The following is a 95536-nucleotide window of genomic DNA, read 5'->3' as shown; positions in this document are numbered from 1 at the left end:
CCTCAGCGCCGCCGGTGAGGGGGTATTTACGGATGGGGTCGGGGGCCCGCAAGCGGTTTTTGCAGGTGACCGCGATTTTTTTCGGAACTTTCCGCGAAAGTCAACGAAAACAAGGGTTTGGAGCCTGATTTTTCTTCGCGGAGGGGCTTCTGGGACCCCGTTTCTCAACCCTCGGGTGTGAATCGGGGGGGAGGAGGTGGCCTCTGGATTGTGCGGGGGGCCGAAGCCTCACCAGCGGCGGATCCACGTCGCGCGAAGCCCGACCAGACCGACGGCGAGGGCGAGGTAGATCAGGCTCTCGGTGGTCCACACCTTCTCCTGCATCACGAAGTGGACCGCGCCGAGGACGACGGCCACGTAGACGAGGCGGTGCAGCCGCTGCCACGCCACCGACGACATCGCCTTCATCGCGCGGTTCCACGAGGTGACCGCGAGGGGGATCAGGAGGAGGAAGGCGACGAAGCCGACGACGATGTAGGGCCGCTTCACGAGGTCCGCGCCGATCTCGCTCCAGCGCAGCGCCATGTCGAGCACCAGCCACACGAGGAAGTGCAGCGCGAGGAACAGGAACGCCAGCAGGCCGAGCGCCCGGCGGAACTTGATGAGGTTGATCCGGGCGAACCGCAGGAGCGGCGTCACGCATAGCCCCGCGAGGAGCAGCTGCAGCGAGACGATCCCGTAGCGGTGCTCGAGGTACTTGGCCGGGTCCGCCTGCACCGTCATGTCCGGGGTGATCAGCGCCGACACGAAGATCCAAGCCGCCCATGCGGTCCCGGCGAGGTAGACGACCCACGTGGGCACCTTGCGCGCCCAGCCGGAGATCGCAGGCCCCCATCTCTGCGCGACGGCGGCGACCACCTCAGTAGTTCACCGTCAGGTCCATGCCCTCGTAGAGCGACGCCACCTGGTCGGCGTAGCCGTTGAACATCAGCGTGTCCTGCCGGCGCGCGAACAGCCCGCCGCCGATCAGCCGCTCGGAGGCTTGGCTCCACCGCGGGTGGTCCACCTCGGGGTTCACGTTGGCGAAGAAGCCGTATTCCTGCGGCGCGAGATCCTGCCACGTGTTCAGCGGCTCCTCCTCCACGAGCGAGATGCGCCGGATCGTCTTGATCGACTTGAAGCCGTACTTCCACGGCACCACCAAGCGCATCGGCGCCCCGTTTTGGTTGGGCAGCGCCTTCCCGTAGAGGCCCGTCGCCATCATCGTCAGCGGGTGCATCGCCTCGTCCATCCGCAGCCCCTCGGTATAGGGCCAGTCGAGGATGGGGTACTGCACCGCCTCCATCACCTCGGGGATCACGGCGGTCTCGAACTTCACGTAGCGCGCGCCGTCCTGCACCCCGACCTTGGCGAGCAGCTTGTTCAGCTCGAACCCGTTCCACGGGATCACCATCGACCACGCCTCCACGCAGCGGAAGCGGTAGATGCGCTCCTCCGTGGGGATGTCGCCGATCAGGTCCGACAGCTCGTACTCGCCCGGATTGTCGACCAGCCCGTCCACGACCAGCGTCCACGGCGAGGTCACCATGTCCTGCGCGTTCTCCAGCGGCTCGTCCTTGCCGGTCCCGAACTCGTAGAAGTTGTTGTAGGAGGTGATCTGCTCGAACGTGTTCGGCTCCAGCCCCTCCGCCACCTCCTGCCACGACAGCGCGGGCGTCGCGAAGAGCCCCGTCCCCGAGGCCGCCATCGCGCCCAGCACCTTGCGCCGGTTCCACATCCATTCGGGCGTCACCTCGGCGCGCGTCAGGTCGGGCTTGAACATGGTCGGTCCTCTCGGCTCGTCTCCCTGCCCCCTACCGAACTGCCGTGCAGGTTTCGCCTAGGGTCACGGGAACGTAATCCCCCGCGAGGGGGAGAGGTTTCATTCCGCCGCCATCGACGCCTTCTCGGTCACGCGACCGTCACGCGGGAAGAGGACGTTCATCGGCACGCTCGTCCCGTCCGCCTGCACGATCCGGACGTGGCGCCGCCGCATCTCGCGCGGCTCGGCCACGCCGACCGAATGCGCGATGACCTCCACCTCCTTGACGATCCCGCGCGCGTAGTTGGCGACCTTCCTCCACTTGTCCTCCACCACGAGGCCCTTCTGGAAGCGCGGGTCGTGGCTGGTGATCCCCGTGGGGCAGGTGTTCTTGTTGCACTTCAGCGCCTGGATGCAGCCCAGCGCGAACATGAACCCCCGCGCGTTCGCGACGAAGTCCGCGCCCGCCGCCAAGGCCCACGCCACGTCGCTGGGGTTCACCAGCTTCCCGCTCGCGATCAGGCGCACCCGGTCCTTCAGGCCCGCGTCGTCGCGCGCGGTCGCCACCATCGGCAGCGCCTCGCGGATCGACATCCCCACGAGGTCGATCAGCGGCATCGGCGCCGCCCCGGTGCCGCCCTCGCCCCCGTCCAGCGTCACGAAGTCCGGGGCGCAGTCGTCGCCCGCCTCCATCCGCGCGGCGATCCGGTCGAACAGCTCCTCGAACGGCTCGCGCGCGCCCGCGACGGTCTTGATGCCCACCGGCTTGCCCGACACCTCGCGCAGCCGCTTCACCATGTTCAGCAGTTCGTCCACGTTCGACGCCTCGGAATGGCGGTTCGGGCTGATCCCGTCCTCGCCCGGCCGCAGCCCCCGGATCTTCGCGATCTCCGGCGTGATCTTGGCGGCGGGCAGGATGCCGCCCTTCCCCGGCTTGGCCCCCTGCGCCAGCTTCAGCTCGAACATGCGGACCTGGGGGATCGCCGCGACCTCGCGCAGCTTTTCCTCCGAAAGGTTGCCCTCCACGTCGCGGACCCCGAACTTCGCGGTCCCGATCTGGTAGACGAGGTCGCAGCCGCCTTCGAGGTGGAACTCCGACAGCCCCCCCTCCCCGGTGTTGAGCCAGATGCCCGCGTCCGCCGCGCCCTTCGACAGCGCCCGCACGGCGGGCTTGGAGATCGCGCCGTAGCTCATCCCCGATATGTTGAAGATCGACGGCGCCTCGAACGGCGCCCGCGCGGTCGGCCCGATCACCAAGGGCACCGTCTTGGCCGCCATCGCGTCTAGCGGCGGGAAGGCCGCGTTCACGAAGAGCGGGGTTCCGGCCGCCGCGATCGAGCGGGTCGAGCCGAAGGCCACCGTGTTGCCCTTCCCCGCCCCGGCCCGCGCAACCCACTCCCGCTGGGCGCGGTTGAACGGCAGCTCCTCGCGGTCCATCGCGAAGAAGTACTGGCGGAAGAACTCGCCCAGCTCGCTGAACAGGTGCCGGAAGCGCCCGATCACCGGGTAGTTGCGCCGGATCGCGTCCGCCGTCTGCGTCCGGTCGATCACGAACAGCACGGCCGCTACCAGCGCGGCCAGCCCGATCACGAGCACGAAGCTCAGCGCCAGCACCTCCAGCGCCCAGACACCCCAGTCGATCATTCCGCGTTTCCTTTCCGACGACCCGACCCTCGTGCCGAGCGCCGCGCCAAGCAACCCCCTTCGGCCGCGCCCCGTTCACACGGCGGCGATCGCCGCCTCCAGCGCCTCGATGCGCGAGCGGGGCGCGGGATGGGTCGACAGGAACTCCGGCCCGCGATTCTGCACCGCAGCATCCATGCGATTCCAGAGACTTATGGCGTCGCGCGGGTCGTAGCCCGCCGCCGCCATGTGGCGCACGCCCATGACGTCGGCCTCCTCCTCCTGCCCGCGCCCGTAGGGCCGCAGCACGCCGAACTCCACGCCCACGCCCAAGGCGCCCACGATCTCCTCGGCATACTGCACCTCGCCCCAGTCGAGCAGCCAGCGGATCAGGTGCATGACCCCGTTGCCCGCCTTGGTTGCGCTCATCCGCTCGCGGGAATGGTCCGCGTCGATGTGGCCGATCTCGTGCCCGATCACCGCGGCCAGCTCGCCCTCGGACCCGGCCAGCCGGATCATCCCCTCGTAGACGCCGATCTTGTTGCCCGGCAGGGCGAAGGCGTTCACCTGCCCGCCCCGGAAGACCGCGATCTCCCATCCGCGCGGGTCGCGCCCGGCGGCGCTCAGCAGCCGCGTCGCGATCCGCCCGACGAGATCGCGGTCGCCCGGGTCGCCGCTCAGCGGGGTCTGGCGCCTGATGTCCGCCCATGCCCGCTCGCCCATCTGCGCGGCCTCCGCTTCGGAGACGAGCAGGGGAAGGCCGTCGCAGCCCGCGAGGACGACCGGGGAGGCGAGCGCGCCGGTCAGGACGGCGCGGCGGGAGAGCGGGGCGTGGCAGGTGCAGGTCATGCTCGGCAAACCCGTCCGTGCCGCCCGCGTTCCCGTCCGCCTAGGCGACCCGCGCCGCTCCGATCCGGGGGCGGCGAGGGATCGGGCGGGGACGATCGACCCGACCCCGCCACGAACGAGAAGGGCGGGCCCGCGGGCCCGCCCTTCCGTCATGCAGCGATGCCGTCGGCCTCACTCGGGCAGCAGCACCGTGTCGATGACGTGGATCACGCCGTTGGACGCTTCGATGTCCGCTTGGACCACCGTGGCGGGTCCGACGCGCACCCCGTCGTCGAGGTCGATCAGGACCGAGCGGCCCTCGAGCGCGGTCGCGGCCTCCATGTCGTCGGTCAGGTCGGTCGACATCACCGTGCCCGGCACGACGTGGTAGAGCAGGATGTCGGTCAGCTGCTGGCGGTTCTCCTCCAGCAGGAGGTTCTCGACGGTGCCCTCGGGCAGGGCGGCGAACGCCTCGTCGGTCGGGGCGAAGACGGTGTACTCGCCGGTCGACAGGGTCTCGGCCAGCCCGGCCGCCGTGGCGGCGGCGAGCAGCGTCTCGAACCCGCCGGCCGCCTGCGCGGTCTCGACGATGTTCTGGTCTTGGGAGAAGGCGGGCGCGGCCAGCGCGGTCGTGGCGGCCAAGGCGATCATGGTGTTGCGAAGCATGTGTCTCTCCTGTTGCAGGGTCGGCGCGCAGCCGACGACGATGAGACGCATGAGCTAGGCCGCAGTTCCGTGTGAAAAGTTTCCACGCCCCTCTTGAACGCGGCCCGCCGCTACCCAAGCCAAGCGGCCTCGACCGTTCAACTCACGGAAATGTCAGCGGGCGGAAAAGCGCCGCCCCGACGCGAAGAGGGGCGGCCGAAGCCGCCCCTCCCCTCAGTGCACCACCGCGTCCTCCGGCGGTCGCCGGTCGCTGGATGCGATCCGGTCCCCGATGATCAGGCCGTCCGGCCCGGCGGTCACGGGCACCACGTCGCCGTCGCGAACCTCGCCCGCGAGGATCATCTCCGCGAGGCTGTTCTGCAGCGACCGCTGGATCACCCGCTTGAGCGGGCGCGCCCCGAACACCGGGTCGTAGCCCTCCTCGGCCAGCCACGCCCGCGCCGCATCGTCCAGTTGCAGGTCGATCTTGCGACCCGCCAGGCGCCGCACCAAACGTGCGACCTGGATGTCGACGATGCCGCCCATGTCCTCGCGTTGGAGCCGGTCGAAGATGATCGTCTCGTCCAGCCGGTTCAGGAACTCGGGCCGGAAATGCGCCCGCACCGCGTCCATCACGTCGCGCTTGGCTTGGCTCGCGTCCGCCCCGTCCGGCAACTGCGACAGCGCCTGCGCGCCGAGGTTCGACGTCAGGATGATCAGCGTCTGCTTGAAGTCCACGGTTCGGCCCTGCCCGTCGGTCAGCACTCCGTCGTCCAGCACCTGCAGCAGCACGTTGAACACGTCCGGGTGCGCCTTCTCGACCTCGTCGAACAGCACCACCTGATACGGGCGCCGCCGCACGGCCTCCGTCAGGACGCCGCCCTCGTCGTAGCCCACGTAGCCCGGAGGCGCGCCGATCAGGCGGGCCACCGCGTGCTTCTCCATGAACTCCGACATGTCGATGCGGACCATCGCGCCGTCGTCGTCGAACAGGTACTCCGCCAGCGCCTTGACCAGCTCGGTCTTGCCCACGCCGGTCGGCCCGAGGAACAGGAACGACCCCAAGGGCCGGTTCTCGTCCTGCAGCCCCGCGCGCGCCCGGCGCACCGCGTTCGACACCGCCGTGACGGCCTGCCGCTGCCCGATCACGCGGCGCCCCAGCTCCTCCTCCATGCGGAGCAGCTTCTCGCGCTCGCCCTCCAGCATCTTGGACATCGGCACGCCGGTCCAGCGCTCGACCACGGCGGCGATCTGCTCGGGGCGCACGGCCTCCTCGACCATCAGGTCGTCGGTCTCCGCCTCGCCCAGCTGCCGCTCCAGCTCGGGGATGCGCCCGTACTGCAGCTCGCCGGCCTTGGCGAAGTCGCCGTCGCGTTTGGCTTGGTCCAGCTCGATCCGCGCGTGGTCCAGCTGCTCCTTGAGGCCCCGCGACGCGTCCAGCTTGTCGCGCTCCGCCTGCCAGCGCGCGGTCATCTCGGCCGAGCGCTGCTGCAGGTCCGCGAGCTCCTTCTCCAAGGTCTCGAGCCGGTCCTTCGACGCTTGGTCGTCCTCCAGCCGCAGCGCCTCGACCTCGATCTGCTTCTGCAGCACGTCGCGGTCCAGCGCGTCCAGCTCCTCGGGCTTGGAGTCCACCTCCATCCGCAGGCGCGAGGCGGCCTCGTCCATCAGGTCGATCGCCTTGTCCGGCAGGAAGCGGTCCGTGATGTAGCGGTTCGACAGGTTGGCGGCCGCGACCAAGGCGCTGTCGGAGATCCGCACCCCGTGGTGCAGCTCGTACTTCTCCTTGATGCCGCGCAGGATCGACACGGTGTCCTCCACCGTCGGCTCCTCCACCAGCAGCGGCTGGAACCGCCGGGCCAAGGCCGCGTCCTTCTCGACGTACTTGCGATACTCGTCGAGCGTCGTGGCCCCCACGCAGTGCAGCTCGCCGCGCGCCAGCGCCGGCTTGATGAGGTTGGCCGCGTCCATCGCGCCGTCCGTCTTGCCCGCGCCGACCAGCGTGTGCATCTCGTCGATGAACAGGATGATCTCGCCCGCCGCCGCCGACACCTCGGACAGCACGGCCTTCAGCCGCTCCTCGAACTCGCCGCGATACTTCGCGCCCGCGATCAGCGCGCCCATGTCGAGCGCCATCAGCTTCTTGTCGCGCAAGCTCTCGGGCACGTCGCCGTCCACGATCCGCAGGGCGAGGCCCTCGGCGATCGCGGTCTTGCCGGTGCCCGGCTCGCCGATCAGGACGGGGTTGTTCTTGGTCCGGCGGCTCAGCACCTGCATCGCGCGCCGGATCTCCTCGTCGCGCCCGATGATCGGGTCGATCTTGCCGTCCCGCGCGCGCTGCGTGAGGTCCTGCGCGTACTTCTCCAGCGCCTCGAACGTGTCCTCGGCGGACGCGGAGTCAGCGGTCCGCCCCTTGCGGATGTCGTTGATCGCCGCGTTCAGCGTCTGCGCGTTCACCGCCCCCGCCTCAAGCGCGTCCTTCGCCTTCGACTTGGTCATGGCGAGCGCCTGCAGCACCCGCTCCACCGGCACGAAGCTGTCGCCCGCCTTCTTGGCCACCTTCTGGGCCTCGTCCAGCACGGTCGCCGTGGCGCGGTCCAGATAGACCTGCCCGGAATCGCCCGACACCTTCGGCAGCTTGGCCACGGCCGCGTCCACGGCGGCACGCACCCGCGCGCTCGACCCGCCCGCGCGGTCGATCAGGTTGGCGGCCATGCCCTGCTCGTCGTCCATGATCGCCTTGAGCAGGTGCTCGGGGGTCAAGGACTGGTTGCCCTCGCGGGCCGCGATCGTCTGCGCCGCCTGCACGAAGCCACGGGCGCGCTCGGTGAACTTCTCCAAGTCCATCGCATCTCTCCTGTATCAAAGCGCCCCGGCAGGCGACCGCCCCGGATGGGCACGGTCCCGATGGGGCCTCGCAGGACCAGATGGGAAGGGTGTTGCATCCCTGCAACCCGCGCGGCGCACGAAAAAGGGCGCCCGCGGGCGCCCCGATCCACCGTCGAAGAGGTCCGGCTCAGGAGCCGTAGACCCCTTCCTTCCCGAAGTGCTTGGCCAGCATGTAGTAGATCACGGCCCGGTACTTGCGGCTGTCGGAGCGGCCGTACTTCTCGATCACGGCGTCGATCCCGGCGTCGAGGTCCTGGCTGTCGGAGAGGCCGAACTTCTTGATGAGCAAGTTGTTCTTGATCCGCGCCATCTCGGAGGGATCGGAGGCGGCGATGGTCTCGGCGTCGCGGTTGTAGATCGACGGCCCGCAGGCGCGCGTCACCTTCCGCAGCAGATCGGGGTCCAGGTCGACGCCCTTCTCCTTCACCACTTGGATGTACTTGCCGACCTTCTCGTCGAGCTTGCTCATGGGTCGCTCCCCCGTTGATTCACGGCGCGACCCTGCCCCCCCTCCCCCGTGAAATAAAGGAAAAGTTAGCGGCAAAGGCCCCAGCCGCGGCTCTGCGCATGCAGATGGTCCGCGTGGTTCGCGTCGAAGTCGGGGCCGAGCACGGTCACGAACCACTCGCACGCCCCCGCATGCAGCGCCCGCCACAGCCGACCGTCGGGGCCGGGATCGTCCCACGCCCCCAGCAGCGGCACCTCGCGCCCGGCCACCACGACGGCGCGGATGTCGATGGCCTCGGCGGTGGAATGGGTCGAGGGCCGCGTGCCGCCCCGGACCGCGCGGCAGGCGTAGGACCCTTGGTGGCGGATCGCCGAGATCGGCGCGCCCGCGATGGCGGCGGCGGCGGGCTGGGCGGCGTGGCGCGCCCAGACGGCCAGACGCAGCGCCGCGGCGCAGGAGGTCTCCAACCGGATCGCCGCCTCGCCGACGGAGCGCAGGCCCACCCGGTGCGGGACGTCGCACGCCCCTTCGCCGTCCAGCGGCGGCAGCGGATCGAACGTCGCCACGAGGTCCAGCGCGGCGGCGCAGGCGACCGGCTCCGCGGCCGCCCGCGACAGCCGCATCGCGGTGAACGGCCCCGGTGGATCCCGAGGATCGTACCCCGCGAAGGGGTTCCACGCGGCCGGCAGGGGCGAGCGCGGATCGACCAGCGCCCACCACGCCGCCCCGCCGAGGAGGGCGAGGATCGCGAGGACGGGCAGCAGGCGGCGCATGGGGCCACGATGCATGCCGTCCGGAAAAGGGAAAGGCCCCGCACGGGGGCGGGGCCTTCCGGATCGGACCCGGTCGGGTCCGAAGGGTTCGAGCGATCAGTAGGCGTCGCCGATGGCCATGCCGAGCGGCATCACCTCGCCGGTCTCGTCCCACTCGGGCATCGCCTCGAGCTCTTCCTCGGTCATCGTGTTGATGATGAGGTTGTCGTCGGCGCCGCGCGTGAAGCGGTCCAGCGGGATCGCCACGTCGTGCTCGCCGAGGCCGAGGAAGCCGCCGACGCCCACGATGGCCGCCAGCTCGCCGCCGGCGGTGCGGATCAGGCGGTCGACCTCACCCACTTCCGAGCCGGTCTCGCCCAGCACGTCCATTCCGACGAGGTCGGAGACGCGGTTGTCGGCGAAGGCGGCGTAGAGGCCACCGGCCACGAGGGCCTCGTCGGTCTCGACCTCGACGGCCTCGACGTCGGCTTGAGCCACCACGGCGACCTCAGGCTCCGACTCCTCGACGACGATCTCGGCATCCGCCTGCTCGACCTCGATGGCGGCGTCGTCGGCCTGCTCGATGTTGACCACCGGCGCGGGCGTCGCAGCCATCTGGACGTTGCCCTCGCCGCCTTCCTCGATCATCACCTCGGCGTCGGCCTGCTCGACCGTCACCTCGGCGGCCTGCGCCCGGTTCACCTGAACCTGCGCCTCGGCCTGCGTGACGTTCACGCGGGGCTCGGCCTCCTCGACGATGATGTTCGGCTCGGGCCGCACGAAGCGCACGATCGGCTCGGGCTGCACGACCGCGACCTCGGGCTGCGACGTGGCGACGTTCACGGTCGGCTCCGGCATGCGGACGGTCACGACCGGCTCGGGGATGCGGACGACGACCTGCGGCTGGGCCTGCTCGATGGTGATGATCGGCGCCTGCTGCTCGACGTTCACGGTGGGCTCGGCCACGGTCACGACGATCTCGGGCTGCGCCTGCTCGACGAGCACCTCGGGACGCGCCTGATCCACGGACACGACCGGCTCGGCCACGTCGACGGTCACTTCGGCGTCGGGCTGCTCGACGACGATCTGGCCGCCCATCGCGTTCGCCGTGGACGTGCCGCCCTCGACGACCATGGACTCGGTCTCCATCTCGGTCTCGAGCATGAAGCCGCGCGTCTCGGCAAGGATCATCTCGCCGGAATCGTCGAGGAGCGGCTCGTTGTCCGCGTCGACGATGAAGCCGTCGTCGTTGGCCATCAGCTGCATGCCGCTCTCGTCCATGGCGGGGTTGCCGTCGGCATCGACGAGAAGGGTCTGGGCGAAGGCGCTCGAGGTGGCCAGGGCGGCCGCCGCGACGCCGGCGAGAAGGGTATGCATCTTCATGCGGTCTCTCCCGGTCGGGTTGTTTGCAGTGCCATCGGAACGGCCTCCCCTCCCCCCTTGGTTCCACCGAAAGCCGCCGGAATCTCGTTTGGAACCAGTGGTTCGGACGTGCGTTCTGCCCATCAACCTCCGGGAGACCGTCGTCCCGCGCCGCGCAACCCGCACAACATGTGCCCATCGGGGCTACCCGCGGTGGTCGCCGGGAGATGGGGGTGAAGGCGAACGTCGCCGCATGGCTCCTCGACGCGGCGGCACTGCCCCCGTTGCCCTCCGCCGCTCCTGACGCGACGGGGCGCGCCTCGTCGAAGGCGCGCCCCGTCCACGACCCCCGGGGGCCGCTCAGTAGCGGTAGTGCTCCGGCTTGAACGGCCCGTCCTGCGGCACCCCGATGTAGTCGGCCTGCGCCTTGTCCAGCTTGGTCAGCTTCGCGCCCACCTTGGCGAGGTGCAGCGCCGCGACCTTCTCGTCGAGATGCTTGGGCAGGATGTAGACGCCGGGCCCGTAGTCGTCGCCCTTCGTCCACAGCTCGATCTGCGCGAGCACTTGGTTCGTGAACGAAGCCGACATCACGAAGGACGGGTGCCCCGTCGCGTTCCCGAGGTTCAGCAGGCGCCCCTCCGACAGCAGGATGATCCGGTTGCCCGAGGGCATCTCGATCATGTCCACCTGCTCCTTCACGTTCGTCCACTTGTGGTTGCGCAGGTTCGCCACTTGGATCTCGTTGTCGAAATGGCCGATGTTGCCCACGATCGCCATGTCCTTCATCCCGCGCATGTGCTCGATGCGGATGACGTCCTTGTTGCCCGTCGTCGTGATGAAGATGTCCGCGTCGAGGCTCTCCTCCAGCAGCACGACCTCGAAGCCGTCCATCGCCGCCTGCAGCGCGCAGATCGGATCGGCCTCCGTCACCTTCACCCGCGCCCCCGCGCCCGCCAGCGAGGCGGCCGAGCCCTTGCCGACGTCGCCGTAGCCGCACACGACCGCGACCTTGCCGGCCATCATCGTGTCCGTCGCCCGCCGGATGCCGTCCACGAGGGACTCCTTGCACCCGTACTTGTTGTCGAACTTCGACTTCGTGACGCTGTCGTTCACGTTGATCGCCGGGAAGGGCAGCAGGTCCTTCCGGTGCAGGTCGTAGAGGCGGTGGACGCCCGTCGTCGTCTCCTCCGACACGCCCACGATCTGGTCCCGGACCTTCGTGAACCAGCCGGGCGAGGCCTCCATCCGGCGCTTGATCTGCGCCTTGATGACCTCCTCCTCCTCGGACTGCGGGACGGGGATCACGTCCTCCCCCGCCTCCGCCCGCGCGCCCAGCAGCACGTAGAGCGTCGCGTCGCCGCCGTCGTCGAGGATCAGGTTCGGCCCGTCCGCGAACTGGAACGAGCGGTCGAGGTAGTCCCAGTGCTCCTCCAGCGTCTGGCCCTTCACGGCGAAGACCGGCACGCCCGCCTCCGCGATGGCCGCGGCGGCGTGGTCCTGGGTCGAGAAGATGTTGCACGAGGCCCAACGCACGTCCGCGCCCAGCGCGGTCAGCGTCTCGATCAGCACCGCCGTCTGGATCGTCATGTGAAGCGAACCCACGATCCGCGCGCCCTTGAGCGGCCGGCTGGCGCCGAACTCCTCGCGCGAGGCCATGAGGCCCGGCATCTCGGTCTCGGCGATCTCGATCTCCTTGCGCCCGTAGGCGGCGAGGGAGAGGTCCTTGACGACGTGGTCGGTCATTGGGCGGCTCCGGTCTGGGTCGAGCGGCGCCTACCAGCGGGCCGCGCGCGCCTCAATGGCGCGGGCCACCGCGCCCTCAGGCGGGCTGGCCCGAGACCTTCTCGGAGGCGAGCGCCTTCCGCCAGTCCGTCCCGGCGGCCATGATGCAGGACATGCCGTCCGCGCGGGTCATGAGGATGGTCCACGTCCCCTCCTCCTCGGAGATCCACACCTCGTAGACCGCGTCCTCGCCCTGCAGGCCGCCGCCGCCGAAGCTCTCGCCGTAGCTGAGGTTCAGGCGCTCGGTCACGATGTCGCGGGGGGCGCATTGCTGGGCTTGGGCCGCGCCGGCGACCATGGAGAGGCCCAAGGCGAGGGCGGCGAGGGGGGCTCTGGACATCGGACACACTCCGTCACTGGGTGCGCCGACCGGCGGGGGCCGGACGGGGCACCGGGTTCACGTTCCTCCCGGCATGGGCCCCCAACACGACCGGCGGGATTTGGTTGCACATCCGGATGCCGCACCCGATCACGGCCGCATGAGCGCTTCGTCCAGATCCCCCAAGCGCGCGCCGCGCGCATGGCAGCGGATGCTCTCCGGGCGCCGCCTCGACCTGCTCGACCCGACGCCGCTCGACATCGAGATCGAGGACATCGCCCACGGCCTCGCCTTCGTCGCGCGCTGGAACGGCCAGACCCGCGGCGACTGGCCCTACTCCGTGGCCGAACACTCCCTGCTCGTGGACGACATCCTGTGCCGCCTCGGCCCGGCGACCGCGCCCGAGCGGCTGGCCGCGCTGCTCCACGACGCGCCCGAATACGTGATCGGGGACATGATCTCGCCGGTGAAGGCCGCCGTCGGCCCCGGCTACGGCAAGCTCGACGACCGGCTGCAGGAGGCGATCCACATCCGCTTCGGCCTCCCCGCCCGCACCTCGCCCCCCTTGAAGAGGCGCATCAAGAAGGCCGACCGGATCTCCGCGTGGCTCGAGGCGGTCCACATCGCGGGCTTCGAGATCCACGAGGCGAACCGCTTCTTCGGTTCGCCCGACCCCGCGGCCATCGAGGGCCTGTCGCTCACGCTGCGCCCTCCGGCCGAGGCCCGGGCCGCGTATCTCGATCGCCACGCGGCGCTGCTCGCCGCTTGCGACGCCCGCGGCTAGGCAGGCAGCACCAGCCGGACCACGTAGCGCCCGTCGCGGGTCTCGGCCTCGGGCGTGGCACCGAGCGTCCCCGCCACCTGCCGGACCAGCGCCGACCCCACCTGCGTCGAGGCGAACGCCTCCAACGGGCGCTCGGCCTCGATCCGGTTCGCGACGACGATCTCCGTCCCCCCGGCGGCGGGCCGGACCGTCACCGCGATGTCCGCGTCCCCGCCCGCGTCCATCCCGTACTTCAGCGCGTTGGTCAGCAACTCGTTGAGCACGATCCCGAGGCTCACCGCCCGGTCGCTGTCGAGCCTCCGGTCCGCCCCCTCGTGGGCCAGCCGCAGCTGCCCCTCCGCCAGCCCCGCGCTCGCCCGCGTCTGCACCGCGAGCCCCTCGACCAAGGCGTGCAGCGACACGTCCGTCCGGTCCCCGTCGAGCTGCATCAGGCCGTGCGCCGACGAGATCGCCGTCAGCCGCGCCTCGAGGGCCGCGAGGACCGCGTCCGCGTCCCCGCCCGCCGCACGCGCGAGGCCACGCCGCTCCAGACGCAGCATCGCGAGCGCGATGGCCAGCGAGTTCTTGATGCGGTGGTTCGCCTCCCTGACCAGCGCCCGCCGCAGCTCTAGCTCGCGCTGCAGCTGCCGTCGGTCCGCCTCGATGTCGGTCAGGTCGATGAACGTCCCCACGAGCTTCTCGCGCCGGTCGTCGGGGTCGACCGCGATCTCCGCGCGGATGCGGAGATACCGCTCCGTCCCGTCCGCCTGCGGCACCCGGTAGTCGAAGGCGGCGACCTCGCCGCGGGGGGCCGCGAAGACGCGCGCCACCTCGGCCTGCACCCCCGCGAGGTCGTCGGGATGGACCCGCGCGAAGAAGGGCCCCGCCATCGGTCCCGCCTCGCCCGGCGCGAAGCCGAACATCTCGTCCACCGCCGCCGTCCGCTCGAACCGGTCCGTCTCCGGGTCGTAGGCGAACTGGCTCACCCCCGCCGCGGTCGCCGCCGCCCGGCGCAGGGTCGCCGCCATGCGCCGGTCCAGCACCGCCTCGGTCACGTCGCGGGCCACCTGCAGGACCGCGACCAGCGCGCCCGCCTCGACGACGGGGGACATCTGCATCTGCCAGTGGTGCTCCGCGTAGGTGCCGTCCGGTCCGAGCAGGTCGTAGCGATACGGGCCGATCTCCACGGTCCCGCGGGTCTCGCGGATCGTCGCGACCGCGTCGCGGATCGCCTGCATCGCCGCCGCGCCCCCCTCGTCCACGCCCGGCGGGAAGGCCTCGAACATGCCGCGCCCCTCGACCTCCCTCCCGATGGAGCCCGACATCCGGGCATGGGCCGCGTTCCGCCAGATCAGGGTGAGATCCGCGTCGGGACGGAACAGCAGGGCGGCGAACGGGGCCTGCGCCAGCGCGCTGGCGAGGGTCGGGACGGGGGACTCCGTCCGGGGTTCGGCGACGCGGGCCGGATCAGGGGACACGATCGGCAGCTCCCATGGGCCGCCCGGGGCGGACGGCGCGGCGCCTATGCCACGTCGGCCCGCACCCCGCCATTCCTTCCCGGACGCCCCCCCCGGTCGACGGCGGATTTGCGAGAATGCGGGGTCGTGCGCGCCGGACCCCGCCGCCGATCCCGCCCGGGCCGCGTCCGCAGGCGGGCCGCCGGCGCCGTCCTTCGATGTCACCTCAGCTTGACCGTCCGCCCGGTCCGGGCGACCCCTCGCGCCATGCCCGACTCGCCCCTCCACACCCGCCCCGCCGCGCCGTGGGACGCCGGCGCGATGGCGCTGCTCCTGCGCGAGATCATCGGGATCGGCGGCACGACCGCGCTGGAGGATCCGCCCTCCGGCGCCGACCTGCGCGCTTGGATGGACACGCCCGGCAGCCTCTGGTCCGTCGCCGAGCGGGACGGGGAGGTCGTGGGCTTCCAGTGGGTCGAGCCGCATCCGGACCTGCCGGAGGGGGCGCTCGACATCTCCACCTTCGTCTCCCCCGCCGTGCAGGGGGTCGGGGTGGGATCGGCCCTCTTCGCGGCGACCGTGGCCGCCGCGCGCGGGGCGGGCGCCGCGTGGATCAACGCCACGATCCTCGCGCGGAACGGGGGCGGACGGGCCTACTACCGGTCGCGCGGCTTCGAGACCTACGCCATCACCCCCGGCCGCGACGGCCGGGGCGACACGCTCTCGAAGCGCTACGACCTCTGAGGCGGATCAGTAGGTCCCGACCCGCGAGTGCCAGCCGCGCAGGTCGCCGGTCTCGCGGAACTGCGAGGGGGAGCGGCGCGGGAAGGGTGCGGAGGCCGGGCGGCGGGCGAGGCCCGCGCCGAGGAGGAAGTCGGCGATGGAAGCGAGCATGGGAGGGTGCTCCTTGCTGGAGGACGCGGCGCGGGCCGCTCGGGGATGGACCGCACCTAGGGACGGCGGGCGCGCCGCACCAATCCGAACCATTCGCAAGTTGTAACCTCACCTGACATCCGACATATGCCCATCCGATGGACTGGCGCGACATCCCCTCCCTTTCGGCCCTCCGCGCCTTCGAGGCGGCGGCCCGGCTGGGCAGCCTGTCGGCGGCGGCGCGGGAGCTGAACGTCACCCACGCCGCCATCGCCGCCCACGTCCGCAGCCTCGAGGACTTCTTCTCGACCCACCTGATGCACCGCTCCGGGCAGGGCATGGCCGTCAGCCGGGACGGAGCTGTGCTGGCGCAGGGTCTCACGGAGGGCTTCGGGGCGCTCGGCGCCGCGTGCCGGGACCTGATCGACCGCAACCGCGACCGGCCCTTGGCCGTCACCACGACCCCCTCCTTCGCGGAGAACTGGCTGATGCCGCGGATCGGCTCGTTTTGGGAGGCGCACCCGGAGATCAGCGTCTCGATCGCGCCCACGGGCAACGTCACCGACCTGCGCCGCGACGGCTACGACCTCGCGATACGCTACGGCGACGGCACCGGCTGGGCGGGGGTGGAGGCCGAGCCGCTGCTGACGGGCGACCTCGTCGTGGTGGGCGATGCGCGCGCCGCCCGGCGCCTGCGCGGCGCCTCGGTCGAGGCGCTGCGGCGGGAGTGGTGGCTGATGGACATCCACCGGGCGGAGGAGGCGTATCTCGCCGCCCACCTGGGCGTGCCGGAAGCCGACCTGAAGGTCCGGTCCGTCGCCACCAACGGGCTCGTGCTGTCGGCGGCGCGCGGGGGACTCGGCCTCGCGCTGCAGACCCGGCTGCTCGTGTCCGACGCGCTGGAGGCGGGACGCCTCCACGTGGTGGCGGAGCTGGACCTGCCCGGCGTGGGCTACTACCTCGCGCACCGCCCCGGCGCTGCGCCGCCGGGCCTGCCGCCGTTCGAGAGATGGCTCAAGCGCGCCGTGCGCGCGGACGCCGCCTAGGCGCAGGCCCGGCCCGCAGTGGCACCGCCCCGCTGCCAGCCGACGAACGTCCCCCGCTCGAACACCAGCACGAGGTCGCCCAGCGCCTGCCCCTCGCGCGGCCCGCAGGCGACCGCCCGCGGCGCCTCGCCCGCGATGCGCGCGGCCGTCGCGAGCGCGCCGTCGCGATCCCGCCCGAACCCGATCTGGCGACCGCCCGACCCCGACACGTCCAGCCCGTCCGGCGCCGGCACGAGGGCCAGCCCCGCCACGGAGGAGGGGCCCGATCCGGACGAGGAGGCGACGCAGCCGGCGAGCACGAGGGCGGCGAGGGCCGCCCTCAACGGGGGGAGCGCTTGGCGAGGATGCGCTGCAGGGTGCGCCGGTGCATCGACAGGCGCCGCGCCGTCTCGGAGACGTTCCGGTCGCACTGCTCGAACACGCGCTGGATGTGCTCCCAGCGGACGCGGTCGGCGCTCATGGGGTTCTCCGGCGGCGGCGGCAGCTCATCCCCGTTCGACAGCAGCGCGGCCGTGACGTCGTCGGCGTCGGCCGGCTTCGAGAGGTAGTCGGTCGCCCCGATCTTCACGGCGGCCACGGCGGTGGCGATGGCCCCGTAGCCCGTCAGGACGACGATCTTGGCGTCGGGCCGCCGCTCGCGAAGGCGCTCCACGACGTCCAAGCCGTTGCCGTCCTCCAGCCGCAGGTCGACCACCGCGTAGGCGGGCGGGTTCGCGCCGGCCCGCGCCATCCCCTCGCTCACCGACAGCACGGCCTCGACGGTGAAGCCGCGCTTCTCCATCGCCCGCGCCAGGCGGCGCAGGAACGGCTCGTCGTCGTCGACGATGAGGAGGGACGGGTCGGACCCGATCTCCTGCAGACCCCGGTTCTCCATGGGGCGGACTCCTCGAAACGCGGGACCGGTCGCTGCCCCGCACGCGAAACATAGTTACCGCGAGGAACCGGTCAAACCCGCGCCGCGTCCCCCGCCCCCGGCTTGCGCCGCGCGCGCCCGCGCCGCAGACCGAGCCCATGGCCGCCCCCGCCGACATCGCGCCCGTCCAGACGACGGCGACCGCCGCCGACCTGCCGCCCGAGCGCGGCGCGCGGGTCCGCCTCGCCACGCTGGTCAACCTGCGCTGGCTCGCGGTGCTCGGCCAGACGGCCACGCTGGTCGGCGCCTCGCTGACGCTGTCGCTGTCGCTGGAGCTCGGGCTCTGCTTCGTCGTGGTGGGCCTGCTCGCCTTGGCCAACCTGTCCGCCACCGTCCGGCACCCGAGCGGCCATCGCCTGACGGAGCGCGAGGCGCTGGCCTTCGTGCTCATCGACCTCGGGCAGCTGACGGCGCTGCTCTACCTGACGGGCGGCCTCGACAACCCGTTCGCCCTGCTCTTCATGGCGCCGGTCACGGTGTCGGCTACGGTCCTGTCGCTGCGCTCCACGGCGCTGGTCGGGGTGCTGGCCCTCGTCGCGATCACGCTGCTCGCCGGCTACCACCTGCCGTTGGTGCTGGAGGACGGGACCGAACTCGCCCTGCCCCGCCTGTTCCTGATCGGCTTCTGGGCGGCCATCGTGGTGGGCACGCTCTTCCTCGGGGGCCTCGCATGGCGCCTGACGCTCGAGACGAACCGCATGTCGGCCGCGCTGCTCGCCACCCAAGCGGCGCTGGCGCGGGAGCAGAAGCTCCACGACCTCGGCGGCGTCGTCGCGGCGGCGGCGCACGAGCTCGGCACGCCGCTGGCCACAATCAAGCTCACCGCCGGCGAACTGCGCGACGAGGTGGCCGAGGCCCTTCCCGACCGGCCCGACCTGTCCGAGGACGTGGCGCTGATCGCCTCGCAGGCGGACCGCTGCCGCGACATCATGCGGTCGATGGGGCAGGCCGGGAAGGACGACCTGATGATGCGCAGCGCCCCCTTGGAGGCCGTGCTGCGCGAGGCCGCCGCGCCCCACGCGGACCGCGGGGTGGCCATCGCCTTCGAGGCCTTCACCCTCGGCGCCGCGGCGGAGGCCGCCAGCGACGCCGTGCCGCCCGACATCCACCGCTCGCCCGAGGTGATCCATGGCCTGCGCAACCTGATCCAGAACGCCGTCGATCACGCCCGCACCCGCGTGCTGGTCGAGATGGCGTGGTCGGACAGGGTCGTGCGCGTCCGCGTCCTCGACGACGGGCCCGGCTACCCGATCGAGATGATGGGGCGGCTCGGCGACCCCTTCCTGCGGCGGCCGCGGCCCAAGGACGGGATGGGCCTCGGGCTGTTCATCGCAAAGACCCTGCTGGCGCGCACCGGGGCCACGGTCCGCTTCCGCAACGCGACCCGGCGGCGGCAGGGCCGCGCGATGGGCGCGGTGGCCGAGGTGACTTGGCCGCGCACGGCCATCGTCGCCGGGCGCGGGGCCTTGGGCGAGAACATGCGCGTGATGTGAGCGATCCGGTTGCGGGTCGCCCGGACGGGCGGTTAGCTGCGCGCACGGGATGAGGGAACGGGACGTGAACGAAGTGGTGGACCTGCCGGACGCGGACGCGACCGCCGCCTTGGGCGCTCGGCTGGCCGACGGCCTGCGCCCCGGCGACGCGGTGACGCTGCGCGGCGGGCTGGGCATGGGCAAGACGCATCTGGCCCGGGCCTGCATCCACGCGCTGCAGCGCAGCGCGGGGACCGCCCCGGAGGAGGTGCCCTCCCCGACCTTCACCCTCGTGCAGACCTACGAGGTGGGCGGGACGGAGGTCTGGCATCTGGACCTCTACCGCCTCGCCACGCCCGACGAGGCGTGGGAACTGGGGCTGGAGGAGGCACTGGAGCGGGCGATCTGCCTGATCGAATGGCCCGAACGGCTGGGCGAGGCGATCCCCGCGCTCGACGTCGCCTTAGAGCGCTCGGGCGACGGGCGCCGCGCCACGCTGACCGACCGGAGGAGGGCCGCATGAGCCGCGCAGACGCCATCGACGCCTTCCTGGCGGAGGCCGGGTGGGGCGGCGCGCGCCGCCACCGCATGACCGGCGACGCCTCGCTGCGCCGCTACGAGCGGCTGGAGCGCGCCGGGGCGCGCGCGATCCTCATGGACGCCCCGCCCGCGACGGGCGAGGACGTCCGACCCTTCGTCCGGCTGGCCCGCCACCTGAGCGGCGCGGGACTGTCGGCGCCCGCGATCATGGCGGCGGACGAGGCGGCGGGCCTGCTCCTGCTCGAGGATCTGGGCGACGACCTGCTCGCCGCGGCCTCCGCCGCCGATCCCGGCGCGGAGTTGGACCTCTACGCCGCCGCGGCGCGCACGCTGGCGGCGATGCAGGCGGCGCCGCGGCCGGACGGGCTCGCCCCCTACGCGGCGGCGATGCCCGACCTCGCGGCCACCGTGGTCGACTGGTACGCCCCCGAACTCCGCGACCGCCGCGACGCCGTCGAGGCGGCCATGGCGGCGGCGCTGGACGCGATGCCGCCCGGCCCGGAGGTGATGGTCCACCGCGACTACCATGCCGAGAACCTGCTCTGGCTCCCGAAGCGCGAGGGCCCGGCGCGGATCGGCCTGCTCGACTTCCAGGACGCGATGACCGGCCCGGCGGAGTACGACCTCGCCTCGCTGATCCACGACCCCCGCCGCGCCGTCTCGCCCGCCGCGCAGGAGGCCGCGGTCGTGGCGTGGCGCGACCGGACCGGCGCGGGCGCCGCGCCCACCGCGCACCGCATCGCGGTCACCTCCGCGCAGCGGAGCCTGCGCATCCTCGGGCGGGTGTTCACCCGCCTCTGCCTGAACGCCGGGCGCGACGGATACCTCCGCTTCATCCCGCCCACGTGGGAGCACCTGCAGCGCGAACTCCGCCACCCCGCGCTGGCCGGGGTCGCCGCCGCGCTCGACGGGCTCCCCGCGCCTACCGAGGCCCGCCTCGCCGCCATCCGCGCCCATGCGGGCCGGTTCGCGGGGGCCGATCGGGCGGAGGCCTACGCATGATCGGCGGGGCGATGGTCTTCGCGGCCGGGCTCGGCACCCGGATGGCGCCGCTGACCGACACGCGGCCGAAGGCGCTGGTGGAGGTGGCGGGCCGTCCCCTCATCGACCACGCGCTCGACCAGGTGCCGGACGGCCCCACGGTCGTGAACCTGCACCACTTCGCGGACCAGCTGCGCGCCCATCTCGGCACCCGCGCCACCTTGGTCGAGGAGCCGGGCGCGCCGCTCGAGACCGGCGGCGGGCTGGCCAACGCGCGCGACCGGCTCGGCCCCGACCCGATCATGACGCTCAACTCCGACGCCGTCTGGACCGGGGCCCCCGCGCACGAGACGTTGGCGCGGGCGTGGCGCGACGACATGGAGGCGTTGCTCCTGCTCGTCCCCGCGACCCGGGCGACGGGCCACGCCGGCAGCGACTTCGAGATGCGCGGCACGGCGCTGGCCTTCGCTCCGGGCGGCTGGGTCTACACGGGCGCCGCGCTGATGCGGACCGACCGCTTGGCCCGGCACGGGGGCGCGTTCTCCCTGTCGCAGGTCTGGCGCGCGATGGCGGCCGACGGCACGCTCCACGGGGTCGTCCATCCCGGCGGCTGGGCCGACGTGGGCCGGCCCGTGAACATCACCTTGGCCGAGGCGATGCTGGCGGCGCCGCAGTGACGCTCTGCTACGAACCGCTCGGCGTCGACTTCTCGCGCGCCCTCGCCGCCGGGCTGCGCGCCCGGCTCGCCGGTCGGCCGCCCGAGGCGATGGCCCGCGTCACCGTGATCGTGAACACCGCGCGGATGGGCCGCCGGGTCGAGCAGCTGCTGTCGGAGCATGGCGCCGCCTTCCGGCCCCGGATCGTCATGGTCTCCGACGTCGCGCCCCTCATCCCGCGCGTCCCGCTCCCCTTCGCCGAGAGCGGGCTCGCCACGCGCCTGCGACTCACCCACCTCATCCACGCGCTCCTCGACCGCGACCCGTCGCTCGCCCCGCGCGCCGCCGCCTTCGAGATGGCGGGGACGCTCGCCGACCTGCTCGACGAGATGGAGGAGGAGGGCGTGGGCCTCGACGCGTTGGAGGCGCTCTCGACCGCCGACACCGCCACGCACTGGGAGCGATCGCTCACTTTCCTGCGGATCATCGCAGACCTCCACGCGGAGGCCGGGCCCTGCACCGGCTCGCGGCGCCAGTCCCGCGCGCTCGACGCGCTCGCCGCCGAATGGGAAGCGCGGCCTCCGCAGGACATGGTCGTCGTCGCCGGCTCCACCGCCTCGCGGGCGCCGACGCGGCGCCTGATGAAGATGGTCCTGCGCCTGCCCGACGGCCACGTCGTCCTGCCGGGCGTGGACCGGGACATGCCGGACCACGCGTGGGACGGCCTCCACGGGGAGGCCGAGGACCACCCCCAGATCCGCCACGCCAAGCTGCTGCACGCGATGGGCCGCGACCGGTCCGAACTGCGCCGCTGGTCCGACCTCCCCGCCGCCTGCCCGGAGCGCACCGCCTTGGCGAGCCTCGCGCTGCGCCCGCCCCCCGTGACGGACGCGTGGCGCGACGAGGGGCCCGCGCTGGCACCGACGCTCCCCGCCGCGACGGCGGGCGTCACCCTGCTGGAGGCCGACGGCCCGGGCGAGGAGGCGGAGGTGATCGCGCTGCGCCTGCGCGAGGCGGCGCAAGGGGAGCGGCGCGCCGCGCTCATCACGCCCGACCGGACGCTCTCGCGGCAGGTGACGGCCCATCTGGAACGCTGGGGCATCGCGCCCGACGACTCGGCGGGCCGTCCGCTCGACCTGTCGCCGCCGGGGCGCCTGATGCTGCAGGCCGCGCGGATGCGGGGGCGGACGCTGGAGGCGGCCGACCTCGTCGCGCTGCTCAAGCATCCGCTGGTGCACACGGCCGACCCCGCCCGCCGGGGCGAGCACCTGCGCCGCCTGCGCGCGGTCGAGATCGGGCACCTGCGCGGGCGGACCCCGTTCCCCACCGCGCCGGGCCTGCGGGCTTGGGCGCGCGAGGCGGGGCGGACGGACGACTGGTCCGAATGGCTGGCCGAGGTGGCGGGGCTGGTGGCCGAGGACGCGCGCGACCTGCCCCTCGCGGAGCACGCGTCCCGGCACCTCGCCCTGATGGAGATCCTCGGCGGCGGGAGCGACGAGGACGCGCGCGCCAAGCGACCGACCGGCGGCCTGTGGGACGAGATCGCGGGGCGGCAGGCGCGCGACCTGATCGTCGGGCTCATCCGCGACGCGGGAGGGTCGGACCTCGTGCTGTCGGGGCCGGACTACGCCCGGCTGATCTCGGATCTCCTCGCCTCCGAGCAGGTGCGCGATCCCTTGGGCGCGCATCCCCGCATCATGATCTGGGGCGCGCTGGAGAGCCGGGTGCAGGGGGCCGACCTCGTGATCCTCGGCGGGCTCAACGAAGGGACGTGGCCCGCCCTGCCCGGCCCCGACCCGTGGCTCAACAGGCCGATGCGGGCGGCGTGCGGGCTGCGTGCGCCGGAGCGGACGGTCGGCCTTTCGGCGCACGACTTCCAGCAGGCGCTCGGCGGGCCGGAGGTGTGGCTGACCCGCGCCAAGCGCGACGCCGAGTCGGAGACGGTGCCGTCGCGCTGGCTCAACCGCCTGACCAACCTGATGCGCGGGCTCGACGGCGGCGCGGCCGCGCTCGCCGCCATGACCGCGCGCGCCGCGCCGTGGCGCGCCGCCGCGCGTCGCCTCACCACGCCCGAGGCCCGGCACGTCCGCGACCGCGCCCCGCGCCCCGCGCCCGCGCCGCCCGTCGCGGCGCGGCCCGACGTGCTGCCGGTGACGGCGGTCGAGACGCTGATCCGCGACCCCTATGCCGTCTACGCGGCGCGCATCCTGCATCTCCGCCCGCTGCCCCCGCTGGCGCGCGACCCCGACCCCCTGATGCGGGGGACCGTGCTGCACGAGGCGCTCGAGACCTTCGCGAAGGCGACCGACGGCCCCCTGCCCGAGGACGCGCGCGACCTGCTACGCGCCCATCTCGACGAGGCCTTGCGGACCCACGTCCCGTGGCCGGCGACGCGGACGCTGTGGCATGGGCGGATCGGGCGGGTGGCGGACGACTTCCTCGCCGCCGAGCGCACGCGCCGCGCCCGCCACGCGCGCCGCTTGGCCGAGGTGAAGGGGCGGATGCCGATCGGGGACACGGGCGTGACTCTGACCGCCAAGGCCGACCGCATCGACCTGCCCGCCGACGGGCCGGAGGGCGGCGGCGCGGCGGCGCTGTTCGACTACAAGACGGGGGCACCCCCGTCCGAGAGGCAGATCGGCGTCTTCGCGCTCCAACTGCTGCTGGAGGGGCTGATCCTGGAGGAGGGCGGCTTCGAGGAGGTCGGTCGCCGCCCGGTGGACGCGATGACGTATCTCGGCCTCGGTCCGGCCTATGCCGAGCGCGCGGCCGGCACGGACAAGCTGGCCGAGACCCGCGCGCGCCTCGTCAGCCTGATCCGCGCCTATGCCGACCCCGCCAAGGGCTACGCGGCGCGGCGCGCCAACGAGCGCATGACGTTCGGCTCGGACTACGACCGCCTGTCGCGCTACGGCGAATGGCGCGAGACCTCGGAGCCGGAGACGCGGGAGGTGGGCCGGTGACCGAGGCCACGCCCTTCCCCGCGGGGGACGCCCGCCCCTCCGGCTTCGACGAGGCGACGTGGGCGCAGGTGCGGGCCGCGAATCCTGCCGCCTCCGTCTGGCTGGGGGCCAACGCCGGGTCCGGCAAGACGCGCGTGCTGACGGACCGGGTAGCGTGGCTGCTGCTCGACGGGACGCCGCCGGACCGCATCCTGTGCCTGACCTACACCAAGGCCGCGGCGGGCGAGATGCAGAACCGCCTGTTCCAGCGGCTCGGCGAGTGGGCGATGCTCGACGACGACGCCCTGCGCGCGGCGCTCCTCGGGCTGGGCGTCCGGCGCGGCACCGTCGAGACGGAGGAGCTGCGCCGCGCCCGCACCCTCTTCGCCCGCGCCATCGAGACGCCGGGCGGCCTGAAGATTCAGACGATCCACGCCTTCTGCGCGGGGCTGCTGCGCCGCTTCCCGCTGGAGGCCGGGGTGTCGCCCGCCTTCCGCGAGATGGACGACCTCGCGGGCGCGGCGATGCGGACGGCGATGCTCGACCGGATCGCCGAGGACGCGCCCGACGCGATGGCCGCGCTCGCCGCCCATGCCGCCGACGCCCGGATCGACTCCTTCGCCGCCGAGGCGGTGCGCCATGCCGAGGCGCTGGCCCATGGCGCCGACGAAGCCGCGATGCGCGCGTTCCTCGGCATCGACGACGCGGCGGAGGCGGCGGCGGTCCCCGACGCCGCCGACATGGCCCTTCTGGCGACCCTGCGCCCCCATGCCGAGGCCGCGACCACCAAGGCGATGCAGGCCTTCGCCTTCAAGCTCGCGGCCCTCGCCGCCGCGCCAGAGGAGACACGCTTCGACCTCTTGGCCGACGCGATCATGGTGCAGGACCGGTCCAAGCCCTCCTCCACCGTGGTCGGGGCCAAGGCGCTGAAGGAGGCCGACGGCGGCGCGCACCACGACGCGCTGCTCGATCTCGCCGCACGGGTGCAGGCGCGCGTCGACCGCCAGCGCGCCGACGCGAACCTCGCGCGGATGCGGGCGCTGCACGGCTTCGCGCCCGGCTTCCTCGCCCATGTCGCCGAAGAGAAGGCACGGCGCGGCTGGCTCGACTTCGACGACCAGATCCGCCTCGCCCGCCGCCTGCTCTGCGAGGATCCCGGCGTGGCGCAATGGGTGCTCCACAAGCTCGACGGCGGGATCGACCACGTCCTCGTGGACGAGGCGCAGGACACGTCGCCCAAGCAGTGGCGCCTCGTCCAAGCCCTGATCTCCGAGTTCGGGGCCGGCCTCGGCGCACGGGAGGACCTGCGCCGCACCCTCTTCGTGGTGGGAGACCGGAAGCAGTCGATCTTCTCGTTCCAAGGGGCCGACCCGGACGCGTTCGACGCCATGCGCCACGGGATCGGCGCCGCCTTGGAGGGCGGTCCCGCGCCGCTGCGCGACCACGCGCTCCTGCACTCCTTCCGCTCCGCGCCCGCCGTCCTGCGGCTGGTGGACGCCGTCGCGGCCGAGACGCCCGGCGTCGGCGCGCCGCCCGAGCACATCGCCTTCGCCGAGACCCTGCCGGGCCGCGTCGACCTCTGGCCGCCCTTCGAGGACGAGGAGGGCGTCGAGCAGGACTGGGGCGACCCCGTCGACGCGAGGGCGCCCGACGCGGGCGTCCCGCGCCTCGCCCGGGCGGTGGCGGCCCGCATCCACAAGATGCTCGCGGACGGGGAGCCGGTGGTCGAGAAGGGCGCCGCCCGCGCCATCGAGCCGGGCGACATCCTGATCCTGACCCGGTCGCGCGGCCCGCTCTTCCACGCGATCATCGCCGAGATTAAGCGCCTCGAGCTGCCCCTCGCGGGGGCCGACCGTGTGGCGCTCTCGGACGAGGTCGCGGTGCAGGACCTGCTCGCCGCGCTGCGCGTCGCGGCCACGCCGGAGGACGACCTGTCGCTGGCCGAGGTGCTGCGCTCGCCGCTCGCGGACGTGGACGAGGACGCGCTGTTCCGCCTCGCCCACCCCCGCGAGACGCGCCCCCTCGGCGAGGGCCGCGCGTGGCGTGCGCCGCTCTGGCGCGCGCTCCGGGACAGCGACGCCCACCCCCGCGAGACGGCGATGATCCGCGACCTCATGGACCACGCCGACTTCCTGCGCCCCTACGAGATGCTGCAGCGCATCCTGATCCGCCACGACGGGATGCGCCGCCTCATCGGGCGCTTGGGCGAGGAGGCGCGCGAGGGGATCGAGGTGCTGCTGCAGCAGGCCTTGGCCTTTGAGCAGTTGGAGGTGCCGTCGCTGACGGGCTTCCTCGAATGGCTCTCCGCCGCGCAGCCGGAGGTGAAGCGCCAGTCCGGCTCGGGCGCGATCCGCATCATGACGGTGCACGGGGCCAAGGGGCTGGAGGCGCCCGTCGTGATCCTGCCCGACACCCACGGACGCTGGAACAACACGCAGGACGACCTCGCCGCGGCCGAGGACGGCACGGTCGTCTGGATGCCCCCCAAGGCCGAGATGTCCCCCGCCCTCGCCGTGATCGACGAGGCGAGGCGCGCCCGCACCGAGGCCGAGCGCGACCGCCTGCTCTACGTGGCCCTGACCCGCGCGGCGCAGTGGCTGATCGTCGCGATGGCGGGCACGCCGCCCAAGCGCGCCGCGACGCCTTCGTGGTACGACCGCGTCGCCGGGGCGATGGCGACCGCCGATCCCTGCCCCGCGGGCGAGGGACCGCCGGGGACGCTGCGCATGGAGGAGGGGGACTGGTCCCGCCGCGACCCGTGGCGCGCGCCCGACGCCGACGCGGCGCTGCCGGATGGCTGCGAGGCATGGCTCGAGTCCGAGGCCCCCGCGGCCCCGCCGCTGCCCGAGACGCTCGCGCCCTCGGACCTCGGCGGGGCCAAGGCGCTGGCCGGGGAGCATCTCGACGCCTTCGACCGCGACGACGCGATGGCGCGGGGCACCCGCGTCCACCTCCTGCTGGAGCATCTGCCCGGCGTGCCGGCAGAGGGCCGCGCGTCCGTGGCCGCGACCGTCCTCGCGCGCGAGGGCTGGGCGGACCCGCTCGACGTGGAGGACGCCTTGGACGAGGCCGCCGCCTGCCTCGACGCGCCCGGGCTGGCCTGGGTCTTCGCGGACGGAACCTTGGCCGAGGCGCCCTTCGTCCTGCCGCCCGAGGGGGATCGCCCCGAGGTCTCCGGCACGATGGACCGCGTGGTCGTCTCGGACGAGGAGGTCTGGGCCGTCGATCACAAGACCAACGCCGAGATCCCCGCCACGCCCGAGGACGTGCCCGAGGGCCTGCTGCGCCAGCTCGGCGCCTATGCCGCCGCCCTCGGCGCGATCTACCCGGACCGGGCCGTGCGCGTGGCGATCCTCTGGACCGCCGAGGCGCGGCTGATGGAGGTGCCCCGCCCCGTGGTGGACGCCGCGTGGGCGCGGGCGACGTCGCGGAAGCGTGCGCGGGCGCAGGCCCTCCGCGCGGCCTCCGGGGCGGGGGACGCCATTGACCCCCCCGCGCCCGCTTCCTAGGTTCGCCCTCCCCCCACGCGCCCCGGCGCACGCAGGAGAATGCCCATGTCCACCACCCCCGTCACCGACGCCACCTTCGACGCCGAGGTGCGCCAGTCCGACATCCCCGTCGTCGTCGATTTCTGGGCGGAGTGGTGCGGCCCCTGCAAGCAGATCGGCCCCGCGCTGGAGGAGCTGTCCGAGGAGTACGCGGGCAAGGTGAAGATCGTGAAGGTCAACGTCGACGAGAACCCCGCCTCGCCCCAGCAGATGGGCGTGCGCGGCATCCCGGCGCTGTTCCTCTTCAAGGGCGGCGAGGCCGTGGACCAGAAGATCGGCGCCGCGCCCAAGGCGGCCCTCAAGACGTGGATCGACGGCGCGGTCTGACCCGCCCCGCACCCGAGACGACCCCCGGCGGGCGGCCCCAGCGGCCGCCCGTTCCGCATCATCCCCCGGACACGAGCCCGGCGAGGATGGGCCCCAGCCGCCGCAGCGTCCGGCGCTGCTCGGGCCGCCACCGTCCGATGTCTTGTCCGACGTTCCACAGGTCCCGCGCCAGCCGCGCGCGCAGGTGCAGCACCAGCCCCGCGTCCTCCGGCCCGATCCCCCCGTGCGCCGCGCAGGCCGCCGCCAAGGCGTCGCCGGGCACGACCGCCCCCGGCTCGGGCGGCGGCGCATGGCGGCTCTGGGCGTGGTGATGGACGATCAGCTTGGCGAGGTCCGTGCCCACGGCCCCCCGCGCCAGCCCGGACAGGTCGATCCCCGCCACTCCGCCGCCGGGCCGCCGGAGGAGGTTCCGCAGATGCGGGTCGCCGTGCAGGCCGGCCACCCGCGCCGACGTGCCCGTCGCCTCGGCCGCCGCGCGCCGCAGCCATGCCGCGACGTCCGGGGCGACCTCCGGCCCGACCCACGCCGTCGCCGTCCCGCCGTCGAGCGGCGCCGCCTCCCCCGGCCCGTGCAGCACCCCGAGCCAGCGCGCGCCTTCCGCGAGCACCGCCAGCTCCTCCGCCCGGTCCGGGGCGCGCCGCAGCGCGTCGAGGAGCGGCGTCCCCGGCAGGTAACCCAGCACCGTCGCATGGTGGTCCGGGTCGTGATGCAGGGGCGGGGGCAGCGCCAGGTCCGGATGGGCCGCGTAGGCCCCCGCGGCGCGCGACAGCGCGGCGAAGGCGGCGGCGTGGCGCGCGGGGCGGCGGGGCCGCGGCTCGTGGCGGACGATCACGTCCATTCCATCGGCATGGGTCGCCCGCCGCACCGTCCGCGCCATCCGCGGCGTCCGCCGCCGCGCGAGCGTACGCAGCCTCCATCCCGACTCGGGCCAGCCCAGCGCGGCCCGCACCGCGTCCCACGCGGCGTCGGAGCTTCGGGCGAGGTCGTCGCGGAAGGGGCGCATCCCCGCGGCGTGCCCCGGCGGGCGCCTTGGATGCAAGGCCGGCACGGGCCTCCGACGACAGGAAACGCGGAAGGAGGCCACATGGGGATTTGCCTTTCCCCACCGAGACCTACCCTCCGATTCCCACCTGCGTCCCACCACACACCCGCGAGGACACGACCCGATGCCCCATCGTCCGCTCTGGCTTTCCGTCTCCGCCGCCGCGCTCTGCGCCCTCGGCGCCGCGCCCGCCCACGCCGCCTGCACCGTCACCTCCGGCGGCGACGGGATGGGAGGCATCACCAGCGGCGCGACCGTGACCTGCGAGGACAACCTCGACACCGAGGGCGTCTCCGCCCCCGACGCGAGCGGCGTCACGGTCGACATCGTGGCGCCGTCGGGCGGCATCTCGGTGACCGGCGACACCGGCATCCTCTTGGGCGACGGGGCCACGATCAACGTGGCGGGCGAGTCCAACCGGCCCGTGACGACCTCCGGCGACGGGGCCCCCGCCATCGACGTGCTCGCCGATGCGGAGATCAACGTGGACGGTCGGGTGGCCACCTCGGGCGAGAACTCGGGCGCGATCACCGCGACGGAGAACGCGCAGGTGACGGTCAACGGCGTCGTGACGACCGGGGGGGGCGACTCGGACGCGATCAACGTGGGGGCGAACTCCACGGTCACGGTCGGGTCGCGCGCCAACGTGAACACCCAGAACTCCGGCTCGGGCGCGGTCGTGCTGGCGGGCGACGGCGCGACGCTGCGCGTCGAGGGCGAGGAGACCGAGATGAACGGCTTCCAGGCCGGCCTCGTGACCACGTCGTCGGGCGGCTCCAACCCCGTGCGGGTCGAGGGCAACGACGGGACCGTCGAGGTGGGCGGCGAGATCCGCTCCTCCTCGGGCGACGCCACCGCCGTGCTGGTCGAGGGGAACGGGGCGACGATCACCGTCCTGGACCAAGGCCTGATCACCGCGCAGTCCTCCAACTCCGACGCGGTCGCCGTGACCGGTACGGGCGCGACCATCACCGTCGAGGCGGGCGGCGAGATCGCCATCTCCTCGGGCAACTCCGCCGCCATCGTCTCGGGCGCGCAGGCGACCGTCGAGATCGCGGGCACCGTCTCGGCCTCGTCGTCGCAGAGCCAAGGCGTCGTGCTCGGGGACGCGTCCACGCTGACCGTGGCGAACGAGGGGGTGATCGAGACGTCCTCCTCCGAGTCCCAAGCGGTCCTGATCGCCATGGAGGCGACCACCGCCACCGTGACGGTCGAGCGCGGCGGCGACATCGACGCGATCGGGGCGCAGGCCATCGTGGACGAGGGGACGACCGAGACGACCGTGACCATCGACGGGCGGGTGTTCGGGGGATCGTCGGATCCGGTGATCGACCTCGGCGGCGGCACGGACGAGGTGACCGTCGCGGGCACGCTGTCCGGACAGGGCGTCCTCGTCGACGGGGGCGGCGGCACCGACACGGTCTCGCTGACCGGCAACGGCGACTACGCGTCCAGCCAGTTCGCCGACGTGGAGGTCATCAACACGGGCGGTGGCGGTGGCGGCGCGTCGGCCTCCGCCGCGTTCGCCTTCTTCGCCCGGCCCGCCCCCGCCGCGCCGTCGCTGTCGTTCACGGTGGACGACGACGCCTCGGACACGACGTTCAACGTCGGCTCCGGCTCGGGCCTCACGGTCGCGGGCGGCGGCACGGCGGGGACGGTCAACGGCAACGGCGGCGACGTCGAGGTCCAGTCCGGGGGGCGCATCGACACGCTGAACGCATCGGCGGGCAACACCACCGTCCGCTCCGGCGGCACGGTCGGCGTCACCGAATCCTCCGGCGGCGGCGGGTCGATCACCTTCGAGAGCGGCTCGACCGCCGAGGTGCAGGGCGAGGCCACCTCGGGCACCCAGACGCAGCGGGTCGCGGGCGCCGACTTCCAAGAGGGCAGCCGCGTCTCGGTGGGCAACTCGCAGGTGCTCCGCGGCACGGCCTCGGGCGACTCGATCACGCTGGACCTGCCGGCCGACGCCTTCGCGCAGCTCGGCGACACGGACACCCGCCGCAGCTTCGGCGCGGCCGTCGACGCGGGCGCCGCGTCGGGCGACCCGGATGCGGCCGCGCTCATCACCGCATCGGCCGAGGATCTCGAGCGCGCGATCGCCGAAGGCTCGGGCGAGGGCGAGACGCGCGCCGCCGCCGCCGGCGCGGTCGCCGCGCTGGCCTTCGCGGAGGTGCTGACGGAGCGCACCGCGCCCACCGGCCAAGGCGCGGCCCTGTCCTTCGCGGCCACCTCCGGCACGACCGGGACCGGCTGGGCGCAGGTCTGGGGCGGACGGCTGGACGCCGACGGGGACGCGTCGGGCTCGTTCGAGGCGAGCTACGGCGGCCTCGCGGCGGGCATCGAGCGCACCGGCTTCGCGGGCGGCCTCGACCTCACCTACGGCCTCGCGGTCAGCCGGGTCGAGGGCTCCGTCGACGGTGGCCCGGACTTCGACGCGACCTCGTTGGGGATCTACGCCGGCGGCACCTCCGGTCCGCTCTACGTCGCGGGGTCGCTGGCCTACACCCGGCTGGAGATCGACGACGGGGGGGACGGGGACCTCATCTCGGGCCGGGCCGAGATCGCCTACGACCTGCGCGGCGACTACGACGACGACGTCCTGCTCGCCCCCTATGCGGCGCTGTCCTTCGTGACGGGCGACTTCGACGGGTCCGGCAACCTGTCGGGCGGCGAGATCGACCAAGGCACCGCCGAGATCGGCCTCCGCCTCGGGCGGACCTACGCCACCGCCGCCGGAGCGACGCGGCTCACGATGGACGTCGGCTACGAGCACGCCTTCGGCGACGACGGGGTCAGCTTCGACGGCTCGGCCTTCGGTGCCGGATTCACCGCCGGGGCGGACACGCTCGGCGAGGATCGGCTGAAGCTCGGGCTCGGCGTCGAGGCGCAGATCAACCGGACCACGACCCTTTCGGTGCGCTACGACGGGCGGTTCGGCGACGGGCGGGACCACCGCCTCGGCCTCGGCATCCAGATGAAGTTCTGAGAAACGGAAGCGGGGCGCCCCGAAAGGCGCCCCGCCCGCGTTGCCGACAAGATAGTCAGCCGCGCGCGAACTCGGGATAGGCTTCCATCCCCAGCTCGGTGGTATCGAGGCCGGCGATCTCCTCCTCCTCGCCGACGCGGATGCCGCCCAGCGCCTTGAGGACGAACCACAGCACCAGCGACGTGACGAACACGAAGGCGCCGATGGCGAAGAAGCCGAGGAGCTGCGTGCCGAGGTTGGCCTCGCCGTAGAAGATCACGGCGACCGTGCCCCACAGGCCGGCGATCAGGTGCACCGGGATGGCGCCCACGACGTCGTCGATCTTGAGCTTGTCGAGGAGCGGCACCGTGAAGACCACGATCACGCCACCCACCGCGCCGATCCAAAGCGCGCCGAAGAGCGAGGGCGCCAGCGGCTCGGCGGTGATCGACACGAGGCCCGCCAGCGCGCCGTTCAGGACCATCGTGAGGTCGATCTTCTTGTAGAGCACCTGCGTCAGGATCAGGCAGGTCACCGCGCCGGCGGCGGCCGCCATGTTCGTGTTGGCGAAGATGCGCGAGATGTCCGTGACGTCGCCGATGGTCCCCATCGCCAGCTGCGATCCGCCGTTGAAGCCGAACCAGCCGAGCCACAGGATGAACGTGCCGAGCGTGGCGAGCGCGAGGTTGGAGCCGGGCATCGGGATGACGCGCCCGTCCTTGGCGTACTTGCCGATGCGCGGGCCGAGGACGATGGCGCCGGCCAGCGCCGCGAAGCCGCCCGCCGCGTGGACGAGGGTGGAGCCCGCGAAGTCGGAGAACCCGGCCTCGGAGAGCCAGCCGCCGCCCCACTGCCACGACGCCTCGATCGGGTAGATGATCCCGGTCAGGACCGCGACGAAGATGAAGAAGGGCCAGATCTTGATGCGCTCGGCCAAGGTGCCCGAGACGATCGACGCGGTGGTTGCGCAGAACATCAGCTGGAAGAAGAAGTCCGACCCGACGGAGGCGTAGGACGTGTCCACCACGTCCGCGCCCGCGCCCACCGGCTCCAGCGCGGCGAAGCCGAGCGCGCCGATCCAGCCGCCGGACATCCAGTTGTCGCCCGGATACATGAGGTTGTAGCCGACCAGCCAGTACATGATGGCCGCGATCGAGAAGAGGCCGATGTTCTTGGTCAGCTGCGTGGTGACGTTCTTGGAGCGGACGAGGCCCGCCTCCAGCATGGCGAAGCCCGCGGCCATCCAGAACACGAGGAAGCCGCCCATCAGGAACAGCAGCGACGTCAGGATGTACGGGTAGGGATCGGCGGCGGCCTCCTGCGCCAGCGCCGGTGCGGCGGTCGCGGCCAGCACGGCCCCCGCCAGAAGGATACGGTTCATCGTCTTCCCCTCGATGATGGTCTTGGAACCGGCGGTCATCAGATCGCCTCCTCGCCGAGCTCGCCGGTGCGGACGCGCAGCGCCTGCTCGACGTCGAGCACGAAGATCTTGCCGTCGCCGATCTTGTCGGTCTTCGCCGTGGTCGCGATCGTCTCGACCACCTGGTCGGCCATGGCGGCGGGCACCACGATCTCGAGCTTGACCTTCGGCACGAAGTTCACGGCGTATTCCGCGCCGCGGTAGATTTCGGTGTGTCCGGACTGGGAGCCGAAGCCCTTTATCTCGGTCACCATCATGCCCCTCACGCCGAGCGAGGTGAGTGCCTCGCGCACCTCCTCCAGCTTGAACGGCTTGATCGCTGCGATGATGAGTTTCACGCGCTTCCCCTGTCTGGTCCTCGTCGCACCGGGTGATCGGGGGCAGGGCGGGCGCGCGGCAACGCTTCGGCCCGCCCCGCCGTCCCCGAATGCGCCCTTGGATGGCGGGAAGTGCACAAATCGCAGGCATCGCTCAATTTTGAGGCATCCCGAGAAGCGACAGCCCGCCGATCCCGTGCGACGGTCCGGCGCCCACGGGATGACGGGCGACTCGCGATCGCATATGGAACGGGGAACGACCGGGCCGCCCCGAGTCCCGCGTGGGGGGACGGGGGCGAGGGTCCGGCACGAGGGGCAGCGTCATGAGTCAACGCAAGCTTCGCGGCGAGCGTCGCGCGAGCGAGATCACCAAGCGCCGGGCCAAGCCGAAGCCCAAGGGCCGGGCCAAGCCCGCGCCCAAGCGCGGCCTCGGCTACTGGCTGGCATGGCCCCTGCGCCTCCTGGTGCGGATCGGCTGGGCGGTCGGCTGGCGGCTGGCGGTGCTCGGCGCGATGATCGTCGCGGGGGCGGTGCTCTACCAGTACGCCCGCCTGCCCGACATGGCCTCTCTCTCGGACGGGCGCGCGCGCGGCTCCGTCACGCTCGTCGACCGCAACGGCGAGATCTTCGCGTGGCGCGGCGACCAGTTCGGCGGCCTCGTGACGACCGACTCCGTGTCGCCGCATCTCGTGAACGCCGTCGTGGCTGCCGAGGACAAGCGCTTCTACCGCCACCTCGGCCTGTCCCCCCGGGGCATCGCGGGCGCCATCCGCTCGAACATCCGCTCCGGGCGCGGGGCGTTCTCCGGCGCGGGCGGCTCGACCATCACGCAGCAGGTCGCCAAGCTCCTGTGCCTCGGAAACGACTGGGACCCGTCGACCGGCGTCACCGAGGCGGCGTTCGAGGCCGACTGCCGCCGCGGCACGATCTGGCGCAAGGTCAAGGAGGTGCCCTACGCCTTGGCCCTCGAGCTGAAGTTCACCAAGGACGAGATCCTCGCGATCTACCTCAACCGGGCCTATCTCGGCGCGTCGGCCCGCGGCTTCGCCGCCGCATCGCAGCGATACTTCGCGAAGCCCGCATCGCAACTCGAGCCCGCCGAGGCCGCGATGCTGGCCGGGCTCCTGCCCGCGCCCTCCTACTACGCGCCGACCAACGACCTCGGACGCGCGCAGGACCGGGCCCGCCTCGTGCTCGGCCTGATGCGCGACCAAGGACGGCTGTCGACCGCCGACTTCCAGTACGCGATGGAGAACCCCGCCACGCTGTCGTCCGCCGCACGTCAGGACACTGGCGGCTACTTCGCGGACTGGGTCATGGGCGAGGGGCCGGACTTCCTGACGGAGGACACCACCGAGGACGTCATCGCGCGCACGACCCTCGACCCGCTGGTGCAGAAGGCCGCCGAGGACGCGCTCGCCTACGTGTTCGAGACCAAGGTCCGCGCGGGATCCGAGGCGCAGGCCGCCATCGTCGTGATGGACGCCGACGGCGCCGTCCGGGCGATGGTCGGCGGGCGCGCCACCCGCGGCGCGGGCCAGTTCAACCGCGCTACCCAAGCCGTCCGCCAGACGGGCTCCGCCTTCAAGCCCTTCGTCTACGCCGCGGCCCTCGACCTCGGCTGGGACTACGACTCGACCGTCTACGACGGTCCCTTGGCGCTGCAGGTGCCCGGCTCCGGCACCTATTCCCCCGAGAACTACTCGGGCCGCTACTACGGCGAGGTCACGCTGACCGAGGCGCTGGCCCAGTCCATGAACACCGCCGCCGTCCGCCTGTCCGAGAACGTCGGGCGCGAGATCGTCCAGTCCGTGGCCCGCCAGTTCGGCATCGCCAGCGACCTCGCCCAAGGCCCCGCGCTGGCCCTCGGCGTCTCCGAGTCCACGCTGCTGGAGATGACGGGCGCCTACGCGGGCATCCTCAACGGCGGCACGTCCGTGCGCCCCTACGGCCTCACCAACATGACGCTCCGCGGCGACGACTCCGCCCTGCTGGACCGCGAGGCGGGCCTGGGCGAGCGCGTGATCCAAGAGGACGCCGCCCGCCAGCTCACCTACATGATGCACCAGGTCGTCGAGCGCGGCACCGGCCAGCGCGCCAAGCTGCCGGGCGGACGCCCGGCGGCGGGCAAGACCGGGACCACGCAGGCCGCCCGCGACGCGTGGTTCATCGGCTTCACCGGCGACTACGTCGCGGGCGTCTGGATGGGCTACGACGACAACACGCCGCTGACCGGCGTGACCGGCGGCGGCCTGCCCGCGGAGATCTGGAAGGAGGCGATGGCGCGCGTCCACGACGGCCGCCCCGTCACCCCGCTGCCGATGATCGTGCCGCAGGTCCGCCGCCCCGAGCCGCAGGTCGTCCGCACGCCCGAGCCGCAGGTCGTGCCGACCCCGGCGAACGAACCCGACGTGGCGGAGCGCATCCTGAACGACGTGCTCGGCGCGATCTTCGGTCGAAACTGAAACATCCGGCCCCTGTCCGGACCCGCCCCGCATGGTAGACCCCATCCGATGCTGAGACCCTCGGACCTCGAAGCGGGACGCCGCGAACTCGCCCGGGTCACGGGGGCCGGGCGCGGGCTCCTCGCCTTCGTCTTCGTGTTCTCGATGGTCGTGAACGCCCTGATGCTCACGGGGCCGCTCTACATGCTGCTCGTGTACGACCGGGTCCTCGGCTCCCGCTCCGAGGAGACGCTCGTCTCGCTCACCCTGCTCGTCGCCTTCCTCTACGGGATGATGGGCCTGCTCGACTACGTGCGGGGCCGCGTCATGGCGCGGATCGGGGCGCGCACCCAAGCCGCGCTCGACGCCCGCGTCTTCGAGGCCCACCTCCGCCGCGCCGCCCGCGACCCCGCCCGCGACGACACCGCCCGCGTCCGCGCGCCCCTGCGCGACGTCGAGGCGATCCAGCGCCTCCTCGCCTCGCCGGTGGCCACCGCGCTGTTCGACGTGCCGTGGACGCCGCTCTTCCTCGGGGCGATCTTCCTGTTCCACCCCTATCTCGGATGGCTCGCGACGGCGGGCGGCGTGATCCTCGTCGCGGTGACATGGCTGAACACCCGGCTCACCGCCGGGCCCCTGACCGAGTCCCAGATCTTCTCCGCCCGGGCCGAGCGCACGGCCCAGGGCCTCGCGGCCGAGGCGGAGCTCGTCCAGTCGCTGGGCATGCGGGGCAACGCCCACCACCGCTGGCAGGGGACGCGCAGCCGGGCGCTGGCGGAGGGCATGACCCTGTCGGACCGCTCCGGCCTCTTCACCGTGACGACCAAGACGCTGCGCCTGTTCCTTCAGTCCGCGATGCTGGGCCTCGGCGCGTGGCTCGTCCTGCGCGAGCAACTGACTCCGGGCGCGATGATCGCGGGGTCCATCCTGCTCGGGCGGGCCCTCGCGCCGATCGAGATGCTGATCGGGCAGTGGGCCACGGTGCAGGCCGCCCGCAAGGCGCGCGGCAACCTCGTGGAGCTGCTCGCGACCGCCCCGCCCGAACTCGAGCGGACCCCCCTGCCCCGGCCCGCCGCGCGCCTCGTGGCCGAGGGGGTGACCGTTCTGCCGCCCGGGGCGACGCAGGCGACCCTGCGCGGGGTGTCCTTCCGGCTGAACCCCGGGCAGGCGATGGGCGTCATCGGCCCCTCCGGCGCGGGCAAGTCGACGCTGGCCCGCACCCTGACCGGCGCATGGCGCCCCGCGGCGGGACGCATCCGACTCGACGCGGCGACGCTGGACCAGTACGACCCCGACGTGCTCGGCGGCTACATGGGCTACCTGCCGCAATCCGTGACGCTCTTCGACGGCACCATCGCCGAGAATATCGCGCGCCTGTCCCCCGACCCCGACCCCGAGGCCATCGTCGAGGCCGCGCGCAAGGCCGCCGCCCACGAGATGATCCTCGAGTTCACGGATGGCTACGACACCCGCGTCGGGCCGGACGGCCTGCGCCTCTCGGGCGGCCAGGTGCAGCGCATCGGGCTGGCCCGCGCGCTCTACGGGGATCCCGTCCTGCTCGTCCTGGACGAGCCGAACGCCAACCTCGACAACGAGGGGACCGCCGCGCTCAACGCCGCCGTGCGCGGCGTGAAGGACCGCGACGGCGCGGTCGTCATCATCGCCCACCGGCCCAGCGCCATCCAGGAATGCGAGGTGGCACTGGTCCTCAAGTCCGGCGCGCCGGTGATGTTCGGCCCGACCGAGGAGGTGCTCGCCAAGGTGCTGCGCAACGCCGACGAGGCCATCGCCGGCGCCCGCGCGGGCGCCGGGGGGGTGACGTGACCCGCCCCGCCCTCGCGCCCCCGCCCGAGCGCGCGTGGCGCGTCCGCGGGCCGATGGTCCTCGGGGTGCTCGGGCTCGTCGTGCTGCTCGGCGGCTTCGGCGCATGGGCCGCGACCTCGCGCATCGCGGGCGCGATCATCGCGCCCGGCGCCGTCGCGGTCGAGAGCAACCGGCAGGTCGTCCAGCACCCCGACGGCGGCCTCGTGCGCGAGATCCTCGTGCGCGAGGGCGACGAGGTCGCGGCGGGCAGCGCCATGGTCCGCCTCGACGACACCGTGCTCGCCACCCGCGCCGAGGTGCTGCGGGGCCAGCTCTGGGAGGTGGAGGCCCGCGCCGCCCGCCGCGCCGCCGAGCGCGACGGCGCGGCCGACGCCGAGGCCATCGCCTTCCCCGACGACCTCCTCGCGGCCGCCGCCGGGGATCCGGAGGTCGCCGCCCTCGTGCAGGGGCAGCGCGACCTCTTGGCGGCCACGGCGGACACGCGGGCGAGGCAGGTCGAGCAGCTGCGCCGCCGCCAAGACCAGATCGCCGCGCAGATCGAGGGAACCGAGGCGCAGCAGGCCGCCCTCGTCCGCCAGCGCGACCTGATCGAGTCGGAACTGGCCGACCAGCAGGGCCTGCTCGACCGCGGCCTCACGCAGGCCACGCGCGTCCTCGCGCTGCAGCGGCAGCAGGCCGGGCTCGAGGGGCAGGTGGGCGAGCTCGTGGCCGCCGCCGCCCGCCTCGAGGGGCAGCGCACCGAGATCGACATCCAGATCCTGCGCCTCGACGACGAGGTGCGCCAAGGCGCCATCACCGAGCTGCGCGACCTGCGCGCGCAAGCCCTTCAGCTGCGCGCCGAGCTGCGCGCGGCCGAGGACGCGCTCTCGCGCCTCGTGATCGCCGCGCCCGTGGACGGGGTCGTCTACGACCTGCAGGTGTTCGGCGCAGGCGCCGTGATCCGGCCCGCCGATCCCGTCGCCTACCTCGTGCCGCAGGACCGTCCGCTCGTCATCCAAGCGCGCATCGCGCCCACCGACGTCGATCAGGTGTTCCCCGGCCAGCCGGTGACGCTGCGGCTACCGACCTTCGACGCGCGCACCACGCCGGAGCTCTTCGGCTCGGTCGTCCGGGTCTCGCCCGACGCCTTCACCGACCAAGCCACCGGCGCGACGTTCTACGCGGTCGAGGTCCTTCCCGACGCGGGCGAGCTGGACCGCCTCCCGCCCGAGGCGGTCCTCCTGCCCGGCATGCCGGTCGAGACCTACCTGCGCACCACGGACCGGACGCCCATCGCCTACCTCGTCAAACCGCTCGCCGACTACTTCGCCCGCGCCTTCCGGGAGTGAGGGCCGCCGTCCCGCCCGCGGGCCGACGCGCATGCGGGTCGCGCACGGGGCGGGGGGACGCTTCCCAAACCGCTTCGCATCGGGCACCACGGACGGGACGCGCCCCACGGAGTAGCCCCATGTCCCACGCCGCCCGCCTCGAGGAACTCGGCATCGACCTGCCCGACGCCCCCGCCCCCGCCGCCAACTACGTGCCGGCGGTCCGGACCGGGAACCTGCTCTTCGTGTCGGGCCAGATCTCACAGGATTCCGACGGGATGATCGTCGGCCGCCTCGGCGCCGACATGTCCGTCGAGGAGGGGGCCGCGGCCGCCCGCCGCTGCGCCCTCAGCCTCTTGGCGCAAGTGCGCGCCGCCTGCGACGGCGACCTCGACCGGCTGGTCCGCGTGGTGAAGCTGACCGGCTTCGTCAACTCCACCCCCGAGTTCGGGGACCAGCCGAAGGTGATCAACGGCTGCTCCGACGCCTTGGTCGAGATCCTCGGCGACGCGGGTCGCCACAGCCGATCCGCCGTCTCCGCCGGGGCGCTGCCCTTCGGCGTCGTCGTCGAGATCGAGGGCATCTTCGAGGTCCGATGACGCCCGTCCCCCTCCCCCCCTCGTTCCTGCGGGGCCACGTCGCCCACCGCGCCCTCCACGGCCCCGGTCGGCCCGAGAACAGCCGCGCCGCCATCCGGGCGGCCATCGACCTCGGGGTGGCGGTGGAGCTGGACGTCCAGCGGTCGAGCGACGGCGTGGCGATGGCGTTCCACGACTACGTGCTCGACCGGCTGACCCCGGCCAAGGGAGCGATCTTCCTCAACGAAGCGGCCAGCCTCGGCTCGACGCCCCTCTCCGGCGGGGACGAGGGCATCCCCACCTTGGCGGAGGCCTTGGCCGAGGTCGCGGGGCGGGTGCCGGTGCTCATCGAGGTCAAGGACCAGGACGGCGACATGGGGCCGAACGTCGGGCCGCTGGAGGACGGGGTCGCCGCCGCGCTCGACGGGTATGCGGGCGACGTCGCGCTGATGTCCTTCAACCCCAACTCCGTCGCCGCCATGGCCGAGCGCCGCCCCGACCTGCCCCGCGGCCTGACCACCTCGGCGTTCCGCGCCGAGAACTGGCCCGAACTGACGGCGGCCACCCGCGACCGCCTGCGCGCCGTCCCGGACCTCGAGCGCGTCGGCGCCGCCTTCGTCAGCCACGAGGTCGGCGCGCTGGACATGCCGCGCATCGCCGAGATCGCCGCCCGGCTGCCGGTCCTCTGCTGGACCGTGCGGTCCGAGGCGCAGGAGCGGGAGGCGCGTCGAATCGCCGCCGGCGTCACCTTCGAGGGCTACGTCCCGCAGGCCTTGTCCGCCTGACGGCGCACCCCAAGTCGGACCCCATGCACGACGGCGCACCCGATCAGGCGGAGACGGCGGTGGAGGTCTCCGTCCACCAGAGCGTGGGCGCGATCCTGCCCGACGAGTGGGACGCCTGCGCCGCGCCCGAGGCCGGTGACGGCGGGCGGGCGCTGCACCCGTTCACCACGCACCGCTTCCTGACCGCCTTGGAGCGATCCGGCAGCGTCGGGCGCGGCACGGGATGGCAGCCGCAGCCGCTGGTCGCGCGGATCGACGGGCGCGTGATCGGGGCGGCGCCGCTCTACGTGAAGGGGCACAGCCAAGGCGAGTACATCTTCGACCATTCGTGGGCGCACGCGTGGGAGCGGGCGGGCGGCGACTACTACCCCAAGCTGCAGATCGCGGTGCCGTTCACGCCCGCGACGGGGCGGCGCTTCCTCGTGGCCGAGGGCGACGAGGAGACGGCCTTCGCCGCGCTGGTCCAAGGGGCGGTGAACGTGACGGACCGCAACGACCTGTCCTCCCTGCACGTCACCTTCTGCACCGCCGAGGAGCGGGAGGCGGGCGAGGCGATGGGGCTGCTCGGTAGATCCTCGCAGCAATATCATTGGCTCGACGACGGCTATGGCGACTTCGACGGCTTCCTCGCCGCGCTGTCGAGCCGCAAGCGCAAGAACATCCGCAAAGAGCGCGCGCAGGCCCAAGGCTTCGGCGGCGAGATCGTCCGGCTGACCGGCGACGACATCCGGCCGGAGCACTGGGACCACTTCTGGCGGTTCTACCAGGACACGGGCGCTCGGAAGTGGGGTCAGCCCTACCTGACGCGCGCCTTCTTCGAGGAGGCGCAGGCCAGCTTGCGCGACGACCTGCTGCTGGTGCTGGCCGTGGACGGCGGCACGCCGGTGGCGGGCGCGCTGAACGTGATCGGGCGCGACACGCTCTACGGGCGCTACTGGGGCTGCACGGCGCACCACCCGGCGCTGCATTTCGAACTGTGCTACTATCAGGCGATGGAATGGGCGCTGGAGCACGGGCTGACCCGCGTCGAGGCGGGGGCGCAGGGGGAGCACAAGCTGGCGCGGGGCTACCTGCCCGTGACCTGCCATTCGCTGCACCACATGCCCGACGCGGGCTTCCGCCGGGCGGTGGCGCAGTTCCTCGAGGCCGAGGGCCGCGCGGTGGAGGAGGAGAACGAGATCCTCACCGCCTACGGGCCGTTCCGGAAGGTCGCGGTGGAGGAGCAGGAATGACCATCCCCGACGGCTGGACGCGCGAGGGGGACGCGATCGTGCGGACCTTCCGGTTCGCCGACTTCTCCGGGGCGTGGGGGTTCATGTCCCGCGCCGCGCTGGCGGCGGAGCGGATGGACCACCACCCCGACTGGCGCAACGTCTGGAACCGGGTCGAGGTGCGGCTGACGACGCATGACGCGGGCGGCCTGACGGAGAAGGACGTGGCGCTGGCCGAGGCGTTGAACCGGCTGGCCTGACGCGCGCGGGCCGCGTAACCGGGCCGGGACCAAAGACCGGACCGGACCATGCGCGACCTTCTCTCGACAGAAATCTACGCCGGGCGCTCGCTGGGCGACTTCCTGAGCCTCGAGTTCCTCGCCTCGATCTTGGGCGACGTGCTGGCGGCGATCGTCATCCTGATCCTCGCCTTCGTGATCTCGGGCTGGGTCGGGCGGCGCATCAAGCGGCTGGCCGAGCGTCACGCCAAGCTCGACGCCACGCTGTTCGACTTCCTCGCCAACATCGCGCGCTACGCGATCCTGGCGCTGGCGGGCGTGGTGATCCTCAACACGTTCGGGGTGCAGACGACCTCGATCGTGGCGGTCATCGGCGCGGCGGGCCTCGCCATAGGCCTCGCCCTGCAGGGGACGCTGTCGAACGTGGCGGCGGGGGTGATGATGATCCTGTTCCGCCCCATCAAGCTGGGCGACTTCGTCACGATCAACGGGCAGTCGGGGACGGTGAAGGGGATCAACCTGAACTGGACCGAACTGGCGAGCATCGGGAACTTCCAGATCATCATCCCCAACTCGGAGGTCTGGGGGAACACGATCGTCAACTACTCGGCCTATCCGATGCGGCAGGCGGAGTGGGTGTTCGGCGTGGGCTACGGCACCGACCTCAAGCTGGCCGAGCAGGTGATCCGCGACACGATCTCGTCCGACCCCCGCTTCGTGGCCGAGCCGGAGATGACGGTGAAGGTCGACGCGCTGAACGACTCGTCCGTGGACTTCCTCGTGCGGGCGTGGGTGGCGCGGACGGACTTCTTCGCCTTCTGGAAGGACATGAACCGCGACGTGAAGATCGCCTTCGACGCGGCCGGCATCGAGATCCCCTTCCCGAACCGCACGGTGACGGTGGTCGGCGCGCCCTCCGACGCCGCCGCCGCCGCCGCGGCGGCGGCGGGCTAGCGGCCGTAGCGAGCGCATCGCAGGGCCGGGGGACGGCCCGGCGATGCGCGGGCCGCTGCGCGGCCGTATCGCGCGGGTTCACCGCCCTCAGGGTTTCTTGGCCCATGGCTTCTCAGGCGCGGTCTCCCACGCGGGGGCGTCGTCGAAGAGGCCCCCGCCGCCCCCGTCCCACCGCGCCATCCACGGCGCGGGCGAGGCGGGGAAGGCTCACGCCTTCTCGAGCAGCGCCTCGCCGCCGGAGATGGAGCACTCGCCGGGGCTGTCCTCGACGTCGAGCACCTGCACCACGCTGTCGTCCACGATCATCGCGAAGCGCTTGAACCGCCCGTGGAAGCCGACCGGCGGCGCGGTGAAGTCGAGGCCCATCGCCTTGGCCAGCGCCCCGTTGCCGTCGGCGAGCATGTGCAGGCCCGCCTCCTCGGCCCCGGTCGACTCGGCCCACGCCTTCATCACGAAGGGGTCGTTCACCGCGACGCAGACGATCGTGTCGATGCCCTTCTCGGCGAACCCGTCCTTGGTGCGAATGAAGCTGGGCACGTGCGCCGCCGTGCAGGTCCGGGTGAACGCGCCCGGCAGGCCGAAGAGGACGATGCGCTTTCCCGCGGTCAGCGAGGACAGGTCGACCGAGTGCGGCCCCTTGTCGGCGTCGAACGCCAGAAGCTGGGCGTCGGGCAGGCGGTCCCCCACGGCGATGGTCATGGCGCGTCTCCTCTGGAATGTGCGTCGGCGCCCTCCTACACCGGGCGCATGACGGATGTCCCCCACCACGTCGCGGTCGTCGGCGCGGGCCAAGCGGCCGCCACGCTGGCCGAGACGCTCCGCAAGCGGGGCCATGACGGCCCGATCACCATCTACGGCGACGAGCCCGAGCCGCCCTACCAGCGCCCGCCGCTGTCCAAGGGCTACCTGCTGGGCGAGATGGCGCGCGAGCGGCTCTACCTGCGCCCGCCGGACTGGTACGCCGAGCACGGCGTGACGCTGCGCACCGGCTGCCGGGTGGAGGCGATCGACGCGGACGCGCGGACGCTGACCCATGCCGGCGGCACGGACGGATGGGACGCCCTGGTCCTCGCCACGGGGTCCACCCCCAAGCAGCTGCCAGATCATTGCGGGGGGAAGCTGCGCGGCGTCCACATCATCCGCACGCTCGCCGACATCGACCGGATGGAGCCGGACTTCCAAGCCGGCAAGCGGCTCCTCGTGGTCGGCGGCGGCTACATCGGGCTGGAGGCGGCGGCGGTGGGCCGCAAGCTGGGGCTGGAGGTCACGGTGCTGGAGGCGGCCAACCGGCTGCTGTCGCGGACGTCGTGCTGGGACACGGCGGTCTGGTTCGCCGACCTGCACCGGTCCCACGGGGCCACCATCCGCGAGGGCGCCAAGCTGGAGGGGCTGATGGGCGGCGGGGACGGCGACGACCGCGTGGCCCGCGCCGTGCTGACGGACGGCGCGGTGATCGACTCCGACGTCGTGGTCGTCGGCATCGGGATCGTGCCCAACACGGCGCTGGCCGAGGCGGCGGGCCTCGTCCTCGACGACGGGATCGCGGTGGACCAGCTGGGCCGGACCTCCGCCCCCGGCATCTGGGCCTGCGGCGACTGCACCTCCTTCCCGCACGGGCCGGGGCGCGTGCGGATCGAGTCGGTCGGCAATGCCATCGACATGGCCGAGGCGGTGGCGGGCAACCTCCTGGGGGACGACGCGGCCTATGTCGCGCGCCCGTGGTTCTGGTCGGACCAGTACGACGTGAAGCTGCAGATCGCGGGGCTGAACCACGGGTTCGACGACGTGGTGGTGCGCGACGGGGACGGGCGCTCGCACTGGTACTACCACGGCGACCGCTTGCTGGCGGTGGACGCGATGAACGCGCCGCGGGCCTACATGGTCGGCAAGCGCATGATCGAGGCCGGACGCTCGCCGGACAAGGCGAAGGTGGCCGACGGATCGGTGCCGGCCAAGGACCTGATGGCCTGATGCGCATCGTCGGGGGCCGCTGGCGCGGGCGGCGGCTGGCGGACGTGGGCGCGGGCGACCCGAAGGCGGCGCTGCGACCCACCACGGACCGCGTGCGGGAGTCGATCTTCAACCTGCTGGTCAACGCACATGGCGACCCCGTGACGGACGCCGCCGTGCTGGACGCCTTCGCCGGGACCGGCGCGCTGGGGTTCGAGGCGTTGAGCCGGGGCGCCGCGACGGCCACCTTCGTCGAGACGGGCCGCCCCGCCCTCGCGATCCTGCGCCGGAACGCCGAGACGCTGGGCGCCGCGGCCCGCATCGTCGCCCGCGACGCCACCAAGCCGGGGCCGGGCACGCCCCACGACCTGGTCTTCCTCGACCCGCCCTACGGGCACGGGCTGGGCGAGCGGGCGCTGGCGGCGCTCGGCGCGCAGGGCTGGATCGCGCCCGGCGCCACCATCGTCTGGGAGGAGGCCGCCCCCCCAGCGCCGCCGGAGGGATGGGAGGCGCTGGACCAGCGGACCTATGGCGGAACCGTGGTCACGCTGCTGCGGGCGCCCGGCTAGCCCCGCGCGAAGGCGACCACGTCGGCGATGCGCTCGACCTCGTGCAGCCCCGCCTCGGCCAGCTGGCGCTCGATGTCCCGCTGGTCCGCCATGCCCTTCGGGTAGGCGCCCGGATGCATCTCCATGATGACGAGGTCGCACCGCTCCAGCGCGTCCGGATCGGCGCGGACCATCGCGAGCTCCGCGCCCTCGATGTCGCAGACGAGGGCGTAGCGCGCGCCCTCCACCCGCTCGACCAAGCCGGACAGCCGCACGGCGGGGGCCTCGAACCCGTCCTCGTCGCTCCGCGCGAGGCGCCCGGCATGCTGGTTCCGGCCGGCGACGAAGCGCACGGTCTCGGCGGCCCCGTAGCTCACCGCGCCGCGGACCAGCCTGACCGCGCGCACGGACGCGCCGCGCGCCGCGTTCTCCTTGGCGAGCGAGGCCGTGCGCGGGTTCGCCTCGACCAGCACGTGGGGCGCGGACGGCCCGATCACGTCGCGGATCAACGCGGAGACGATGCCGATGCAGGCCCCCAGCTCGATCACCGCCGTGCCCCGCCCGAGGTGGCGGCGGATCAGCAGGGCCTCGGCCTCCTCGTAGGGCGCCCCCCGCGCGAGGACATGCCGCAGCGCGAGGTCGGCGCGGTCGTCCACCCGCACCTCCACCCCATGGGGCGCGTAGCGGGCGGCGCCGCCCTCGCGCTTCTCGTGCATCCACAGATAGCCGCGCTGCATCAGCCGCGTCTTCAGCCCGGTTCCCGCCCAAAGCATCGATTCACCCCTCATTGATCCCGGATCGGCTACGGTCGGGGAGCGGCGGAAATATGACCACCTGCGGCGCGGGGGCCCCTCCCCCGCTCCCGCCTTGCGCGCCGAATCACCATGTGGGACGTGACCGACCCACGACCACGGATGGACCAATGCCCCGCGACCTCCTCGCGCATGTCTTCGGCTTCGACGCCTTCCGCCCCGGGCAGGAGGCGATCGTCGAGGCCGTGACGGCAGGGCGCGACGTCCTCGCCATCATGCCCACGGGCGGGGGCAAGTCGCTGTGCTACCAGCTGCCCGCGTTGGCGCGCGACGGGCTGACGGTCGTGATCTCCCCGCTGATCGCGCTGATGCGAGACCAAGTGCGCGCGCTGCAGGAGGCGGGCGTCGCCGCCGGCGCGCTGACCTCCGGCAACACCGAGGAGGAGACGGAGGCCGTCTGGAGCCAACTCACCGCCGGCACGCTGAAGCTCCTCTACATGGCGCCCGAGCGCCTCGCGTCGGGGGGCACGGAGCGGATGCTGCGGCAGGCGAACTGCACGCTGGTGGCGGTGGACGAGGCGCATTGCGTCGCCCAGTGGGGCCACGACTTCCGCCCCGACTACTTGCGGATCGGCCCCTTGCGCGACGCGCTGGACGTGCCGCTCGCCGCCTTCACCGCCACCGCGGACGAGGAGACCCGCGCCGAGATCAAGGACCGGCTCTTCGGCGGGCGCGACGTCGAGGAGTTCCTCCACGGCTTCGACCGCCCCAACCTCGCCCTCGCCTTCGCGCCGAAGGACAGCCCCCGCCGCCAGATCCTGTCCTTCGCCGCCGCCCGCAAGGAGCAGTCGGGCATCGTCTACTGCGGCACCCGCGCCAAGACCGAGACGCTGGCCAAGGCGCTGCGCGACGACGGGCACAACGCCTGCCACTACCACGGCGGGATGGAGGCCGAGGACCGCCGCATCGTCGAGGCCCGCTTCGGGCGCGAGGACGGGCTGATCGTCTGCGCGACGGTCGCCTTCGGGATGGGCGTGGACAAGCCGGACATCCGCTGGGTGGCCCATGCCGACCTGCCCAAGTCGATCGAGGCCTACTACCAGGAGATCGGGCGCGCGGGCCGCGACGGGGCGCCCGCCGACACGCTGACGCTGTTCGGCGCCGACGACATGCGGTTCCGCCGCCAGCAGATCGACGAGGGGCTGGCCCCGCCCGAGCGCAAGGCCGCCGACCACGGGCGGCTCAACGCGCTGCTGGGGCTGGCCGAGGCGCAGGGCTGCCGCCGTCAGGTGCTGCTGCGCTACTTCGGCGAGGCGGCGGAGCCCTGCGGCAACTGCGACCTCTGCGAGAAGCCGCCCGAGCTGTTCGACGGCACCACGGACGTCCGCAAGGCGCTGTCTGCCATCCTGCGGACCGACGAGCGGTTCGGCTCGGCCCACCTGATCGACGTGCTGCGCGGCACCGAGACCGACAAGATCCGCCGCTTCGGCCACGATCAGCTGTCCGTGTTCGGCGTGGGCCGGGATCACTCCAAGCAGCTCTGGCAGGCCATCTTCCGGCAGATGATGGGCCTCGACCTCGTCCGTCCCGACCCCGAGCGCCACGGCGCGCTCCGCTTCATGGAGGCCGCCCGCCCCGTGCTGAAGGGCGAGGCGGAGGTGACGCTGCGCCGCGACACGCTGGCGAAGGCGGAACGGCGCCCCGCGGTCCGCCAGATGGTCGCGGAGGAGGACGCGCCCCTGCTGTCGGCCCTCAAGGCCCAGCGCCGCGCCTTGGCCGAGGAGAAGGGCTGGCCCGCCTACATGATCTTCAACGACGCGACCCTCGTGGCGATGGTGGACGCCCGGCCGCGGGACCTCGACGACATGGCGCGCATCCCCGGCGTGGGCGCCAAGAAGCTGGAGACCTACGGCCCCGCCTTCCTGAAGGTGCTCAACGGCACCGAGCCCGAGTCCGTCCACCCCGCCCGCCGCAAGCTGGCCGGCCGGGCCGAGGGGGCGATCTACGACCGCCTGCTCTCGGTCCAGATGGACCTGATGCGGGGCGACACGGGGCTGGACAAGCCGATGACCTGCTCGTCCTCGGTGCTGGCCAAGGTCGCCAAGGCCCCGCCGGAGGAGGGCGCGTTGCAGCGCATCCTCGGGGAGCGGCACTGGGAGCGGTTCGGCGACGCCTTCCTCGGGGTGCTGCGCGACGGGGCGTGATGCCGCACGTGGTGGCCCCCGCCCGCGCGCCGTCCTAGACCCGCGCCCGACGAGGGGCCCGGAGGGGGAACGCGCGATGCTGACAGTGATCTCGCCCGCGAAGAAGATGGACATGGACGCGGTCGAGGTGGACCCCACCGCGCCCCGCATGGCCGCCGAGGCGGACGCCCTGCGCGCCGTGGCGGCGGACCTGACGGCCGACGGCCTCGCCCGGCTCATGGGCATCTCCGACAAGCTGGCCGCGCTCAACCACGGACGTTTCCGCGACTGGGACGACGCGCCGTCCAAGCCCGCCGCGTGGGCCTTCGCGGGCGACACCTACGTGGGGCTCGACGCCAAGACCCTCGACGCGGACGCCGTGCGCCGTGCCGACGCCCGCCTGCGCATCCTGTCGGGCCTCTACGGCCTGCTGCGCCCCCGCGACGCGATCCGGGCCTACCGGCTGGAGATGGGGTCGCGGCTCGCCAACCCGCGGGGCCGCGACCTCTACGCGTGGTGGGGCGACAGGATCTCCGCCCGGCTGAACGAGGACGCGGCCGAGGCGGGGGCCACCCACCTGCTGAACTGCGCGAGCCAAGAGTATTTCGGCGCCGTGGACCGGGAGGCGCTGCGCCTGCCCGTGGTCACGCCGGTCTTCCTCGAGGACCGGCCCGACGGCCCCAAGACGATCTCCTTCCACGCCAAGACCGCGCGGGGCGCGATGGCGCGCTTCGTCATGGAGCACGGGATCGAGGGGCCCGACGACCTGCGCGGCTTCGACGCGGGCGGCTACGCGTGGCAGGCGGATCGCTCCACCCCGGAGGCGCCGGTCTTCCTGCGCGCGGGCTAGCCCGTCCCCAGCACCTCGCCGCGCAGGCGCAGATACGTCTCGTCCAGCGCGGCGGCGTCCGCCGCGAGGAGCGTGCCCAGCGCGTCGCGCCCGCGCGCCGCGCCCCGCGCCCGGTCGCGCCCATGCGCGTCGCGGGCGCCGATCCGCAGCTGCGCCGCCCGCATCGCCGCCCAGCGGCGGATCGTGCGCGCGAACCCGTCGGGGACCGGACGTCCCGCCGCCTTGGCGGCATGGTAGGCCCGGAGCGGGATGTAGCCCGAGTGCAGCGTGTCGATGGCACCCAGCGCCACGCCGTCGTCGCGCCTGCCCGGCGCGCGATGATGGTGGATCAGCGCCTCGGGCGCCGCGACGAGGTCCAGCCCCGCCGCCTGCAGACGCAGGCAGAAGTCCACGTCCTCGCCCAAGGCGTAGCGGCCCAGCCGCTCCTCGAACGGGTGGGCCAGCAGCGCGTCGCGGCGGCCCGACAGGCGGAAGCCCGGCGCCCATTCCACCCGGACGCCCGCCGGCGGCGCGGGGCGGTCGGCCCAGAGCGCGCGGGCGAGCGCCTTGGCCGCCTGCGGCACGAGCCGGTCCTCCAGCCGCGTGCGCAGCCGCCCGGTCGCCTGCCGCAGCCCCTCGCCCCGCTTGCGCCGGTAGGTCGCGGGCGCGGCCTCGCCGGGATAGGCCGGCGTCTCGGCCCCGCAGACCGCGCCGATGGCGCGGCCCTCGGGGTCGGCCTCGTAGCACCGCATGATCGCCTCGACTGCGCCGGGGTGCAGCAGGCTGTCGTCGTCTGGCAGGAAGACCACGTCCTCGGACACGGCCTCGACGCCCCGGTTGCGCTGGAACGCGGTCCCGGCGGCGGTGCGCATCACCTCGACCGGGACCGGCGCGCCGCGGGTGGCCTCGGCGACCGCCTCGGCGGTGGGGCCGGGATCGTCGGAGGAATCCACGACGAGGATGCGGGCGGGCAGCCGCGACTGCGACAGGTGCAGCGGCAGCGCGAGGCGGAGGACGTCGGGGCGGTGGCGGGTGGCGATGACCGTGGCGAGCGACAGCGTCATGCGCGGGTCAGACCGGCAGGTGCCGCGCCCGCGCGCCGCGCTCGATGGCCGCCGCCGCGAGCGCATCGAGCGCGAGCTCGTGGCGCAACTCCTGCAGCAGGCGCAGCTCCGACTGGCGGACGTCGCCGTCGGCGGCGGCCACGTCGCAGGCCAGCGCGTAGGCCGTCTCGTGCCGGTTCTCCGGGAGGGTGTCGCGCACGAGCGCGACGATCACGTCGATGCCGTCCTCCTCCTCCAGCAGGTCGAAGACGATGCGGCTGACGTCCTGCATCCGGTCGGCGTCGTAGCCCTCGAAGGCGCGGGCGGTGGCGACGAGGCGCTCGATCGTCAGCAGCTCGGTCGGGCGGATCGTCGCGTCCGAGACGGAGACGGTGATCATCAGCGCGAGCAGCGCGTCCTGCGGCGAGAGCGCGGCGAGGGTGTCGGAGGCGGGGGCGTCGTCTGACATGGGGCCGGACCTATTGATCGCGCGCCCCCCTCGCAATAGGTGCGCGGGCCTGATCGGAGGACGGCATGAGCGAGATGCGCGACGCGGCGATGGCGAGCAAGGCGTGGCCCTTCGAGGAGGCGCGCAAGCTCTTGGAGCGCGGGGACGGCGAGGTGCTGTTCGAGACGGGCTACGGGCCGTCGGGCCTGCCGCATATCGGGACGTTCGGCGAGGTGGCGCGCACGACGATGGTGCGCCGCGCCTTCGAGGTGCTGTCGGACCGGCCCACGCGGCTGGTGGTGTTCTCGGACGACCTCGACGGGATGCGGAAGGTGCCGGACGGCCTGCCGGAGCGGGAGATGCTGGAGGCGAACCTCCAGCGCCCGCTGACCGAGGTGCCCGACCCGTTCGGGACGCACGAGAGCTTCGGCCACCACAACAACGCGATGCTGCGCCGCTTCCTCGACACGTTCGGCTTCGAGTACGAGTTCATCTCGGCCACGGAGTTCTACCGCTCGGGCCGGTTCGACGAGGTTCTGAAGCGGGCCGCCGAGCGCTACGACGACCTGATGGCGATCATGCTCAAGACGCTGCGCGACGAGCGGCGGGCGACCTACTCCATCTTCCTGCCGATCCATCCGGAGACGGGGCGCGTGCTCTACGTGCCGATGAAGCGCGTGGACGGGACGAACCACACCGTGACCTTCGAGGACGAGGACGGGAAGGAGTGGACGCTGCCCGTCACCGGCGGGAACGTGAAGCTGCAGTGGAAGCCCGACTTCGGGGCGCGGTGGGCGGCGCTGTGCGTGGACTTCGAGATGTCGGGCAAGGACCACTCGACCAACTTCCCGGTCTATTCCAACATCTGCCGGACGCTGGGGGTGAAGCCGCCCGTCACCTACATGTACGAGCTGTTCCTCGACTCCGACGGCGAGAAGATCAGCAAGTCCAAGGGCAACGGGCTGACGATCGACGAGTGGCTGACCTACGCGTCGTCCGAGTCGCTCGCCTACTTCATGTTCCTCAAGCCCAAGACGGCCAAGCGGCTGTGGTGGGACGTGATCCCGAAGATGGTCGACGAGTATCACCAACAGCTGCGCGCCTATCACGAGGCGGACGATCCGGCGAAGCGGCTGGCGAACCCGGTGTGGCACGTCCACGGGGGGGACGTCCCGCAGTCGGACATGGTGGTGCCGTTCTCGATGCTCTTGAACCTCGCCTCGGTCTCGGGGGCCGAGGACGTGGACACGCTGTGGGGATTCATCGGGCGGTACGCGCCGGAGGCCAGCCCCGAGGGCAACCCGCAGATGCACGCGGCGGCCGAAGGGGCGGTGCGCTACTACCGGGATTACATCAAGCCGAACAAGGTGTTCCGCGCGCCCACCGATCTGGAGCGGGAGGCGCTGGAGGATCTGCGGGCGCGGCTCGCGGCTTGGGACGGGCCGGTCGACGCGGAGGCGTTGCAGGGCGAGGTTTTCGCCGTGGGGCGGGAGCGGTTCGAGCCGCTGCGCGACTGGTTCAAGGCGCTGTATCAGGTGCTGCTGGGCGCGGATCAGGGGCCGCGCTTCGGGGGGTTCGTGGCGCTCTATGGCCTTGAGAACACGGTGGAATTGATCGACGCGGCGCTGCGCGGCGATTTGGTGCAGTCGTAGGCGGCGGCGTCCGCGCTATCGTCCCTCTCAGCGATGGAGGTGACGATGACGCGGATGGGATGGATTGCGGCGCTGGTCGTGGCGCCGGGGATCGCGGCGGCGGACCCGCAGGCGGTGCAGGACGTGATCGGCTCGCAGATCGAGGCGTTCCGGGCCGACGACTTCGCCACGGCCTTCACCTACGCGAGCCCCGGCATCGCGGCGTTCTTCCGCGACCCGGAGAACTTCGGGCGCATGGTCCGGCAGGGCTATCCGATGGTGCACCGCCCGGCGGAGGTGGAGTTCGGGCGCTCGGAGGCGGTGGGGCCGGACTGGGGGCAGGTGGTCGACATCGTGGACGAATCGGGCGCGCGGCACCGGCTGCTCTACCGGATGGTGGAGACGCCCGCCGGGTGGAAGATCGGCGGCGTGCAGGTGGTCGAGCTGCCCGACGTGGGGGCCTGACCGCGCCGATGCCGCGGCGCGGCTAGACGGAAGGTTAACCGAAGGACGCCGTGCAAAGGGTTGGCGCGGCGGGATTGCCGCGCTGCGGCTAGAGGATTCGTTAACCAATCCGGGGACGCGTGGGCTTCCGCCCACCCTACGGGGCCGTACGATCGCGGTGCCCGTCGCGCCCCGCGCCGCGAAGTAACCATTCGTTAACTGCTCACCGGGACACCCATCCCTCGGCATCCCCGACCGGTCGTGCGGTCCGGGCGGGGGGTGTCGACGGATGGAGGGCCGGTCGGGGCGTGGGCGCGCCTCGGGCGGCCCTCGCGCATTTTCGGGGGCACGACATGACGGACACCATCGGACAGGATCTCGACCCGCCGGCCTTCGCGGACGGGCTGAACGTCTGGTCGCGGACGGACGGCACGGCGGGGACGGACACCTACGCCACGCTGGCCACGGCGGCCTTCGTGCCCGCCGACCAGGACTTCGGCGGCTGCTTGGAGGTGCTCAAGACCGGGTCGGTGCAGCGGGTCCGGTGGATGGGCCGCACGGACGTGGCGCCGGGCCGCTTCCTGCGGGTGACGGCGCGGGTGAAGGCCATCGCGGGCTCGCTGCCGGGCGTGCGCATCGCGGCGACGCCGGCGGCCGGGGGCGGCGTGGTGGGCGGCCTGCCCTCGACGGGGCCGGTGACCCCCCTGACCGCCTATGGCGAGGTCGTCGAGGTCTCGGGCGTGGTGGCCATCGGCACCCGCGACGGCATCGACGTCGGCTGGGACTCGCGCGTGCGCTACGCGCATGTCGGCCTCGACCTGACGGGTCCGGCGGGGGGCGTCGTGCGGATCGACGACATCCGCGTGGAGGACGTCACGGGCGCGTTCCTGCGCGGGATCATGGACTGGGTCGACGTGCGCGACTACGGCGCCGTGGGCGACGGGCAGACGGACGACTCGGACGCGTTCGACGCCGCCGAGGCGGCGGCGGGGACGCGCGCGATCCTCGTGGGCGAGGGCACCTACCGGCTGACGCGGGACCACTCGATCTCGACGCGCATCCGCTTCGAGGGGACGGTGACGATGCCCCGCTCGCGGCGTCTGAGCCTCGTGAAGAACTTCGACCTGCCGACCTACATCGACGCGTTCGGCGACGAGCAGGAGGGGTTCCGGCGCGCGATCCAGGCGCTGTTCGACTTCTCGGACCACGACACGCTGGACATGGCGGGGCGGCGGGTCGAGCTGACCGAGCCCTTGGACGTGCAGGCCGCGGTCCACGACCGGACCAGCAGCGCCAACCAGCGCAAGATCCGCAACGGGCAGATCCACATGGTCCCGTCGCCCGCGTGGACCGACACGGTCGCGACGGCGGCCTGCGACTTCGACCCCGACACGCCGGACCGGCTGCTCAACGTGCCCAACGTCTCGTCGATCCCGGTGGGCAGCCTCGTGACCGCCGGGCAGGGCGTGGGCCGCGAGGTCTACGTGAAGGGCAAGAACGGCAGCGGGACGGTGTTCCTGTCCCAGCCGCTCTGGGGCGCGAAGGCGCGGCAGACCTACACGTTCCGGCGGTTCAAGTACGCGCTCGACTTCTCGGGCTTCTCGAACCTCCAGCGGTTCACGCTGCAGGACATCGAGTTCCTGTGCGCGGACCAGGGGTCGGGCGTCCTGCTGCCGCAGGTCGGGCTGATCTTCCACGTGAAGGACTGCTACTTCACGGGGCCGAAGGACCGGGGGATCACGTCCCACGCGGACGGGTGCCAAGGGCTGCTGATCGACCGGTGCCAGTTCCTGTCCTCGGAGCAGTCGAAGGACGTGTCGCAGCGGCACACCATCGGCTTCAACGTCAACAAGAACGATGCGAAGATCCGCAACAACCGCGCGGTGAAGTTCCTGCATTGGGCGGTGATGCATGGGTCGGGGCACATCGTGACCGGCAACCACTTCTTCCAAGGCGACGGGACGACGGTGCGGACGGCGGGGATCGCCTTCACCAACCCGCAGGCGAAGTCGGTCTTCTCGGGCAACTACGTCGACAACTGCACCATCGAGTGGACCAACGAGCACGACGGCGACCCGGACTTCCAGTCGGAGCTGTCCTTCGGGGGGCTGATGATCGTCGGCAACATCATCTTCTCCTCGTCGGTGTCGCGGGCGTTCACGCCGATCCGGATCAAGCCGTTCGGCGCGGGGCACTATGTCAACGGCGTCACGATCACGGGCAACACGTTCAAGACGATCAAGGGGCAGGCGCTGGACCGGGTGGACGGGGTCGACACGACCCACGGGACGCTGGACGCGGGCCGGTTCGTGGACGTGAACGTCTGGGGCAACACGTTTCACGGGGTGCGCGACCAGGTCCAGAACCCGATCACCGCGCCCTTGGTCGAGAACAGCGCGCAGACGCAGTGGACGCTGGACCTCGCCAAGCACCTCCCCTTCGGGTCGGACGCGCGGGTCGTGTCGGCGGTCCAGGCCGAGGGGATCGTGCGGAACGGGTCGAACCGGGCCGTGTGGGGCAGCCCCTACGCCTTCGCCGGGGTGAACGGCGGGCAGCAGGTGCGGATCACGTGGCCCGAGGCGGCGAAGGGCAAGGTGTTCGTCACCGCCCGCTGCGACGCGCCCACCTGAAGGCGCGCCACGCGCTGTGCGGGAGCGCGGCGAGCTCGCGGGCGGCGGCGCGGGCGAGGGCGGGGGGCGGCAGGTCCCCCGCCACCGGCCACGCGGCCGGTCCGGGCAGGCCGATCAGCCGGGCGATCGCCAGCGCGCGCGGCACGTGCCAGCGGTTGGTGACGATCAGCGTCCGCGCGGTGCCCTCGGGCAGGAGCGGGATCGCCCCGGCGAGGTTGCCGAGCGTGTCCGTCGAGGCCGTCTCCGTGCGGAGGCGGCCTTCCGGCGCGCCGAGGGCGAGGGCGAGGGTCCGGGCCGCCTCGGCCTCGGCCGGGGGGTGGCGCCCGAGGCCGCCGGTCAGGATCAGCACGTCCGCCCCGTGGCGGAGGGCGGCCACGCCCGCCTCGGTGCGGCGGCGGAGCGTGGGGGACGGGCCGTCGGGCCAGACGGCTGCGCCGAGGACGATCGCCGCCTTCACGGGAGGTCCGCGGGCGTCAGGCGGTGGGCGCGCCCGAACCCCGCGTTGAGGAGCGCGCCCGCGGGGGCGACGCGGTAGAGGCCGAAGTCGGCGAAGTCGTACCACAGCGCCGCCTTGGGGCGGGCGGCGAGCACGGCGGCGCGGTGGGCGGCCTTGTCGATGCGCTCGGCCCGCCCGTGCAGCGTGAGGCGGGCGTGGGTGAGCGGGTCGCCCCGGTCCTCCGGGTCGCCGACGAGCACGGCGAGGGATGTGTCGGACGACAGGTCCCTCGTGTGATCCGACAGGTCGGACAGGATCAGGCACAGCCCCTGCCCCTCGACCCACGCGCAGGCCACGCGGGCGAGGGACGGCGCGCCGTCGCGCAGCGTGGCAAGGGCGCAGGTGGTCGCCCCGCGCAGGATCGCGGCGGCGGTCCCGCGGCTCTCGGCGTCGGCGGGGCGGTGCGGATCTGGCATGGCGCCTCCGGTTCCTATGTCGGGCGCGCGGGACACCCCATGTCCTGCGACGTTCCGCCACAGGTCCGCGCGGGGGCGGGTGGCCCTCGGCCCGGCCCCGTCCTACCGTCCCCGGCGAGGCGGCACCACGGGAGGGGCGCATGGCGTTCGGCGGCATGATACGCACTTGGTTCGACGGCACGTGGCACGAGGGCGACGTGGCCGTGATGCGCGGCTCGGACCACGGCATCTGGCAGGGGTCGAGCGTGTTCGACGGCGCACGGCGGTTCGAGGGGGTGGTGCCCGACCTCGACAAGCATTGCGCGCGGGTGAACGCTTCCGCGGAGGCGCTGATGATCCGGCCCACCGTGACGCCCGAGGCCATGGTCGAGATGGTGCGCGAGGGGCTGGACGGGTTCGCGGAGGGCTCGGCGATCTACGTGCGCCCGATGTACTGGGCGATCCACGGCAGCGACCTCGGCGTGGCGCCGTCGGAGGAGGAGACGGGCTTCGCCATCGCCTTGGAGGAGGTGGCGATGCCGGGGCCGGAGGCGACGACGACGCTGGGGCGGACGTCGTTCCGGCGGCCCGTGCTGGAGGACGCGGTGTGCAACGCGAAGGCGGGGTGCCTCTATCCGAACAACGCGCGGATGCTGGTGGAGGCGCGCAGGCGCGGCTTCGGCAACGCGCTGTGCGCGGACGCGATGGGCAACGTGGCGGAGTCGGCCACGGCCAACGTGTTCCTCGTGAAGGACGGCGAGGTGACGACCCCGGTGGCGAACGGCACGTTCCTCGCGGGGATCACGCGGGCGCGGCACATGGAGAACCTCCGCCGCGAGGGCGTGCCGGTGCGCGAGGCGGTCGTGACCTTCGCGGACGTGGAGGCGGCGGACGAGGTGTTCCTGTCGGGGAACTTCACCAAGGTGACGCCGGTCACGGGGTTCGAGGACGTCTCGTATCAGGTCGGGCCGGTGACGCGGCGGGTGCGGGAGATGTATTGGGATTGGGCGCTGTCGGAGGGGTGAGGGGCGGCTTCGCATTGTCGCATGCATGAGGATGTGCGTTCGATGACTCGTGCGGACCCTCGCGCGCGGGTGCCCGACTGGCTCGAAGCACCTTCGTTCGGGAAGCCATGATGCGGATCTGCCTGCTTTGGATCGTGGGCGTCGTGCTCGGGCTCGGCGCCTGCCGGGCGGAGCCCGAGGCGATCCGGTACGAGATCGTCGCGGCGGATCGTTGGCCCGTCGTCGTCTTCGTGCGCGACGTCTCGGCGCCGTTCGCGCCGTTCGGGGACCTCCCGGTCGTGCGATCGGGCGGATGGGACACGCGGCAGGGCTCCGTGCCGCTGCGTCCGCGCGGCCCAGTCGATGGATCCGTGACCTTCGACCTGCTGTGGCACGAGGTGGCGACCGGCCAAGCCTACGCCGCGACCATCGCCGTCGAGCCGCGCGACCTGCACCGCAATCCGGTCGGCGACGAGGCCTTCGGAACGCTGCTCCTGCGGGTCGGAGCGCATGGCTACCTCGATGCGATGACCTACGAGGACAGCTATCCCCCGGCGCCCGATCCGCCCCCCGGAACGCGCCTCGCCCAGACTTGCGGCGAAGCGGTCCCGGTCGAGGACGACCGCATTCTCGCGTTGCTGGGCTGGGCGCTGGCGGAAGCTCCAGCACGCGATGCCCTGCTTCGTCAGGGCGAGCCGCAGGTCGGCTGCGGCGCCCGGTGATGGACGGGGCGCCCCCTCCGCCGCCCTGTTCGCAATTTCGCATGTCGCGAGAGTGGCATCGACGGGACCTGCGTCCATCGGCCTGCGTTCCGAACGGGCACTACTGGAGGGCCTCGGGTATCTCGCGGTCCATGGCCAAGTGCTGAAGGAGGCTGATTTGGGTGCCATCGGAGCATACCCTCGACCTGCAGATAGGATGGATTGGATCAGGCGTCATGCGACGAAGTCCTAGGCTGTTCGCCGCCGCTTGCAGCGCGCTGCTCGCGGTCACGGCGTCCGTCGCTGTCGGGGGCGGGCGGGAGCCGGATGTCGCATCCTTGGGGCACGTGACCCCCACGGGCTGGCCGGTCTTCGCTGCCGTCTACGTCGACGGGACCCGCATCTACCGCGCCAGCGCGCACGGGGGTCTGCGACCGGGCTTCGGCGGAGGCGGGTCCGTCTACTCCCGGGATTACAGGCCGGATCAGGACGGGCGCATCTCCGTCCGGATCGATTGGGGCGAGTTCGCGACCGGGGATACCTACGCGGTGGAGTTCGCCCTGCCCGTCGACCAGACTCCGATCAATCGCGCGCCGGCCTTCGCGAACGGCTCCGTCGAACTGCTGTTCGCCTTCTCCTACCAAGGGCGGCTCTCGGTCTGGAGTCGCAAGCAGGACCTCTTCCACGCGCTCGTCGAGGACGATGAGGCCTACGCGGATCGCTTGGCTCGCGATCCGACCTTGACGGATCACATCCTGCTTCATCGGGCCTGCGGCGTGCGAACCCCGGACGCGGACGCGCAGTTCGCGCAGTATCGGGACGTCCAGCGCCCGCGAGAGGCGGACGGGGTGGACGCCGATCTACTGGCGGAGGTCGTCGGCGGATGGGAGCCTTGCGCGCCGGGCCGCGAGACGCAGTACTGATGGGTGGGACGGAGTGGGATGTCGACTTGCGCGACCTCGCGGCGGCGTCCGGGGCGTCGGGCGCGAATGTCGATGCCGCCGTCGAGACCTGTCCCGCCGTCGTCATCAACTACGGCGTGTTCTTCGACGGCACGTTCAATTCCCGCGACAACGCAGAAACTGGGTTCGACCTGCGGGCGCGGGGCGATGAGGCGACGGGCAACTACGGCACGAGCGTGACGCATCCCGCGCTCCTCGAACGTCATTATTTCGGCTCGGAGGATCGGATCGGCTGCGCGCACAACGATGATCGGGACGCAGAGGTCTTCTTCAGCGATTACCAAGATGGCATCGGTTCGGAGAGCAAGGAGGCGGACGAGAACATCGGAGGTGGAAGCGGCTACGGGGGACGGGGGATCAACGCCAAGGCAGATCAGGCCCTCACGCGTCTGCGAAACTACCTCCGGGTCTCCGGGCATCCATGGCGGGTCAGCGAGGTGCGGGTCGATGTCTTCGGTTTCTCGCGTGGCGCGGCAGCGGCCCGGGTCTTTGCGAATGCATTGAACGCGCTGGCACTGCGTCACGTGCGCATCCGGTTCATCGGTCTCTTCGACACCGTGGTTGCGGCGGGCAACCCGATGGACACCCGCAACCTCGGATTCAATACGTCCATAGGCAACGATACGGCGGAAACGGTGGTGCAGCTGACGGCGCTGCACGAAATTCGCCAAGCCTTCGCGCTGTCCTCCATCAAACCGGGTCCCGGCAGGGAGATCGCGCTTCCCGGCGTTCATGGCACCATCGGTGGAATGCCCTTGGACGAGCTCGAGACGCTGTTGATCCGATATCCCGAGCAGATCGATCTCTATCAGGCGCAAGGCTTGATTGACGGGACCTTCGAGCCCCGGCCCGGGTTGGACATGCGCCGCACCTACGAGAGCGATGCGGCCGCGTTGAGCGGTCGCGCCAATCCCGGCGAGATCTACGATCCGATCCGGACGCTGACGCGGACGGTCCTGCCGGGCCTTCGCATCCTTTCGCTTGAGGTCATGTACGAATTGGCGGTGCGTGCCGGCGTACCGTTCCATCCGCTCCGTTCGCCCTTTCCCCTTCCCCCGCAATTCGCCGACCTCAAGGCAACGGTCTTGGCGGGCGGCGCCCTGTCGGACGAGCAGATGAACCTCGTGCGGCGTCATATTTCCCCATCGGCGCGCGACTGGGGGCTCGTCCATCCCGTCGAATGGGCCGAGCTGGACCGTGCGCGCGACGTGATCGCAAATCGTCCCGGGCAGGCGGAGTAGGAGTGCGGCCAAGCTAGGGCTTGCCCCCCGCCCCCGCCCCCGCCAACGTCCCGCTCGGACCGGGGAGGGTGCCATGCGAAAGTTCCTCGTGGTGCTGGACGACAGCCGCGAATGCCTCAACGCGATGCGCTTCGCCTCGCTCCGCGCGGAGCGGACCGGGGGCGGGGTGGAGGTGCTGTCGGTGATCCCGCCGGACGAGTTCAACCACTGGATCGGCGTGGGCGACATCATGCGGGAGGAGGCGCGGGAGCGCATCCTCGCGCATTTCGAGGTGTTCGCGAAGTGGATGCGCTCGAAGCACGGGCTGGACCCGCATCTGGTGATCCGCGAGGGCGAGCCGGTGGAGGAGATCCTCGCGCAGGTGCGCGAGGACCCGGAGATCGGGGTGCTGGTGCTGGGCGCGGCCGAGGATCGCAAGGGGCCGGGGCCCTTGGTGACGGCGCTGACGCGGCAGGCGGGGGCGCTGCCGATGCCCGTGACGATCGTGCCGGGGACGCTGTCCAAGGAGCAGCTGGAGTCGATCTGCTGAGGCGGCGGTCATCGGATGACGGGCCGCCGGGCTTGATCCGGGCGCGCGGGGGCGCAGTCTGGACGGGCGACACCGGGAGACCCGCCATGCCGATCCGACTTCTCGCCGTCCTGCTGCTGCTCGCGGGGCCGGCCCTCGCGCAGACCATCCGGCTCGACGCGGCCTTCGACGCGCGCCGCCTGTCGGACGTGGAGCAGCGCTACCTGCAGTCCGCGCTAGCCTTCGAGGGGGACTACGTCGCGCTGATCGACGGGGCGTGGGGGCGCGGGTCGCAGGGCGCGCTGGAGCGGTGGGCCGCGCGCGAGGCGCGGGGCGGGCGGGCGACGTGGCGCGCGGTCGGCGCGCTGGTCCGGCGCTGGGAGGCCGAGCGCGACGCCGCGGGCTGGGTGCAGGTCTGGCACGACGAGGAGCGGCTGGGCCACCAGCTCCCGCAGGGCCTGCTGCGGGTCACGGAATCGGACCGGGAGCTGCGCTACGTGTCGCCGGACGGGGGGCTGGTGATCCTCTACCGGCTCGACCGGGACCTGCCGCTGGCCCTGCACGACGAGTTCCGGGCCGACGCGCGGGCCGGGGTCGACACCTACCGGACGCAGAGCGCGGACCGGCTGATCACGGCGGGGCAGATGCGGGGCGGGCGGCACGCCTACGTGCGGTCCGACCGGAGCGGGGCGCGCTGGGCGACGCACGTGGTGCTGTCGGACGACGCGAACCGGGGGCGGCTGCGGGTGATCGCGGGGAGCTTCTCGCGGCGCAACGTGCCGCCGGCGGAGCTGCAGCCGGGCGGCGCGCTCGCGGCGCTGCTGGACGACGTGGCGCCGGAGGCGGGGCCGTCCCTGCCGCCGCGCCGGTCGGAGCCGTCGGGCGACCTCGGGCGGGATCTCGTGGAGATGGCGCTGGAGACGCTGCTGCAGCGGGCGCTGGACCGGGCCTTGGGGGACGACGGGCCCGCCGCGCCCCTGCGCGAGCCGGAGCCGGAGCCCGTGGCGGAGCCGCTGCGCGCGCGCGTGGGGACGGGGTTCTACGTGAACACCACGGACGTGGTCGCGGCGGAGGCCCTGCTCCGGGGCTGCGGCGGCGAGGTCCGCACGGCGGAGGGCCGCGCGGCCCGCGTGGTGCTGCGCGACGAGGAGGCGGGGGTCGCGGTGCTCTCGCTGCCGGGACGGTCGGAGGCGTGGCTCCCGGTGGCGGTGCGCGGCGCGTCCGAGGGGCAGCGGATCGAGGCGGTGTTCGCGCGCTCGGGTTCGGCGGACCTGCGCGCGGGCCGCGTCACGCGGGTGAGCGGGGGCGGCGGGCTCCTGCGCCACGACGTGGCGGCGGGGGACCGGTCGCTGGGCGCCCCGCTGCTGGGGGACCGGTCGCGGGTGGTGGGCGTGACCCTGCCCCGCGCGGACGGGCGCGCGGGGCGGACGGACCGCGCGCTCAACGGGGCGGCGCTGTCGGACCTGCTGCGCGACGCGGGCGTCGTCCACGGGACGCGCCGCGCGCCGCCGGCGGCGGACGACCCGGCGGCGGCGATCGTGCGCCTGCAATGCGGGTGAGCGGAGTTTAGAACCGTTCCAGATCTTGACGCGGCGCCCGACGGTCCGCACATGACGGGGGCGCGGTCGGAGGGTGGCCGCCCTGCCCCGGAGCCCGTGCGATGTTCATCCAGACCGAGACGACCCCGAACCCGGCGACGCTGAAGTTCCTGCCCGGCCAGACGGTGCTGGAGACCGGCACGGCGGACTTCCCGTCCTCCGACGCGGGCGCGGCGTCGCCGCTCGCCCGGCGGCTGTTCGCCGTGGAGGGCGTGACGGGGGTGTTCCTCGGGCACGACTTCGTGACGGTGACGAAGGACGAGGCGCGGGCGTGGGACCACATGAAGCCCGCCGTGCTGGGCGCGATCATGGAGCACTTCCAGTCCGGCGAGGCCGCCATGGAGGGCGCCGCGCAGGACGAGCACCAAGCCAACCACGACGCCGAGGACGCGCCGGTGGTGGGGCAGATCAAGGAGCTGCTCGACACTCGCGTGCGCCCGGCGGTGGCGCAGGACGGCGGCGACATCACCTTCCACGGCTACGAGCGGGGCGTGGTCTACCTGCAGATGAAGGGCGCCTGCGCGGGCTGCCCGTCGTCGACGATGACGCTGAAGATGGGGATCGAGAACCTGCTGCGGCACTACATCCCCGAGGTGCTGGAGGTGCGGCCCGTCGCGGTCTGACGCTGTGCTCACGCTGGGATTCGACACGTCGGCCGCGCATTGCGCGGCCGCTCTCGTGTCGGGCGACCGCGTGGTGGTCCACCGCGTCGAGGCGATGGCGAAGGGCCAGGCCGAGCGGCTGATGCCGCTGCTGGAGGAGGTGCTGGCCGAGGGCGGCGCCGGGTGGCGGGACCTGTCGGCGCTCGGGGTCGGGGTCGGGCCGGGCAACTTCACGGGCCTGCGGATCGCGGTGGCGGCCGCGCGCGGCTTGGCGCTGGGCTTGGGCATCCCCGCCGAGGGCGTGGGCGCGGCGGAGGCGCTGGGCCACGGGCGCGGCGACGTGGTGGCGGCGCTCTCCGCGCCGCGCGGCGCCGTGCTGGCCGTGCGCGGCGGGCGCATCGCGCGCGTGGGCCCCGGGGACCCGCTGCCGGAGGGGTGGGCCGGCCTGCCCCGGCTCGGCCCGGCGGCGGGCCTGCTGGACGGGCGGTCGTCGGGTCCGGTGGTCGAGGCGGCGGCGATGGCGCCGTCCGTCGCCCGCATCGCGGCCGCGCGGGCCGCGCCGGGCCGCCCGCGTCCCGCGCCGCTCTACGCGCGCCCGGCGGACGCCGCGTCCGGCCCCGCCGCGCCGCCGCTTGCGTAGGTCCGCGGCGGCCCCGCGGGCGCCGGTTTACCCTGCGACAACCTGTCCCTGCCCAAAATCCGTGCACGTGCCATGTTGGGGTCGGACCGACCGGACCTTCCGCCATGAGAGACGAGCGCGACCCCGTCACGCCAGAGACCCTCGCGGCGCTTCATGCCGACGCCTTCGACGGCCCCGCGAGGTGGTCGCCGGAAGCGTTCGGCCGCGCGCTCTCCGACCCTGCCTGCTTCTTCGTCCCCGAGGGCGGGGCGCTGCGGGGCTTCGGGCTGGGGCGCGTGGTGGCCGACGAGGCGGAGCTCCTGACGCTGGTGGTGGCCCTGCCCGGGCGGCGGCATGGCCTCGGGCGGCGGCTGGTCGCGGCGTTCGAGGCGGAGGCGCGGGCGCGCGGCGCGACGGAGGCGTTCCTCGAGGTGTCGGTCGCCAACGTCGCGGCCCGGCGGCTCTACGAGGGGGCGGGCTGGCGCATGGTCGGTCGGCGCGTGGGCTACTACGAGGGCGTCGACGCCCTGACCTTCCGCAAGCCGCTGTGACGGCACGGCGCGGGCGCGCCATCCGGTTGCATTTCCCCCCGCCCTGCGCTGTTGTCGGTCGCATGAGGCGCCCGCTGCCAAGGGTGCCCGCAACCGGGAGAGTTTCCATGACCATCCGCACCCTTCTGGGCGGCGCCGCCGCGCTGGCGATGACCGCCGGCATGGCCACCGCCGACGGACACGCCGCGCAGCCGGGCCTGATCATCGATCTGGGCGGCAAGTTCGACAAGTCGTTCAACGAATCCGCCTACAACGGCGCGCAGCGCTGGGTCGAGGAGACCGGCGGCGAGTACATGGAGACGGAGCTCGCCAACGAGGCGCAGCGCGAGCAGACCATGCGCCGCATGGCCGAGCGGGGCGCCAACCCGATCGTGGTGCTGGGCTTCGCCAACGCCTCGACGCTGGAATCGGTCGCACCCGACTACCCGGACACCGAGTTCGCGATCGTCGACATGGTGGTGGACCAGCCCAACGTGAAGTCGATCGTCTTCTCCGAGCACGAGGGCTCCTACCTCGTGGGGATGATGGCGGCGATGGCGTCCGAGTCGGGCACCGTGTCGTTCATCGGCGGCATGGACGTGCCGCTCATCTCCAAGTTCGCCTGCGGCTACGCGCAGGGCGCCAAGGCGGTGAACCCGGACGTCAACGTCATCGTCAACATGACGGGCACGACGCCCTCGGCGTGGAACGACCCCGTGAAGGGCGCCGAGCTGACCCGCTCGCAGATCTCCCAAGGCTCCGACGTGGTGTTCGCCGCCGCCGGCGGCACGGGCATCGGCGTGCTGCAGGCGGCCGCCGACGAGGACATCCTGTCCATCGGCGTCGACAGCAACCAGAACTACCTGCACCCGGGCGAGGTGCTGACCTCGATGGTCAAGCGGGTCGACAACGCCGTCTACGACACCTTCTCGCAGGCCATGAACGGCGAGCTGGAGACCGGCATCTCGGTGCTCGGCCTCGAGAACGAGGGCGTGGGCTTCGCGATGGACGACAACAACGCCGACCTCGTGACCGAGGAGATGGTCGCCGCCGTCGAGGAGGCCAAGGCCGCCATCATCGCGGGCGAGATCGAGGTGCACGACTTCCTTTCGGACAACACCTGCCCGGTGGACCTCTGATGGAGGCGGGCGCCCTGCTGACCAAGCTGCTCTCGGCTTGGAACGAGAGCGACGAGGGCGCCCGGCGCGCGATCCTGGAGGAGGCCGCCTCGGCCTCCTCCTTCACCTACGAGGATCCGCACGCGCCCTCCCCCTTCGACGGGGTCGAGGGCATGGCGGAGTTCCTCGACACCTTCCTCAAGGCCCTGCCCGACGCGACGCTGCTGCCGCTCGGGTCGCCCGCCGTCACGCACGGCACGGCGATGGTGCGCGCGCGGCTGGACCGCGCGGGCGCGCCCTTCGCCGAGCTGCGCTTCGTCGGGTCGGCGGACGAGGGCGGCCTGACCCGCGTGACCGGCTTCGTGGAGAGCGAGTGACCGTGGCGTCGTCCGGCCCGTCCCACACGCCCCCGCCCGGCGACCCCGGCCTCGCCATCGAGCTGCGCGGCATCTCCAAGGCGTTCGGCCCCGTGCAGGCCAACAAGGACATCGACCTCGCCGTCAGGCGCGGCACGATCCACGGCATCATCGGCGAGAACGGCGCGGGGAAGTCGACGCTGATGTCGATCCTCTACGGCTTCTACAAGGCCGATCGCGGCACCGTGCTGATCGGCGGCCGCGAGACCGAGATCCCCGATTCACAGGCCGCGATCGACGCGGGCATCGGGATGGTGTTCCAGCACTTCAAGCTGGTCGAGAACTTCACCGTGCTGGAGAACGTCGTGCTGGGCGCCGAGGACGGGGCGATGCTCAAGCCGTCGCTCGCCAAGGCGCGCAGGCTGCTGACCGAGCTGGCGCACGAGTACGAGCTGGACGTCGACCCGGACGCGGTGATCGAGGACATCGGCGTGGGCCTCCAGCAGCGGGTCGAGATCCTCAAGGCGCTCTACCGCGAGGCGGACATCCTGATCCTCGACGAGCCGACCGGCGTGCTGACGCCCGCCGAGGCGGACCACCTGTTCCGCATCCTCAAGGGGCTGCGGGACCAGGGCAAGACGATCATCCTGATCACCCACAAGCTGCGCGAGATCATGGAGATCACCGACACGGTCTCGGTGATGCGCCGCGGCGAGATGACGGCCACGGTCAAGACCGCCGAGACCTCGCCCGAGGAGCTGGCCGAGCTGATGGTGGGGCGCAAGGTGCTGCTGCGCGTCGACAAGGCGCCCGCGCGGCCCAAGGACGTGATCCTCGAGGTGCGCGACCTCCACGTGACGGACGCGCAGGGGGTCCACCGCCTCAAGGGGGTCAGCTTCGACATCCGCGCGGGCGAGGTGCTGGGCATCGCGGGCGTGGCGGGGAACGGGCAGTCGGAGTTGCTGGAGGTGCTGGGCGGCTACGAGAAGGCCACCGGCCGGGTCCGCGTGAAGGGCCACGAGATCGACCTGACCGGCTCCGCCTCGGACGCGCAGACGCGGCGCGCGCGGGGCATCGCGCACGTGCCGGAGGACCGGCAGCGCGAGGGCCTGATCATGGACTACCGCGCGTGGGAGAACGTGGCCTTCGGCTACCAGAAGGACTTCGGCGGCACGCTGATGGACCACGCGGCGATGAAGCGCGACTGCGCGGGCAAGATGGAGCGGTTCGACGTCCGCCCGCCGGACCCGACGCTCGCCGCCAAGAGCTTCTCGGGCGGGAACCAGCAGAAGATCGTGCTCGCCCGCGAGATCGAGCGGAACCCGGACCTCCTGCTGATCGGGCAGCCGACGCGGGGCGTCGACATCGGGGCGATCGAGTTCATCCACCAGCAGATCGTCGCCCTGCGCGACCAAGGGAAGGCGATCCTGCTGGTCTCGGTGGAGCTCGACGAGATCATGGCGCTGTCGGACCGCATCGCGGTGATGTTCGACGGGCGCATCATGGGCGAGCGGCTGCCCTCGGAGACGGACCAAGGGGAGCTGGGCCTGCTGATGGCGGGCATGGCGGGAGAGGCGGCGTGATGCCGGCGCTCGGCGCTCCGTCGTCCTCGGGCCCGACCCGAGGATCTTCCTCCGCGAGGTCCCCAGATCTTCGCCCGGGGATGACGCCGCCTCCATTCGACGGGAGCCCCATATGACCGACGGCCTGCCCAAATGGGTCGACATCGCGGTGATCCCGCTGATCAACGTGCTGCTGGCGCTGATCCTGTCGGCGCTGGTGGTGTGGATGATCGGCGAGGACCCGGTCAGGGCGATGACGATCCTCGTCAACGGGGCAGTCGGGTCGGCCTACGGCTGGGGCTACACGCTGTTCTACGCGACGAACTTCGTGTTCACGGGCCTCGGCGTCGCGGTGGCGTTCCACGCACGGCTGTTCAACATCGGCGGCGAGGGGCAGGCCGCGCTGGGCGGCCTCGGGGTGGCGCTGGCGATGCTCTACGTGCCGTGGCCGCACTGGTCGCTGGCGCTCGTCGGCGCGACGGTGGCCGCCGCGCTGTTCGGGGCGGCGTGGGCCGCGATCCCAGCCTACCTGCAGGCCAAGCGGGGCAGCCACATCGTCATCACGACGATCATGTTCAACTTCATCGCCGCCGCGCTGATGGTCTACCTTCTGTCGCGCGTGCTGCTCGTGCCCGGCGCGGGCGGCTCGCCCGAGACGGCGCGCTTCGCCGAGGCCACGCACCTGCCCAACGCCTTCGCGCTGTTCCCTTGGATGGGCTGGTCCCGCTCCACCCCGCTCAACGTGTCGTTCTTCCTCGCGCTCCTCGCCTGCGTGGGCGTCTGGGTGCTGATCTGGCGGACGCGGCTGGGCTACGAGATCCGGGCCTTCGGCCATTCGGAGCCCGCGGCGATCTACGCGGGCATCTCGCCCGTGCGGATCACGATGATCGCGATGCTGATCTCCGGCGGGCTGTGCGGGCTGATGGCGACCAACGCCGTGCTGGGCGAGGCGGAGCGGCTCGTGATCGACCCGGTGCAGGGCGCGGGCTTCGTGGGCATCGCCGTCGCGCTGATGGGGCGGAGCCATCCGTTCGGCGTGTTCCTCGCCGCGCTGCTCTTCGGGGCGCTCTACCAAGGCGGCGGCGAGCTGCAGTTCGAGATGCCCTCGGTCTCGCGCGAGCTGATCCTCGTGATCCAAGCGCTGGTGATCCTGTTCACCGGCGCGCTCGACAACATGGTGCGGATGCCGCTGGAGAAGGTCTTCGTCTCGGCCCGCCGCCGCCCCGCGCCGCCCGAGCCGACCTCGCCCAAGGGCGCGGACAACGATCCCATCGCGAAGGTGGAGCCCTGAGGCATGGACCTGACCACGATCATCCAGATCCTCGACTCCAGCCTGCGCCTCGCCACGCCGCTGCTGCTGGCGTGCCTCGCGGGGCTGTTCTCCGAGCGGGCGGGCATCTTCGACATCGGGCTGGAGGGGAAGATGCTGGCCGCCGCGTTCTTCTCGGCGGGCGCGGCCTTCGCCACGGGCAACGCGTGGATCGGGCTACTGGCCGGCATCGGCGCGAGCATGGTGCTGGCCGCGATCCACGGGGTCGCGTCGATCACCTTCCGGGGCAACCAGCTGATCTCCGGCGTGGCGATCAACTTCCTCGCGGCGGGCATCACCGTCGTGATCGGCGAGGCGTGGTTCGGGCTGGGCGGGCGGACGCCCGCGCTGGCGGGCGACGCGCGGTTCGGGAACATCGACCTGCCCTTCGCGCGGGCGCTGTCGGACGTGCCGGTACTCGGGCCGATCTACGCGGACCTGATCTCGGGGCACTCGATCCTCGTCTACCTCGCGCTCGCCACGGTGCCGGTCACGTGGTGGGTGCTGTTCCGCACCCGCTTCGGCCTGCGCCTGCGCGCGGTGGGCGAGAACCCGGCCGCCGTGGACACCGCCGGGGTCAGCGTCGTGGGCCTGCGCTATGCGGCGGTGATGATCTGCGGCCTGCTCTGCGGGATCGCGGGGGCGCATCTGGCGACGGCGCTGGGGGCGGGCTTCGTCAAGGACATGTCAGCGGGGCGGGGCTTCATCGCCTTGGCCGCGCTGATCTTCGCCAAGTGGCGCCCGTGGTACGCGCTGGGGGCCTGCCTGCTGTTCGGCCTCTTGGAGGCACTGGGCAACCGCTACCAGAACATCGACATCGGCGGCTTCGACGTGCCGACGCAGTTCATGCAGGCCCTGCCCTACATCCTGACGGTGGTGATCCTCGCGGGCTTCGTGGGCCGCGCCATCCCGCCGCGCGCGGGGGGCGAGCCCTACGTGAAGGAACGGTGAGCCGCCGCCTGATCTCCACCGGCTCGCCCTTCGAGGCGACGGCGGGCTACGCCCGCGCGGTGGTCGTGGGGGACCGGGCGTGGGTCGCGGGCACGACGGGCTACGACTACGCCACCATGACCATGCCCGATGGGGTCGCGGCGCAGGCGCGCAACGCGCTGGCCACCGTGGCGCGGGCGCTGGCGGAGGGCGGGTTCGCGATGGGCGACGTGGTCCGCGCCCGCTACATCGTCACGGACCGCACGCTCGTGCCCGAGGTCTACGCCGTGCTGGGTGAGGTGTTCGGCGACATCCGCCCCGCCGCGACGATGATCGTCGCGGGGCTGGCCGAGCCGGAGATGCTGTTCGAGGTCGAGGTCGACGCGGTCCGGGCCTGACCCCTTCCTCCTGCCGGAACTATCCCGGGGGTGCGGGAGCTGGCCCCCGCCGGTCGGACGCCGTCAGGCGTCCGATCGCATCCCGGCCGCGATCCGCTCGGCCATCATCACGACCGGCGCGTTGGTGTTCCCGCCCACGATCCGCGGCATCAGCGAGGCGTCCACGACGCGCAGCCCCCGTGCCCCGTGGAGCACGCCCATCCCGTCGCACACCCCCTCGCCCGGCGCGCCCATGCGGGCGGTACCGACGGGGTGGTAGATCGTCTCGGCCCGCGCGCGGACCAGCGCCTCCCACCCGGCCCTGTCCTCGGGATCGGGCGGCGCGGCGCGGTGCCAGCCGACGCGCACGGGGTCGAAGGACGGGGCCGACAGGATCGCCGCCGCCATCCGGCCCCCCGCCACGAGCACGGCGAGGTCGGCCTCGTCCGACAGGTAGCGCGGGTCGATGAGCGGCGCATCCGCCGGGTCCGCCGAGGCCAGCCGGATCGTCCCCGTCGAGCGCGGGTAGAGGCAGCAGGCGTGGAGCGAGACGCCCGCGCGGCCCCAGTTGCGGGTCGCGCCGTGGTCCTCGCCCAAGCCGGGCAGGAAGTGGAACTGGATGTCGGGCCGGTCCAGACCCGCGCGCGAGCGGGCGTAGCCCTGCCCCTCCGCGAGGTTGGAGGCCAGCAGCCCGCGGCGGTGGCGCAGCCAGTCCCACGCGCCCCGCAGCGCCTGCGGCAGCATCGCGGGACCGTAGCCGAAGGCCGCCGACCCCACCGTCCGCAACATCAGCGAGACGTCGAGGTGGTCCTGCAGGTTGCCGCCCACACCGGGGGCGTCCAGCGCGACCGTGACGCCCGCGGCCCGCAGGTGGTCCGCCGGGCCAATCCCCGACAGCATCAGAAGGTGGGGCGTGCCGATCGCCCCCGCGCAGAGCACCGTCTCGCGCGCCCGCACCTCCGTCCCGTCGAGCAGCCGCAGCCCGCAGGCCCGCGTCCCGTCCATCAGCACGTGGGCGACCTGCGCCCCCGTGCGGACGGTCAGGTTGGGGCGGGCCCGGACCTCCGCGGGCAGGTAGGCCCGGTCCACGGACCCGCGCAGTCCCCGGTCCGTGGTGCGGTCGAAGAGGCCGACGCCGTCGCGGCCCGACCCGTCCGGCCCCTCGGCGCAGAACTCCTCCACCCGTGCGTGGCCCGTGTGGGCCGCGCCGTCGAAGAACCGCTCCGTCGCGCGGTGGATGGTTGCTGGCCGCTCGACCGTCAGCGGCCCGTGATGGCCGTGCCACTGGCCTCCGCCGTCCGCATCGGGACCCCGGAACCCTTCGGACGCCTTGAACCAGCGCAGCGCCTCGGCCCCGGACCAGCCATGCCCCCAGTCGTCGTAATCCTTCAGCGACCCGCGCGCGTAGCACATCGCGTTGATCGCCGACGACCCGCCCAGCGCGCGGCCCCGCGGCGTGCGGATGCGGCGCCCGTCCAGCCCCGGCTGCGGCACGGTGGCGAAGTCCCAGTCCGCCAGCCGCGCGTGCATCGACTCCGGCAGGCCGGCGGGCAGGCGCAGGCGGGGGTCGCGGGTGACGCGCCCCGCCTCGACCAAGGTGACCGAGACGGACGGGTCCTCCGACAGCCGGGCCGCCATCACGCATCCCGCCGATCCACCGCCCGCGATCACGTAGTCCATCCGCACCCCCGCCGACGTAAAGTGGGACCTGTGGTCCCGTCCGTTTGACACCGCCCCCGTCCTGCGCCCAATGGACCCAACGGGGGCGCCCTTTGCAGATCTACCTTCCCATCGCCGAGGTCTCGGTCAACGCCTTCCTGCTGCTGGGGCTCGGCGGGATGGTGGGCGTGCTGTCGGGAATGTTCGGGGTGGGCGGCGGCTTCCTGATGACGCCGCTGCTGTTCATGATCGGCATCCCGCCCGCCGTGGCGGTGGCGACCGAGGCGAACCAGATCGTCGCCTCGTCCTTCTCCGGCGTGCTGGCCCATCTCAGGCGCAAGACCGTGGACCTGAGGATGGGGACCGTGCTGCTGGTCGGCGGCCTCGTCGGCGCGGCGGCGGGGGTTCAGGTCTTCGCGTGGCTGCGCGAGGCGGGGCAGGTCGACCTGCTGGTCAAGCTCGCCTACGTGCTGTTCCTCGGGGTGATCGGCGGGCTGATGTTCGTCGAGAGCCTGAACGCCATCCGCCGCGCGCGGCAGAAGGGCCCCGCCCCGCGCACCGTGCGCCGCCAGCGCGGTTGGGTCCACGCCCTGCCCCTCAAGATGAAGTTCCGCACGAGCGGCCTCTACATCTCGGTCATCCCGCCGCTGCTGGTCGGCCTCTTGGTGGGCGTGCTGGCCGCGATCATGGGCGTGGGCGGCGGGTTCATCATGGTGCCCGCGATGATCTACCTGCTGGGGATGCCCACCAAGGTCGTGGTCGGCACCTCGCTGTTCCAGATCATCTTCGTCACCGGCTTCGCCACGCTGCTGCACGCGACGACGAACTACACGGTCGACATGCTGCTCGCGCTGCTCCTCCTCGTGGGCGGCGTGGTCGGCGCGCAGGTGGGCACCCGGATCGGCGTGAGGATGAAGGCCGAGCAGCTCCGCATCCTGCTCGCGCTGCTGGTGCTGGCGGTCTGCGGCAAGCTGGCCCTCGACCTGCTGCTGATGCCGTCGGAGCTCTACTCCGTCGGGCCGGAGGGGGGGCATTGATCCGGCTCCTGCTCGCCCTGCTCCTGCTCGCGCTCCCGGCCCGCGCGGAGGAGGTCGTCGCCGCGCTGAGCCAGGACAGGGTGTCGATCTCCACCAACTTCGACGGGTCCGAGATCCTGATCTACGGCGCGATCAAGCGCGACGCGCCCCCCGGCGGCCCCCCGCTCGCGGTGATCGTCACGGTCGCCGGCCCCGAGGAGCCGGTGGTCGTCCGCCGCAAGGCCCGCCGCGCCGGCATCTGGGTGAACGCCGACGCGGTGCGCCTGTCCTCGGCCCCGTCCTTCTACGCGGTGGTGTCCTCCGCCCCGCTGGAGACGGCCCTGACCCGCATCGCGGACCAGCGCTGGCGCGTCTCGACGCCGCGCATGATCCGCGACGTGGGCGCCGCGAGCGTGGTGGAGGACGCGGCCTCGTTCCGGAACGCCCTGATCCGCATCCGCCGCGACGAGGGGGCCTATGTCCGCGACGACGCGGGCGTCACCCTGACCGATGAGACCCTGTTCTCGGCCACGGTCGCGCTGCCCTCGGCCCTGACCGAGGGGAACTACGAGGCGCGCATCTTCCTCACGCGCGGGGGCCGGGTGGTGGACGTGTTCGCCACCGACATCTTCGTGCGCAAGGTCGGGCTGGAGCGGTTCATCTACGTGCTCGCCCACGAGCGCCCGCTGGTCTACGGCCTGCTGTCGCTGGCGCTGGCGATCCTCGCGGGCTGGGCGGCGGCGGGGATGTTCCGCCTCATCCGCTGACGCGCGCCCCTAGCCCCGCCCGACATAGGGCATCGCGTTCGCCATCACCGTCAGGAACAGCACGTTCGCCTCGGGCGGCATGGTCGCCATGTGCATCACCGAGCGCGCGGCCTCGTCCACCTCCATCATCGGGACGCCTGCGCCGCCCATCTCGCGCGAGGCGCGGTCCAGCCCGTCCAGCATGGGCGTGCGCGCGTTGCCGATGTCGATCTGGCCGCACTTGATGCCGTGCTCCCGCCCGTCGAGGCTGAGTTGCCGGGTCAGGCCCGTGATCGCGTGCTTGGTCACCGTGTAGGCCACCGCCCCCTCGCGCGGGACGTGCGCGCTGATCGACCCGTTGTTGACGATCCGCCCGCCCCCCTGCGCGCGCATCACCGGCCAGACCGCGCGCGCGGCGAGGAACATGCCCGTCAGGTTGACCCGCACCGCGTGGTCCCAGTCGGGGACGGGCACTTCGTCGATCTCGCCGGTGGGGACGAACACGCCCGCGTTGTTGAACAGCACGTCGACCGATCCCGCCCGGTCCCGGAAGAGCGTGACCGCCCCCTCCACCTGCCCCGGCTCGGCCACGTCGGCGACCAGCACGTGCGCCCGGTCGTGCCCGTCCGCCACCTCCTCCAGCGCCTCGCGGCGGCGCGCCATGAGGCCCACGGTCCACCCCGCGTCGAGGAACAGGCGCGCGCAGGCCGCGCCGATGCCGGACGAGGCGCCGGTGATCAGGATGCTGCTCATTCGGGGGGCTCTCCTTCGAGGGTCAGTTGCGGCGCGGGCGCCACGAGGTCGTCGGTCCCCAGCGTCCTCTGCGGCAGGGCCAATGCGGCGCGCCGCACCCAGATCAGGCGCGACTGCGCCCGCGTGATGGCCACGTAGGCGAGGCGCTTCCACAGCGGCTGGCCCGCCTCGGAGCGGCCGACCTTGAAGGCGGCGAAGAGGTCGGGGGCGAAGACCTGCACATCCTCCCACTGCGAGCCTTGCGCCTTGTGGATGGTGCAGGCCGCCCCGTGCAGGAACGCCGCGCCCATCTTGGCCGCGAAGGGCAAGTGCGGCTCCTCGACGTCGGGCACCTCGATCTTGACGATGCTCGCCACGGAGACCTGCGGGTCCGGCGCGCCGACCACGTGGATGCGGCAGAAGCCCGGCTTCTTTCCGGGGCCCAGATAGATCACCTGCGCCCCCTTGATCAGGCCCCGCGCCTCCAGCTCGACCCGGCGCTTGCGCTGCTTCAAGGGAAGCTCCAGCCCGTCGCAGAGCAGCGGCTCGCCCGGCATCATCTCGTGCTCGCCGATGCCGTGGGCCTGCCGGAAGGCGCGGATCAGGCGCACGCGCGTCTTATTGCGCCAGACCAGCATGGGCGAGCGCGCCATGAGGTCGGGGTCCGCGCGCGTCGCCATCACCACGCGGGGGTCGGCGGCGGCGGCCTCCTCGACCATGCGCTCGAAGGCATAGAAGTCGACCCGGTCGTCCGACAGCGCGTGGGCGAGGTCGAGGATCGGGCTGTCCGCCTCCTGCCGGTGCACGCGGTCCAGATGCAGCACGTCCGGCGCGGGCAGCCGCTCGAACACCATGCGCCCCGACTGGTTCACGGGCGCGAGCTGCGCCGGGTCGCCGAACAGGACGAGCGTGGGGAAGATCTCGGCGAGATCCTCGTATTGCTGGTCGTCGAGCATAGAGGACTCGTCCACGAAGCCCACGTCCAGCTCCGCGTCCCGCCGCTTCCAGCCCGAGATGAAGTCGCTGCCCTTCAGCCCGGCGGCCGCCATCGCGCCGGGGATCGACTGCGTCTCGTCGAAGGCCACCTTGGCGCGGTCCAGCTGCTCGTCGGTCAGGCCCTCGACCGTGGGCCGGTCCCGCTCGCCCGCCAGCCACTCGGCGATCTTCTCGTACTGGGGGTCGTAGACGGGGGTGTAGAGGATGCGGTGGATCGTCGTCGCGGGCACGCCGCGCGAGCGCAGCACCGAGGCCGCCTTGTTCGTCGGCGCCAGCACCGCGAGCGTGCGCCCGCCCTTGGGCTGGTAGTCGCCGGTGACCATCTTCAGCCCCGCCTCGCGCATCTCCTTTACCATCTGCGCGAGCAGCAGCGTCTTGCCCGACCCCGCCTTGCCGGTGACGGCCAGCACTCGGTGCTCGTCCGGGTCGCCCTCCATCGCGTAGCCCTGCTCGAGGTCGATCCCCGCCTCGTCCAGCGTGGCGGCGATGCGGTCCCAAGCCTCGGCTTGGTCCGGCGACAGGGCGGGCGCGGGGACGTTCATGCTCCGTCCCTACGACAGCGGAGGGGCGGACCCAACGGCCCGCCCCCCTCATCTTGGCAAAAATACCTCGGGGGCGAGAGGCGTCCTGCGCGCGGCCCCGGTGGGGCCGTGCTCGCCTCGACGCGGGGCGGAGCCCCCGGCGCCCTCAGCCGGCGGCGGCCTCCTCCACGGTGCGCAGCCCGAGGCGCGGCGCGCCCACCAGCACCGCCATGTTGCCCGGCAGGTGCTCGTTGCGGCGCATCTTCATGTGCGCCTCGCAGAGGTCGGCCCACGCGAAGGTCTCCGACAAGCAGGGGTCCAGCCGCTCCTGCCGCATCAGGTCGTTGGCCGCCGACGCCTGCTTGAGGTGGGCGAAGTGGCTGCCCTGCAGGCGCTTCTGGTGCATCCACATGTAGCGGACGTCGAAGGTCAGGTTGTAGCCCGTGGTGCCCGCGCAGATCACGACCATCCCGCCGCGCTTGCACACGAAGGTCGAGACCGGGAACGTCGCCTCGCCGGGATGCTCGAACACCATGTCGACGTTGTTGCCCTTGCCCGTGATGTCCCAGATCGCCTTGCCGAACTTGCGCGCCTCGGCGAACCACGTGGCATACTCGGGCGTGCCCACCTCCGGCAGCTGGCCCCAGCAGTCGAAGTCGCGGCGGTTCAGCACGCCCTTGGCGCCCAGCCCCATCACGAAGTCGCGCTTGCTCTCGTCGGAGATGACCCCGATCGCGTTGGCACCCGCCACGTTCGCCAGCTGGACCGCGTAGGAGCCGAGGCCCCCCGACGCGCCCCAGACCAGCACCGTCTGGCCGGGTTTCAGGTCGTGCGGCGCGTGGCCGAAGAGCATCCGGTAAGCGGTGGCCAGCGTCAGCGTGTAGCAGGCCGATTCCTCCCACGTCTGGTGGGACGGGCGACGCATGATCTGCTGCTGCTGCACGGCGGTGAACTGCGCGAAGGAGCCATCGGGCGTCTCGTAGCCCCAGATGCGCTGCGAGGGGCTATCCATCGGGTCGCCGCCGTTGCAGTGCTCGTCGTCGCCCTCGTCCTGGTTGCAGTGGATGACGACCTCGTCGCCGACCTTCCAGCGCTTCACCTTCTCGCCCACCGCCCAGACGATGCCCGACGCGTCCGAGCCCGCGATGTGGTAGTCCGCGCCGTGGCCGTCGAAGGGCGAGATCGGCGTGCCGAGCGAGGCCCAGACCCCGTTGTAGTTCACGCCCGCCGCCATGACGAAGACCAGCACCTCGGTCGGGCCGGGGCGCGGCGTCTCGACGACCTCCAGCTGCATCGCGGTGTCGGGCTCGCCGTGCCGCTCGCGGCGGATGGCCCATGCGTGCATCTTCTCGGGGACGTGGCCCAGCGGGGGCATCTCGCCCACGGCGTAGAGATCCTTGAGGGCGGCGTCGGTGCGGGTGTCGAGGGCCATGACGGTCACTCCGTGTCCTGTGTTCGGACTGGGAAGTAACATTCTTGCGCGGTCGATCAAACCAGAATCGTATCTCCCGCGACATTTTCTTTCCCGTTGACATGCTGCGCCGGCAGCATGGCCGCGTAGAACCCCACGATCTCCGGCGCGACCTGCTCGATGTGGGGGCCGGTGCGGCGGATGACGTTGCGCACCTCCAGCATCTCCAAGGCCGTCTCCGCGATGGCGTCCGATTCGCGGAAGGCGGCGTGGCGGGGGTGGTCGCCGTGCTCCAGCGCGTGGGACCGGAGGTGGGCGGCCACCGCGTCCACCGTGGTCGCCCCGTCGCGTAGGGCCTCGCAGACCTGCGGGACGGGGAGGACGGGCAGGGCCGCCTCGACGCGGGCCATGAGCTCGGCACCCAGCGCCGCCGCCGGGTCGGCGGGCGCGGCGGCGAGGAAGGCGCGCAGCGTGAAGGGATCGCCGTAGGAGACGGCTGCGTAGCCGAAGCGGCGGAAGCGCCCCGTGAGGCGCAGCTGCACGTGGCGGAGGAGGTAGCGCGCGACCTGCCACCAGCGGAGGCGGAAGCGGGCCTGCTCCTGCCCCGCCGCCGCCGCGAGCTGGCGGTCCTCCAGCACGCGCTCGTAGTTGAGGGCGACGGGGACGAAGACGATCTCCGGCGTGTCCGGATCGGCGGCGGCGTCGATGACGTAGGAGAGGATGCCGAGCTTGGGCTCGCCCAGCGCGCCGGTGCGCGACAGGCGCCCTTCGGGGAACACGGCCTGGGTCACGCCGCCGCGCGTGGCGTGGTGGACGTAGCGGGCCAAGACCTTGCGATACAAGGGATTCAGGTCGCGGCGGCGGACGAAGTAGCCGCCCATCGAGCGGATCAGCGGGCGTAGCGGCCAGCGCCGCGCCCACTCGCCCACGGCATAGGCCAGCGCCGTCGACTTGGCCGTCAGCCACGTGACGAGCACGTAGTCCATGTTGGAGCGGTGGTTCATCACGAAGACCACCGTGGCGGTCGGATCGACATGGGCCATCGCCTCGGCCTCGCCGGTGACGCGGACGCGGTAGAGCGAGCGCGCGAGCCAGCGCGCGGCCCGCGTGCCCACGCCGAAGTAGAGCGTGGCCGAGAAGCTCGGCACGATCTCGCGGGCGTAGCGGTGGGCGGTCTCGAACGCGACCTGCTCGGGAATTCCCCGCTCGCGCGCGTGGGCCGCGATGGCGCGGGCGACCTCGGGGTCGTGGACGAGGCGCATGATGGTGTCGGTGCGGCGGGCCAGCTTGAACGGCTCGATGGGGCGCTTCAGCCGCGTGTTGAGCTGCGCCACCAAGGCCTCGGCGCGGCGGCGCAGGACCCAGCGCACGGACGGGAAGAGGAAGTGGGACGCGAAGGTCACCGCGGCGAAGGCGAGCAGCAGGAGCAGCGCCCAGAGGGGGAGTTCGACCGTGTCCGTCACGGCGCGACGCTAGCCGCTGCGGATGCGAAGGTCATCGGGCCGGAGGCGGCGGAGGCCGGAGTCCTTCACAATTCGTACGGCGCCGGAGACCCGGCCTTCACGGAACGTACGCCCGCCAGCCGTGCCGCGGCGCGGCATCGACGCCGTCCCTCGCCGCAGCGCGGCGGCTTGACGCGGGACCGGTTCGACCTCCATACCGGGTCATCGGCGCAATAATGTTACCCGGAGGAATCGCGATGACGGAACGGGACAAGCCGTGGCTCTTCCGGACCTATGCGGGGCACTCGACCGCCGCCGCGTCGAACGCGCTCTACCGGGGCAACCTGGCGAAGGGACAGACGGGCCTGTCGGTGGCCTTCGACCTGCCGACGCAGACCGGCTACGACGCGGACCACCCGCTGGCGGCCGGCGAGGTGGGCAAGGTCGGCGTCCCGATCTCGCATCTCGGCGACATGCGCACGCTGTTCGACGCGATCCCGCTGGAGCGGATGAACACGTCGATGACCATCAACGCCACCGCGCCGTGGCTGCTGGCGCTCTACGTGGCGGTGGCCGAGGAGCAGGGGGCGGAGGTCGCGGCCCTGCGCGGCACGGTGCAGAACGACCTCGTGAAGGAATACCTGAGCCGGGGCACCTACGTCCTGCCGCCCGCCCCGTCGGTCGCCCTGATCGGGGACGTGGCGGAGTGGTGCGCGGACCACGCGCCCAAGTGGAACCCGATGAACGTCTGCTCCTACCACCTGCAGGAGGCGGGGGCGACGCCGGAGCAGGAACTGGCCTACGCGCTGGCCACGGCGCAGGCGGTGCTGGACGAGCTGCGGCCCCGCGTCGATCCGGCGGACTTCCCGCGCATGGTCGGGCGGATCAGCTTCTTCGTGAACGCGGGCATCCGGTTCGTGGCCGAGATGTGCAAGATGCGCGCCTTCGTGGACCTGTGGGACGAGATCTGCCGGGAGCGCTACGGGGTGGAGGACCCCAAGCTGCGGCGGTTCCGCTACGGGGTGCAGGTCAACTCGCTCGGGCTGACGGAGCAGCAGCCGGAGAACAACGCGATCCGCATCGTGCTGGAGATGCTGGCCGTGACGCTGTCCAAGAACGCCCGCGCCCGCGCCGTGCAACTGCCCGCGTGGAACGAGGCGCTGGGCCTGCCGCGCCCGTGGGACCAGCAATGGTCGCTGCGGATGCAGCAGGTGCTGGCCTACGAGACGGACCTCTTGGAATACGGGGACCTGTTCGACGGCTCGCCGGTGGTGGAGGCGAAGGTCGAGGCGCTGAAGGCCGCCGCCCGCGACGAGTTGGCGACGATCGAGTCGATGGGCGGCGCGGTCGAGGCGATCCCGCACATGAAGGCGCGGCTGGTGGAGGCGAACGCCGACCGGCTGCGCGGGCTGGAATCGGGCGAGACGGTCGTGGTCGGCGTGAACCGCTGGGCCGAGGGGGAGCCGTCGCCCCTGACCGAAGGACAGGCGATCCAAGTCGTCGACCCGTCCGTGGAGGAGGCCCAAGTGACGCGGCTGCGCGCTTGGCGGGACGGGCGCGACCCGGCGGCGGTGGCCGAGGCGCTCGGCGCCTTGCGGGCCGCCGCCGCCGCGGGGGAGAACGTGATGCCGCCGTCGATCGAATGCGCGAAGGCGGGCGTGACGACGGGCGAGTGGGCGGACGTGATGCGCGCGGTGCACGGCGAGTATCGGGGGCCGACGGGGGTGTCGGAGTCGCCGTCGAACCGGGTGGAGGGGCTGGACCCGTTGCGCGAGGCCGTGGACGCGGTGTCGGACCGGCTGGGGCGGCGCCTGACCTTCCTGATGGGGAAGCCGGGGCTGGACGGGCATTCCAACGGGGCCGAGCAGATCGCGGGGCGGGCGCGCGACTGCGGGATGCGAATCGCTTATGCGGGCATCCGGTGCACGCCGGAGGCGATCGTCGCGGCGGCGCGGGACGAGGAGGCGCATGTCGTGGGCCTGTCGATCCTGTCGGGGTCGCACCTGCCCTTGGTGCGCGACGTGCTGGCGCGGATGCGGGCCGAGGGGGTGGACCTGCCCGTGGTGGTGGGCGGCATCATCCCCGAGGCCGACGCGGCGGAATTGCGCGCGATGGGCGTGGCGCGGGTCTATACGCCCAAGGATTTCGAGATGAACGCGATCATGGGCGACATCGTGGAATTGGCCGATCCGGGATTGATCGCCGCCGAATAATTCGCTTGCCAATTGCGGCCGCCGTTTCTATCGCCGAATCAGGGCAGATGGAAAGGAAGCGCCGTGGCGAAATCCTACGACAAGATGAACCCCGACGAATTGGCCGCGAAGCGGGCCGAGATGGAGTCCGAGATGCGCGAGATCGAGCGCGCGCAGGGCGAGTATCGCGGGCGCCGGCTGAAGGAATTGAAGGCCGAGATCGAGGCGAAGCTGGCCGAGGAGGGCTTCAGCCTCGCCGATCTGGGATTGGGGAAGGGCTCGCAGAAGTCGAGCGCCAAGCCGCGCGGCAAGGGCGAGGCCAAGTATCGCCATCCCGAGAATGCCGACATCACGTGGACCGGGCGGGGGCGCCAGCCCGCGTGGATCAAGGACCACGAGGCGAACGGCGGGTCGCGCGAGGATTTCGCGATCTGAGGCGCGTGGGTCGATGCCCACCCTACGCAAATGGCGGCGGGGGCCGTAGGGTGGACGAAAGCCCACGCACAGGACCCCGCCCATGACCCCCCATATCCGCGCCGCCGAGGGCGACATCGCCGAGACCGTCCTGATGCCGGGCGATCCGCTGCGCGCGAAATGGGCGGCGGAGACGTTCCTCGACGGCCCGGAATTGGTGAACGACGTCCGCGGGATGCTGGGATTCACCGGGCGTTGGCGGGGCAATCGCGTGACGATCCACGGATCGGGCATGGGGATGCCGTCGCTGTCGATCTACGCCAACGAATTGATCGCGACCTATGGGGCGAAGACGCTGATCCGGATCGGGTCGTGCGGGGCGATGCAGGAGTCCGTGGGCATCCGGGACGTGATCGTGGCGATGACGGCCTCGTCCATCTCGACGCCGTCGCGGGGCATCCTGCGCGAGGTGAACTACGCGCCCTGCGCGGATTGGGGACTGCTGCGCGCGGCGGTGGCCGCCGCCGAGGGCAAGGGGTCGGCGGTGCATGTGGGCGGGATCTACTCGTCGGACGTGTTCTACGACGAGCGGCCCGACCTGACCGAGCAGATGACGCGCCACGGGGTGCTGGCCGTGGAGATGGAGGCCGCCGAGCTCTACACGCTGGCGGCGCGGCACGGGTGCCGGGCCTTGGCGGTGCTGACGGTGAGCGACCACCTGCTGACCCACGAGGCGCTGCCGCCGGAGGACCGGCAGTCGTCGTTCGGGGACATGGTGGAGGTGGCGCTGGAGGCGGCCTTCGCGTGAGCGGATCCGCCCCGGTCGCGAGGACCGGGGCGGCGGGGTCGTGCGGTGCGGGGCCCTCAGATGACCACGACGTCGAGCGGCGGGAAGCCGTTGAAGCCAACGGACGAGTAGGACGAGGTGTATGCGCCACAGTTGCGGATGATCACCTTGTCGCCCGCCGCGAGCGTGAGCGGCAGCGCGATGGCGCGCTTCTCGTAGAGCACGTCGGCCGAGTCGCAGGACGGGCCGGCGAGGACGCAGGGGCCGGTCGCGTCGCCGTCGCGGGGGGTGACGAACTGGTAGCGGATCGCCTCGTCGATGGTCTCGGCCAGGCCGGAGAACTTGCCGATGTCGAGATAGACCCAGCGGTGCAGGTCGTCCTCGGACTTGCGGGACACGAGCATGACCTCGGCGGCGATGGCGCCCGCCTCGGCCACGAGGCCGCGGCCCGGCTCGGCCATGATCTCCTCCACGTCGCCGAAGCGGGCGTGGATCAGGTCCATGACCTGCGCGGCGTAGTCGGTCGGGTGCGCGATCTCGGCGCCGTAGAAGGCGGGGAAGCCGCCGCCGATGTTCAGGAGCCGCAGGTCGAAGCCCTCGGCGCGCGCCTGCGCCCACACCTCGGCCACGCGGTCGAGGGTGCCGGCCCACATGCGGGCCTCGCGGGTCTGGGAACCGACGTGGAAGGACAGGCCGTGGGGCACGAGGCCCACGCTGCGGGCGTGGGCCAGCAGCGGCAGGACGCGCTCGACGGGGACGCCGAACTTGCGCGAGAGCGGCCAGTCCGCCTCGGGGTTGTCGACGAGCAGGCGGATGTAGACGCGCGCGCCCGGCGCGTGGGCGGCGATCTTGTCCAGCTCGGCCTCGTCGTCGGCGGCGAAGAGGGTGACGCCCGCGTGGTGGGCGAAGGCGATGTCGGAGGCGCGCTTGATGGTGTTGCCGAAGGAGACGTGGGCGGGGTCGGCGCCTTGGGACAGGACGAGCTCGATCTCGCCGCGCGAGGCGGCGTCGAAGCCCGAGCCGAGGGAGACGAGGCGCTCGATCACGGCGCGCTCGGGGTTGGCCTTCACGGCGTAGTGGATGCGCGCGTTGGCGCCCGACGCGGTGAGGCCCGCGTGCAGCATGGCGTACTGGCGCGCCACGGCGTCGACGTCGATCACCAGCGTCGGGCGGTCGAACTCGTGGGCGTGGATGTAGGCTTCGGCGCGGGAGGCGAAGTCGGTGACGGCGCGCCCCGTGAAGGGGGCGGTTACGAGTGCGGTCATTGCGCATCTCCAGAAGACCCGGCCATTCCCACACGGGGCGCAGACCGCTCAGTTCCAAGGGAGACGTTACCGTCGCTGCGTAACCGTGCCGGGGGTGAACCCTGGTAGGCCGTGCCAGAGGCGCGTGCGTTGGCGTCCGTTCAGTGAGCGGGCAGATGGGACCGGCGCCGGATTCGGTCAAGAGGGAAAATGGCGGGGTCCGCCGATTTCGGAACAATGGGGGGGAGGGGGTGGTTTCGGGCGTTCAAGGAACAGGAGACGGACAGATGACCACTTCCCTCAAGGCGCTCCTCGCGCTCGCCCTCGCGGGCTCCCTCTCGGCCTGCGTCGCGGGCGGGAACAACCGCGTCGACACGACCTCGGAGATCGAGGCGACGACCGATCAGGACATCGACGGCGACGGCACGGTCCCCTCGGCGGGCGGCGTCGAGGTCGGCGTCTCCGGCTGACGCCGACGCGGGGGCGGGATGGAACAGTCCCTCCCCCGTTCCGCGTTCCCCGGACCGAACGCCACACAGGAGCCCCGATCATGGACCTCAAGCCCTTCCTCGCCCCCTCGCTCGCCTTCGCCGCCTTCGTCGGCGCCCTCGCCGCCGCGCCCTTCGCGCTGGCCTACGACAACGAGGAGCCGGCCATCGCCGAGGAGCGGATCGAGCAGATCACCGATCAGGACGTCGACGGCGACGGCTGCATCATGGAAGGCGGCGTCTGCGTGGGCGCGCAGGGGGACTGAGGCGGCGCAAGGGCGCCTTCGGGCGCGGAACCGGAACGGACCCGCCCCAAGCGCGGGTTCCTCCTCCGAAGCCCCGCCACGACCGGCGGCGGCAACCGGAGCCCGACATGACCCGCATCGCCAAGATCGCCCTCGCCCTTCCCCTCGCCGTCCTGCTGGCCGCACCCGCCGCCGCGCTCACCACGGCGCAGCTCGAGGCGAAGCTCGATCAGGACATCAACGGCGACGGGCTGATCTGCGAGCTCGGCGTGTGCGTCGGCGTCAGCGACTGACCCCCGCCCCTCCGTCCACGGCCCGACGGCCCCGCCCCGATGGCGGGGCCGTTCGCCGTCGAGAGGCGGCGATCCGGTCGCGCGGCGCCGGCGTCAGCCCTGCCGCTCGACCATCATCTTCTTGATCGACGCGATCGCCTTGGCCGGGTTCAGGCCCTTGGGGCAGGTCTTGGTGCAGTTCATGATCGTGTGGCAGCGATACAGCTTGAACGGGTCCTCGAGGTCGTCGAGCCGCTCGCCCGTCGCCTCGTCGCGCGAGTCGATGATCCAGCGGTAGGCGTGGAGCAGCGCGGCCGGGCCGAGATACTTGTCGCCGTTCCACCAGTAGGACGGGCAGGACGTCGAGCAGGACGCGCACATGATGCACTCGTAGAGGCCGTCGAGCTTGCGGCGGTCCTCGATCGACTGGCGCCACTCCTTGGCGGGGGTGTTCGTCTTGGTCTCCAGCCACGGCATCACGGAGGCGTGCTGGGCGTAGAAATGGGTGAGGTCGGGGATCAGGTCCTTGACCACCGGCATGTGCGGCAGCGGGTAGATCTTCACGTCGCCCGCCACCTCGTCGATGCCGTAGGTGCAGGCGAGCGTGTTGATCCCGTCGATGTTCATCGCGCAGGAGCCGCAGATCCCCTCGCGGCACGACCGGCGGAAGGTCAGCGTGGGGTCGATCTCGTTCTTGATCTTGATGAGGGCGTCGAGGACCATCGGGCCGCAGGTGTCGAGGTCGACGACGTAGCTGTCGACGCGCGGGTTGGCCCCGTCCTCGGGGTTCCAGCGGTAGATCTTGAAGGTCTTGGTGCGGTTCGCGCCCTCGGGGGCGGGCCACGTCTTGCCGGTGGTGATGCGGCTGTTCTTCGGAAGGGTCAGCTGGACCATCTCGGGGCCTTTCGTCGTTCGTCCCCGAGATAACGGGTGCGGGCGCCCGGGGGAACCCGCGCGCGCCGATGGGTCGCGGGGATGCTAGAGCCCGGTGAGCAGCGTCGGCGCGGCGCGCAGCAGGCAGGACTGGGTGCCGGGGCGGGCGAGGATGGTGCCCACGGCGTCCTGCGCGGGCGCGGCGTTGCCGGTGGCGGCCGAGCCCGCGAGGGTCAGCAGCTCCGACGCCTCGGCGTTGTCGATGACGCAGTCGGTGAGCGGCTTGGTCGGGACGCCGGGGAAGCGGCTGGCCATCTGGGCGTCGACGACGGTGCGGGCCGCCTCGCGTCCGAGGTCGGTGGCGACGCCCGAGCCGACGCCGTTGCAGGCGGCGAGGGCGAGGGCGAGCAGCGGGATGACGCGGGTCAATTCGGGTCCTCCGGGGCGAGCGCGCCCGCGAGGGCGTCGGCGATGGCGGCGTCCACGGCGTCGTCGCCGGGGGCCACCCCGGCAGGTGGCGCGGCGGGGGTCGGGGGCAAGGCCGCCGCCACGCAGGCGGCGGCTTCCGGCCGGGCGCGGACGTCGCGGACGACGCGGGCGGCGCGGGGGTCGCCCACAGTGCCGCGGGCGAGGATCAGGAGCTCCTGCGGCGTGGCGTAGCGCAGCACGCAGTCGACGGGGGCCTGCTCGGCGCCCGCCGGGCCGGACCGGTCGCCGCCCCCGCCGATGCAGGCCGCGAGCAGGAGGGGCGGGAGGAGCGCGCTAGGCCGCATCGAGCGCCTCCAGCCAGCGGGTGGGGTGGTCCTCGTAGCCCAAGGCGACGAGCGCGTCGCCGTGGCGCTCGGCGTAGTCCTCGGCCACCGGGCGGGGCAGCCGGGTCCGCCACTGGGCGGTGCCGCCATGGGCGACGTGGGCGTTGACGCGGGCCACGCGGTCGGCGGGGTCGGCCTTGCCCCCGAAGAGGGCGTGGCTCCAGAAGATGGCGGCCCCGACCTCCACCGCGTCCCCCTCCAGCCCGAGGCGGCGGAGGCAGTGGGAGAAGTGGCGCATCTCGGTGTCGTGGCGCAGGTCCTCGTAGCGGGTCTCGACGTGGCGGGGGTTGGCGTAGTCCCACGCGAGCATCTGGGCGAGCGTCTCGGCGTGCTTCTCCGCCATCTCGAAGCGCAGGCGGGCCGCGTCGTCGGGGAGGCCGTTGAGGTGCTGCTGGTAGGTCAGGCCGCCGAGGTCGTCGCGGGGGACGTGAAGGAACCGCTCCCCCTTCTCGCCCGCATGGCGGTGGTAGCGCATCCCCGAGAGCAGGACGTCGCGCGGGTCGCGGATGACGTGGAGGATCCGCGCGTCGGGGCGGTCGTGGAGCCATGCGGGGAAGCGCGAGGACCACGAGGCGAGCACGGCGGGGCCGTCCGCCGGGCGGACCTTGCCGGGGCCGGTGACCGGGTAGACGACGTGGTAGGGCGCCTTCATCGCCCCCGCGAGGCGGCGGAACACGGCCCGCATCCACAGCGTGCCGGTCTTGTGGTGCGTGCCCACGCAGACGAAGCGCGGCTCGGTCACGGGGCGCGGACCGGGGGCGTGGTCGGGCGGTCGGCGGGGCTCACCCGGCGATGCGGCGCTCGACGCAGAAGCGGAAGGCGTCCTGCTGCTCCGGCGTCAGCTCCAGCGTCGCGGTGTCGGTGACGTCGGCGGGCAGCGGCGGCTGGCCGATCTCGGCGAGGCAGGCGTCGGTGAGCGCGCGGACGGCGGGATCGACTTGGACGGGGGTGGCGGCGGGCTGGCAGGCCATGAGCGCCAGCGGCGCGAGCGGGATCAGGAAGCGCATCGGGGTCTCAGTCTCCGGTGGTGTGCGGGGATGGTTCTAGCGCGCGGGCGCGGGTGCGCCTAGCGCGGGATCGCCCTGCAGGCGTCGAGGCGGCGCAGGCCGTCGGCGTCGGCCACGATGGTGCCGTCCCGGACGGTGACGCCCTGCGCGCGGGCGCAGTCGAGATAGGCCTGCCGCCGCGCCTCCTGCGGGTCGGCGGGCATGCAGGCCGTCAGGACGAGGGCGGCGGCCAGCGCGCGCCTCACAGCCCGCGCCGGTTCTCTTGGATGCAGAAGTCGTAGCCGAACCGCTCGGCCTCGGCGGCGTCGGGGCCGGGCGGCGTGGCCCGGTCGATGCGGTTCAGGCAGTATTCGATCAGCGCTTGGGACGGGCGACCGCCGGCGGCGGCGGCTTGGCACCCGGCCACGGCCACGGGCAGGAGCAGAAGGACGAGGACGCGCACGGGCGATCTCCCTGTGGTTGCGCGTCCGTCTTGTGGCGGGGGGGCCGGGGCGTCAAGCGCGCCCGGCCCGGCCCGGTCAGTAGACCCGCGCCTTGGGCGCGATCTTCTTGGGGTCGATGCCGCCCTCGTTGTGGGTGGTCAGCGGCTGGACGTGGACGCCGCGGTAGCCGAGCGAGGCCTTCTGGTCGTCGCCGGTGAACCAAGTCAGCGAGTGCTTGCGCCAGTTCTCGTCGTCGCGGTCGGGGAAGTCCTCGTGGGCGTGCGCCCCGCGGCTCTCCTTGCGCGCCTCGGCGGCGACGACGGTGGCGACCGCGTTGGGCATCAGGTTCGCCAGTTCCAGCGTCTCCATCAGGTCGGAGTTCCAGATCAGCGTGTTGTCGGTGACGGAGACGTCGGACATCTTGGACGCCACGTCCTCCATCTTCTCCTTGCCCTGCTTGAGCGTCTCGGAGGTGCGGAACACGGCGGCGTCGGCCTGCATGGTCTTCTGCATCTCGAGGCGCAGCTCGGCGGTGCCGACCTGCCCGCGCGCGTGGCGCAGCCCGTCGAAGCGGGCGAGCGCCATCTCGACCGAGCGCATGTTCGGGCTGGGCACCGGGGTCTCGGGGTCCACGACCTTGCCCGCGCGGATGGCGGCGGCGCGGCCGAACACCACGAGGTCGATCAGCGAGTTGGACCCGAGGCGGTTGGCTCCGTGCACCGAGGCGCAGCCCGCCTCGCCCACGGCCATCAGGCCGGGCGACACGCGGTCGGGCTCGTCCGCCGTGGGCGCCAGCACCTCGCCCCAGTAGTTCGTGGGGATGCCGCCCATGTTGTAGTGGACGGTGGGCAGGACGGGGATCGGCTCCCGGTTGACGTCGACGCCCGCGAAGATGCGCGCCGATTCCGAGATGCCGGGCAGGCGCTCGGCCAAGGTGTCGGCGGGCAGGTGGTCGAGATGCAGGTGGATATGGTCGCCGTCCTTGCCGACGCCCCGCCCCTCGCGGATCTCCAGCGTCATGCAGCGGGACACGACGTCGCGGCTGGCCAGGTCCTTGTAGGTGGGGGCGTAGCGCTCCATGAAGCGCTCCCCTTCGGAGTTGGTGAGGTAGCCGCCCTCGCCCCGCGCGCCCTCGGTGATGAGGCAGCCCGCGCCGTAGATGCCGGTCGGGTGGAACTGCACGAACTCCATGTCCTGCAGCGGAAGCCCCGCGCGCGCGACCATGCCGTTGCCGTCGCCGGTGCAGGTGTGGGCGCTCGTGGCCGAGAAGTAGGCGCGCCCGTAGCCGCCCGTCGCCAGCACCGTCATCTTGGCCGAGAAGAGGTGCAGCGTGCCGTCGTCCAGCTTCCAGCAGAGCACGCCTTGGCACGCGCCGTCCTCGGACATGATGAGGTCGATGGCGAAGTACTCGATGAAGAACTGCGCCTGCTGCTTGAGCGACTGGCCGTAGAGCGTGTGCAGGATCGCGTGGCCCGTGCGGTCGGCGGCGGCGCAGGTGCGCTGCACCGGGGGGCCCTCGCCGTATTCGGTGGTGTGGCCGCCGAAGGGGCGCTGGTAGATCTTGCCCTCCTCGGTGCGCGAGAAGGGCACGCCGTAGTGCTCCAGCTCGTAGACGGCCTTGGGCGCCTCGCGGGCGAGGTACTCCATCGCGTCCGTGTCGCCGAGCCAGTCCGACCCCTTCACGGTGTCGTACATGTGCCACTGCCAGTCGTCCGGCCCCATGTTGCCGAGCGAGGCCGCGATGCCCCCCTGCGCCGCCACCGTATGGGAGCGGGTCGGGAACACCTTGGTGATGCAGGCGGTGCGGAGCCCCTGCTCCGCCATTCCGAGGGTCGCGCGCAGGCCAGCGCCGCCGGCGCCGACGACGACGACGTCGTATTCGTGGGTCTCGTAGTCGTAGGCGGGCATGGTCGTTCTCCCGAAGGTCAGAGCGCGATGCGGATCAGGGCGTAAACGCCCGCCGCCGCCGCGAAGAGGCTGAGGCACTTGGCCGCGAGGATCGACCACTTGCGGGTCTGGCCCCGCGTGTAGTCCTCGAGCAGCACCTGCACCCCTTGGGCGAAGTGCCACCAGCCGATCCCGAGGGTCAGCAGGGCCACGATCGCAGGGAAGGGCCGCGTGAAGTAGGCTTGGACGACGGCGTAGGGCTCGCCCAGCACGCGCCCGAAGGTCAGCAGGAAGAGCGGCACCAGCACGGCCAGCGCCACGGAGGTGTAGGTGACCGCGACGTGGTGCTTGGTGCCCGAGCGGGCGGAGCCCAGCCCCGAGACGAGCTTGCGGTCGGTGACGTAGCGGGCGGTGGCGGCGTCGAGTTCGGGCATCAGAGGATCACGATCGTGAGGAGGGTGAGGACGGTCGCGCCGACGATGCAGGCCCAGCCCAGCATCTCGGCGGTCTTGATCTCCATCAGGGCCACCTGATCCCAGATCAGGTGCCGGATGCCCGCCAGCGTGTGATACCACAGCGCCCAGATCGAGCCGAGGAACACCAGCTTGCCGAACCACGACGTCAGCACCGCGTCGGCGGTGTCGAACGCCTCGGGCGAGGTGGCCAGCGCCACGAACCACCACGTCACCATCAGCCCCGCGAGGACCAGCGCGTTGCCGGTGATACGGGTCAGGATCGACGAGATCGAGGTGATCTGCGGCCGATAGATCGACATGTGCGGGCTGAGGGGGCGGTTGCCCCGGTTCACTTCGGGCATGGGGGCCTCTCGGGTCGTTCGGGCGGCGGTCTGCCACAGTGTCGCACGGGCGTCACGGGGGCGGAAGGCCGCAGAGGCGGGCGGGCCGCCGCGGGCGGCGTTCGTGATCACGCGTGGGCGCGGCGTGATCACGAACCGGACGGGAACGATCCGGCGCCCCCGCCGGTTGCGCGAGTCGTCAACGACCGGAGGACAAGGCATGAGCAAGTCGCACGACGAGATCTGGGACGAGTGGGGCGATCTGGTGAACATGGCCCCCAAGGAGCTGGAGGACTGGCTGGAGACGGAGGAGTCGAAGTCGGTCGGCCAAGGCGAGGGCGAGTCGAAGGGCCACAAGTCGGGCCGCCGGATCGTCGAGATCAAGCGCACCAACAAGGACGACCTGTCGGACGACGACTGGGACCACATGGGCAAGGTCGTGGGCTACATCAAGCGCCACGGCGCGCAGGTGCCGGACGAGCCCGAGGGGTCGGACTGGGCCTACTCGATGAAGAACTGGGGGCACGACCCGTTCGGTGAGAACGGGATGGCGGCCTGAGGGGGCATTTCCTTCCCGAAGGAAATGCGGGGAAGATCGTCCTGAGCGATCTTCCTACCCCGCCAGCATCGCCTCCAGCCGGGCCATCTCGGCGCGCTCGGCGTCGGTCCACGGGGCGGCGTCGGAGCGCCAGAGCGTCGCTTGGCTCGCGTGGATCGGCCCGTCCGAGAGCATCTTGAGGTGGTTCGCCTCCAAGGTCGCGCCGGTCGAGGTGATGTCGGCGATGGCCTCGGCGGTGCCGTTGGCCACGGTGCCCTCGGTGGCGCCTTGGCTGTCCACCAGCGCGTAGTCGGCCACGCCTCGCGCCCGGAGGTAGTCGCGCACGAGGCGGTGGTACTTGGTGGCGATCCTGAGCCGATGCCCGTGCGCGGCGCGGAACCGGGCGGCCACGGCGTCGAGGTCGTCGGTCGTGTCGCAATCGGCCCAGAAGCGCGGGACGGCGAGGACGAGGTCGGCGTGGCCGAAGCCCATCGCCGCGACCGCGTGGACGGGGGCGGAGGGGCCCAGCCGCTCGCGGATCAGGTCGGAGCCGGTGACGCCGAGATGGAGGCGCCCGGCGGCGAGGTCGCGCGGCACCTCGCCCGCCGACAGGAGCACGAGCGCGACCTCGGCGCCCTCCACCTCGCCCGCGTACTCGCGGTCCGAGCCGGTGCGGCGCAGCGTCAGGCCGCGCGCGCCGAACCAGTCGAACGTGTCGGCCATCAGGCGGCCCTTGGACGGCACCCCGAGGCGGATCATGCCAGCAGCTCCCCCTCCAGCAGGCCGGGCCGGATCACGCCGCCCACGGCGGGGATCGTGCGGCCCCCGCCCAGCGCCGCCGTCAGGGCGTCGTAGCGCCCGCCGGTGGCGACGGTGCGGTCGTTCGCCGTGATCGTGAAGGTGAAGCCGTCGTAGTATTCCATGGCGGAGCGGCCCTCGGCGGGGGCGAAGGGGAGCGTGGCGGGGTCGAGGCCGCGCGCGGCCAGCGCGTCGGCGCGGGCATGCAAGGATTCGGCGTCGGGGAGCGCACGCAGCGCCTCGGCCATGGTGCCCCGCATCGACAGGAGCGACAGCAGCGCGTCGGCTTGGCCCCCGTCGATGGGCGGCTCGGCGGCGTCGGCGCGCAGGGCGTCGAGGCGGGCCTCCACTTCCTCGGGCGTGCGCTGGCCGATGACCGGCGCGTCGTTCGGCGCCCGGTCCGTCGCAGGGCCGGGCGCGCGGCCCGCGAAGCGGTCGAGCAGGCGGCGGAAGCGGGCGGGCCGCCAGAGGTGGCGCAGGAGCGCCGCGCGGCGCGCCCCGGTGGTGTCGAGGGCGGCGACTGCGGCGCGGATCAGGCCGAGGTCGCCGGTCGCGGGACGCGGCTCCCACGGGGCGAGCACGTCGAGGAAGAGGGCGAGCACCTCGGCCTCCGCCGCCGCGCGGTCGGCGTCGAAGGCCTCGTAGCCCACCTGCAGGTATTCGCGGGGGCGGGTCTCGTCCTCCTCCTGCCGGCGGAACACCTCGCCCGCGTAGCAGTAGCGCGCGGGCTCGGCGCCCGCCTCCATGTGCGCCTGCACCAGCGGCACGGTGAAGTCGGGGCGCAGCATCGCCTCGCCGCGGAGGGGGTCGTGTGTGACGAAGGCGCGGGCGCGGATGTCCTCGCCGTAGAGGTCCAGCAGCGTGCCCGCGGGCAAGAGGATCGGCGGGGCGAAGCGGGCCGCGCCCGCTGCCTCCAGCCGCGCGAGCAGGTCGCCCGCACGGGTCCGGTCCGCGTCCCCGATCACAGCAGCTTGCGGAGGTGGTCCACGAGGTCGGCCACGGCCACCTCGGTCTGGGCCTCGTGGGACTTCCACTCCTCGACCGTCGCCCCTTCGGAGAGGCGCTTGCCCAAGGCGAGGTCCTTGACCTGCACCACGCCGCGCGCGGCCTCGTCGGAACCTTGGATCACGGCGGCCGGGCTGTTTCGCTTGTCGGCGTACTTGAGCTGGTTGCCGAAGTTCTTGGGGTTGCCGAGATAGGTCTCCGCCCGGATGCCCGCCGCGCGCAGCGTCCGGGTCAGCGCGAGGTAGTCGCCCATCCGGTCCCGGTCCATCACGGTGACGACGACGGGGCCGGTGGCCTCCGTCTCCAGCCGCCCCTTGGCCTGCAGCGCGGCGAGCAGGCGGTCCACGCCGATGGATATGCCGGTGGCGGGCACGGCCTGCCCGGTGAAGCGCTTGACGAGGTCGTCGTAGCGGCCCCCGCCGGCGACCGATCCGAACTGGCGCGGGCGGCCCTTCTCGTCGGTGATCTCGAAGGTGAGCTCCGCCTCGAAGACGGGGCCGGTGTAGTAGCCCAAGCCCCGGACGACCGCCGGGTCGAGTTGGATGCGATCCTCGCCGTAGCCTTGGGCTTCGAGCACGGCGGCGATGCGCTCCAGCTCGTCCACGCCCTGCGCGCCCGCCTCGGAGCCGCCCACGGCGGCGCGCAGGTTGGCCAGCGTCGTCGCGACGTCGGCGCCCTTGGAGGTCAGGAACGCGATCACAGGCTCGGCCTGCGCGTCGGTCAGGCCCACGCCGTCGATGAAGGCCCCCGAGGCGTCCTCGCGGCCCTCTCCGAGCAGTTGGCGCACGCCCGCCTCGCCGACCTTGTCGAACTTGTCGATCGTCCGCAGCACGTCGGCCTGCTTGGCCGCGTCGTCCACGCCCGTGGCCTCCAGCACGCCGTTCAGCACGCGGCGCGAGTTGACCCGCACCACGTAGTCCCCGCGCGGGATGCCCACCGCCTCCAGCACGTCGGCCATCAGCGCGGCCATCTCGGCGTCGGCGGCGGGGGAAGCCGTGCCCACCGTGTCGGCGTCGCATTGGATGAACTGGCGGAACCGCCCCGGCCCCGGCTTCTCGTTGCGCCAGACCGGCCCCATCGCGTAGCGGCGGTAGGGCGTGGGCAGGTCGTTGCGGTGCTGCGCGTAGACGCGCGCCAAGGGCGCCGTCAGGTCGTAGCGGAGCGCGAGCCAGTCGCCGGGCTTCTCGCCCTCGGCGTCCTCCTGCCACGCGAAGACGCCCTCGTTGGGGCGGTCCACGTCGGGGAGGAACTTGCCCAGCGCTTCGACCGTCTCGACGGCGGAGGACTCCAGCGCCTCGAACCCGTGGAGGCGGTAGACCTCGGCGATCCGGTCGAGCATCTCCTTGCGCGCGGTGACTTCCGCGCCGAAGTAGTCGCGGAAGCCCTTCGGCGTCTCGGCGCGGGGGCGTCTGATCTTGTCCTTGGCCATGCGCCGCGCCCTAGCCGGGCGGGGGGTGGCCTTCAAGCCGGAGGGTTCCCGTGGAGCACGAGGAGCGGATCGCGCACTTGGAGCGCACGGTCGACGACCTGAGCGCGGTCGTGCACCGGCAGGCGGGCGAGATCGCCGTGCTGGAGCGGCGGGTGCGGATGCTGATGGAGCGGGTCGCCGAGGGCGACGAGGCGGGCGGCTCGGTCGTCCTGGGCGACGAGCGGCCGCCCCACTACTAGGGGTCCACCAGCCGGTAGCCGAGGGCCTCGGCGACGTGCGGCGCCCCGATGCCGTCGACGCCGGCGAGGTCGGCGATGGTGCGGGCGACCTTGCGGGTGCGGTGGTAGGCGCGGGCCGAGAGGCGCAGGCGGTCGGCGGCGGCCTCCAGCATCTTCCGGCCCTCGGCATCGGGCATCGCATGGGCGTCGAGGGCCGCGCCGGAGAGGTCGGCGTTGGTCACGAGGGCGTCCTCGCCCGCGTAGCGCTCGGACTGGACCGCGCGGGCGGCGGCGATGCGGGCGGCGACCACCTCGGAGGTCTCGCCCGCCGGGCGGTCGGCGAGGTCGGCGACGGGGACGGCGGGCACCTCGAGGCGCAGGTCGAAGCGGTCGAGCAGCGGCCCGGACAGGCGGTCGAGATACTTCGCGCCGCAGAGCGGGGCCTGCCCGCAGGCGCGGTCGGCGTCGTTGAGGTGGCCGCAGCGGCAGGGGTTGGCGGCGGCGAGCAGGAGGAACCGGCAGGGGTAGCGCACGTGGGCGTTGGCGCGGGCGACGTGCACCTCGCCGGTCTCGATGGGCTGGCGCAGCACCTCCAGCACTTGGCGGGGGAACTCGGGCAGTTCGTCGAGGAACAGCACGCCGTTGTGCGCGAGGCTGATCTGGCCGGGCTTGGCGCCCTTGCCGCCGCCCACGAGGGCCGCCTGCGAGGCGGTGTGGTGCGGGTCCATGAAGGGCCGCCGCTGGAGGATGCCGCCCGCCTCGAGCGTGCCGGCGAGGGAGTGGATCATCGAGGTGTCGAGCGATTCGGCCGCCGAGAGCGGCGGCAGGAGGCCGGGCAGGCGCTCGGCGAGCATCGACTTGCCCGCGCCGGGCGGGCCCATGAGGAACAGGTGGTGGCGCCCGGCGGCGGCGATCTCCAGCGCGCGCTTGGCGCGGGCTTGGCCGCGCACCTCGGACAGGCACTTGGTGGCGTCGGGGGCGGGGAGGCGGCCGGCCTTCGCGGGCTCGAGCGGGCGGGCGCCGGTGAGGTGGTCGATGATCGCGGCAAGCGAGGGCGCGGCGTGCACGGTGGCGGCGTCGACCCACGCGGCCTCGGGGCCGCAGGCGGCGGGGCAGAAGAGGGTGGCGTCGTGGGCGCCCGCCGTGACGGCCGCCGGGAGCGCGCCGGTGACGGGGACGAGGGAGCCGTCGAGGGACATCTCGCCCAGCGAGACCGCCTTGGCGACGGCCTCGGCGGGGACGATCTCCAGCGCGGCGAGCAGCGCGAGCGCGATCGGCAGGTCGAAATGCGCGCCCTCCTTGGGGAGGTCGGCGGGGGAGAGGTTGATGGTGATGCGCTTGGAGGGCAGCGCGATGGACAGTTCCGACAGCGCGGCCTTCACCCGTTCCTTGGCCTCGGACACGGCCTTGTCGGGCAGGCCCACGAGGGTGAGGGCGGGCATCCCGGCGGCGACGGCGCACTGCACCTCGACCGGCGTGGCCTCGGTCCCCTCGAAGGCGACGGTGGTGTGGCGCGCGAGCATGGGCGACGCTTGGCCGATCGGGGTGAAGGAGTGGTTAACGGCGCCACGGGGGCTCCGCCCCCGCCGCCCTGCGGTCGGCTCCCCCGAGGTATGTCGGGCAAGGCGAGGGTGTCAGGGCTGGATCGGGAAGGGCGCCGTCTCGAGCCCCATGTCGTAGACGTCGAGCGTCCGGTCCGCCGCCTCGCCCTCGGCGCGCCATGCGCGCAGCGGCGCGTGGGCGAGGTGGGCGTCGACATAGGCGCGTGCCTCGGGGCCGACGGGCAGGCCGTAGCCCGCGATCCGCATCGCCACCGGGGCGAACATC

The 95536-nt window shown here is 72.6% G+C and carries 96 protein-coding genes (1 of these 96 running past the window's edge); 51 read left to right on the top strand and 45 right to left on the bottom strand.

Going from position 1 to position 95536, the window contains the following annotated elements; translation table 11 throughout:
- Positions 1–228: 228 nt before the first annotated feature.
- The 11 genes from JQC91_RS05975 to JQC91_RS05925 all read right to left on the bottom strand — a co-directional run bounded on the left by JQC91_RS05975 (position 229) and on the right by JQC91_RS05925 (position 12407).
- Positions 229–858, bottom strand: coding sequence for a protein-methionine-sulfoxide reductase heme-binding subunit MsrQ (locus JQC91_RS05975; protein WP_203285904.1), 630 nt, complete (start codon positions 856–858; stop codon positions 229–231).
- Position 859: 1 nt separating this feature from the next.
- Entirely contained in the window at positions 860–1762 is a 903-nt protein-coding gene (gene msrP, locus JQC91_RS05970; protein WP_203285903.1) for a protein-methionine-sulfoxide reductase catalytic subunit MsrP, read from the bottom strand.
- A 99-nt stretch (positions 1763–1861) separates the two neighbouring features.
- Positions 1862–3385, bottom strand: a complete 1524-nt coding sequence (locus JQC91_RS05965) for an FMN-binding glutamate synthase family protein (RefSeq protein WP_203285902.1) — start codon at positions 3383–3385, stop codon at positions 1862–1864.
- 75 nt (positions 3386–3460) lie between these two features.
- Entirely contained in the window at positions 3461–4213 is a 753-nt protein-coding gene (locus JQC91_RS05960) for a M48 family metallopeptidase (protein ID WP_203285901.1), read from the bottom strand.
- A 171-nt stretch (positions 4214–4384) separates the two neighbouring features.
- A complete protein-coding gene (locus tag JQC91_RS05955) occupies positions 4385–4858 on the bottom strand; it encodes a fasciclin domain-containing protein (RefSeq protein ID WP_203285900.1) in 474 nt (157 codons plus the stop codon).
- 213 nt (positions 4859–5071) lie between these two features.
- Positions 5072–7681: an ATP-dependent chaperone ClpB gene (gene clpB / locus JQC91_RS05950; RefSeq protein WP_203285899.1), complete on the bottom strand. Its 2610-nt coding sequence runs from the start codon at positions 7679–7681 to the stop codon at positions 5072–5074.
- Between the two features lie 169 nt (positions 7682–7850).
- Positions 7851–8192, bottom strand: coding sequence for a DUF2853 family protein (locus JQC91_RS05945; RefSeq protein ID WP_203285898.1), 342 nt, complete (start codon positions 8190–8192; stop codon positions 7851–7853).
- 65 nt (positions 8193–8257) lie between these two features.
- Entirely contained in the window at positions 8258–8944 is a 687-nt protein-coding gene (locus JQC91_RS05940; protein ID WP_203285897.1) for an extensin family protein, read from the bottom strand.
- A 96-nt stretch (positions 8945–9040) separates the two neighbouring features.
- Complete coding sequence (locus JQC91_RS05935; protein ID WP_203285896.1) at positions 9041–10306, bottom strand: PRC-barrel domain-containing protein; 1266 nt, start codon at positions 10304–10306, stop codon at positions 9041–9043.
- 339 nt (positions 10307–10645) lie between these two features.
- Positions 10646–12028, bottom strand: a complete 1383-nt coding sequence (gene ahcY / locus JQC91_RS05930) for an adenosylhomocysteinase (protein WP_203285895.1) — start codon at positions 12026–12028, stop codon at positions 10646–10648.
- Positions 12029–12104: 76 nt separating this feature from the next.
- Positions 12105–12407 (bottom strand): hypothetical protein, encoded by a 303-nt coding sequence (locus JQC91_RS05925; protein WP_203285894.1) that lies wholly within the window; start codon positions 12405–12407, stop codon positions 12105–12107.
- A 139-nt stretch (positions 12408–12546) separates the two neighbouring features.
- Here JQC91_RS05925 and JQC91_RS05920 point away from each other — a divergent pair, with 139 nt between their 5' ends.
- Complete coding sequence (locus JQC91_RS05920) at positions 12547–13170, top strand: HD family hydrolase (protein WP_203285893.1); 624 nt, start codon at positions 12547–12549, stop codon at positions 13168–13170.
- On the opposite strand, the gene JQC91_RS05915 is transcribed toward JQC91_RS05920, so the two are convergent.
- Positions 13167–14627: a PAS domain-containing protein gene (locus JQC91_RS05915; protein WP_203285892.1), complete on the bottom strand. Its 1461-nt coding sequence runs from the start codon at positions 14625–14627 to the stop codon at positions 13167–13169. The genes JQC91_RS05920 and JQC91_RS05915 overlap by 4 nt on opposite strands.
- A gap of 246 nt (positions 14628–14873) precedes the next feature.
- Here JQC91_RS05915 and JQC91_RS05910 point away from each other — a divergent pair, with 246 nt between their 5' ends.
- The gene (locus JQC91_RS05910) at positions 14874–15350 is read left to right on the top strand and encodes a GNAT family N-acetyltransferase (protein WP_203285891.1); all 477 of its coding nucleotides are present in this window, start codon (positions 14874–14876) and stop codon (positions 15348–15350) included.
- 6 nt (positions 15351–15356) lie between these two features.
- On the opposite strand, the gene JQC91_RS05905 is transcribed toward JQC91_RS05910, so the two are convergent.
- Complete coding sequence (locus JQC91_RS05905) at positions 15357–15500, bottom strand: hypothetical protein (RefSeq protein WP_203285890.1); 144 nt, start codon at positions 15498–15500, stop codon at positions 15357–15359.
- 137 nt (positions 15501–15637) lie between these two features.
- Between JQC91_RS05905 and JQC91_RS05900 the strand changes: the two genes are divergently transcribed.
- Positions 15638–16525: a LysR family transcriptional regulator gene (locus tag JQC91_RS05900; protein WP_203285889.1), complete on the top strand. Its 888-nt coding sequence runs from the start codon at positions 15638–15640 to the stop codon at positions 16523–16525.
- Here JQC91_RS05900 and JQC91_RS05895 read toward each other — a convergent pair.
- Positions 16522–16848 carry a hypothetical protein gene (locus JQC91_RS05895; protein ID WP_203285888.1) on the bottom strand — a complete coding sequence of 109 codons (327 nt, stop codon included), beginning with the start codon at positions 16846–16848 and terminating at the stop codon, positions 16522–16524. The two genes, JQC91_RS05900 and JQC91_RS05895, sit on opposite strands and share 4 nt — an antisense overlap.
- Positions 16845–17399: an ActR/PrrA/RegA family redox response regulator transcription factor gene (locus JQC91_RS05890; RefSeq protein ID WP_203285887.1), complete on the bottom strand. Its 555-nt coding sequence runs from the start codon at positions 17397–17399 to the stop codon at positions 16845–16847. Before JQC91_RS05890 ends, JQC91_RS05895 begins: the two co-directional genes overlap by 4 nt.
- Before the next feature lie 137 nt (positions 17400–17536).
- Between JQC91_RS05890 and JQC91_RS05885 the strand changes: the two genes are divergently transcribed.
- From JQC91_RS05885 to trxA, 7 genes are read left to right on the top strand one after another with little or no spacing between them, the layout of a single operon-like run.
- Entirely contained in the window at positions 17537–18931 is a 1395-nt protein-coding gene (locus JQC91_RS05885) for an ActS/PrrB/RegB family redox-sensitive histidine kinase (RefSeq protein WP_203285886.1), read from the top strand.
- A gap of 49 nt (positions 18932–18980) precedes the next feature.
- Complete coding sequence (tsaE, locus tag JQC91_RS05880) at positions 18981–19433, top strand: tRNA (adenosine(37)-N6)-threonylcarbamoyltransferase complex ATPase subunit type 1 TsaE (RefSeq protein WP_203285885.1); 453 nt, start codon at positions 18981–18983, stop codon at positions 19431–19433.
- A complete protein-coding gene (locus JQC91_RS05875) occupies positions 19430–20452 on the top strand; it encodes a phosphotransferase (RefSeq protein WP_203285884.1) in 1023 nt (340 codons plus the stop codon). Before tsaE ends, JQC91_RS05875 begins: the two co-directional genes overlap by 4 nt.
- The gene (locus tag JQC91_RS05870; protein ID WP_203285883.1) at positions 20449–21108 is read left to right on the top strand and encodes a nucleotidyltransferase family protein; all 660 of its coding nucleotides are present in this window, start codon (positions 20449–20451) and stop codon (positions 21106–21108) included. Before JQC91_RS05875 ends, JQC91_RS05870 begins: the two co-directional genes overlap by 4 nt.
- A complete protein-coding gene (gene addB, locus JQC91_RS05865; protein WP_203285882.1) occupies positions 21105–24050 on the top strand; it encodes a double-strand break repair protein AddB in 2946 nt (981 codons plus the stop codon). The genes JQC91_RS05870 and addB overlap by 4 nt, the downstream gene beginning before the upstream one ends.
- On the top strand, positions 24047–27538 hold the full coding sequence (gene addA / locus JQC91_RS05860; protein WP_343069912.1) for a double-strand break repair helicase AddA: 3492 nt from the start codon (positions 24047–24049) through the stop codon (positions 27536–27538). The genes addB and addA overlap by 4 nt, the downstream gene beginning before the upstream one ends.
- 45 nt (positions 27539–27583) lie before the next feature.
- Positions 27584–27904 carry a thioredoxin gene (trxA, locus tag JQC91_RS05855; protein ID WP_203285880.1) on the top strand — a complete coding sequence of 107 codons (321 nt, stop codon included), beginning with the start codon at positions 27584–27586 and terminating at the stop codon, positions 27902–27904.
- A 58-nt stretch (positions 27905–27962) separates the two neighbouring features.
- Here trxA and JQC91_RS05850 read toward each other — a convergent pair whose 3' ends face one another.
- Positions 27963–28907: a hypothetical protein gene (locus JQC91_RS05850; RefSeq protein ID WP_203285879.1), complete on the bottom strand. Its 945-nt coding sequence runs from the start codon at positions 28905–28907 to the stop codon at positions 27963–27965.
- Between the two features lie 163 nt (positions 28908–29070).
- On the opposite strand from JQC91_RS05850, the gene JQC91_RS05845 reads away from it, so the two are divergent.
- On the top strand, positions 29071–31935 hold the full coding sequence (locus tag JQC91_RS05845; protein WP_203285878.1) for an autotransporter domain-containing protein: 2865 nt from the start codon (positions 29071–29073) through the stop codon (positions 31933–31935).
- 55 nt (positions 31936–31990) lie between these two features.
- Here JQC91_RS05845 and JQC91_RS05840 read toward each other — a convergent pair whose 3' ends face one another.
- Positions 31991–33295: an ammonium transporter gene (locus JQC91_RS05840; RefSeq protein ID WP_203286450.1), complete on the bottom strand. Its 1305-nt coding sequence runs from the start codon at positions 33293–33295 to the stop codon at positions 31991–31993.
- 38 nt (positions 33296–33333) lie between these two features.
- Positions 33334–33672 carry a P-II family nitrogen regulator gene (locus tag JQC91_RS05835; protein ID WP_203285877.1) on the bottom strand — a complete coding sequence of 113 codons (339 nt, stop codon included), beginning with the start codon at positions 33670–33672 and terminating at the stop codon, positions 33334–33336.
- A 302-nt stretch (positions 33673–33974) separates the two neighbouring features.
- Between JQC91_RS05835 and JQC91_RS05830 the strand changes: the two genes are divergently transcribed.
- The 8 genes from JQC91_RS05830 (at position 33975) to JQC91_RS05795 (ending at position 42993) form a co-directional block, all read left to right on the top strand.
- Entirely contained in the window at positions 33975–36116 is a 2142-nt protein-coding gene (locus JQC91_RS05830; protein WP_203285876.1) for a PBP1A family penicillin-binding protein, read from the top strand.
- Between the two features lie 48 nt (positions 36117–36164).
- A complete protein-coding gene (locus JQC91_RS05825) occupies positions 36165–37919 on the top strand; it encodes a type I secretion system permease/ATPase (RefSeq protein ID WP_203285875.1) in 1755 nt (584 codons plus the stop codon).
- Positions 37916–39247 (top strand): HlyD family type I secretion periplasmic adaptor subunit, encoded by a 1332-nt coding sequence (locus tag JQC91_RS05820; protein ID WP_343069911.1) that lies wholly within the window; start codon positions 37916–37918, stop codon positions 39245–39247. The genes JQC91_RS05825 and JQC91_RS05820 overlap by 4 nt, the downstream gene beginning before the upstream one ends.
- Before the next feature lie 119 nt (positions 39248–39366).
- A complete protein-coding gene (locus JQC91_RS05815; RefSeq protein WP_203285874.1) occupies positions 39367–39825 on the top strand; it encodes a RidA family protein in 459 nt (152 codons plus the stop codon).
- Positions 39822–40589, top strand: coding sequence for a glycerophosphodiester phosphodiesterase family protein (locus JQC91_RS05810; RefSeq protein ID WP_203285873.1), 768 nt, complete (start codon positions 39822–39824; stop codon positions 40587–40589). Before JQC91_RS05815 ends, JQC91_RS05810 begins: the two co-directional genes overlap by 4 nt.
- A gap of 23 nt (positions 40590–40612) precedes the next feature.
- Positions 40613–41821 carry a GNAT family N-acetyltransferase gene (locus JQC91_RS05805; protein ID WP_203285872.1) on the top strand — a complete coding sequence of 403 codons (1209 nt, stop codon included), beginning with the start codon at positions 40613–40615 and terminating at the stop codon, positions 41819–41821.
- Positions 41818–42060 (top strand): 4a-hydroxytetrahydrobiopterin dehydratase, encoded by a 243-nt coding sequence (locus JQC91_RS05800; RefSeq protein ID WP_203285871.1) that lies wholly within the window; start codon positions 41818–41820, stop codon positions 42058–42060. Before JQC91_RS05805 ends, JQC91_RS05800 begins: the two co-directional genes overlap by 4 nt.
- 48 nt (positions 42061–42108) lie before the next feature.
- Positions 42109–42993 carry a mechanosensitive ion channel domain-containing protein gene (locus tag JQC91_RS05795; protein ID WP_203285870.1) on the top strand — a complete coding sequence of 295 codons (885 nt, stop codon included), beginning with the start codon at positions 42109–42111 and terminating at the stop codon, positions 42991–42993.
- A gap of 207 nt (positions 42994–43200) precedes the next feature.
- Here the strand turns inward: JQC91_RS05795 and JQC91_RS05790 are convergent, their stop codons facing one another.
- Positions 43201–43692: a peroxiredoxin gene (locus JQC91_RS05790; RefSeq protein WP_203285869.1), complete on the bottom strand. Its 492-nt coding sequence runs from the start codon at positions 43690–43692 to the stop codon at positions 43201–43203.
- 48 nt (positions 43693–43740) lie between these two features.
- Here JQC91_RS05790 and JQC91_RS05785 point away from each other — a divergent pair, with 48 nt between their 5' ends.
- Positions 43741–44964, top strand: coding sequence for an FAD/NAD(P)-binding oxidoreductase (locus JQC91_RS05785; RefSeq protein ID WP_203285868.1), 1224 nt, complete (start codon positions 43741–43743; stop codon positions 44962–44964).
- The gene (gene rsmD / locus JQC91_RS05780) at positions 44964–45512 is read left to right on the top strand and encodes a 16S rRNA (guanine(966)-N(2))-methyltransferase RsmD (protein WP_203285867.1); all 549 of its coding nucleotides are present in this window, start codon (positions 44964–44966) and stop codon (positions 45510–45512) included. Before JQC91_RS05785 ends, rsmD begins: the two co-directional genes overlap by 1 nt.
- Here rsmD and JQC91_RS05775 read toward each other — a convergent pair.
- A complete protein-coding gene (locus JQC91_RS05775; RefSeq protein ID WP_203285866.1) occupies positions 45509–46264 on the bottom strand; it encodes an FkbM family methyltransferase in 756 nt (251 codons plus the stop codon). The genes rsmD and JQC91_RS05775 overlap by 4 nt on opposite strands.
- Positions 46265–46413: 149 nt before the next feature.
- Here JQC91_RS05775 and recQ point away from each other — a divergent pair, with 149 nt between their 5' ends.
- Both recQ and yaaA read left to right on the top strand, forming a co-directional pair.
- Positions 46414–48447 carry a DNA helicase RecQ gene (gene recQ / locus JQC91_RS05770; protein WP_203285865.1) on the top strand — a complete coding sequence of 678 codons (2034 nt, stop codon included), beginning with the start codon at positions 46414–46416 and terminating at the stop codon, positions 48445–48447.
- A gap of 76 nt (positions 48448–48523) precedes the next feature.
- Positions 48524–49276, top strand: a complete 753-nt coding sequence (gene yaaA / locus JQC91_RS05765; protein ID WP_203285864.1) for a peroxide stress protein YaaA — start codon at positions 48524–48526, stop codon at positions 49274–49276.
- On the opposite strand, the gene JQC91_RS05760 is transcribed toward yaaA, so the two are convergent.
- Entirely contained in the window at positions 49273–50319 is a 1047-nt protein-coding gene (locus JQC91_RS05760) for a glycosyltransferase (protein WP_203285863.1), read from the bottom strand. The genes yaaA and JQC91_RS05760 overlap by 4 nt on opposite strands.
- Before the next feature lie 7 nt (positions 50320–50326).
- On the bottom strand, positions 50327–50767 hold the full coding sequence (locus JQC91_RS05755; protein WP_203285862.1) for a tellurite resistance TerB family protein: 441 nt from the start codon (positions 50765–50767) through the stop codon (positions 50327–50329).
- A gap of 65 nt (positions 50768–50832) precedes the next feature.
- Between JQC91_RS05755 and JQC91_RS05750 the strand changes: the two genes are divergently transcribed.
- The 3 genes from JQC91_RS05750 (at position 50833) to JQC91_RS05740 (ending at position 55451) form a co-directional block, all read left to right on the top strand.
- A complete protein-coding gene (locus JQC91_RS05750; protein WP_203285861.1) occupies positions 50833–52398 on the top strand; it encodes a lysine--tRNA ligase in 1566 nt (521 codons plus the stop codon).
- 45 nt (positions 52399–52443) lie between these two features.
- Positions 52444–52842, top strand: coding sequence for a DUF4864 domain-containing protein (locus JQC91_RS05745; protein ID WP_203285860.1), 399 nt, complete (start codon positions 52444–52446; stop codon positions 52840–52842).
- A 332-nt stretch (positions 52843–53174) separates the two neighbouring features.
- Complete coding sequence (locus tag JQC91_RS05740; protein ID WP_203285859.1) at positions 53175–55451, top strand: glycosyl hydrolase family 28-related protein; 2277 nt, start codon at positions 53175–53177, stop codon at positions 55449–55451.
- Here JQC91_RS05740 and JQC91_RS05735 read toward each other — a convergent pair.
- Positions 55423–55908, bottom strand: a complete 486-nt coding sequence (locus JQC91_RS05735) for a YdcF family protein (RefSeq protein ID WP_203285858.1) — start codon at positions 55906–55908, stop codon at positions 55423–55425. The genes JQC91_RS05740 and JQC91_RS05735 overlap by 29 nt on opposite strands.
- Complete coding sequence (locus tag JQC91_RS05730) at positions 55905–56363, bottom strand: pyridoxamine 5'-phosphate oxidase family protein (protein ID WP_203285857.1); 459 nt, start codon at positions 56361–56363, stop codon at positions 55905–55907. Before JQC91_RS05730 ends, JQC91_RS05735 begins: the two co-directional genes overlap by 4 nt.
- A gap of 140 nt (positions 56364–56503) precedes the next feature.
- Between JQC91_RS05730 and JQC91_RS05725 the strand changes: the two genes are divergently transcribed.
- The 15 genes from JQC91_RS05725 (at position 56504) to JQC91_RS05655 (ending at position 69780) form a co-directional block, all read left to right on the top strand.
- The gene (locus JQC91_RS05725; protein ID WP_203285856.1) at positions 56504–57367 is read left to right on the top strand and encodes a branched-chain amino acid aminotransferase; all 864 of its coding nucleotides are present in this window, start codon (positions 56504–56506) and stop codon (positions 57365–57367) included.
- A gap of 107 nt (positions 57368–57474) precedes the next feature.
- Positions 57475–58068, top strand: a complete 594-nt coding sequence (locus JQC91_RS05720) for a hypothetical protein (RefSeq protein ID WP_203285855.1) — start codon at positions 57475–57477, stop codon at positions 58066–58068.
- A 317-nt stretch (positions 58069–58385) separates the two neighbouring features.
- On the top strand, positions 58386–58970 hold the full coding sequence (locus JQC91_RS05715; RefSeq protein ID WP_203285854.1) for a hypothetical protein: 585 nt from the start codon (positions 58386–58388) through the stop codon (positions 58968–58970).
- Between the two features lie 26 nt (positions 58971–58996).
- Positions 58997–60250: a DUF2235 domain-containing protein gene (locus JQC91_RS05710; protein ID WP_203285853.1), complete on the top strand. Its 1254-nt coding sequence runs from the start codon at positions 58997–58999 to the stop codon at positions 60248–60250.
- Positions 60251–60323: 73 nt separating this feature from the next.
- Complete coding sequence (locus JQC91_RS05705; protein WP_203285852.1) at positions 60324–60779, top strand: universal stress protein; 456 nt, start codon at positions 60324–60326, stop codon at positions 60777–60779.
- Positions 60780–60865: 86 nt separating this feature from the next.
- Positions 60866–62317, top strand: a complete 1452-nt coding sequence (locus tag JQC91_RS05700; RefSeq protein ID WP_203285851.1) for a serine protease — start codon at positions 60866–60868, stop codon at positions 62315–62317.
- Positions 62318–62418: 101 nt separating this feature from the next.
- Entirely contained in the window at positions 62419–62979 is a 561-nt protein-coding gene (locus JQC91_RS05695; RefSeq protein WP_203285850.1) for a NifU family protein, read from the top strand.
- Between the two features lie 4 nt (positions 62980–62983).
- Positions 62984–63598, top strand: coding sequence for a tRNA (adenosine(37)-N6)-threonylcarbamoyltransferase complex dimerization subunit type 1 TsaB (gene tsaB / locus JQC91_RS05690; protein WP_203285849.1), 615 nt, complete (start codon positions 62984–62986; stop codon positions 63596–63598).
- 104 nt (positions 63599–63702) lie between these two features.
- Entirely contained in the window at positions 63703–64128 is a 426-nt protein-coding gene (locus tag JQC91_RS05685) for a GNAT family N-acetyltransferase (protein WP_203285848.1), read from the top strand.
- 107 nt (positions 64129–64235) lie between these two features.
- Positions 64236–65246 carry a BMP family ABC transporter substrate-binding protein gene (locus JQC91_RS05680; protein ID WP_203285847.1) on the top strand — a complete coding sequence of 337 codons (1011 nt, stop codon included), beginning with the start codon at positions 64236–64238 and terminating at the stop codon, positions 65244–65246.
- Complete coding sequence (locus JQC91_RS05675; RefSeq protein ID WP_203285846.1) at positions 65246–65602, top strand: hypothetical protein; 357 nt, start codon at positions 65246–65248, stop codon at positions 65600–65602. Before JQC91_RS05680 ends, JQC91_RS05675 begins: the two co-directional genes overlap by 1 nt.
- Entirely contained in the window at positions 65599–67164 is a 1566-nt protein-coding gene (locus JQC91_RS05670; protein ID WP_343069910.1) for an ABC transporter ATP-binding protein, read from the top strand. Before JQC91_RS05675 ends, JQC91_RS05670 begins: the two co-directional genes overlap by 4 nt.
- A 112-nt stretch (positions 67165–67276) precedes the next feature.
- Positions 67277–68434: an ABC transporter permease gene (locus JQC91_RS05665; RefSeq protein WP_203285845.1), complete on the top strand. Its 1158-nt coding sequence runs from the start codon at positions 67277–67279 to the stop codon at positions 68432–68434.
- Positions 68435–68437: 3 nt separating this feature from the next.
- The gene (locus tag JQC91_RS05660; RefSeq protein WP_203285844.1) at positions 68438–69403 is read left to right on the top strand and encodes an ABC transporter permease; all 966 of its coding nucleotides are present in this window, start codon (positions 68438–68440) and stop codon (positions 69401–69403) included.
- Positions 69400–69780: a RidA family protein gene (locus JQC91_RS05655; RefSeq protein WP_203285843.1), complete on the top strand. Its 381-nt coding sequence runs from the start codon at positions 69400–69402 to the stop codon at positions 69778–69780. Before JQC91_RS05660 ends, JQC91_RS05655 begins: the two co-directional genes overlap by 4 nt.
- 63 nt (positions 69781–69843) lie before the next feature.
- On the opposite strand, the gene JQC91_RS05650 is transcribed toward JQC91_RS05655, so the two are convergent.
- Positions 69844–71439: a GMC family oxidoreductase N-terminal domain-containing protein gene (locus JQC91_RS05650; RefSeq protein ID WP_203285842.1), complete on the bottom strand. Its 1596-nt coding sequence runs from the start codon at positions 71437–71439 to the stop codon at positions 69844–69846.
- 92 nt (positions 71440–71531) lie between these two features.
- Between JQC91_RS05650 and JQC91_RS05645 the strand changes: the two genes are divergently transcribed.
- Together JQC91_RS05645 and JQC91_RS05640 are read left to right on the top strand one after the other, a co-directional pair.
- Positions 71532–72455, top strand: a complete 924-nt coding sequence (locus tag JQC91_RS05645) for a sulfite exporter TauE/SafE family protein (RefSeq protein WP_203285841.1) — start codon at positions 71532–71534, stop codon at positions 72453–72455.
- Entirely contained in the window at positions 72452–73201 is a 750-nt protein-coding gene (locus tag JQC91_RS05640; RefSeq protein ID WP_203285840.1) for a TIGR02186 family protein, read from the top strand. The genes JQC91_RS05645 and JQC91_RS05640 overlap by 4 nt, the downstream gene beginning before the upstream one ends.
- A gap of 9 nt (positions 73202–73210) precedes the next feature.
- Here JQC91_RS05640 and JQC91_RS05635 read toward each other — a convergent pair whose 3' ends face one another.
- The 4 genes from JQC91_RS05635 to JQC91_RS05620 all read right to left on the bottom strand — a co-directional run bounded on the left by JQC91_RS05635 (position 73211) and on the right by JQC91_RS05620 (position 78303).
- The gene (locus JQC91_RS05635) at positions 73211–73933 is read right to left on the bottom strand and encodes an SDR family oxidoreductase (protein ID WP_203285839.1); all 723 of its coding nucleotides are present in this window, start codon (positions 73931–73933) and stop codon (positions 73211–73213) included.
- Positions 73930–75450, bottom strand: coding sequence for an AAA family ATPase (locus JQC91_RS05630; RefSeq protein ID WP_203285838.1), 1521 nt, complete (start codon positions 75448–75450; stop codon positions 73930–73932). Before JQC91_RS05630 ends, JQC91_RS05635 begins: the two co-directional genes overlap by 4 nt.
- A gap of 145 nt (positions 75451–75595) precedes the next feature.
- Positions 75596–76861 (bottom strand): crotonyl-CoA carboxylase/reductase, encoded by a 1266-nt coding sequence (gene ccrA / locus JQC91_RS05625; RefSeq protein WP_203285837.1) that lies wholly within the window; start codon positions 76859–76861, stop codon positions 75596–75598.
- A gap of 56 nt (positions 76862–76917) precedes the next feature.
- Positions 76918–78303 (bottom strand): 1-acyl-sn-glycerol-3-phosphate acyltransferase, encoded by a 1386-nt coding sequence (locus JQC91_RS05620; RefSeq protein WP_203285836.1) that lies wholly within the window; start codon positions 78301–78303, stop codon positions 76918–76920.
- A gap of 230 nt (positions 78304–78533) precedes the next feature.
- Between JQC91_RS05620 and JQC91_RS05615 the strand changes: the two genes are divergently transcribed.
- The 3 genes from JQC91_RS05615 to deoD all read left to right on the top strand — a co-directional run bounded on the left by JQC91_RS05615 (position 78534) and on the right by deoD (position 81696).
- Positions 78534–80495, top strand: coding sequence for a methylmalonyl-CoA mutase family protein (locus tag JQC91_RS05615; protein ID WP_203286447.1), 1962 nt, complete (start codon positions 78534–78536; stop codon positions 80493–80495).
- Positions 80496–80558: 63 nt separating this feature from the next.
- Positions 80559–80909: an H-NS histone family protein gene (locus JQC91_RS05610; RefSeq protein WP_203285835.1), complete on the top strand. Its 351-nt coding sequence runs from the start codon at positions 80559–80561 to the stop codon at positions 80907–80909.
- Between the two features lie 82 nt (positions 80910–80991).
- The gene (gene deoD / locus JQC91_RS05605) at positions 80992–81696 is read left to right on the top strand and encodes a purine-nucleoside phosphorylase (protein WP_203285834.1); all 705 of its coding nucleotides are present in this window, start codon (positions 80992–80994) and stop codon (positions 81694–81696) included.
- 56 nt (positions 81697–81752) lie between these two features.
- Here deoD and JQC91_RS05600 read toward each other — a convergent pair whose 3' ends face one another.
- On the bottom strand, positions 81753–82940 hold the full coding sequence (locus JQC91_RS05600) for a type III PLP-dependent enzyme (protein ID WP_203285833.1): 1188 nt from the start codon (positions 82938–82940) through the stop codon (positions 81753–81755).
- 266 nt (positions 82941–83206) lie between these two features.
- On the opposite strand from JQC91_RS05600, the gene JQC91_RS05595 reads away from it, so the two are divergent.
- The 3 genes from JQC91_RS05595 to JQC91_RS05585 all read left to right on the top strand — a co-directional run bounded on the left by JQC91_RS05595 (position 83207) and on the right by JQC91_RS05585 (position 83945).
- Complete coding sequence (locus JQC91_RS05595) at positions 83207–83389, top strand: hypothetical protein (protein ID WP_203285832.1); 183 nt, start codon at positions 83207–83209, stop codon at positions 83387–83389.
- Between the two features lie 80 nt (positions 83390–83469).
- Complete coding sequence (locus JQC91_RS05590) at positions 83470–83673, top strand: hypothetical protein (RefSeq protein WP_203285831.1); 204 nt, start codon at positions 83470–83472, stop codon at positions 83671–83673.
- A 107-nt stretch (positions 83674–83780) separates the two neighbouring features.
- Entirely contained in the window at positions 83781–83945 is a 165-nt protein-coding gene (locus JQC91_RS05585) for a hypothetical protein (RefSeq protein WP_203285830.1), read from the top strand.
- A 93-nt stretch (positions 83946–84038) separates the two neighbouring features.
- Here the strand turns inward: JQC91_RS05585 and JQC91_RS05580 are convergent, their stop codons facing one another.
- The 10 genes from JQC91_RS05580 to sdhC form a co-directional block, all read right to left on the bottom strand.
- Positions 84039–84818, bottom strand: coding sequence for a succinate dehydrogenase iron-sulfur subunit (locus tag JQC91_RS05580; RefSeq protein WP_203285829.1), 780 nt, complete (start codon positions 84816–84818; stop codon positions 84039–84041).
- 84 nt (positions 84819–84902) lie between these two features.
- Positions 84903–85226 carry a hypothetical protein gene (locus tag JQC91_RS05575; RefSeq protein WP_203285828.1) on the bottom strand — a complete coding sequence of 108 codons (324 nt, stop codon included), beginning with the start codon at positions 85224–85226 and terminating at the stop codon, positions 84903–84905.
- Positions 85223–85570 carry a hypothetical protein gene (locus tag JQC91_RS05570; protein WP_203285827.1) on the bottom strand — a complete coding sequence of 116 codons (348 nt, stop codon included), beginning with the start codon at positions 85568–85570 and terminating at the stop codon, positions 85223–85225. The genes JQC91_RS05575 and JQC91_RS05570 overlap by 4 nt, the downstream gene beginning before the upstream one ends.
- A complete protein-coding gene (locus JQC91_RS05565) occupies positions 85560–86351 on the bottom strand; it encodes a sulfotransferase domain-containing protein (protein WP_203285826.1) in 792 nt (263 codons plus the stop codon). Before JQC91_RS05565 ends, JQC91_RS05570 begins: the two co-directional genes overlap by 11 nt.
- A gap of 40 nt (positions 86352–86391) precedes the next feature.
- Positions 86392–86616: a hypothetical protein gene (locus tag JQC91_RS05560; protein ID WP_203285825.1), complete on the bottom strand. Its 225-nt coding sequence runs from the start codon at positions 86614–86616 to the stop codon at positions 86392–86394.
- A 59-nt stretch (positions 86617–86675) separates the two neighbouring features.
- Positions 86676–86861 (bottom strand): hypothetical protein, encoded by a 186-nt coding sequence (locus JQC91_RS05555; RefSeq protein WP_203285824.1) that lies wholly within the window; start codon positions 86859–86861, stop codon positions 86676–86678.
- Entirely contained in the window at positions 86858–87058 is a 201-nt protein-coding gene (locus JQC91_RS05550; RefSeq protein WP_203285823.1) for a hypothetical protein, read from the bottom strand. The genes JQC91_RS05555 and JQC91_RS05550 overlap by 4 nt, the downstream gene beginning before the upstream one ends.
- Before the next feature lie 76 nt (positions 87059–87134).
- Positions 87135–88946, bottom strand: a complete 1812-nt coding sequence (gene sdhA, locus JQC91_RS05545; protein WP_203285822.1) for a succinate dehydrogenase flavoprotein subunit — start codon at positions 88944–88946, stop codon at positions 87135–87137.
- A 17-nt stretch (positions 88947–88963) separates the two neighbouring features.
- Entirely contained in the window at positions 88964–89359 is a 396-nt protein-coding gene (gene sdhD / locus JQC91_RS05540) for a succinate dehydrogenase, hydrophobic membrane anchor protein (protein ID WP_203285821.1), read from the bottom strand.
- Positions 89359–89742: a succinate dehydrogenase, cytochrome b556 subunit gene (gene sdhC / locus JQC91_RS05535; protein WP_203285820.1), complete on the bottom strand. Its 384-nt coding sequence runs from the start codon at positions 89740–89742 to the stop codon at positions 89359–89361. The genes sdhD and sdhC overlap by 1 nt, the downstream gene beginning before the upstream one ends.
- Before the next feature lie 199 nt (positions 89743–89941).
- Between sdhC and JQC91_RS05530 the strand changes: the two genes are divergently transcribed.
- Entirely contained in the window at positions 89942–90280 is a 339-nt protein-coding gene (locus JQC91_RS05530) for a DUF3140 domain-containing protein (RefSeq protein ID WP_203285819.1), read from the top strand.
- Between the two features lie 54 nt (positions 90281–90334).
- Here JQC91_RS05530 and hisG read toward each other — a convergent pair whose 3' ends face one another.
- The 3 genes from hisG to hisS are packed head-to-tail and all read right to left on the bottom strand — an operon-like array spanning position 90335 to position 93491.
- Positions 90335–91018, bottom strand: coding sequence for an ATP phosphoribosyltransferase (hisG, locus tag JQC91_RS05525; RefSeq protein WP_203285818.1), 684 nt, complete (start codon positions 91016–91018; stop codon positions 90335–90337).
- A complete protein-coding gene (locus JQC91_RS05520) occupies positions 91015–92022 on the bottom strand; it encodes an ATP phosphoribosyltransferase regulatory subunit (RefSeq protein ID WP_203285817.1) in 1008 nt (335 codons plus the stop codon). Before JQC91_RS05520 ends, hisG begins: the two co-directional genes overlap by 4 nt.
- Positions 92019–93491 carry a histidine--tRNA ligase gene (gene hisS, locus JQC91_RS05515; RefSeq protein WP_203285816.1) on the bottom strand — a complete coding sequence of 491 codons (1473 nt, stop codon included), beginning with the start codon at positions 93489–93491 and terminating at the stop codon, positions 92019–92021. Before hisS ends, JQC91_RS05520 begins: the two co-directional genes overlap by 4 nt.
- A 50-nt stretch (positions 93492–93541) precedes the next feature.
- On the opposite strand from hisS, the gene JQC91_RS05510 reads away from it, so the two are divergent.
- Complete coding sequence (locus JQC91_RS05510) at positions 93542–93730, top strand: SlyX family protein (protein WP_203285815.1); 189 nt, start codon at positions 93542–93544, stop codon at positions 93728–93730.
- On the opposite strand, the gene JQC91_RS05505 is transcribed toward JQC91_RS05510, so the two are convergent.
- Entirely contained in the window at positions 93727–95232 is a 1506-nt protein-coding gene (locus JQC91_RS05505) for a YifB family Mg chelatase-like AAA ATPase (protein WP_203285814.1), read from the bottom strand. The two genes, JQC91_RS05510 and JQC91_RS05505, sit on opposite strands and share 4 nt — an antisense overlap.
- A 111-nt stretch (positions 95233–95343) precedes the next feature.
- Positions 95344–95536: the end of a glutathione S-transferase gene (locus JQC91_RS05500; RefSeq protein WP_203285813.1), read on the bottom strand. Its footprint extends 494 nt past the window's final position; 193 of the gene's 687 nt are visible here — the last part of the coding sequence; its start codon lies off the right edge, out of view; its stop codon occupies positions 95344–95346.

Origin of the sequence: Jannaschia sp. Os4 (genome assembly GCF_016820245.1) — a bacterium.
Lineage (GTDB): Bacteria > Pseudomonadota > Alphaproteobacteria > Rhodobacterales > Rhodobacteraceae > Jannaschia.
This window is presented reverse-complemented; position numbering and strand designations above follow the sequence as displayed.

Coding starts and splice junctions, on each gene's coding strand:
- sdhA (WP_203285822.1), bottom strand. CDS start 88,946: ATGCCCGCCTACGACTACGAGACCCACGAATACGACGTCGTCGTCGTC.
- JQC91_RS05700 (WP_203285851.1), top strand. CDS start 60,866: ATGCCGATCCGACTTCTCGCCGTCCTGCTGCTGCTCGCGGGGCCGGCC.
- JQC91_RS05630 (WP_203285838.1), bottom strand. CDS start 75,450: ATGAACGTCCCCGCGCCCGCCCTGTCGCCGGACCAAGCCGAGGCTTGG.
- rsmD (WP_203285867.1), top strand. CDS start 44,964: ATGCGCATCGTCGGGGGCCGCTGGCGCGGGCGGCGGCTGGCGGACGTG.
- JQC91_RS05730 (WP_203285857.1), bottom strand. CDS start 56,363: ATGCCAGATCCGCACCGCCCCGCCGACGCCGAGAGCCGCGGGACCGCC.
- JQC91_RS05720 (WP_203285855.1), top strand. CDS start 57,475: ATGATGCGGATCTGCCTGCTTTGGATCGTGGGCGTCGTGCTCGGGCTC.
- trxA (WP_203285880.1), top strand. CDS start 27,584: ATGTCCACCACCCCCGTCACCGACGCCACCTTCGACGCCGAGGTGCGC.
- clpB (WP_203285899.1), bottom strand. CDS start 7,681: ATGGACTTGGAGAAGTTCACCGAGCGCGCCCGTGGCTTCGTGCAGGCG.
- JQC91_RS05665 (WP_203285845.1), top strand. CDS start 67,277: ATGACCGACGGCCTGCCCAAATGGGTCGACATCGCGGTGATCCCGCTG.
- JQC91_RS05660 (WP_203285844.1), top strand. CDS start 68,438: ATGGACCTGACCACGATCATCCAGATCCTCGACTCCAGCCTGCGCCTC.
- JQC91_RS05875 (WP_203285884.1), top strand. CDS start 19,430: ATGAGCCGCGCAGACGCCATCGACGCCTTCCTGGCGGAGGCCGGGTGG.
- JQC91_RS05935 (WP_203285896.1), bottom strand. CDS start 10,306: ATGAAGATGCATACCCTTCTCGCCGGCGTCGCGGCGGCCGCCCTGGCC.
- JQC91_RS05745 (WP_203285860.1), top strand. CDS start 52,444: ATGACGCGGATGGGATGGATTGCGGCGCTGGTCGTGGCGCCGGGGATC.
- JQC91_RS05840 (WP_203286450.1), bottom strand. CDS start 33,295: ATGAACCGTATCCTTCTGGCGGGGGCCGTGCTGGCCGCGACCGCCGCA.
- JQC91_RS05940 (WP_203285897.1), bottom strand. CDS start 8,944: ATGCGCCGCCTGCTGCCCGTCCTCGCGATCCTCGCCCTCCTCGGCGGG.
- JQC91_RS05580 (WP_203285829.1), bottom strand. CDS start 84,818: ATGGTCCAGCTGACCCTTCCGAAGAACAGCCGCATCACCACCGGCAAG.
- recQ (WP_203285865.1), top strand. CDS start 46,414: ATGCCCCGCGACCTCCTCGCGCATGTCTTCGGCTTCGACGCCTTCCGC.
- JQC91_RS05845 (WP_203285878.1), top strand. CDS start 29,071: ATGCCCCATCGTCCGCTCTGGCTTTCCGTCTCCGCCGCCGCGCTCTGC.
- msrP (WP_203285903.1), bottom strand. CDS start 1,762: ATGTTCAAGCCCGACCTGACGCGCGCCGAGGTGACGCCCGAATGGATG.
- JQC91_RS05830 (WP_203285876.1), top strand. CDS start 33,975: ATGAGTCAACGCAAGCTTCGCGGCGAGCGTCGCGCGAGCGAGATCACC.
- JQC91_RS05600 (WP_203285833.1), bottom strand. CDS start 82,940: ATGACCGCACTCGTAACCGCCCCCTTCACGGGGCGCGCCGTCACCGAC.
- JQC91_RS05775 (WP_203285866.1), bottom strand. CDS start 46,264: ATGCTTTGGGCGGGAACCGGGCTGAAGACGCGGCTGATGCAGCGCGGC.
- JQC91_RS05585 (WP_203285830.1), top strand. CDS start 83,781: ATGACCCGCATCGCCAAGATCGCCCTCGCCCTTCCCCTCGCCGTCCTG.
- JQC91_RS05560 (WP_203285825.1), bottom strand. CDS start 86,616: ATGCGCTTCCTGATCCCGCTCGCGCCGCTGGCGCTCATGGCCTGCCAG.
- JQC91_RS05890 (WP_203285887.1), bottom strand. CDS start 17,399: ATGGAGAACCGGGGTCTGCAGGAGATCGGGTCCGACCCGTCCCTCCTC.
- JQC91_RS05925 (WP_203285894.1), bottom strand. CDS start 12,407: ATGTCCAGAGCCCCCCTCGCCGCCCTCGCCTTGGGCCTCTCCATGGTC.
- JQC91_RS05920 (WP_203285893.1), top strand. CDS start 12,547: ATGAGCGCTTCGTCCAGATCCCCCAAGCGCGCGCCGCGCGCATGGCAG.
- JQC91_RS05750 (WP_203285861.1), top strand. CDS start 50,833: ATGAGCGAGATGCGCGACGCGGCGATGGCGAGCAAGGCGTGGCCCTTC.
- JQC91_RS05850 (WP_203285879.1), bottom strand. CDS start 28,907: ATGCGCCCCTTCCGCGACGACCTCGCCCGAAGCTCCGACGCCGCGTGG.
- yaaA (WP_203285864.1), top strand. CDS start 48,524: ATGCTGACAGTGATCTCGCCCGCGAAGAAGATGGACATGGACGCGGTC.
- sdhC (WP_203285820.1), bottom strand. CDS start 89,742: ATGCCCGAAGTGAACCGGGGCAACCGCCCCCTCAGCCCGCACATGTCG.
- ahcY (WP_203285895.1), bottom strand. CDS start 12,028: ATGACCGACCACGTCGTCAAGGACCTCTCCCTCGCCGCCTACGGGCGC.
- JQC91_RS05595 (WP_203285832.1), top strand. CDS start 83,207: ATGACCACTTCCCTCAAGGCGCTCCTCGCGCTCGCCCTCGCGGGCTCC.
- JQC91_RS05740 (WP_203285859.1), top strand. CDS start 53,175: ATGACGGACACCATCGGACAGGATCTCGACCCGCCGGCCTTCGCGGAC.
- JQC91_RS05705 (WP_203285852.1), top strand. CDS start 60,324: ATGCGAAAGTTCCTCGTGGTGCTGGACGACAGCCGCGAATGCCTCAAC.
- deoD (WP_203285834.1), top strand. CDS start 80,992: ATGACCCCCCATATCCGCGCCGCCGAGGGCGACATCGCCGAGACCGTC.
- tsaE (WP_203285885.1), top strand. CDS start 18,981: ATGAGGGAACGGGACGTGAACGAAGTGGTGGACCTGCCGGACGCGGAC.
- JQC91_RS05635 (WP_203285839.1), bottom strand. CDS start 73,933: ATGAGCAGCATCCTGATCACCGGCGCCTCGTCCGGCATCGGCGCGGCC.
- ccrA (WP_203285837.1), bottom strand. CDS start 76,861: ATGGCCCTCGACACCCGCACCGACGCCGCCCTCAAGGATCTCTACGCC.
- sdhD (WP_203285821.1), bottom strand. CDS start 89,359: ATGCCCGAACTCGACGCCGCCACCGCCCGCTACGTCACCGACCGCAAG.
- JQC91_RS05760 (WP_203285863.1), bottom strand. CDS start 50,319: ATGACGCTGTCGCTCGCCACGGTCATCGCCACCCGCCACCGCCCCGAC.
- JQC91_RS05805 (WP_203285872.1), top strand. CDS start 40,613: ATGCACGACGGCGCACCCGATCAGGCGGAGACGGCGGTGGAGGTCTCC.
- JQC91_RS05695 (WP_203285850.1), top strand. CDS start 62,419: ATGTTCATCCAGACCGAGACGACCCCGAACCCGGCGACGCTGAAGTTC.
- JQC91_RS05790 (WP_203285869.1), bottom strand. CDS start 43,692: ATGACCATCGCCGTGGGGGACCGCCTGCCCGACGCCCAGCTTCTGGCG.
- JQC91_RS05810 (WP_203285873.1), top strand. CDS start 39,822: ATGACGCCCGTCCCCCTCCCCCCCTCGTTCCTGCGGGGCCACGTCGCC.
- JQC91_RS05800 (WP_203285871.1), top strand. CDS start 41,818: ATGACCATCCCCGACGGCTGGACGCGCGAGGGGGACGCGATCGTGCGG.
- JQC91_RS05960 (WP_203285901.1), bottom strand. CDS start 4,213: ATGACCTGCACCTGCCACGCCCCGCTCTCCCGCCGCGCCGTCCTGACC.
- JQC91_RS05725 (WP_203285856.1), top strand. CDS start 56,504: ATGGCGTTCGGCGGCATGATACGCACTTGGTTCGACGGCACGTGGCAC.
- JQC91_RS05675 (WP_203285846.1), top strand. CDS start 65,246: ATGGAGGCGGGCGCCCTGCTGACCAAGCTGCTCTCGGCTTGGAACGAG.
- JQC91_RS05885 (WP_203285886.1), top strand. CDS start 17,537: ATGGCCGCCCCCGCCGACATCGCGCCCGTCCAGACGACGGCGACCGCC.
- JQC91_RS05795 (WP_203285870.1), top strand. CDS start 42,109: ATGCGCGACCTTCTCTCGACAGAAATCTACGCCGGGCGCTCGCTGGGC.
- JQC91_RS05680 (WP_203285847.1), top strand. CDS start 64,236: ATGACCATCCGCACCCTTCTGGGCGGCGCCGCCGCGCTGGCGATGACC.
- JQC91_RS05965 (WP_203285902.1), bottom strand. CDS start 3,385: ATGATCGACTGGGGTGTCTGGGCGCTGGAGGTGCTGGCGCTGAGCTTC.
- JQC91_RS05910 (WP_203285891.1), top strand. CDS start 14,874: ATGCCCGACTCGCCCCTCCACACCCGCCCCGCCGCGCCGTGGGACGCC.
- JQC91_RS05685 (WP_203285848.1), top strand. CDS start 63,703: ATGAGAGACGAGCGCGACCCCGTCACGCCAGAGACCCTCGCGGCGCTT.
- JQC91_RS05755 (WP_203285862.1), bottom strand. CDS start 50,767: ATGTCAGACGACGCCCCCGCCTCCGACACCCTCGCCGCGCTCTCGCCG.
- JQC91_RS05590 (WP_203285831.1), top strand. CDS start 83,470: ATGGACCTCAAGCCCTTCCTCGCCCCCTCGCTCGCCTTCGCCGCCTTC.
- JQC91_RS05815 (WP_203285874.1), top strand. CDS start 39,367: ATGTCCCACGCCGCCCGCCTCGAGGAACTCGGCATCGACCTGCCCGAC.
- JQC91_RS05945 (WP_203285898.1), bottom strand. CDS start 8,192: ATGAGCAAGCTCGACGAGAAGGTCGGCAAGTACATCCAAGTGGTGAAG.
- JQC91_RS05650 (WP_203285842.1), bottom strand. CDS start 71,439: ATGGACTACGTGATCGCGGGCGGTGGATCGGCGGGATGCGTGATGGCG.
- JQC91_RS05900 (WP_203285889.1), top strand. CDS start 15,638: ATGGACTGGCGCGACATCCCCTCCCTTTCGGCCCTCCGCGCCTTCGAG.
- hisS (WP_203285816.1), bottom strand. CDS start 93,491: ATGGCCAAGGACAAGATCAGACGCCCCCGCGCCGAGACGCCGAAGGGC.
- JQC91_RS05870 (WP_203285883.1), top strand. CDS start 20,449: ATGATCGGCGGGGCGATGGTCTTCGCGGCCGGGCTCGGCACCCGGATG.
- JQC91_RS05955 (WP_203285900.1), bottom strand. CDS start 4,858: ATGCTTCGCAACACCATGATCGCCTTGGCCGCCACGACCGCGCTGGCC.
- JQC91_RS05905 (WP_203285890.1), bottom strand. CDS start 15,500: ATGCTCGCTTCCATCGCCGACTTCCTCCTCGGCGCGGGCCTCGCCCGC.
- JQC91_RS05530 (WP_203285819.1), top strand. CDS start 89,942: ATGAGCAAGTCGCACGACGAGATCTGGGACGAGTGGGGCGATCTGGTG.
- JQC91_RS05825 (WP_203285875.1), top strand. CDS start 36,165: ATGCTGAGACCCTCGGACCTCGAAGCGGGACGCCGCGAACTCGCCCGG.
- hisG (WP_203285818.1), bottom strand. CDS start 91,018: ATGATCCGCCTCGGGGTGCCGTCCAAGGGCCGCCTGATGGCCGACACG.
- JQC91_RS05785 (WP_203285868.1), top strand. CDS start 43,741: ATGACGGATGTCCCCCACCACGTCGCGGTCGTCGGCGCGGGCCAAGCG.
- JQC91_RS05505 (WP_203285814.1), bottom strand. CDS start 95,232: ATGCTCGCGCGCCACACCACCGTCGCCTTCGAGGGGACCGAGGCCACG.
- JQC91_RS05570 (WP_203285827.1), bottom strand. CDS start 85,570: ATGCGGCCTAGCGCGCTCCTCCCGCCCCTCCTGCTCGCGGCCTGCATC.